107 protein-coding genes, 5 tRNA genes and 1 riboswitch (2 of these 113 only partly in view) are annotated in these 112,498 nt (G+C 61.8%); of the genes, 55 read left to right on the top strand and 57 right to left on the bottom strand.

The features are described 5' to 3' along the window. Nucleotides 1-118, top strand: partial view of a TRAP transporter large permease gene (locus U3654_RS08075; protein ID WP_324754823.1) — the final stretch only. The gene continues 1,145 nt to the left of window position 1, outside the view; only the last 118 of its 1,263 coding nucleotides appear in the window; the start codon falls outside the window, past its left edge; it ends in the stop codon at nt 116-118. Here the strand turns inward: U3654_RS08075 and U3654_RS08070 are convergent. After that, on the bottom strand, nt 82-1,032 hold the full coding sequence (locus U3654_RS08070) for a LysR family transcriptional regulator (protein ID WP_324754822.1): 951 nt from the start codon (nt 1,030-1,032) through the stop codon (nt 82-84). The genes U3654_RS08075 and U3654_RS08070 overlap by 37 nt on opposite strands. A 24-nt stretch (nt 1,033-1,056) precedes the next feature. Next, entirely contained in the window at nt 1,057-1,845 is a 789-nt protein-coding gene (locus U3654_RS08065; RefSeq protein WP_324754821.1) for an aspartate dehydrogenase, read from the bottom strand. A gap of 155 nt (nt 1,846-2,000) precedes the next feature. Between U3654_RS08065 and U3654_RS08060 the strand changes: the two genes are divergently transcribed. Together U3654_RS08060 and U3654_RS08055 are read left to right on the top strand one after the other, a co-directional pair. Continuing rightward, nucleotides 2,001-4,097: a xanthine dehydrogenase family protein molybdopterin-binding subunit gene (locus tag U3654_RS08060; RefSeq protein ID WP_324754820.1), complete on the top strand. Its 2,097-nt coding sequence runs from the start codon at nt 2,001-2,003 to the stop codon at nt 4,095-4,097. Further along, entirely contained in the window at nt 4,094-5,050 is a 957-nt protein-coding gene (locus U3654_RS08055; RefSeq protein WP_324754819.1) for a dihydrodipicolinate synthase family protein, read from the top strand. The genes U3654_RS08060 and U3654_RS08055 overlap by 4 nt, the downstream gene beginning before the upstream one ends. Nucleotides 5,051-5,328: 278 nt before the next feature. On the opposite strand, the gene U3654_RS08050 is transcribed toward U3654_RS08055, so the two are convergent. Then, a complete protein-coding gene (locus U3654_RS08050) occupies nt 5,329-5,874 on the bottom strand; it encodes a recombinase family protein (protein WP_324754818.1) in 546 nt (181 codons plus the stop codon). Nucleotides 5,875-6,137: 263 nt separating this feature from the next. Then, the gene (locus U3654_RS08045) at nt 6,138-7,010 is read right to left on the bottom strand and encodes a LysR substrate-binding domain-containing protein (protein WP_324754817.1); all 873 of its coding nucleotides are present in this window, start codon (nt 7,008-7,010) and stop codon (nt 6,138-6,140) included. Between the two features lie 98 nt (nt 7,011-7,108). On the opposite strand from U3654_RS08045, the gene U3654_RS08040 reads away from it, so the two are divergent. Both U3654_RS08040 and U3654_RS08035 read left to right on the top strand, forming a co-directional pair. Continuing rightward, complete coding sequence (locus U3654_RS08040) at nt 7,109-7,813, top strand: SDR family oxidoreductase (protein WP_324754816.1); 705 nt, start codon at nt 7,109-7,111, stop codon at nt 7,811-7,813. Further along, nucleotides 7,803-8,063: a DUF6552 family protein gene (locus U3654_RS08035; protein ID WP_324754815.1), complete on the top strand. Its 261-nt coding sequence runs from the start codon at nt 7,803-7,805 to the stop codon at nt 8,061-8,063. Before U3654_RS08040 ends, U3654_RS08035 begins: the two co-directional genes overlap by 11 nt. Before the next feature lie 339 nt (nt 8,064-8,402). On the opposite strand, the gene U3654_RS08030 is transcribed toward U3654_RS08035, so the two are convergent. Together U3654_RS08030 and U3654_RS08025 are read right to left on the bottom strand one after the other, a co-directional pair. After that, on the bottom strand, nt 8,403-9,335 hold the full coding sequence (locus U3654_RS08030) for a carbon-nitrogen hydrolase family protein (RefSeq protein WP_324754814.1): 933 nt from the start codon (nt 9,333-9,335) through the stop codon (nt 8,403-8,405). 57 nt (nt 9,336-9,392) lie between these two features. Next, nucleotides 9,393-10,544: an acyl-CoA dehydrogenase family protein gene (locus U3654_RS08025; RefSeq protein ID WP_324754813.1), complete on the bottom strand. Its 1,152-nt coding sequence runs from the start codon at nt 10,542-10,544 to the stop codon at nt 9,393-9,395. Between the two features lie 142 nt (nt 10,545-10,686). Here U3654_RS08025 and U3654_RS08020 point away from each other — a divergent pair, with 142 nt between their 5' ends. After that, nucleotides 10,687-11,376: a helix-turn-helix domain-containing protein gene (locus U3654_RS08020; protein WP_324754812.1), complete on the top strand. Its 690-nt coding sequence runs from the start codon at nt 10,687-10,689 to the stop codon at nt 11,374-11,376. Between the two features lie 457 nt (nt 11,377-11,833). On the opposite strand, the gene U3654_RS08015 is transcribed toward U3654_RS08020, so the two are convergent. Further along, the gene (locus U3654_RS08015) at nt 11,834-12,184 is read right to left on the bottom strand and encodes a RidA family protein (RefSeq protein WP_324754811.1); all 351 of its coding nucleotides are present in this window, start codon (nt 12,182-12,184) and stop codon (nt 11,834-11,836) included. A gap of 36 nt (nt 12,185-12,220) precedes the next feature. Beyond that, a complete protein-coding gene (locus tag U3654_RS08010) occupies nt 12,221-13,324 on the bottom strand; it encodes an FAD-dependent oxidoreductase (RefSeq protein WP_324754810.1) in 1,104 nt (367 codons plus the stop codon). Between the two features lie 147 nt (nt 13,325-13,471). Between U3654_RS08010 and U3654_RS08005 the strand changes: the two genes are divergently transcribed. Then, the gene (locus U3654_RS08005) at nt 13,472-14,083 is read left to right on the top strand and encodes a type VI secretion system-associated protein TagO (RefSeq protein ID WP_324754809.1); all 612 of its coding nucleotides are present in this window, start codon (nt 13,472-13,474) and stop codon (nt 14,081-14,083) included. Nucleotides 14,084-14,131: 48 nt separating this feature from the next. Here U3654_RS08005 and U3654_RS08000 read toward each other — a convergent pair whose 3' ends face one another. Then, nucleotides 14,132-15,355 (bottom strand): acyl-CoA dehydrogenase, encoded by a 1,224-nt coding sequence (locus tag U3654_RS08000; RefSeq protein WP_324754808.1) that lies wholly within the window; start codon nt 15,353-15,355, stop codon nt 14,132-14,134. 106 nt (nt 15,356-15,461) lie between these two features. Between U3654_RS08000 and U3654_RS07995 the strand changes: the two genes are divergently transcribed. Next, nucleotides 15,462-16,370: a LysR family transcriptional regulator gene (locus U3654_RS07995; RefSeq protein WP_324754807.1), complete on the top strand. Its 909-nt coding sequence runs from the start codon at nt 15,462-15,464 to the stop codon at nt 16,368-16,370. Nucleotides 16,371-16,391: 21 nt separating this feature from the next. On the opposite strand, the gene U3654_RS07990 is transcribed toward U3654_RS07995, so the two are convergent. Genes U3654_RS07990 through U3654_RS07980 form a run of 3 tightly spaced genes read right to left on the bottom strand, consistent with a single transcriptional unit; the run spans nt 16,392 to nt 18,476 of the window. Next, entirely contained in the window at nt 16,392-16,922 is a 531-nt protein-coding gene (locus U3654_RS07990; RefSeq protein WP_324754806.1) for a gamma carbonic anhydrase family protein, read from the bottom strand. Further along, entirely contained in the window at nt 16,919-17,560 is a 642-nt protein-coding gene (gene gmk / locus U3654_RS07985) for a guanylate kinase (protein ID WP_324754805.1), read from the bottom strand. Before gmk ends, U3654_RS07990 begins: the two co-directional genes overlap by 4 nt. Before the next feature lie 10 nt (nt 17,561-17,570). Continuing rightward, nucleotides 17,571-18,476, bottom strand: coding sequence for a YicC/YloC family endoribonuclease (locus U3654_RS07980; RefSeq protein WP_324754804.1), 906 nt, complete (start codon nt 18,474-18,476; stop codon nt 17,571-17,573). A 300-nt stretch (nt 18,477-18,776) separates the two neighbouring features. Here U3654_RS07980 and U3654_RS07975 point away from each other — a divergent pair, with 300 nt between their 5' ends. Continuing rightward, nucleotides 18,777-19,445 (top strand): PAS domain-containing protein, encoded by a 669-nt coding sequence (locus U3654_RS07975; protein ID WP_324754803.1) that lies wholly within the window; start codon nt 18,777-18,779, stop codon nt 19,443-19,445. A gap of 149 nt (nt 19,446-19,594) precedes the next feature. Here the strand turns inward: U3654_RS07975 and U3654_RS07970 are convergent, their stop codons facing one another. Then, nucleotides 19,595-20,962, bottom strand: a complete 1,368-nt coding sequence (locus U3654_RS07970; RefSeq protein ID WP_324754802.1) for a class II 3-deoxy-7-phosphoheptulonate synthase — start codon at nt 20,960-20,962, stop codon at nt 19,595-19,597. A gap of 171 nt (nt 20,963-21,133) precedes the next feature. Between U3654_RS07970 and U3654_RS07965 the strand changes: the two genes are divergently transcribed. Continuing rightward, a complete protein-coding gene (locus U3654_RS07965) occupies nt 21,134-22,144 on the top strand; it encodes a GlxA family transcriptional regulator (protein WP_324754801.1) in 1,011 nt (336 codons plus the stop codon). A 16-nt stretch (nt 22,145-22,160) separates the two neighbouring features. Here U3654_RS07965 and U3654_RS07960 read toward each other — a convergent pair whose 3' ends face one another. From U3654_RS07960 to U3654_RS07945, 4 genes are all read right to left on the bottom strand, one after another. Beyond that, on the bottom strand, nt 22,161-23,255 hold the full coding sequence (locus U3654_RS07960) for a PQQ-dependent sugar dehydrogenase (RefSeq protein WP_324754800.1): 1,095 nt from the start codon (nt 23,253-23,255) through the stop codon (nt 22,161-22,163). Nucleotides 23,256-23,347: 92 nt separating this feature from the next. Further along, nucleotides 23,348-25,276 carry a 1-deoxy-D-xylulose-5-phosphate synthase gene (gene dxs / locus U3654_RS07955; RefSeq protein ID WP_324754799.1) on the bottom strand — a complete coding sequence of 643 codons (1,929 nt, stop codon included), beginning with the start codon at nt 25,274-25,276 and terminating at the stop codon, nt 23,348-23,350. A 27-nt stretch (nt 25,277-25,303) separates the two neighbouring features. Next, on the bottom strand, nt 25,304-26,167 hold the full coding sequence (locus U3654_RS07950; RefSeq protein ID WP_324754798.1) for a polyprenyl synthetase family protein: 864 nt from the start codon (nt 26,165-26,167) through the stop codon (nt 25,304-25,306). Between the two features lie 5 nt (nt 26,168-26,172). Continuing rightward, the gene (locus tag U3654_RS07945; protein ID WP_324754797.1) at nt 26,173-26,415 is read right to left on the bottom strand and encodes an exodeoxyribonuclease VII small subunit; all 243 of its coding nucleotides are present in this window, start codon (nt 26,413-26,415) and stop codon (nt 26,173-26,175) included. A gap of 125 nt (nt 26,416-26,540) precedes the next feature. On the opposite strand from U3654_RS07945, the gene U3654_RS07940 reads away from it, so the two are divergent. Together U3654_RS07940 and U3654_RS07935 are read left to right on the top strand one after the other, a co-directional pair. Beyond that, nucleotides 26,541-27,521: an aminoglycoside phosphotransferase family protein gene (locus U3654_RS07940; RefSeq protein WP_324754796.1), complete on the top strand. Its 981-nt coding sequence runs from the start codon at nt 26,541-26,543 to the stop codon at nt 27,519-27,521. Nucleotides 27,522-27,662: 141 nt separating this feature from the next. Next, nucleotides 27,663-27,863: a hypothetical protein gene (locus U3654_RS07935; RefSeq protein WP_324754795.1), complete on the top strand. Its 201-nt coding sequence runs from the start codon at nt 27,663-27,665 to the stop codon at nt 27,861-27,863. A gap of 89 nt (nt 27,864-27,952) precedes the next feature. Here U3654_RS07935 and lon read toward each other — a convergent pair whose 3' ends face one another. Further along, entirely contained in the window at nt 27,953-30,364 is a 2,412-nt protein-coding gene (gene lon, locus U3654_RS07930) for an endopeptidase La (RefSeq protein ID WP_324754794.1), read from the bottom strand. Between the two features lie 277 nt (nt 30,365-30,641). Then, a complete protein-coding gene (tgt, locus tag U3654_RS07925; protein ID WP_324754793.1) occupies nt 30,642-31,772 on the bottom strand; it encodes a tRNA guanosine(34) transglycosylase Tgt in 1,131 nt (376 codons plus the stop codon). A 104-nt stretch (nt 31,773-31,876) separates the two neighbouring features. Here tgt and U3654_RS07920 point away from each other — a divergent pair, with 104 nt between their 5' ends. The 9 genes from U3654_RS07920 to tpiA all read left to right on the top strand — a co-directional run bounded on the left by U3654_RS07920 (nt 31,877) and on the right by tpiA (nt 38,059). Continuing rightward, nucleotides 31,877-32,767, top strand: coding sequence for an SPFH domain-containing protein (locus U3654_RS07920; protein WP_324754792.1), 891 nt, complete (start codon nt 31,877-31,879; stop codon nt 32,765-32,767). Then, the gene (locus tag U3654_RS07915; protein ID WP_324754791.1) at nt 32,764-33,060 is read left to right on the top strand and encodes a hypothetical protein; all 297 of its coding nucleotides are present in this window, start codon (nt 32,764-32,766) and stop codon (nt 33,058-33,060) included. The genes U3654_RS07920 and U3654_RS07915 overlap by 4 nt, the downstream gene beginning before the upstream one ends. A gap of 165 nt (nt 33,061-33,225) precedes the next feature. Further along, nucleotides 33,226-34,626 (top strand): 30S ribosomal protein S6--L-glutamate ligase, encoded by a 1,401-nt coding sequence (rimK, locus tag U3654_RS07910; protein ID WP_324754790.1) that lies wholly within the window; start codon nt 33,226-33,228, stop codon nt 34,624-34,626. 105 nt (nt 34,627-34,731) lie between these two features. Then, entirely contained in the window at nt 34,732-35,094 is a 363-nt protein-coding gene (locus U3654_RS07905; protein ID WP_324754789.1) for an SUF system Fe-S cluster assembly protein, read from the top strand. A gap of 49 nt (nt 35,095-35,143) precedes the next feature. Further along, nucleotides 35,144-35,773: a MarR family transcriptional regulator gene (locus tag U3654_RS07900; protein ID WP_324754788.1), complete on the top strand. Its 630-nt coding sequence runs from the start codon at nt 35,144-35,146 to the stop codon at nt 35,771-35,773. Between the two features lie 73 nt (nt 35,774-35,846). Beyond that, nucleotides 35,847-36,566, top strand: a complete 720-nt coding sequence (locus tag U3654_RS07895) for a DUF3307 domain-containing protein (RefSeq protein WP_324754787.1) — start codon at nt 35,847-35,849, stop codon at nt 36,564-36,566. 28 nt (nt 36,567-36,594) lie between these two features. Continuing rightward, the gene (locus tag U3654_RS07890) at nt 36,595-36,960 is read left to right on the top strand and encodes an iron-sulfur cluster assembly accessory protein (RefSeq protein ID WP_324754786.1); all 366 of its coding nucleotides are present in this window, start codon (nt 36,595-36,597) and stop codon (nt 36,958-36,960) included. After that, a complete protein-coding gene (locus U3654_RS07885) occupies nt 36,957-37,283 on the top strand; it encodes a TfoX/Sxy family protein (RefSeq protein ID WP_324754785.1) in 327 nt (108 codons plus the stop codon). Before U3654_RS07890 ends, U3654_RS07885 begins: the two co-directional genes overlap by 4 nt. A 14-nt stretch (nt 37,284-37,297) precedes the next feature. After that, nucleotides 37,298-38,059 carry a triose-phosphate isomerase gene (gene tpiA, locus U3654_RS07880; RefSeq protein WP_324754784.1) on the top strand — a complete coding sequence of 254 codons (762 nt, stop codon included), beginning with the start codon at nt 37,298-37,300 and terminating at the stop codon, nt 38,057-38,059. Here the strand turns inward: tpiA and U3654_RS07875 are convergent. Further along, nucleotides 38,054-38,515 (bottom strand): Lrp/AsnC family transcriptional regulator, encoded by a 462-nt coding sequence (locus tag U3654_RS07875; protein WP_324754783.1) that lies wholly within the window; start codon nt 38,513-38,515, stop codon nt 38,054-38,056. The genes tpiA and U3654_RS07875 overlap by 6 nt on opposite strands. Before the next feature lie 184 nt (nt 38,516-38,699). On the opposite strand from U3654_RS07875, the gene U3654_RS07870 reads away from it, so the two are divergent. From U3654_RS07870 to U3654_RS07850, 5 genes are all read left to right on the top strand, one after another. Next, the gene (locus tag U3654_RS07870) at nt 38,700-39,002 is read left to right on the top strand and encodes a DUF2849 domain-containing protein (RefSeq protein WP_324754782.1); all 303 of its coding nucleotides are present in this window, start codon (nt 38,700-38,702) and stop codon (nt 39,000-39,002) included. Next, nucleotides 39,002-40,699: a nitrite/sulfite reductase gene (locus U3654_RS07865; RefSeq protein ID WP_324754781.1), complete on the top strand. Its 1,698-nt coding sequence runs from the start codon at nt 39,002-39,004 to the stop codon at nt 40,697-40,699. The genes U3654_RS07870 and U3654_RS07865 overlap by 1 nt, the downstream gene beginning before the upstream one ends. Next, complete coding sequence (locus tag U3654_RS07860) at nt 40,686-41,438, top strand: phosphoadenylyl-sulfate reductase (protein WP_324754780.1); 753 nt, start codon at nt 40,686-40,688, stop codon at nt 41,436-41,438. Before U3654_RS07865 ends, U3654_RS07860 begins: the two co-directional genes overlap by 14 nt. Beyond that, a complete protein-coding gene (locus U3654_RS07855) occupies nt 41,435-41,839 on the top strand; it encodes a DUF934 domain-containing protein (RefSeq protein ID WP_324754779.1) in 405 nt (134 codons plus the stop codon). Before U3654_RS07860 ends, U3654_RS07855 begins: the two co-directional genes overlap by 4 nt. A 71-nt stretch (nt 41,840-41,910) precedes the next feature. Continuing rightward, nucleotides 41,911-42,786: a ferredoxin--NADP reductase gene (locus U3654_RS07850; protein WP_324755252.1), complete on the top strand. Its 876-nt coding sequence runs from the start codon at nt 41,911-41,913 to the stop codon at nt 42,784-42,786. 82 nt (nt 42,787-42,868) lie between these two features. On the opposite strand, the gene U3654_RS07845 is transcribed toward U3654_RS07850, so the two are convergent. Next, entirely contained in the window at nt 42,869-43,588 is a 720-nt protein-coding gene (locus tag U3654_RS07845) for a translation initiation factor 3 (protein WP_324754778.1), read from the bottom strand. Nucleotides 43,589-43,921: 333 nt separating this feature from the next. On the opposite strand from U3654_RS07845, the gene infC reads away from it, so the two are divergent. After that, the gene (infC, locus tag U3654_RS07840; protein WP_416384590.1) at nt 43,922-44,467 is read left to right on the top strand and encodes a translation initiation factor IF-3; all 546 of its coding nucleotides are present in this window, start codon (nt 43,922-43,924) and stop codon (nt 44,465-44,467) included. 63 nt (nt 44,468-44,530) lie between these two features. Here infC and U3654_RS07835 read toward each other — a convergent pair whose 3' ends face one another. The 8 genes from U3654_RS07835 to U3654_RS07800 form a co-directional block, all read right to left on the bottom strand. Continuing rightward, the gene (locus tag U3654_RS07835) at nt 44,531-45,319 is read right to left on the bottom strand and encodes a xanthine dehydrogenase family protein subunit M (RefSeq protein WP_324754777.1); all 789 of its coding nucleotides are present in this window, start codon (nt 45,317-45,319) and stop codon (nt 44,531-44,533) included. An 86-nt stretch (nt 45,320-45,405) separates the two neighbouring features. Then, entirely contained in the window at nt 45,406-47,787 is a 2,382-nt protein-coding gene (locus U3654_RS07830; RefSeq protein WP_324754776.1) for a xanthine dehydrogenase family protein molybdopterin-binding subunit, read from the bottom strand. A gap of 39 nt (nt 47,788-47,826) precedes the next feature. Next, entirely contained in the window at nt 47,827-48,324 is a 498-nt protein-coding gene (locus tag U3654_RS07825; RefSeq protein ID WP_324754775.1) for a (2Fe-2S)-binding protein, read from the bottom strand. Nucleotides 48,325-48,398: 74 nt separating this feature from the next. Beyond that, complete coding sequence (locus U3654_RS07820; protein ID WP_324754774.1) at nt 48,399-49,394, bottom strand: molybdopterin-binding protein; 996 nt, start codon at nt 49,392-49,394, stop codon at nt 48,399-48,401. Next, nucleotides 49,391-50,356, bottom strand: coding sequence for an XdhC family protein (locus U3654_RS07815; RefSeq protein WP_324754773.1), 966 nt, complete (start codon nt 50,354-50,356; stop codon nt 49,391-49,393). Before U3654_RS07815 ends, U3654_RS07820 begins: the two co-directional genes overlap by 4 nt. A gap of 79 nt (nt 50,357-50,435) precedes the next feature. Beyond that, nucleotides 50,436-52,505 (bottom strand): OmpA family protein, encoded by a 2,070-nt coding sequence (locus U3654_RS07810; protein WP_324754772.1) that lies wholly within the window; start codon nt 52,503-52,505, stop codon nt 50,436-50,438. A gap of 116 nt (nt 52,506-52,621) precedes the next feature. Next, the gene (locus U3654_RS07805) at nt 52,622-53,893 is read right to left on the bottom strand and encodes a VWA domain-containing protein (protein ID WP_324754771.1); all 1,272 of its coding nucleotides are present in this window, start codon (nt 53,891-53,893) and stop codon (nt 52,622-52,624) included. A gap of 59 nt (nt 53,894-53,952) precedes the next feature. Beyond that, nucleotides 53,953-54,861: a MoxR family ATPase gene (locus tag U3654_RS07800; protein WP_324754770.1), complete on the bottom strand. Its 909-nt coding sequence runs from the start codon at nt 54,859-54,861 to the stop codon at nt 53,953-53,955. A gap of 183 nt (nt 54,862-55,044) precedes the next feature. Between U3654_RS07800 and U3654_RS07795 the strand changes: the two genes are divergently transcribed. The 20 genes from U3654_RS07795 (at nt 55,045) to U3654_RS07700 (ending at nt 76,187) form a co-directional block, all read left to right on the top strand. After that, nucleotides 55,045-56,040, top strand: a complete 996-nt coding sequence (locus U3654_RS07795; RefSeq protein WP_324754769.1) for a phosphoadenosine phosphosulfate reductase — start codon at nt 55,045-55,047, stop codon at nt 56,038-56,040. 81 nt (nt 56,041-56,121) lie between these two features. Continuing rightward, a complete protein-coding gene (gene pyrC, locus U3654_RS07790; RefSeq protein WP_324754768.1) occupies nt 56,122-57,177 on the top strand; it encodes a dihydroorotase in 1,056 nt (351 codons plus the stop codon). A 60-nt stretch (nt 57,178-57,237) separates the two neighbouring features. Then, on the top strand, nt 57,238-57,912 hold the full coding sequence (locus U3654_RS07785) for an orotate phosphoribosyltransferase (RefSeq protein WP_324754767.1): 675 nt from the start codon (nt 57,238-57,240) through the stop codon (nt 57,910-57,912). Nucleotides 57,913-58,169: 257 nt separating this feature from the next. Beyond that, nucleotides 58,170-59,681 carry a replicative DNA helicase gene (locus U3654_RS07780; protein ID WP_324754766.1) on the top strand — a complete coding sequence of 504 codons (1,512 nt, stop codon included), beginning with the start codon at nt 58,170-58,172 and terminating at the stop codon, nt 59,679-59,681. 118 nt (nt 59,682-59,799) lie between these two features. Beyond that, on the top strand, nt 59,800-60,840 hold the full coding sequence (gene alr / locus U3654_RS07775; RefSeq protein ID WP_324754765.1) for an alanine racemase: 1,041 nt from the start codon (nt 59,800-59,802) through the stop codon (nt 60,838-60,840). After that, on the top strand, nt 60,837-61,622 hold the full coding sequence (locus U3654_RS07770; RefSeq protein ID WP_324754764.1) for an ABC transporter permease: 786 nt from the start codon (nt 60,837-60,839) through the stop codon (nt 61,620-61,622). The genes alr and U3654_RS07770 overlap by 4 nt, the downstream gene beginning before the upstream one ends. Then, nucleotides 61,619-62,365 carry an ABC transporter ATP-binding protein gene (locus tag U3654_RS07765; RefSeq protein ID WP_324754763.1) on the top strand — a complete coding sequence of 249 codons (747 nt, stop codon included), beginning with the start codon at nt 61,619-61,621 and terminating at the stop codon, nt 62,363-62,365. The genes U3654_RS07770 and U3654_RS07765 overlap by 4 nt, the downstream gene beginning before the upstream one ends. Nucleotides 62,366-62,415: 50 nt before the next feature. Further along, a complete protein-coding gene (radA, locus tag U3654_RS07760; RefSeq protein ID WP_324754762.1) occupies nt 62,416-63,783 on the top strand; it encodes a DNA repair protein RadA in 1,368 nt (455 codons plus the stop codon). Between the two features lie 20 nt (nt 63,784-63,803). Continuing rightward, the gene (locus U3654_RS07755) at nt 63,804-64,406 is read left to right on the top strand and encodes a CvpA family protein (RefSeq protein WP_324754761.1); all 603 of its coding nucleotides are present in this window, start codon (nt 63,804-63,806) and stop codon (nt 64,404-64,406) included. 3 nt (nt 64,407-64,409) lie between these two features. Then, the gene (locus U3654_RS07750) at nt 64,410-64,856 is read left to right on the top strand and encodes a DMT family transporter (RefSeq protein ID WP_324754760.1); all 447 of its coding nucleotides are present in this window, start codon (nt 64,410-64,412) and stop codon (nt 64,854-64,856) included. Between the two features lie 101 nt (nt 64,857-64,957). Then, nucleotides 64,958-66,439, top strand: a complete 1,482-nt coding sequence (purF, locus tag U3654_RS07745) for an amidophosphoribosyltransferase (protein WP_324755250.1) — start codon at nt 64,958-64,960, stop codon at nt 66,437-66,439. Nucleotides 66,440-66,526: 87 nt separating this feature from the next. After that, entirely contained in the window at nt 66,527-67,162 is a 636-nt protein-coding gene (gene parA / locus U3654_RS07740; protein ID WP_324754759.1) for a ParA family partition ATPase, read from the top strand. Between the two features lie 378 nt (nt 67,163-67,540). Then, nucleotides 67,541-68,827 carry a cytochrome c gene (locus tag U3654_RS07735; RefSeq protein ID WP_324754758.1) on the top strand — a complete coding sequence of 429 codons (1,287 nt, stop codon included), beginning with the start codon at nt 67,541-67,543 and terminating at the stop codon, nt 68,825-68,827. Beyond that, nucleotides 68,824-69,279 carry a (2Fe-2S)-binding protein gene (locus U3654_RS07730; protein ID WP_324754757.1) on the top strand — a complete coding sequence of 152 codons (456 nt, stop codon included), beginning with the start codon at nt 68,824-68,826 and terminating at the stop codon, nt 69,277-69,279. The genes U3654_RS07735 and U3654_RS07730 overlap by 4 nt, the downstream gene beginning before the upstream one ends. Nucleotides 69,280-69,294: 15 nt before the next feature. Beyond that, on the top strand, nt 69,295-71,508 hold the full coding sequence (locus U3654_RS07725; protein WP_324754756.1) for a xanthine dehydrogenase family protein molybdopterin-binding subunit: 2,214 nt from the start codon (nt 69,295-69,297) through the stop codon (nt 71,506-71,508). A gap of 258 nt (nt 71,509-71,766) precedes the next feature. Further along, nucleotides 71,767-72,744 carry a mechanosensitive ion channel family protein gene (locus U3654_RS07720; protein WP_324754755.1) on the top strand — a complete coding sequence of 326 codons (978 nt, stop codon included), beginning with the start codon at nt 71,767-71,769 and terminating at the stop codon, nt 72,742-72,744. A gap of 31 nt (nt 72,745-72,775) precedes the next feature. Next, entirely contained in the window at nt 72,776-73,414 is a 639-nt protein-coding gene (locus U3654_RS07715) for an SDR family NAD(P)-dependent oxidoreductase (protein ID WP_324754754.1), read from the top strand. Nucleotides 73,415-73,483: 69 nt separating this feature from the next. Further along, complete coding sequence (gene surE, locus U3654_RS07710) at nt 73,484-74,266, top strand: 5'/3'-nucleotidase SurE (protein ID WP_324755249.1); 783 nt, start codon at nt 73,484-73,486, stop codon at nt 74,264-74,266. Further along, complete coding sequence (locus U3654_RS07705) at nt 74,263-74,922, top strand: protein-L-isoaspartate(D-aspartate) O-methyltransferase (RefSeq protein ID WP_324754753.1); 660 nt, start codon at nt 74,263-74,265, stop codon at nt 74,920-74,922. The genes surE and U3654_RS07705 overlap by 4 nt, the downstream gene beginning before the upstream one ends. Nucleotides 74,923-74,984: 62 nt before the next feature. Further along, a complete protein-coding gene (locus U3654_RS07700) occupies nt 74,985-76,187 on the top strand; it encodes a peptidoglycan DD-metalloendopeptidase family protein (protein ID WP_324754752.1) in 1,203 nt (400 codons plus the stop codon). A 96-nt stretch (nt 76,188-76,283) separates the two neighbouring features. Here U3654_RS07700 and U3654_RS07695 read toward each other — a convergent pair whose 3' ends face one another. Next, nucleotides 76,284-77,156 carry an NAD(P)-dependent oxidoreductase gene (locus tag U3654_RS07695; protein ID WP_324754751.1) on the bottom strand — a complete coding sequence of 291 codons (873 nt, stop codon included), beginning with the start codon at nt 77,154-77,156 and terminating at the stop codon, nt 76,284-76,286. Between the two features lie 100 nt (nt 77,157-77,256). Here U3654_RS07695 and U3654_RS07690 point away from each other — a divergent pair, with 100 nt between their 5' ends. Beyond that, nucleotides 77,257-79,731 carry a penicillin acylase family protein gene (locus U3654_RS07690; protein ID WP_324754750.1) on the top strand — a complete coding sequence of 825 codons (2,475 nt, stop codon included), beginning with the start codon at nt 77,257-77,259 and terminating at the stop codon, nt 79,729-79,731. Between the two features lie 114 nt (nt 79,732-79,845). Here the strand turns inward: U3654_RS07690 and hflX are convergent, their stop codons facing one another. The 9 genes from hflX to dusB form a co-directional block, all read right to left on the bottom strand. Then, on the bottom strand, nt 79,846-81,159 hold the full coding sequence (gene hflX, locus U3654_RS07685) for a GTPase HflX (RefSeq protein WP_324754749.1): 1,314 nt from the start codon (nt 81,157-81,159) through the stop codon (nt 79,846-79,848). A 24-nt stretch (nt 81,160-81,183) separates the two neighbouring features. Beyond that, the gene (hfq, locus tag U3654_RS07680) at nt 81,184-81,423 is read right to left on the bottom strand and encodes an RNA chaperone Hfq (RefSeq protein ID WP_324754748.1); all 240 of its coding nucleotides are present in this window, start codon (nt 81,421-81,423) and stop codon (nt 81,184-81,186) included. Between the two features lie 215 nt (nt 81,424-81,638). Further along, the gene (locus tag U3654_RS07675) at nt 81,639-83,165 is read right to left on the bottom strand and encodes a TrkH family potassium uptake protein (RefSeq protein ID WP_324754747.1); all 1,527 of its coding nucleotides are present in this window, start codon (nt 83,163-83,165) and stop codon (nt 81,639-81,641) included. A gap of 21 nt (nt 83,166-83,186) precedes the next feature. Next, on the bottom strand, nt 83,187-84,563 hold the full coding sequence (trkA, locus tag U3654_RS07670) for a Trk system potassium transporter TrkA (RefSeq protein WP_324754746.1): 1,377 nt from the start codon (nt 84,561-84,563) through the stop codon (nt 83,187-83,189). A 250-nt stretch (nt 84,564-84,813) separates the two neighbouring features. Further along, nucleotides 84,814-86,196: a sigma-54 dependent transcriptional regulator gene (locus U3654_RS07665; protein ID WP_324754745.1), complete on the bottom strand. Its 1,383-nt coding sequence runs from the start codon at nt 86,194-86,196 to the stop codon at nt 84,814-84,816. A 1-nt stretch (nt 86,197) separates the two neighbouring features. Then, a complete protein-coding gene (locus U3654_RS07660) occupies nt 86,198-88,444 on the bottom strand; it encodes a PAS domain-containing sensor histidine kinase (RefSeq protein WP_324754744.1) in 2,247 nt (748 codons plus the stop codon). Nucleotides 88,445-88,567: 123 nt separating this feature from the next. Next, a complete protein-coding gene (locus U3654_RS07655; RefSeq protein WP_324754743.1) occupies nt 88,568-89,938 on the bottom strand; it encodes a response regulator in 1,371 nt (456 codons plus the stop codon). After that, nucleotides 89,938-91,026 (bottom strand): two-component system sensor histidine kinase NtrB, encoded by a 1,089-nt coding sequence (locus U3654_RS07650; protein WP_324754742.1) that lies wholly within the window; start codon nt 91,024-91,026, stop codon nt 89,938-89,940. Before U3654_RS07650 ends, U3654_RS07655 begins: the two co-directional genes overlap by 1 nt. After that, entirely contained in the window at nt 91,023-92,012 is a 990-nt protein-coding gene (gene dusB / locus U3654_RS07645) for a tRNA dihydrouridine synthase DusB (protein WP_324754741.1), read from the bottom strand. The genes U3654_RS07650 and dusB overlap by 4 nt, the downstream gene beginning before the upstream one ends. 96 nt (nt 92,013-92,108) lie before the next feature. Here dusB and U3654_RS07640 point away from each other — a divergent pair, with 96 nt between their 5' ends. From U3654_RS07640 to U3654_RS07630, 3 genes are read left to right on the top strand one after another with little or no spacing between them, the layout of a single operon-like run. Continuing rightward, nucleotides 92,109-93,239, top strand: a complete 1,131-nt coding sequence (locus U3654_RS07640) for a bifunctional 2-C-methyl-D-erythritol 4-phosphate cytidylyltransferase/2-C-methyl-D-erythritol 2,4-cyclodiphosphate synthase (RefSeq protein ID WP_324754740.1) — start codon at nt 92,109-92,111, stop codon at nt 93,237-93,239. After that, nucleotides 93,236-93,733, top strand: a complete 498-nt coding sequence (locus U3654_RS07635; protein ID WP_324754739.1) for a phosphatidylglycerophosphatase A — start codon at nt 93,236-93,238, stop codon at nt 93,731-93,733. Before U3654_RS07640 ends, U3654_RS07635 begins: the two co-directional genes overlap by 4 nt. Then, complete coding sequence (locus U3654_RS07630) at nt 93,730-94,203, top strand: CinA family protein (RefSeq protein WP_324754738.1); 474 nt, start codon at nt 93,730-93,732, stop codon at nt 94,201-94,203. Before U3654_RS07635 ends, U3654_RS07630 begins: the two co-directional genes overlap by 4 nt. Here U3654_RS07630 and U3654_RS07625 read toward each other — a convergent pair. Then, complete coding sequence (locus U3654_RS07625; RefSeq protein ID WP_324754737.1) at nt 94,194-94,640, bottom strand: type II toxin-antitoxin system RatA family toxin; 447 nt, start codon at nt 94,638-94,640, stop codon at nt 94,194-94,196. The genes U3654_RS07630 and U3654_RS07625 overlap by 10 nt on opposite strands. 185 nt (nt 94,641-94,825) lie before the next feature. On the opposite strand from U3654_RS07625, the gene U3654_RS07620 reads away from it, so the two are divergent. After that, a complete protein-coding gene (locus U3654_RS07620; RefSeq protein WP_324754736.1) occupies nt 94,826-95,008 on the top strand; it encodes a hypothetical protein in 183 nt (60 codons plus the stop codon). A 55-nt stretch (nt 95,009-95,063) separates the two neighbouring features. Here the strand turns inward: U3654_RS07620 and U3654_RS07615 are convergent. The 12 genes from U3654_RS07615 to U3654_RS07560 form a co-directional block, all read right to left on the bottom strand. After that, a tRNA-Asp gene (locus tag U3654_RS07615) sits at nt 95,064-95,140 on the bottom strand. Between the two features lie 138 nt (nt 95,141-95,278). Further along, nucleotides 95,279-95,355: transfer RNA gene (locus tag U3654_RS07610), tRNA-Asp, on the bottom strand. Between the two features lie 115 nt (nt 95,356-95,470). After that, entirely contained in the window at nt 95,471-96,133 is a 663-nt protein-coding gene (locus U3654_RS07605) for an adenosylcobinamide amidohydrolase (RefSeq protein ID WP_324754735.1), read from the bottom strand. Then, nucleotides 96,130-96,891 (bottom strand): ABC transporter ATP-binding protein, encoded by a 762-nt coding sequence (locus U3654_RS07600; protein WP_324754734.1) that lies wholly within the window; start codon nt 96,889-96,891, stop codon nt 96,130-96,132. The genes U3654_RS07605 and U3654_RS07600 overlap by 4 nt, the downstream gene beginning before the upstream one ends. Continuing rightward, entirely contained in the window at nt 96,888-97,859 is a 972-nt protein-coding gene (locus U3654_RS07595; RefSeq protein ID WP_324754733.1) for an iron ABC transporter permease, read from the bottom strand. The genes U3654_RS07600 and U3654_RS07595 overlap by 4 nt, the downstream gene beginning before the upstream one ends. Before the next feature lie 8 nt (nt 97,860-97,867). Continuing rightward, nucleotides 97,868-98,656: an ABC transporter substrate-binding protein gene (locus U3654_RS07590; protein ID WP_324754732.1), complete on the bottom strand. Its 789-nt coding sequence runs from the start codon at nt 98,654-98,656 to the stop codon at nt 97,868-97,870. Between the two features lie 94 nt (nt 98,657-98,750). Next, entirely contained in the window at nt 98,751-100,550 is a 1,800-nt protein-coding gene (locus U3654_RS07585; protein ID WP_324754731.1) for a TonB-dependent receptor plug domain-containing protein, read from the bottom strand. A gap of 137 nt (nt 100,551-100,687) precedes the next feature. Then, a riboswitch (cobalamin riboswitch) is annotated at nt 100,688-100,895 on the bottom strand. Between the two features lie 139 nt (nt 100,896-101,034). Then, nucleotides 101,035-101,110, bottom strand: a tRNA-Val gene (locus U3654_RS07580). A gap of 113 nt (nt 101,111-101,223) precedes the next feature. After that, nucleotides 101,224-101,811: a histidine phosphatase family protein gene (locus U3654_RS07575; RefSeq protein ID WP_324754730.1), complete on the bottom strand. Its 588-nt coding sequence runs from the start codon at nt 101,809-101,811 to the stop codon at nt 101,224-101,226. A gap of 29 nt (nt 101,812-101,840) precedes the next feature. Continuing rightward, a tRNA-Val gene (locus U3654_RS07570) sits at nt 101,841-101,915 on the bottom strand. A gap of 18 nt (nt 101,916-101,933) precedes the next feature. Next, entirely contained in the window at nt 101,934-102,515 is a 582-nt protein-coding gene (locus tag U3654_RS07565) for an HU family DNA-binding protein (RefSeq protein WP_324754729.1), read from the bottom strand. Between the two features lie 85 nt (nt 102,516-102,600). After that, nucleotides 102,601-104,145, bottom strand: a complete 1,545-nt coding sequence (locus U3654_RS07560; RefSeq protein WP_324754728.1) for a helicase HerA-like domain-containing protein — start codon at nt 104,143-104,145, stop codon at nt 102,601-102,603. Between the two features lie 496 nt (nt 104,146-104,641). Between U3654_RS07560 and U3654_RS07555 the strand changes: the two genes are divergently transcribed. Beyond that, nucleotides 104,642-105,427, top strand: a complete 786-nt coding sequence (locus U3654_RS07555; protein WP_324754727.1) for an invasion associated locus B family protein — start codon at nt 104,642-104,644, stop codon at nt 105,425-105,427. An 89-nt stretch (nt 105,428-105,516) separates the two neighbouring features. On the opposite strand, the gene U3654_RS07550 is transcribed toward U3654_RS07555, so the two are convergent. The 4 genes from U3654_RS07550 to U3654_RS07535 are packed head-to-tail and all read right to left on the bottom strand — an operon-like array spanning nt 105,517 to nt 109,757. Then, complete coding sequence (locus tag U3654_RS07550; RefSeq protein WP_324754726.1) at nt 105,517-106,728, bottom strand: beta-ketoacyl-[acyl-carrier-protein] synthase family protein; 1,212 nt, start codon at nt 106,726-106,728, stop codon at nt 105,517-105,519. Beyond that, a complete protein-coding gene (locus U3654_RS07545; protein WP_324754725.1) occupies nt 106,725-106,982 on the bottom strand; it encodes an acyl carrier protein in 258 nt (85 codons plus the stop codon). Before U3654_RS07545 ends, U3654_RS07550 begins: the two co-directional genes overlap by 4 nt. A 30-nt stretch (nt 106,983-107,012) precedes the next feature. Next, nucleotides 107,013-108,104 carry a UDP-3-O-(3-hydroxymyristoyl)glucosamine N-acyltransferase gene (lpxD, locus tag U3654_RS07540; protein WP_324754724.1) on the bottom strand — a complete coding sequence of 364 codons (1,092 nt, stop codon included), beginning with the start codon at nt 108,102-108,104 and terminating at the stop codon, nt 107,013-107,015. Nucleotides 108,105-108,134: 30 nt separating this feature from the next. Beyond that, the gene (locus U3654_RS07535; RefSeq protein ID WP_324754723.1) at nt 108,135-109,757 is read right to left on the bottom strand and encodes a L,D-transpeptidase family protein; all 1,623 of its coding nucleotides are present in this window, start codon (nt 109,755-109,757) and stop codon (nt 108,135-108,137) included. A gap of 315 nt (nt 109,758-110,072) precedes the next feature. Between U3654_RS07535 and U3654_RS07530 the strand changes: the two genes are divergently transcribed. Further along, nucleotides 110,073-110,642 (top strand): YcbK family protein, encoded by a 570-nt coding sequence (locus U3654_RS07530; RefSeq protein ID WP_324754722.1) that lies wholly within the window; start codon nt 110,073-110,075, stop codon nt 110,640-110,642. Nucleotides 110,643-110,721: 79 nt separating this feature from the next. Further along, a tRNA-Gly gene (locus U3654_RS07525) sits at nt 110,722-110,795 on the top strand. A gap of 105 nt (nt 110,796-110,900) precedes the next feature. Here U3654_RS07525 and U3654_RS07520 read toward each other — a convergent pair. After that, a protein-coding gene (locus U3654_RS07520; RefSeq protein ID WP_324754721.1) for an ABC-F family ATP-binding cassette domain-containing protein crosses the window boundary here: on the bottom strand, nt 110,901-112,498 show its 3' portion. 211 nt of this gene lie beyond the right edge of the window; only the last 1,598 of its 1,809 coding nucleotides appear in the window; the start codon falls outside the window, past its right edge — the gene reads right to left on this strand; its stop codon occupies nt 110,901-110,903.

The raw sequence follows: 112,498 nt of genomic DNA, 5'->3' as shown, positions 1-112,498 counted from the left end.
GAGCAACGTAAAACCGACGGCGATCTTTGCCGCGCTCTGGCCGTTCCTTGTGGCTGTGGTGCTGGTGCTGCTGGCGCTATGTTACTTTCCGATCCTGTCGTTGGCGCTGATCGGCTGAAGGATCGCTGCGGCCTGTTCCAGCGCGTCCAGCAACGCAGCGGCAGCGGGGGGCAGCGACGTATTGCTACGAAATGATGCACCCAACGGGCCATCGCCGAAGGGCAGGGGGAGCGGCAACTCGGCCAGCGTGCTGGCTGGGCCCAGATCCGCGGCCTCGGCAGGCATAGCGCAGATCATGTCACTGGCGGCGAGCAGACCGCGATTAGTGAGATAGCTGACGGATTCCACCAGCGTCGGTGGCGCGTACTGGCCCTCGGCGACGAAGAACTGATCAATCTGGCGGCGCAGCGTTGTGTCGGGCGGCGGTAGAATCCAGCCATACGGACGCAGATTGTCAAAGCTGAGTAGCCCGATCTCCAGCAGTGGATGCCCCGCACGCACCACCAGCGCTATGCGGCCCTGCATCAGCCTGCGTTGCTCCAGATCCGAGCGGTGGCGCAGCACGGGCAGGCGGCCCACAATCAAGTCCAACTCGCCCGCGCGCAGGCGGGGCATCAGCACCTCGTTCGTCCCCTCGACCACCTTGATGGCAAGGCGCGGGCGTTGCGCCAGCACTGTGTTGATCGCCATCGGCAACAGGCCACCCGAAGCCGCCAGTAGCGTGCCGACGACGATGCGGCCTGCATTGCCGCCAGCCAGATCCTCCATCTCCTGCGCCGTGGTGCCAATCTGGGAAAAGACCAACTGCCCGCCTCGGATCAGCGCCTCACCAAAGACGGTCGGCACGACGCCCCGGTTTGTGCGCTCGAACAGCAGCACATCGAAATCGATTTCCAGATCCTTGATCATCTTGGTCGCGGCAGGCTGCGACAGGTTCATCTCGCGCGCGGCATGCAGGATGCTGCCATGCTGGCCCACCGCGATCAGCAGGCGCAGCTGCCGTAGCTTTAGCCGGCTAATGACGCGGCTCATGATCTGCGCATGGCCTCGCATGGGTTAGAACCGCATCCAAGTGGTCCGGGTCTGCACAGCGCGCACAGCACTCATCGCAGCGAGGGCGGAGGACTTGGGATTGTCCGGCAGCGCATTGCCACAAATGGTGAAGTCAAAGCGCCCAAACGCGCCCTCGGCTTCGACCCGGTGCGTGTTCTGCGTGACGGTCGGATCGGCGATCAGTTGCACCTCGGTCGCATCGAACCCGATCCCCGCCAGCGCGACGGCTGCGGCGACATTGGCGTTTTTGGGGTAGCTGAGCGCGGCCTGCCGCGCGCTGCCGGTGAAATGGGCGGTGGCCTCGCTGAGGGTGGCGAGGTCCAGCACGTCTTCGGCGGGCGATCCGGCCCAACCACCGGGCGGCTTGGTCCCGGTGTAGCGCACATGGCTCAGCCCACCGACCGTGGCCGCCGACAGCGCATCCAGCGCGCCGATTGCACCAGAGGCGAGGCGCATCCTGCCGCCACCTGTCTCGGCAGCTGACATCAACGTGGCGAGCAGCGCGTCGTCGGCCAGCGCGCCCAGCGACAATGTGACGACCTCGCACCCCTCACGCAGCAGTGCGGCCCCGTGGGCAGAGAGGCCCGCATGCCCGGCGCAATCGACGACCAGCCGCGCGTGGGCGGCCAACCCGGCCGCGTCCGTCACCGCCTCGACCCCCAGCGCCGCGCGCGCCGCTGCCTCGCGGCCTGGCCGCGCCAAAACGGCCGAAATGGGCGTGCCATCCTGTGCCAGTGCGTCCGCCACATAGCGCGCAATCGCGCCATATCCGATGATCCCGATGCCGGTCATGATGCCTCCCATTGCTGTCCTGCCCCCAAGTTTAGATGAAGCAGCATGCACCTGCTATCAGTTTTCGTGATACCCGCCGGCCGAACCGCTATTTGCACCTAGGTGCGCGGTGGCGCATCATGTGGCATAATCCTAACCGCCGGGCCGCGCGCATAATGACCACTGGTTTTCGCCCTCATACCAACCACGCGCTCTTGCGCGGGGAGGGGCAATATTGCGACGACATTGCGCTGCCCGGCGCGCTGCGCGTTGTATTCCTGCGCAGCGATGTCGCGGCGGGCTATATCACTGCGCTGGATACCGCAGATGCGCGCGGTATGCCGGGCGTGCAGGCCGTACATATTGGCGCGGATGTGGCGCATCTGGGCGCGCTGCCGGTGAACGAGGTGCTACCATTGGACGCTCAAACACCCTTTGCGATCCTCGCCCGAGGCCAGGTTGATGCTGTGGGTCAACCGGTCGCCGCCGTACTGGCGACTAGCCGGGCCGAGGCGCAGGATGCGCTGGAGGCAATCGTGCTGGATATCGACGCCAAAGCGCCCCCGCCGCCCACCCGCATAGCGCATCGCGCATGGCGTGCTGGTGATCCGGACACGGCGCTGCGCAATGCGGCGCACTGTGTCGAGGCGCATGCAAATCATGCCCGCCTCGCGCCCCTTTCGCTAGAGCCGCGCGCCATCGCGGTGCGCCCCGAACCGGGCGGTGGAGTGACTGTCTGGCACTCGACCCAGACACCGCATCGCACGCGCACCCATCTGGCGCAGATACTTGGGGTAAGCGAGACTCTTATCCACGTCATCGCGCCTGATGTCGGTGGCGCGTTCGGCATGAAAGCATCGCTATATCCCGAAGAGGTCTATTGCGTCTGGGCGGCGCTGACCATTGGCCAGCCAGTACGGTGGAGCGCGACGCGCAGCGAGGATTTCCTATCGGCCACTCATGGGCGCGGCCTGACAACCCGCGGCACCTTGGCGCTAGATTCTGAAGGTCAGTTTGCCGCGCTGACGGCTGATATCAGCGCGCCCCTTGGAGGCTGGCTGCCGAACAGCGCGCTGATTTCGGCGTGGAACGCGGCGCGTATTCTGCCGGGCCCATATCTGGTGGGCGACGTGCGCATTGACACGACGGCGCTGGCCGAGCACCGCGCGCCCACGGGTATCTACCGTGGGGCAGGGCGCCCCGAAGCAGCGGCCCTGATTGAGCGGTTGGTCGACAAAGCCGCACGCGCCACTGGCCTTGATCCGTTCGAAATCCGCCTGCGCAACCTGCCGCCCAAGGACGCTCTGCCGCGCGAGACGGCGACGGGCCAAACGCTGGACAGCGGCGATTATGCTGGCGCATTGCAGCTCCTGCGCTGCGCCTCGCGCTACGATGCCCGTGCGGCTAGCATTGCAGAGCGACGCAAGGCGGGCGAGTTGGTGGGCCTCGGCCTTGCCTTTTTCCTCGAGCCGTCCGGCGAGGGATGGGAGAGCGCGCGCGTGACATGGTCTGAGGATGGCCGCGTACGGGTCAACAGCGGTAGCTCAGCCCAAGGGCAGGCGCGCGCCCGCAGTTATGCACGAATTGCAGCGCAAGCATTGCAGATCGCACCGGAAGACGTGGACGTGCGCTATGGCGATACCGAAACCTGCCCCGAAGGGATCGGCGCAGTCGCCTCGCGCAGCACCGCCATTGGCGGAAGTGCCGTGCACGAGGCGTGCCAGCGGTTGCGCACCGCGCGCAGTGGCGGCGCAGCCTTGCCGCTTTGCGAGGAGGTGCGCTTTGCCACAACAGGGCAGGCGTGGGGGTATGGCGCCTATCTGGTGCAAATCTCGGTCGACCCCGAGACTGGCGCGCCCAGTATTGAGGCGGCGATCTGCGTGGATGATGCTGGCACTGTGATCGACGCGCAAGCCGTCGCGGACCAGATCACCGGCGGCTTTGCCCAAGGGCTGGGCGAGGCCTTGATGGAGGCGGTGCGCTATGACGACGATGGGCAGCTCCTGACCGCGTCGCTGATGGATTACGCCGTGCCGCGGGCGGATAATGTGCCAACGCTTAGTCTGCACGGGATCGAAACGCCCAGCCCGACGAATCCACTCGGCGCCAAAGGCGTGGGTGAGGCGGGCGCGATCGGTGCCCCCGCCGCAATCCTCAACGCCGTGATAGACGCGCTGGCGCCAATGGGCGTCACCGATTTGCAAATGCCGCTTACCTCCCAGACACTCTGGCAGGCGATTCAACCGGCTGAAACGGGAAAGGCTGCGACATGAAATACTCGAGACTCGACGCCAAGGACTACGCGCGTGAACATATGCGCGGAATCTGGGCCGCAGCCTTGAACCCGTTCAAGGACGATGGCGCCTTTGACGAGGTTGGGCTACGAGAGAACATCAGACATTGGGTGGATGACCTTGATATTAAGGGTCTTTTCATCGCTGGTAAGCAGGGCGAGTTCTTTTCCATGTCACTGGAAGAGCGCAAGCGTAATTTCGAAATAGCTGTCGACGAATGTGATGGCCGCGCAGGCACGATCATGTCCGCGTCGGATCAGAACTTTGACACTGTGCTGGAACTGGCCCGCCATGCGCAGGATTGCGGCGCGGATTACATCGTCGTCCACGCGCCGATGCTGCATTTCGTGACGGACCAAGATGAGACAGTTTATAACTATTACAAAGCGATAGGCGACGAAGTTGATATTGGAATCGCGATGTGGAGTCATCCCGATAGCGGCTACCTCATGTCGCCCGAGCTGTGTGCGCGCATTGCCGATCTGCCAAACATCGTCGCGATCAAATACTCCGTCCCGCGTGAGATGTATGTGAGCTTGACGCATATGGTCGGGGACAAGATCCACGTCTCGACCGCGTCTGAGGTCGAGTGGCTCGACAATATCGAGGAACTTGATTGGAAGCTCTACCTCTGTTCGTCGCCGCCTTACCAACTGCAATCGACAGTCGATCAGCGCATGAACGAATACACGCGGCTTGCCTTTGCGGGCGATTTCGCGGCGGCACGGCGGGTGCGCGACAGCCTCGATCCGGTCCGCGAGGCGATCAAACGCAGTAAGCCGGGCGGTAAGCCGCAAGCGCATGGCAAGTACTGGCAGGAACTGCTGGGCCAAGTAGGTGGTTCGGTCCGCGCGCCGCTGCTGCAACTGACAGATGCGGAAAAGGCCACGACGCGAGAGGCCTTCGAGAGTTGCGGTTTGAGAGTGAAGTAAGGCGTGTAGACTGTTGATCCGGCTGCCAAAATGCTTTCGACATCAATATTTGAAGTAGATCAGATATTTACATAATACTGATTATGCGCACGCTAGGCGTGGATCGTTTACCCTGTAAAACTCCCTTAAAAATGAGACTCCTATTTTGAGACTCGATTTGCGGTGTGGTTTGAGATCACCGCCCTTCAGCGCAACCTGGAAATAGTCGTGTGCGCAACCCCGAGATCCAACGCGATGGCTCGGCACGTTTCGCGCCTGGCCATGCTCTCACGTGCTACCTACTGCTGATGGTTGGTTAACTTGGGCTTGCGGCGAAATATGACACCTTGTTGGGCCGCGAGCGCGCGGCCTTCGTTTGCGCGCCGTGCGATACGTTCTCGTTCATCTTCTGTAAGTGCAGAAAGAAACGCCAAGATACCTTTCCCCATCGGCGTGGTCAGATCGAGCCATGGCTTATGAAGGACTTTAATGTAGGCACCGCGGTCAGCGATCCGCTGAATGATGTTGATGCCGTCGATCATGGATCGCGTGGCCCTATCCCACTCTGCGATCACAAACACATCCCCTGCCCCGAGAGCGTCTATCGCACGTTCGAACTGATCAGAAAGCCAATAAACGGACGATTTCGCTCTCGTGAGTGCCGCGTCGGCATCGGCAAAGACCTGATCGCCAAAGTGTCCTATGCTATACCAACCGCTTGAATCCTCTGGATCACGACGGAACTCGTCAAATCCGTATGTTCCATCAGGGCGCGGGAAAATATCTACACAGATGCATTCACCATCTAGGTTTATAGACCGCATGACTTTGTTCTTATCTGCCAATGGATGCTCTCCATAAATGTTGTTTGACATTATTCGGTCAAAGAAAATTGAACAACCTAACACGTTCTAACGCTTGCCATTTCGAGGTATGTAAGGGCTCTGAGCCGGCAATCGCTACGCAGTTTAGGAATGGCTGGTCTGGGATGAGCCGACCTTCGCTGCACGGCGCAGGAACTCACACAGTACGGGACAAAGCGGTGCCTCGCTGCGGCTGCTCCAATGGCCGCAATCGGCAGTTTTCCTTTGGCACAATCAGGAAGGGGCTACCTTTCAGCTCGTTCCAAGAACCACGCCACCACGGCATCAATCGCGGTATTCTGCATGGATTTTCGCGTGGCGAGCAGGTAGAAATCCTGTTCGCCGGACAGGGTTTGTGGTGTGATCTGGATCAATCGCTTGGCTGCAATGTCCGCAGCCACAAGAAAGCGGCTTACCAGAGCCACGCCCTGACCAAAAAGTGCAGCATCCACAGCCAAGGACGTTTGGCTAAGGCGCAGTCCGCGACCTCCCTTATCCTCGATGTTCAGCAATCCCAGAAATTTCGGCCAGAGATCATGAGCGTCGTGAAGCTTGGGCATAGATGATATGGCCTGTGGCTTAGCAGGCAAGGTGTGCTCGTCAACAAGGCTTGGTGCTGCCACTGCGATAATCTCCTGACGGAACAGAAGGTGAGCGTCGAGGGAGGCACCAAAGGGTGGCTTTCCTTGCCTCACAGCAAGGTCAATTCCGTCACCGTGAAAGCTTGAAACCTTTTCTGTTGCCAGAATGCGTAGGTCGATATCTGGGTGCTTGGCCGAAATATCAGGCAAATTGGGGATCAACCATTTTGCGGCGAATGTTGGTGTGACACTAACAACGACTTTGCCGGGTTCCGGCTTTAGTTGATCGGTCGCACTGCGGAGTGCGTCGAACGCGGCGACGACATTCACGTGATAACTCCGCCCCGCCGAAGTGAAAGCCAGCCCTTTGGGCAGTCTTTCAAACAATGCCACCCCTAAATGCGTCTCAAGCTTGCGCACTTGTTGGGCGACGGCACCTTGAGTGACGCCCAGTTCATCCGCAGCAGCACGGAAATTCAGAAACCTGCCAGCTACGTCAAATGCGCGTAGCCCATTGAGGAGAGGAAGTTGCGACATTTGGCAATAGTATTCCTACAGGCATGAAACATCAATTCTCGCGAGAGATATCGACCCAAATGTAATATTGATACGCTAAGGTAGAGATGGAGAGAACAATGTCAGTAGAAAAAGTAGCGCTCATCACCGCAGGCGGAAGTGGAATGGGCGCAGATGCTGCCCGTCGATTGGCTGCAGATGGATTTAAGGTGGGTATCCTCTCTTCGTCAGGGAAAGGCGAGGCGCTTGGCGTTGAGTTGGGAGGCTTTGGTGTCACAGGCTCCAACACCAACCCCGATGACCTGTCTGCATTGGTGCAAGGCGCTGTGGACCGTTGGGGCCGAGTGGACGCGTTGATCAACTCGGCAGGCCATGGCCCCAAAGGGCCGGTGTTGGAGATTTCGGATGATGATTGGCACGTGGGCATGGAAGTCTACCTGATGAACGTTATTCGCCCGACGCGCTTGGTCACCCCTGTCATGCAGGCGCAGGACGGCGGCACCATCATCAACATCTCGACATTTGCGGCCTTCGAGCCTGATCCACTCTTCCCGACCTCGGGCGTATTCCGGGCGGGCCTTGCCGCTTTCACCAAGCTTTATTCCGATAAATATGCCGCCGACAATATTCGCATGAACAATGTTCTGCCGGGGTTCATTGACAGCCTTCCGGAAGCCGAAGATCGCAAGGCACGCATTCCGATGGGGCGCTATGGGCGGGCGCCAGAGGTGTCATCGGTGATTTCGCTTCTGGCCTCCGAAGGTGGCGGCTACATAACTGGCCAAAACCTGCGTATCGACGGCGGTTTGACCCGTGCCGTCTGACGTTATCATCGAACGCCCACGATTTGACCGCGTGGTCTTTGTGGTCAAATGGGGCGCATCGATCATCCAGATCATGGGCTATACCGCTACAGGGTTCGGATGGACACCATGGAACCTCTATCTGTTTCTGATCGGCGTATTGGGGTGGTTTGCTGTTGGCGCGTTGTGGAATGACAAAGCGTTGATGCTGGTCCATCTTGTCGCGCTCGGTGCGATGATTGCGGGAATGGCAAGTGGGCCACCGTCATAGAGCAGGCATTCAAGCAGAGTGCAGCATCAGGTCGAATTGGGCTCGGACCTGCCGTTCTCCGCATTGCGGCAAGTCCGCCCAGATCAATAGGGCGCACCAGCGCTCACGGCCCAGACCGACCATTCACGCGCTGGCACAATGCTGCGGTGCAGCCCGTCAGAGCTGCCATTCGTGGATCGTGCAGCATTTTGTTAGATGAAATGTCGGTCAGCGGGCTAGTCCGACGTTCTCAACGCAAGCACCAATGTCCGCTATCGACTCATTGCATCTCGTGTAAATGTTGGAAAGATCAGGCAAATCAAGCAACCTAGGTGACGTTTGCTTCAGAAGAGCCGGGAGTCAGTTAAACGAAACTGGCTCCTTCCGGCGTCGATCAACCGCAAGCGAAAACACGTCGGGCCGGGAATAATGGCCGCTGACGTCGAACTTCCTTCGCGAGGATCGGGCTGCGGAGACGTCAATGTCGGCCCATAAAAGCCCTTTCTCCCGGTGCATGGGCCCGGCCTCGATCCCGCCGAACGGCTTGTAGATGACAGCGTCACCAGGGTTCACCCATTCATCCTTGTCAGGGAACAGGATTTCGTGATGCGGGAGGCTTGTCGGAATGTCGGACGCCTCAAGCGCAGTTGCGCATCCAATGACCCAGCATCCGCCCTCGCGCGCGATGTGTTGCAGCGTGGCGAGCCAGGTGTCGCCGCTGTCCCACGTGGGGGCGATGTAGATGTCGATGTCTTGGGCATACAGCGCATAGCGCGCCAGCGGCATATAGTTTTCCCAACATATCAAAGCACCGATGCGCCCCACCGCCGTATGAACCACGTTGAGGCCTGATCCGTCGCCAAAGCCCCAGACCATGCGTTCGGGGTTGGTTGGCATCAATTTGCGGTGGTTGTTCACAATCTGCCCGTCGGCGTCGATAATGGCGCAGGAATTATAGAGGGTTGAGCCCGAAACCTCTCCGTCGATCTCCTGATAGCCGATCACAATAACCATTTCGTTTTCGGCTGCCGCCTCTTGCAGCGGGGCCATGCCATTGCGGCTAAGGTCGACGGAGTTGGCCTGTGTCAGCGCGAACAACTCGTCGGTCTTGCCCATGTCGGCACCGGGGGAGAGACGCCAACAAAACGTCGGATAGCCAGGAAGCCAGGTTTCGGGGAAAACCACCAACCTGGCGCCGTCATTGGCGGCTTGCGCGACAAGGTCAACGGCCCGCGCCATGCTGGCGGCAAGATCGAGATAGACGGGAGGTTCCTGTACTACTGCAACTCTCATCTTGAACTCCTTTTTTGGTAGGTTTCCCGCACTGGGAGACGTGGCGATTGAGCGGCTTTAGAATATCCGATCAATTGGTTGGCCGAGCGCCATAGCCCCTGCGTATTCGGCCTGCACCTCTTTTTGCAGCGGGTGATAACGTGCTGCCTGAATGTCGCGGAATCTGCGCTCAAGTTCAGTTTTGCGATAGAAGCCGGCCCCACCTGCCAACTCCATGGCCAGTTCCACGACTCGGATCGTGTTCTCCTCAACCAGACGGCGGCCGATCATCACATCATTTATGGTTTCAGCCGATGGTGCGTTACGTTCAACGACCTCAATCATATATTTATGGGCCAGACGGGCCGCTGTCAGCGCCGTGTCCATCCGTCCTGCGATAGATTGTGTGCGGTGACAGGCTGGTTTCATTCCGGCAATGCCGACTGCGATCTCGCGCGCACTTTCTGCAATGCCGAGATAGGCTGAATAGATCAGGGGAAACGCAATTGTGGCAATCATCTGGAACGCCGGATGCCATTCGCCTGCCTTACGCTTTAGTGGGATTTTGTCATCCGGAATGAACAACCCGTCGATTTGAATATCGTGCGATCCCGTGCTGCGCATCCCCATGGTGCGCCATGTGTCCAGCACGGTGACCTCGGGCGCGCCAAGCGGGACCGCGAAATGCAGCACTGTGCGGTCGCCGTCCTCTTCGCTGATCGCACCAGTCATCAAAAGGTCACCGGCCGGTGCCCCCGATGTGAACACCTTGCGCGCCGTGATCCGATATCCACCGTCTGCCTTTTCAGCTACGCCAGAGCCGCCGATCCAGTCAGAGCCGCCGGAACTTAGCAAGACAAGGTTTTCATCTGCGACACGACGCAAGAGCGGCTCGACCATTGGGCGCGCGGCGTTCTGATGGTGCCAGCGCCAAGCGGGGATCGCGACTTGATGGGTATGCATCGAAAACGCCAGCCCGGTTGAGCCACAGGCCCCCGCGATGATGCGCAGCATGTCACAAAGCTCGCGCACATTCGCTCCGCCGCCGCCAAGCTCGCTTGGAACGCCTGCGCGGATCAATCCTGCGTCCTTCAAATCTACATAATTCTCGTCAACAAATCGGTCAGCCTCGTCGTTCGCCGCTGCCCGTGTCGCGAATACTTTGGCCAGTTTTTCGGCGGACTCTTTGACGTCAACAACGGTCACTTCCGCTTCAATCAGCTGGTCCATGTCAATATCTCCTTGTTTCAAAATATGGTGCCAGAGTCGCGGAATGGCCTGATCTGTGATAGTCCTAAAACTGTATCGGACATGAACACGCCCTCCAGACAAAACCAGAACGACAAATTTTCTCATGAAAAGGAGTGACCTCATGCGCAGCGGTTATGGGCAGTTTTGCCCGATTGCGATGGCAGCGGAAATCCTATGCGCACGTTGGACACCGTTGTTAATTCGAGAGTTTCTTTGTGGAAGCACTCGGTTCAATGATCTACGGCGTGGCCTTCCGCGTATGTCTCCGTCGCTGCTGTCAAAGCGGTTGAAAGAGTTGGAAACAGCCGGTGTCATTAAATCCGTGCAGGGCGCAAAGGGAGTCAGAGAATACAACCTGACAAAGGCAGGTGAAGAGTTGCGCCCGCTTGTCATGGGGATGGGCATCTGGGGGCAACGATGGGTCGAGAGCGGACTCTCCCTCGACAATCTCGACCCCGAATTGCTGATTTGGGACATGCATCGCGGCCTGAATATCGACCCTTTGCCGAAAAAGCGGCTGTGCCTGCAATTTGTGTTCGACGATCTTCCCACTGCGAAACAAAACTATTGGCTTTTGGCAGATTCGGAGACCGGCGTTGAGGCCTGCTACGCCGACCCTGGACACGACGTGGATCTTTACGCGGTCAGCAATTTGCGGACAATGACAGCCATCTGGATGGGCGTAGATACCGTGCAGAACGCTGTTGACGACAGTCGTTTGGTGTTGACCGGCACCCGTGAGATCGCGTCCCTCATGCAGGACTGGCTCGGCCTCAGCCCATTCGCGCAGGAAGGGCGCATGGCTGGGTAGATGACTTGGTCGAGAATAAAGTCGAGATAACCGAGCGCTACTTATCTTTAGATCTCAGAAACGTTGCCTCCGCTAATGTCGCAAAGCCGCCATTCATAGGTGACCATAGCATCCGTCATTATGGGCTCGTTCGTGCCGCTCGCTGCGATCCGCACGAACGTCCGCTTCACACGGATGGGTCAGCTTCACTGCCTTGAAAAGTCAAACCATGTGGCAAAAAAGGTCAAACTATGTGGCTACTAAGATGTGCCGTATCGAGGCAGACGTTCATGGTCGACGCAGCAAACAGCAGCTTCCCGCCTTAATGCTATTCGCGTGCGCACCAGTTTCAGAATTTCTTAACCGCCACCGTTGATTCCATTCAATCGTCAGTCTCAACTTTAGGGGCATCTGACATACCCCCGTATCGCAGTCCCGGCAGACACATCTGCCGGGGCTCCTCGTCATACGGCAGCTATCAACTCTGCGCAGCGGTCACGATGAATTCTACCAGATAGTCCGGTGTCGCCAGCTTGGCCTCGCCTGCGGCGCGTGCGGGCGTGTGGCCTTCGGGCACCCATTTATCCCAAACGGCGTTCATCTCGGCAAAGTCGGCCATGTCGGCCAACCAGATGACTGTTTGCAGGATGCGGGTCTTGTCCGAACCTGCCTCAGCCAACAGGCGGTCAATATTGTCGAGGCAGGTCTGGGTCTGGTCCGCAACGCTGTCGCCGGCGTTGCCGACTTGTCCGGCCAGATAGATGGTGCCGTTATGCGTGACGATCTGGCTCATGCGTGGGCCGGTATGGGTGCGGGTGATGTCGCTCATTGTTCAACTCCTTGATTGTATAATGTAAAATAGGTATCAGATAAATCGGTCGGGGGCGATGGCGGCCAGAAATTCTGGGGTCAATACCGGCGCGCGTCCGACGATCAGGGCCGCCGTCGTCTGCGATAGCGCGGGCGCGGTCTGAACGCCATAGCCGCCCTGCCCGGCCAACCAGAAGAATCCCTCCGACTGCGGCGCAAAACCGACGACCGGCGTGCGATCCGGCGCAAAGGTGCGCAGGCCGGCCCAGCTATGCTCGACACGGGTCACGGGCACAGTCACCGCCTGCTCATAGCGATCGAGGCCCTCGGCCAATACCATGTCATCGGGCCATGCATCATGGGGATCCACCGGGTCCTCGTCTGCGGGCGAAACCATCAGCTTGCCTGCCTCCGGCTTGGCATACCAAGTCTCGGCCACTGTTCCAAAGAGCGGCCAGCGATCCACGTCATGTTCGGGTTCCAGCCGCAGTATCGCAGCCGAGCGGCGGAACGCCTGCATTCCCAGCTGGGCAACGCCTGCCATCTCTGCGATCTGATCGGCCCAGGCGCCGGCGGCATTGACGATGATTGGCGCAGTGTAATCCTGCCCGCCCGCGGACACCTGCCAGACCGTGCCCTGACGCTGTATGCTGGCGACCGCTGCGTTTGTGATCACGCGGCCACCACGCGATTTCAGCAATCTTGCATAGCCTTGCAGCATTAGATCCACGTCAATGCTCTGAGCGCTGGCCTCATAGATGGCCCCCGCAATCGGCTCGGGCCTTAGGATCGGCACCAGAGACACTGCTTCTGCACTAGTTAAACGCTCTAGGCCCTGCGCATTTTCTGCGTAGCTTTCAAGCGTGGGCAGCTCATCCTGAGACGCAATAAGTAGTTCACCGCGCGGCGACAACAGGCTGTGATCACAAATTTCAGCCGGATTTTGCAGCACTGGTTCCGACGCGATGTTGATCGCGCGCAGCACCGCGTTTCCGTAGTTCCGAATGTAGATCGCGGCCGAGCGTCCGGTGGCGTGAAACCCCATCCGCGCCTCCGTCTCGAGCACAATGACCTTCGCGTCCTGAGCCAGTTCGGCAGCGGCTGAGATACCGGCAATTCCGCCCCCGATAACTATGATATCACTTAGTTTTTCGCTCATGCCGCCTGATCCTTCTATGCGCCACTCCGCGCCCCTTTTGGCTGAAATCGGGCGCGATTCCAAGTGTCTGTAGTTTTCATTTGCGCGATGGGCTGAATTTAACCTTGGATTAACCTGCGCTTGGCAAACTTGCGTTAACGGAGATCCATGATGAAATCACTCTGCCTCACCTTGTTTGCCTGCCTATGGGCTGCGGTCGCCCACGCCGATTTCGCCGAATGCCTAGGGATTGTCGATGAGGCCGCCCGCCTCACATGCTACGACGACGTAAACGGCTATCAGTCGCCCAAGGATGAGAGCGCGCCGGTGGCGGATCCCGGCGCATGGACGGTCAAATCTGAATTTTCAAAGATCGACGATTCCGCAAACGTTTTCATGATGCTACAAAGTAAAGATGAGACGAACTGCCGATACAAGACCGGCACGCATACTTTGATGATTGCCTGCCGTGAGAACACCACCAGCATGTGGATCACCTTTGGCGGATGTTTCATGTCCAGCATTCAGGGCAAGGGCCGGGTTACTTATCGGCTGGACGGCGACCCGGCTCAGAAAGCCCGCTTTCGCGAAAGCAATGACAACATGGCCTTGGGGCTGTGGAACGGCGGCAGCGCAATTCCTTTTCTCAAGCGCCTTTTGGGCCATGACCGCCTGTTGGTTCGCGCCACACCGTTTTCCGACAGCACCGTGACTGGCGAATACGACATCAAAGGTATCGACACGGCGATCGCGCCGCTGCGCGAGGCTTGTAACTGGTAGGTGGCAAAGGCGGGCGGGCAGGCTGCCCCACCCGCCCAACGCAAGGTTTTAGAAAAACGCCTGCAGTCCGGTTTGCGCACGCCCCAAGATCAGCGCGTGTACGTCATGCGTCCCCTCGTAGGTATTTACCGTCTCGAGGTTCATCATGTGGCGAATGACCTGAAATTCCTCGGAAATTCCGTTTCCGCCATGCATGTCGCGCGACATGCGCGCAATATCCAACGCCTTGCCGCAATTGTTGCGCTTGATAAGGCTGATCATCTCGGGCGCCGCATTGGCCTGATCCATCAGACGACCCACCCGCAGAGCGGCCTGAAGGCCCAGCGTAATTTCGGTCTGCATGTTTGCCAGCTTCAACTGATAGAGTTGCGTCTGTGCTAAAGGCTTGCGGAATTGGTGGCGATCAAGGCCGTATTGCCGCGCGCCGTGCCAACAGAACTCGGCAGAGCCCATGACGCCCCAAGCGATGCCATAGCGGGCACGGTTCAGACAGCCGAACGGCCCTTTCAAACCCTCAACATTGGGCAGCAGAGCATCCTCGCCGACCTCCACACCCTTCATCACGATCTCGCCGGTGACGGAGGCGCGCAAGGATTGCTTGCCCTCAATCTTGGGGGCTGACAGTCCGTTCATGCCCTTTTCCAGAACAAAACCGCGGATCTTGCCGTCATGCGCGTCGGACTTTGCCCAAACGATGAAAACGTCCGCGATGGGGCTGTTTGAAATCCACATCTTGTTGCCGGTCAGGCGGTAACCGCCGTCGATCTTTTCGGCGCGCGTTTTCATACCGGACGGATCGCTGCCCGCGTCAGGCTCGGTCAGGCCGAAACAGCCGATCAACTCGCCCGTCGATAGCTTGGGCAGATATTTCTGGCGCTGCTCCTCGGTGCCGTATGCATAGATCGGATACATTACCAGCGACGACTGCACGCTCATCATTGAGCGGTAGCCGCTATCGACGCGCTCAATCTCGCGCGCGACGAGGCCGTAGCTGACATAGCCCGCGCCCAGCCCGCCATATTCCTCGGGAATGGTCGTGCCCAGCAGGCCCATCTCGCCCATTTCGGTGAAAAGCTCGGGGGTGACTGCCTCTTCGGCATAGGCCTTGATCACGCGCGGTTGCAGCTTTTCCTGCGCGAAGTTGCGCGCGCTCTGCGCGATCATCCGCTCGTCTTCCTCAAGCTGATCGTCGAGGCGGAACGGGTCCTGCCAGTCGAAATTGGCCAGATCGGGGGCGTCTTTGGGTTTGATGGAGGGGGCGTCGAGGCTCATGGCACTACCTTTCATGAGTTTTTCATGGGATCTACTTGCAATATAATCTCTGCTTACGCAGAAGAATACCAAGTCTTTTGGCAAAACCCATGAGGAAACGGAATAGATGGCCCTGCCCCGCCGATTTTTGCCCTCCATAGCCAGTCTGCGTGCACTTGAGGCGCTGGACCGGCTAGGCAGCGCGACGGCCGCTGCCGAGGCTCTGGCGCTGACACAGAGCGCGATCAGTCGCCAGATACAGGCGCTGGAGCAGCAGTTGGGCGTGACGCTGATCGTGCGCGATGGGCGGCGCATTGCGCTAACGCCGGACGCGGTGCAGTACGCCGCCGAAGTGCGCGCGGCGCTGAGCCAAATCGCGCAGGCGTCGATGAAATTGGCGGTCAATCCGTCAGGCGGCGCGCTGAACCTCGCCATCTTGCCGACTTTCGGGATGCGCTGGCTGGTGCCGCGCCTGCCCGATTTTGCGCGAACTCACCCAGAAATTACGCTGAACTTGTCAACGCGGGTAAAGACATTCAACTTTGCCTTAGAACCATTTGATGCTGCTATACAATTTGGTGACGCGGATTGGCCCGACACATCGTCAATGCGGCTGCGTGGGGAGGCGGTGATCGCCGTCTGCGCGCCCGAAATTCTTGCTGCGCACCAGCCGCGCTGCGCTGCCGACGTGCTGAACCTGCCCCTAATGCATATCGAGACGCGCCCCGATGCGTGGCGCGCGTGGTTTTCCGCCCAAGGCGTCGATGCGCCGCGCGTTGCAGGTACGATCTATGATCAGTTCGCGACCATCACGCAGGCCGCGCTGCATGGGCTGGGCGTGGCGCTTTTGCCTGAATATCTGGCCGAGGGCGATTTGGCGGCCGGGCGGCTGGTTCCGGCGTGGGGCGGGGCGACGCCCAGTCCTGGCGCGTACTACCTCATCTGGCCCGACTCCAAGGCGCACGATGGCGCGTTGTCCAAGTTCCGGGACTGGCTGGTAACCCAAACCGGCGGAGAGGATCTGTTGCCGCGCTAGCAGAATTCGAACGGTGTTCGCTTAGTCGAGCGTCACTAATCCGGCGCGAAAGCGGCGCATGTTCTGCTGGTAGTGCAGCGCGCTTTTGCGCAGGCCCTCTATCGCGGCTGCGTCGAGGCTGCGCACGACCTTGCCCGGCGCACCCATCACCAGCGAGCCGTCCGCAATATCCTTGCCTTCGGTGATCAGCGCCCCTGCTCCGATCAGGCAATCGCGCCCGATACGCGCGCCGTTCAGCACTGTGGCACCCATCCCGATCAAGGAATTTTCACCGATCGTGCAGCCATGCAGCATCGCCTTGTGCCCGATGGTGCAGCCCGCGCCGATCGTCAGCGGGTGGCCCATATCGGTGTGCAGCACGCAGTTTTCCTGGATGTTGGTGCCCGCGCCGACATGAATCACCTCGTTGTCGCCGCGCAAGGTGCATCCGAACCAGACCGACGCGCCCCCCTCCAGCACGACGCGGCCTATGACATGCGCGCCGGGCGCAATCCAGAAATCCCCGTCCTTGGGTGTCTCGGGCGCATGCCCGTCCAGAGAATAAAGCGTCATTTGCGGTCCTCGAATTCCATTTGCAAGTTGCGCACATGCTCAGTCAGGGCAGGCTGCTGGATACGGCGCAGGCGGGCGGCGGCGATGATCTGCTTGAGCGACGCATCGGTGGCGTCCAGATCATCATTGGTCAGTACGTAGTCATATTCGGCCCAATGGCTGATCTCGTCCCAGCTTTTCTGCATCCGCTTGGCGATCACTTCGCCGCTGTCCTGACCGCGCGATTCCAGCCGACGGCGCAGTTCGGCGATGGAGGGCGGGAGGATAAAGATCGACAGCGTATGTTTGCCAAGGTCAGAGTTCTGGATCTGCTGAGCGCCCTGCCAATCGATGTCGAACAGCACGTCGCGGCCCTGATTTATCGCCGCCTCGACCGGATCCTTGGGCGAGCCGTAGAGATTGCCGAAAACATACGCATGTTCCAGCATCTGCCCCTCGTTGACGTGACGTTTAAAGTCATCGACGCCGAGGAAATAATAATCCTTCCCGTCGACTTCGCCCTCACGCGGCGCGCGTGTTGTGGCCGAGACGGAAAACGCGACGTTTTCGTCCCATTCGCGCAATCGTCGTGACAGCGTCGATTTGCCCGCGCCCGAGGGCGATGACAGGATGATCAAAAGGCCGCGCCGCTCTGCCATGGTCTAGTCCTTATTCCACATTCTGCACCTGTTCGCGCAGTTGATCGACGGCTGCCTTCAGCTCCAGTCCGATGGCGGTCAGCGGGGCCGAGCCTGCCTTGGAGCAGAGCGTATTGGCCTCGCGGTTGAATTCTTGCGCGAGGAAATCCAGCTTGCGGCCCACGGGCGCGCCACTGGCCAGCAGATCCTGCGCAGCGCCGACATGCGCGCCGAGGCGGTCGATCTCTTCGGTGATGTCGGCTTTGACGGCTATCAACGCCAGTTCCTGCGCGATGCGGGCAGGATCAGCGCCATCCGCGCCGTCCATGACGCGCGCGAGGGCCGCCTTCAGCGCGTCTGCAGCCTCGGGGCGGCGGGCGTCGGCGGCGCTAGTAGCGGCGAAGGTCAGGCGCTCAATCTCCGCCAGATGGGCGGTCAGAAGGGTGTGCAGCGCCGCGCCCTCATGGGCGCGCATGGCGATGAAATCGGCCAGAACCACCTCGAAATCCTCTAAAAGCGCGGTTCTAAGCGGGGCGCTATCCTCGTCGGCATCGACAGTTTCCAACACACCGCGTACGGCCAGCACATCGCCGGGACGCGCGGGCGCCAGCGATAGGCCCCGCTCCATCGCGCGCGCCTCGACCTCGGCCATGGCATCCAGTGCCGCGTCGAGCTGTGCGGCATTGACGCGCGTGCGTCCACCCGCCTCGTCGGCCTTTACGCGTAGGCCCAGCGTCACGTTTCCGCGTGCCAGTGCATCCGAGAGCCGCGCGCGCAAGGCCGCTTCCAGCCCGGCGATCCAGTCAGGTACGCGCAGGCGCAGATCCAGCCCCTTGCCGTTGACGCTGCGCAGCTCCCACGTCCAGGAATAGGCGCCCAAAGCGCCGCGTCCGGCGGCGAAGGCGGTCATGGATTTCACATCTGGACCCGGCTGCATACGCCCTCCTCACGCGAGTATCTGAGTGGCCATTGTCCTAAGCCCTCAGCCACCGCGAGGCAAGACGCGCGCTGGTTTGGATGGGGTCCTGCCCTATAGCGCCGAACGCGTCAGTCGGCAAAGATTAACCAATTGGATTGGATTTTAGACAAATCTGACCGCATTCATGGCATAGTCGGGAAAAGCGGACTGCGCGGTTCGATTAACTGGAACCGTTACACGCCGGGCTGGTTTCTAACCCGGCAGCAGCCGCCGCTGGTACGAGTAAGGCGCTGTTATATCGCGCGAAAGGTGTAGGACATGACCAAGGATCCGACTGGCAAAGACGCAGAGCCTAACCTACGTCACCTCGCGGGCGAATCGAACGCGGCTATCGCTGCATTCGAGGCCTATTGGCACAAGATGCGTAAGGGCAAGCTGGTGCCGCGCCGCTCGGATATCGACCCGCGCGGGATCGAGCCGCTGCTGAGCAATGCCTTTATCGTCGAGCGGATCGCACCGGGTCTGGCACGGCTGCGCATCGCGGGTGGCCACCTGACCGACCTCATGGGAATGGAAGTGCGCGGAATGCCGATCAGCGCATTTATCGAGCCCGGCGCACGCGATACCTTGGCGCATCACTTGGTGCGCCTCTTCGATCAGCCCGCAACCTTGCGCCTGTCGCTGAGCGCGCCGGCCCGCCCCAGCGCCCCTGCCCTGACCGGCACGCTAGTAATGCTGCCGCTGCGCAGCGATCTCGGCGACATCTCTCGCGCGCTTGGCTGTCTGGTAAGTACCGGCAACATCGGGCGTGGACCGCGCCGGTTTGAAATTGTCGATGCCGTCGTAAACCCGCTGGATGGTGCCGCCATTCCAGACGCCAGCCCGCGCCTCATCATGGACGACCTTGGCGAAGAGGTGGTGCGGATGCCCGAGAATGGCCCCATGACTGCGTCCGAACGTCCGTATCTGCGGCTGATCAAAAGCTGAGACCATCATTTTAGGACGATTGGCAACGGGCCGCGCGGGACATCGTGCGGCCTGTTTTCGTGTCCCTCATCGCTCCGGCGCGCCCCAAGACGCAAAAATGGGCGCGCGGTTCTCCCGCACGCCCCCTTTAAGTTGCTTGTCGCGCCCGATCAGACTGCTTCGGCGCGGCGGACGTCATGCAAGGCCGACAGCTCTTCGGCGACGAGAAAGGCCAGTTCCAGCGATTGCGACGCATTGAGACGCGGATCGCACGCGGTATGGTAGCGATCGCTCAGGTTCTCGTCGGTAACGGCTGTGAGGCCGCCAATGCATTCGGTCACGTCCTGGCCGGTCATCTCGAAATGCACACCGCCGGGGATTGTACCCTCGGCCTTGTGCACGCCAAAGAACTCGCGGACCTCGCGCAGCACTGCATCAAAGGGGCGCGTTTTATAGCCCGAGGCCGACTTGATGGTGTTGCCATGCATCGGATCGCACACCCAGACTACGTTCGCGCCTTCGGCCTGAACCGTGCGGATGAGTCGCGGCAGATGTTCCGAGACTTTGCCCGCGCCGAAGCGCGCGATCAGCGTCAGGCGCCCGGCCTCGTTCTGTGGGTTCAGCTTGGCCATCAGCGCCTTGAGCTCGTCCTCGGTCATCGTTGGCCCGCATTTAAGACCGATGGGATTCAGCACACCGCTGGCGAAATTCACATGCGCACCGTCTGGCTGGCGCGTGCGATCGCCGATCCAGATCATGTGTCCGGACCCTGCCAGCCAATTGCCGGATGTCGTGTCGAGCCGCGTCAGCGCCTCTTCGTATTCCAGCAGCAGCGATTCGTGGCTGGTGTAGAAATCAACCGTCTGCAGCGCCTCGGTGCTGCCGTTGTTGATCCCCGCCGCGCGCATGAAATCCAGCGCATCGCTGATGCGGCTGGCCATTTCGCGGTAACGCTCGGCCTTTTCGCCATCAGTAAAGCTCAAGGTCCAACTGTGGACCTTGTTCATATCTGCGTAGCCCCCCTTGGAGAACGCGCGCAGAAGGTTCAGCGTGGCTGCCGACTGGGTGTAGGCCTGCAACATTTTGGCCGGGTCGGGCATGCGCGCACTCTCAGAGAACGGCAGCTCGTTGATGATATCGCCGCGATAGCTGGGCAATTCCACGCCATCGAATGTTTCCGTGGGGGCGCTGCGCGGTTTGGCGAACTGGCCCGCCATGCGGCCGACCTTGACCACCGGAACCTTGGCGCCGAACGTCAGCACCATCGCCATTTGCAGCATCACTTTGAACGTGTCGCGGATCGCATCGGCGCTGAATTGATCGAACGCCTCGGCGCAATCGCCGCCTTGAAGAAGAAACGCATCCCCGCGTGCGGCCGCGCCTAGCTGCGCCTTCAATCGGCGCGCCTCGCCCGCAAAGACCAGCGGTGGGTATTGCGACAGCCGCGCCTCGGCGCTCGCCAGCGCCTCTGTGTCGGTGTATTCCGGCATCTGCACGCGCGGCTTTGCGCGCCAGTCGGATTTTGTCCATTCAGCCATGACATCCACTCCGCCTTGGGCAATTCTGAAACGGCTCCATAGCAAAGGCGGCGGCGGTGCGCCACATGAATTATATTGCGCCGGTGATGATTCGGCGCGGAATCTATTGTCAAACCTGCTATTTTAGTGAAACACCAATTTATCGGACACGTCAGTCAAGGGGGCGCAATCATGTACCGCGATCAGCCCAGGAGGCAGGCAGGCACGCTTTCCGCTGCGCATCAAACGCCGCGCCGCTTTGTTTTTGTCCTGATCGAGAATTTTACTCTGCTCAGCTTTGCCGCCGCGATCGAATGCTTGCGCATCGCCAACCGGATGGCCGAGAAACCGCTTTATGACTGGACGGTGGTCGGCGATGGCGACGTGGTTGCCTGTTCGGCCGGGTCACGCTTTCAACTGGACGGCCCCTTGGGCGAGTTGGGCCGCGACGACACGGTTCTGATCTGCGGCGGGGTTGATATCCAGCAAGCCTCGACCAAGAAGTTGCTGAACTGGTTGCGCCGCGAGGCGCGCCGTGGGCTCAAGATGGGCGGGCTCTGCACCGCATCCTACCTGATGGCGCGCGCTGGTCTGCTGGATGGCAAGCGCGCGACGATCCATTGGGAGAACCACGACAGCTTTGCCGAGGAGTTTCCCGAGGTCGCGCTGACCAAGTCGGTCTTTACCATCGACGGCACGCGCATGACAACGGCGGGCGGCACCTCATCCATCGATCTCATGCTCAGCATAATTGCGCAGGACCATGACGAAAAGCTGGCCAATGCCGTGGCAGATCAGCTGATATATTCCTCGATCCGCACTGATCAGGACACTCAGCGTCTGTCGGTGCCGACCCGCATCGGAGTTCGCCATCCCAAGTTGAGCCAGGTCATCCAGATGATGGAGGCCAACATCGAAGAGCCGATCAGCCCGTCGATACTGGCGCGCGATGCGGGCATGTCGACCCGCCAGCTCGAGCGTCTTTTTCGTCGCTATCTTAGCCGCTCGCCCAAGCGGTACTACATGGAGCTGCGTCTGCAAAAGGCGCGTAACCTTTTGATGCAAACCGATATGACGGTGATCAACGTGGCGCTGGCTTGTGGGTTCTCATCGCCCTCGCATTTTTCGAAATGCTACCGCGCGCATTACGACACCACGCCTTACCGCGAGCGCGGATCGCATTCCTCGCGGCTTTCTGTCTGAGATTTTGGTCTGATCCTCATGGCGCCATACGATAGAGCGCGCCCTGCCCTTCGCTGAGAAACCATATCGCACCATCCGGCGCCTCGCGGATGTCGCGCAGTCGCTCGGTCTCGGGGGATTGCAGGCGCTGAACCTCGTGCAAGGGATCGCCGGACAGGCGCGAAATAAAGCCGAACTTTAGCGAGCCTGTGAAACTATCCCCCTGCCATTCCGGCCAGAGCGCACCGGAATAGATCATCAGCCCCGATGGTGCGATGCTGGGATCCCAGTAGAATTCGGGCTGCTCCATCCCCGGCTTTGACGTGCCTTCACCGATTTTTGCGCCCGAATAATGCCTACCATAGGAAATCACCGGCCATCCGTAATTCGCGCCCTTGGTAATCAGGTTCACCTCGTCGCCGCCGCGTGCGCCGTGTTCACTGACATAGAGCTGCCCCGACCCGTCCAGCGCTGCACCTTGCGGATTGCGATGGCCGTAGGACCAGATTGCGGGCCGTGCGTTTGGATCGTCCAGAAACGGATTGCCCGGCGCGGGATCGCCATCGCGCGTGAGGCGCAGAACGCTGCCATTCTCGCGCGCCAGGTCCTGCGCCGAGGGCCTGTCGCCGCGTTCGCCAACCGTCATGAATAACGTGCCATCCAGCCCCTCTACCAGACGCGAACCGAAATGCCGCCCGCCGCTGCTGCCCTTGGCGATTTGGTAAATGACGCGCCATCCTTCGAGCTTATCTGACCCAACGGGAAACTGTGCGGTTGCCAGCGCCGTGCCGGCGCCATTCCCCTGCATCAAAGCATGCGTGAAATATAACTGCCGGGTCTGCAAAAAATCGCGCGGCACCAGAACGTCCAGCAGGCCGCCTTGCCCGACCTGCGCAATGGGGCCGATACCGCCAATCTCGATCTTCTGCCCATCTATTAATCGCCAAAGGCGCCCGCTTTTTTCCGTGATCAGCACGCTGTCATCGGGCAAAAAAGCAAAGGACCATGGGCCATCCAGCCCACTAACCATTTCGCGTACCGGTATAGGGCCGCTCGGCCCGTCCAATGTCTGTGCAGATAGCGGCGCGGCCAGCGCCAGTAGCGCGGCAAGAATGGGACGAAACAACATCATAGAGAATAGATAAGCCACAGGCGGCCTAAGAAAAGGTTATCGACCTTCACCAATTGTCACAAAGATCGCTCTGCAAGCTTGAAAAGCGGCAATCAGGCCCGCCGGTCGGCCATCTGCGCCACGCCCAGAACCTCCAGAACCTTTGCCTCGATCTGCGCGGCTCCGAGGCCCGCGACGGCATACATATCCGCAGGGCTGGCTTGATCCACAAAGATATCCGGCAACACCATAGAGCGGAACTTTAGCCCGTGATCGAACACGCCCTCATCGGCCAATAGCTGCGCGACATGGCTGCCGAAACCGCCGACAGCGCCCTCCTCAACAGTGATGAGCGCCTCGTGATCTTCGGCCAGTTTCAGGATCAGATCGCGATCAAGTGGCTTGGCAAAACGGGCGTCGGCGATGCTGGGCGTGATGCCGCGCGCGCTCAGCGCCTCGGCGGCCTTGCGCACTTCGCCCAGACGGGTGCCGAAACTGAGGATCGCGACGCGGCTGCCCTCGGCGATCACGCGACCCTTGCCGATCTCGAGCGGTTGGCCGCGTTCGGGCATCTCGACGCCCTCGCCCTCGCCGCGCGGATAGCGGAACGCAATCGGCCCGTCATCATGCGCCGCAGCGGTCGCTACCATGTGGACCAGCTCGGCCTCATCGGCGGCGGCCATAACGACAAAACCGGGCAGGTTCGCCAGAAATGCAATGTCGTAGCTGCCCGCATGGGTCGCGCCGTCGGCGCCGACCAGTCCCGCGCGATCAATAGCAAAGCGCACCGGCAGGCGCTGAATCGCGACGTCATGCACGACCTGGTCGTAGCCGCGCTGCAGGAAGGTCGAGTATAGCGCACAGAACGGGCGCATTCCGCCCGCAGCCAGTCCGGCGCAAAAGGTCACCGCGTGCTGCTCGGCGATGCCGACGTCGAAGGTGCGCGAAGGATAGCGCTCGGCCATGAGGTTCAGGCCGGTGCCGCCCGGCATTGCCGCTGTCACGGCAACGATGCGATCGTCGCGGCTGGCCAGATCGACCAGCGCGCGGCCAAAGACCGAGGTATAGCTGGGCGCATTGCTGGGTGGTTTGCTCTGTTTGCCGGTCGCTACGTCGAATTTCGCAGTCGCGTGTCCGCCATCATTTGCGGCCTCGGCAGGGGCGTATCCCTTGCCCTTCTTGGTCAGAACATGGATCAGCATCGGCCCTGTCGCGCGCTGGCGCACTGTGCGTAGCACCGGTAATAGTTGGTCCATATCATGGCCGTCGATTGGGCCAAGGTATGAGAACCCCAGTTCTTCGAACAGCGTGCCGCCCACGGCCAGCCCCTTGAGCATGTCCTTGGCGCGGCGGGCACCCTCCTGAAACGGTCCGGGCAGCAGGGAAACGGCGCCCTTGGCCGCCGCCTTGAGTTCCTGAAACGGCTGTTCGGCATAAAGCCGCGACAGATACGTGGATAGCGCGCCGACGGGTGGCGCGATGGACATCTCGTTATCGTTGAGGATGACGAACATCCGCTTGCCCAAGGCACCTGCATTGTTCAGCGCCTCAAAGGCCATGCCCGCGCTCATCGCGCCATCGCCGATGACCGCGACGGCATCACCGTGGCCGGTGTCACAGGCCCCGCCAAGATCGCGCGCGACGGCAAAACCAAGTGCTGCGCTGATCGACGTGCTGGAATGGGCAGCACCGAAGGGGTCATAGGGCGACTCGCTGCGCTTGGTGAAACCGCTGAGGCCGTCCTTCTGGCGTAAGGTGCTCATGCGGTCCCGTCGACCTGTCAGAATCTTGTGCGGATAGCTCTGATGGCTGACATCCCAGATGATCTTGTCGCGCGGCGCGTCGAACACGGCATGCAGCGCCACGGTCAGTTCGACCACGCCCAGACCCGCGCCCAGATGCCCGCCGGTTTTCGAGACAGATTGGATCGTCTCGGCCCGCAGCTCAGCCGCCAACTGGCCGAGTTCGGTATCACTCAGCCGTTTCATGTCGGACGGGCTGTGGATCTCGTCCAGCAGCGGCGTCTTAGGGTCGGTCGTCATGGCATTGCCCCTCCTCGGGGCGTCAGGTCAATTGTCACGCGAGATAGCGAAGCGCGCGATGCGCTGCAAGGTCGCGGCGTCCTCGCCATAAACAGATAGTGCTGCCACCGCATCGTCAACCAGCGCAGTTGCGCGCGCGCGCGCGCCGTCGAGGCCCAGCAGCGACACGAAGGTCGCCTTGCCCGCTGCCGCATCCTTGCCCACGGCCTTGCCTGCGGCGGTGGCATCGCCGGTGACGTCGATCACGTCATCGTGGATTTGGAACGCCTGCCCCATCGCGGCGGCATATCGGGTGAGCGGTGCGGGATCGGCCCCGGCCATGCGCGCGCCAGCGGCGGCACTCCATTCGAACAGCGCGCCAGTTTTGCCAGCCTGCAGCACGCTGATCTGCTCAAGGCTTAGCTGAGCGCCAGGCCGCTCAGCTGCCATATCGAGCGCCTGACCCAGCACCATGCCCTGCCCGCCTGCTGAGCGCGCTAGGGTCAGCGCCAGATCGGCGCGGATTTCAGCGTCGCCAACTTCGGGATGCGTCACCAGTTCAAACGCCAACGCCTGAAGCGCGTCGCCGGTTAGCACGGCGGTCATTTCGTCCCATTGGACATGCACAGTGGGCTGGCCGCGCCGCTCGCTGTCGTCGTCCATGCAGGGCAAATCGTCGTGGACGAGGCTATAGGCGTGCATCGCTTCAATGGCGGTCGCAGGCCAGATCGCGGCATCCTGCGACACACCATGCAAACGCGCGGACTCCAGGACGAGGCACGCGCGCAGACGCTTGCCGCCCTTGCTGGCATGGCGCATCGCCTGTGCGACGTCTCCGTCCCCAAAGGGTGCCAGCACGTGTGCCAAGTGCGCATCAATGGCCTGCTGCGCCTCGGCCAGACGCGCCTCCACGGGTCTTATAACCCTTCGACTTCTGTCGTGCCGGTCGGCTGCCCCTCGCCGTCCAGCGTGATGGCGGCCACCTTTTCCTCGGCCTCTTTCAGCTTGGCCTCACAGCGCTTCTTCAGCGCGGCACCGCGTTCATAGAGCGTGATGGATTCGTCCAGCGCGACATCGCCGCGCTCAAGGCGCCCGACCACCTGCTCCAGCTCGGCCATGGCCTGCTCGAAACTCATTTCGGCTACGGGTGTATCGCTCATATAGGGCCTCGCGGGTGTGGATTCTGCCGGATTGAGCCGCAGCATAGACGCGCCGCTACAAGGGTTCAATCGCAGCCTCTTCCATTTCAGTTGACCGCACCGCGCGCCTGCGCTTGACTGCCGCGATGACCGCAAACCTGCCTCCGATCCCTGACCTGAGTGAGATGATGCGGATCACGGCTGGGCTGAACGCTGCGCGGGCCCACGAACCGCGCCTTGCGGGGGCCGAGCCGGGCGATCTGATCCGCCATATACCGGGTAAGCGGGCGATCTTTCATGGGCAGCTGGAGGGGCGCGATGTTGTGTTCCGCATGCACCTGACGCCCGAAAAAAAAGACGCCGCGCGGCGCGAATGGGACGAAATGCAGCGCCTTTGGCCCTATATGGCGACCGGCGATCTGCGCGTACCCCAGCCGATCTGTGCCGCCCCCGCGGCGGGCGTTATCGTGCAGGAAATGGTGCCCGGCACCCCTTTGTTGGAGCTGCTCTACAGCCTCGAGCCGCCCCAGCGCATAGCGTATCTGGCCCCCGCTGCCGCATGGCTGCGCGCCAGCACGGCAATGAGCGAAGGCTGGCGCGCACCGCGGCCCGATCACTGGATTGCGCGCGCAGCGGGCGCATCGGAAAAACAGCCCTTCGCCCAGCTTCGCGCGCTCGAGCTGCGCATTCTGGCCCAGATGAAGCGCCTCGCGCCCATTGTCGCGTCCGAGCCGTGGCGCGTGGCGATATGCCATGGCGACTATCACCCGAACAACCTGATCGCGAATGGCGCGCGCCTGACCGGCATTGACCTCGGCGGCTCGCAACACCTGCCCCTGATGAAGGATATCGCGCGATTTGCCGTGCATATGGGCCGCCGCCGGTTGCGCCTTTCGGGCACGACGTGCCTTGGCGTTGATCGCGCCTGCACCGATGCTTTCGCGGGCGCCTTCGCGTTCAGCGATCTTGAACGGCGCGCTGTGCTGCCTTTTTTTCTGGCGTTCGAAGCGCTGATCCGGGTCGAAAACACAGCCCTGCCCGATTCCCGGATCACACGGGCGGAACAGATGTATCGGGGACTCTTGTGCGATCTGGAGAAAATCGGCACAGATGCCACACTGTTGTGAGGTGCGCGCTCCGGGTTGCCCTGCATTCTTGACGCAACGTCACTATGCTGTAATCGTCTTACTCGAGTACCGCGCCAAACCCCTTCTTTCGTGGGGATGCATGCGCAAAAATACACCGCAAAACAATATTGGGGACAGACCATGAAAAAAATCACACTCGCCGCTACATTAGCCGCCACATTCGCCGTCGCGCCCGCGTTTGCAGGCAACTACAGCGCACCTGTTATGGAGCCCGCAGTGATTGAGGCCGAGGCCGCCAGCTCTTCGGCCAATCAAGCCGAGATGGTCGCCATTTCGTTGACTGCGATCATCCTGCTGACGGCACTTATCAGCGCCAATTGACGCAACAGGGCGCATCGCGCCTGACCTGACGACAAAAAAAGGGGCGCCCCGGTTGGGACGCCCCTCTTTACTTTTGCTGGACTGGAAAATCAGTGCGCGGTTGCGCCCGTCCCCTCGGGTCCGGCCTTGAGTGCTGCCTCGGCTGCGGCAGCCTCTTCGGCGGCCTCGTCCCATTCCACGGGCTCCGGCGCACGTGTCAGGGCCAGTCGCAGAACGTCGCGGACGTGAGTGACGGGAATGATGTCCAGCCCCTCTTTCACGTTGTCCGGAATCTCAACCAGATCCTTTTCATTCTCTTGCGGAATGAGAACCGTCTTGATCCCGCCGCGCAGCGCCGCCAGCAGCTTTTCCTTGAGGCCGCCGATAGGCAGCGCGTTGCCACGCAGCGTCACCTCGCCCGTCATGGCGATATCCTTGCGCACCGGAATGCCTGTCAGCACCGACACGATGGATGTCACCATGGCAAGGCCCGCACTCGGCCCGTCCTTGGGCGTTGCGCCCTCGGGGACGTGGACGTGGATATCCCACTTTTCCAGCCTCGGCGGTTTGATCCCGATGGCAGGCGCGATCGAGCGAACATAGCTGTTGGCCGCATCGATCGATTCCTTCATCACGTCGCCCAGCGTGCCCGTGGTCTTCATCCGGCCCTTGCCCGGCAGGCGCAGCGCCTCGATGTTCAAGAGCTCGCCGCCGACCGATGTATAGGCCAGTCCGGTAACGACACCGACCTGATCCGCTTCTTCAGCCAATCCGAACTTGTGCTTGCGCACGCCTAGGAACTCACTGAGATTTTCCGACGTCACAGTGATCTGCGTCGCCTTCTTCTTGATGATCATGGTCACTGCCTTGCGCGCCACCTTCGCGATCTCACGCTCAAGGTTCCGCACGCCCGCCTCGCGGGTGTAGTAACGGATGATGTCGGTCAGCGCCTCGTCGGTCAGTTCGAATTCGGTCTTCTTGAGGCCGTGGTTCTTGACCTGCTTGTCCAACAGATGCTGTTTGGCGATCTCGCGCTTTTCGTCCTCGGTATAGCCAGACAGCGGAATGATCTCCATCCGGTCCAGCAGCGGCCCGGGCATGTTGTAGGTGTTCGACGTAGTCAGGAACATCACATTAGAGAGGTCATATTCGACCTCCAGATAGTGATCGACGAATGTGCTGTTCTGCTCGGGATCGAGCACTTCAAGCATCGCCGACGCGGGATCACCGCGAAAGTCCTGGCCCATCTTGTCGATCTCATCCAACAGGATCAGCGGGTTGGTCGTCTTGGCCTTTTTCAATGCCTGAATGATCTTGCCCGGCATTGAGCCAATATAGGTGCGTCGGTGACCGCGAATTTCGGACTCGTCGCGCACACCGCCAAGGCTGATGCGAATGAACTCGCGACCCGTGGCCCGCGCAACCGACTTACCAAGGCTGGTCTTGCCCACGCCCGGAGGACCGACGAGGCACATGATCGGCCCCTTCAGTTTTTTCGAGCGTTGCTGAACGGCCAGATACTCGACAATGCGCTCCTTGACCTTCTCAAGCCCGTAGTGATCGTCGTCGAGAATCTTCTCGGCGCGGCCAAGATCCTTTTTCACACGCGATTTCACGCCCCACGGGATCGACAGCATCCAGTCGAGGTAGTTACGCACCACCGTCGCCTCGGCACTCATCGGGCTCATGTTTTTCAGCTTCTTCAGCTCGGCCTCGGCCTTTTCGCGCGCCTCGTTGCTTAGCTTGGTGGCGGCAATGCGCGCCTCCAGCTCGGCGATTTCGCCCTCGCCGTCCTCGCCATCGCCCAGTTCTTTCTGAATGGCCTTCATCTGCTCATTCAAGTAGTACTCACGCTGAGTGCGCTCCATCTGGCTCTTGACGCGGGTCTTGATCTTTTTCTCGACCTGCAGAACGCTCATCTCGCCCTGCATCAGGCCATAGACCTTCTCCAGCCGCTCGCTGACGGACAACGTCTCCAGCAATTCTTGCTTTTGCTCGACTTCGATACCCAGATGACCAGCCACCAGATCGGCAAGCCGCGCGGGATCCTCGGAATCCGATACGGCCGACAGCGCCTCTTCCGGCACGTTTTTCTTTACCTTGGCGTAGCGCTCGAATTCATTCGAAACACTGCGCAAAAGCGCCTCGATCGTGGTCGCGTCGCCTGGCATCTCGGTCAGGTATTCTGCGCGCGCCTCAAAGAAGTCTTCGTTGTCGATATATTCGGTGACACGCACGCGCGCGATACCCTCGACCAGCACCTTGACTGTGCCATCGGGCAGTTTCAGCAGTTGCAGCACATTGGCCAGCACGCCAGCCTTATAGATGCCTGCGGAGTCGGGATCATCCACGCTAGGGTCAATCTGACTGCTCAGCAGGATCTGCTTGTCGTCGGCCATGACCTCTTCCAGCGCGCGCACTGATTTTTCGCGCCCCACGAAGAGCGGCACGATCATGTGCGGAAACACAACGATGTCACGCAGCGGCAGCACCGGGTATGAGGAATTAAGGGGCTCTTTCATGCTCTTTCCTTATGTATCGGTCCGAAATTCTTTCCGGCCCTTTCTTGGCAAGAGGGTCAGGCCCCGCTCGGCGGCGACCATGCCCTCTCCGTATGTCAGTCAATTTGGGGCAGTTCAGCACCGCTTTCAACCTTGCGCTGCGCAGAATGACTGCGCGAGGCGTTCAGAGCAAGGGCGATCCCCCGCCAATTCACTTAAAATTACGCCTGCTGCGATCAGCACCCAGTTCGCGCCTGCTTCGGCTTTACGTCGTGGAATTATCCGTGCCCACACCTGCTTAAAGCGGCTCGATATCCCCTTGTGCGCGGCGATCATGAAATTGCGTCTGCCACGTATCGAACCGGGCCTCGGTGATTGCTTCGCGTATTTGCGACATAAGATCCTGATAATAATGCAGGTTATGCCATGTCAGCAGCATCCCCGAAATCATCTCCTGCGCGCGAAACACGTGATGCAGATAGGCCCGCGAATAATTGCGGCAGGCGGGGCATGTGCAATCCTCGTCCAAGGGGCGCGGGTCGTCCGCATGGCGGGCATTCTTGATGTTGACCTGCCCGCGCCGCGTCCAGGCCTGCCCTGTGCGCCCCGAGCGTGAGGGCAGCACGCAGTCCATCATGTCGACGCCGCGCGCCACAGCGCCGACGATGTCGTCGGGCTTGCCCACGCCCATCAGATAACGCGGCTTGTCCTCGGGCAGCATATCCGGCGCATAGTCCAGAACGCCGAACATCGCCTCTTGCCCCTCGCCCACGGCAAGGCCGCCAATAGCGTAACCGTCAAACCCGATTTCCCTTAGATGTCCGGCACTAGCCTCGCGAAGCTCACGTGTCACGCCGCCCTGCTGGATGCCGAACAGCGCATGGCCGGGCCGTTCGCCGAACGCCTCCTTCGACCGGCGCGCCCATCGCATCGATAATTCCATGCTCTCCGCCACAGCCTTGTCCGTGGCAGGCAGCGCGGGGCATTCATCAAAACACATGACGATGTCACTGCCCAGCAGCGCCTGAATTTCCATCGACCGCTCGGGCGTCAGCATGTGTTTGGACCCGTCGATATGGCTGCGAAAGGCCACGCCCTCTTCGGTCAGCTTGCGCAATTCGGCAAGGCTCATCACCTGAAAGCCCCCTGAATCCGTCAGGATCGGCCCCTGCCAGTTCATAAATTTGTGCAAGCCCCCAAGGCGTGCAATCCGCTCGGCCGTGGGGCGCAGCATCAGATGATACGTGTTGCCCAGCAGGATGTCGGCGCCGGTCGCGGCCACGCTTTCGGGCATCATGGCCTTGACTGTCGCGGCGGTCCCCACCGGCATAAAGGCGGGCGTGCGAATCTGCCCTCGCGGCGTCGTAATAGCGCCCATGCGTGCGCGCCCATCCGTTGCCGCCACCTTGAAACCGAACCGCGTTGTCATTCGAGTTACTGCCTTTATGCTCTTTTGCGTTTCCTTAAACCCCATTAGGTTAAGTTGCAAAAGCCAACGCGATGCCGCGCATCGCCTATTTTCAGGACTGCATTATGAACAACGACGTGATCATGGACCTTTTGTCCTCCAATCTTATTTACATCCTTCTGGCGCTGTTGATCATCCTTGTGATCTACAAAAGCATCAAGATCGTGCCGCAATCCGAGCAGCACGTGGTCGAACGGTTTGGCCGTCTGCATTCGGTCCTCGGCCCCGGCATCAACATGATCGTGCCGTTTCTGGACAAGATCGCGCACAAGATCTCCATCCTCGAGCGGCAATTGCCGACCGCCAGTCAGGACGCTATCACCAAGGATAACGTGCTGGTGCAGGTCGACAGCTCGGTGTTCTACCGCATCGTGCAGCCGGAAAAGACGGTGTACCGCATCCGCGATATCGACGGGGCCATCGCCACCACCGTCGCCGGCATCGTGCGCGCCGAGATGGGCAAGATGGACCTTGACGAGGTGCAGTCGAACCGCTCGCAATTGATCGGCACGATCAAGAACACGGTCGAGGATGCCGTAGATAACTGGGGCATCGAAGTGACCCGCGCCGAGATCCTGGACGTCAACCTCGATCAGGCAACGCGCGACGCCATGCTGCAACAACTAAATGCCGAGCGTGCGCGCCGCGCGCACGTGACGGAGGCCGAAGGGCGCAAACGCGCCGTCGAACTGAACGCCGACGCCGAGCTATACGCAGCCGAGCAGACCGCCAAGGCGCGGCGCATATCATCCGACGCCGAGGCATACGCCACCTCCGTCGTCGCGCGCGCCATTGCCGACAATGGTCTGGAGGCGGCGCAGTATCAGGTCGCGCTCAAACAGGTCGAGGCACTTAATGCGCTGGGCGCCAGCCCGTCCTCGTCGACTATCCTCGTGCCAGCAAGTGCGCTGGAGGCGTTCGGCAACGCGTTCTCAATGCTCAAGGGCAAGGCATGAACGACATCGTTCAAATCATCCCCATCTGGGCATTCTGGTGGGTTTGGATGGCCGCAGCGCTGCTGTTGGCCATCATTGAGATCATGCTGCCCGGTTTTCTCTTTCTGGGGTTTGCGATAGGTGCGGCGCTGGTGGGGATCATGCTGGTCTTTGCGCCGATGGCGCTGGGCCTGCCATTGCTGCTGGTCATTTTCGCCGTATTGTCGCTGGTGGCATGGGCCGTATTGCGCCGGATTTTCCGGCTGAAGGATGGTCAGGTTCGCCGTGTGCATGGCGATGTTAACAAAGGATAGTGCGGCCTGACGCCGCGCCGTCTATCTTGCAGCATGCGCACCCGGCCCGCCATGGTTGCAGGCCAAGTCGGGCCAAGGCGATCACGCTAACCCTTTACGCTGAGCCGAAACGCGATATATCCGTATGTTCGCCTTCCAGTCAGCCGCCATAAAGGAATCCCGCACATGTCCCCATCCGAGCCGCTAGAATCGCTGCAATTCGGATGGGAGGAATGGATCGGATTGCCCAAGCTGGGCGTGCCTGCCATCCGCGCCAAGGTGGATACCGGTGCACGCACCTCCGCGCTGCATGCCTTCGATATAGAAACCTTCGGCCCGGCGTCCAAGCCCAAGGTGCGCTTTACGCTGCACCCCATTCCGGGGCGCGACGATCTGGTGATCCCCTGCTCGGCCGTGATCGTTGACCGGCGCGACATCACCTCGTCCAATGGCGAGAGCGAATCGCGCTATGTGATCCAGACCGAGATGGCGGTGAACGGCGATAGCTGGCCCATCGAGATTACCCTGACCAACCGGGGCGGCATGGCCAGCCGGATGTTGCTGGGTCGCCAAGCGCTTAAGGATCATATTTCCATCGTCGCGACCGACCGGTTTTTGCAGCCCGAGCTTAGCTACGATGTCTATTCCACCTCGAAAATGCGCAGCGAAGCCCCGGACCGGTCCCTGCGCATCGCCGTTCTCAGCCGCGAAGATAACTACAGCACCCGCCGCCTCGTCGAGGAGGGCGAAAAGCGTGGTCACACGGTCGAAGTTGTCAATACCACCCGCTGCTACATGGCGATCAACGCCATGGCGCCCGAAGTGCATTACGACGGCAAGCGCCTACCCCGCTTTGACGCGGTGATTCCGCGCATTGGCGCGTCGATCACACCTTACGGTGCCGCGATCCTGCGCCAGTTCGAGACAATCGGCACTTGGTGCGTCAACGGTAGCGCCGGCATCGTCGCCAGCCGCGACAAGCTGCACGCGCATCAGATCATGGCCCGGGCCAAAATCGGCATGCCCAACACAGCCTTTGCCGCCAGCCCGCGCGACACTGGGAACATCATCGCGCTCGTGGGAACAGCGCCGCTGATAGTCAAGCTGTTGGAGTCGACCCAAGGTAAGGGCGTCGTGCTGGCCGAGACGAGAAAAGCCGCCGAGAGCGTCATTGACGCCTTTCGCGGGCTCAAGGCCAACTTCCTTGTGCAAGATTTCGTCAAGGAGGCGGCGGGCGAGGATATCCGCTGCCTCGTGATCGGCGGCAAGGTCGTGGCCTCGATGAAGCGCACCGGGGCTGAGGGCGATTTCCGTTCGAACCTGCACCGGGGCGGCAGCGCGGTCTCCGTTCGCATCACCAAAGAAGAGCGCGAAACCGCACTGACGGCCGCGCGGGCGTTCAATCTGCACATGGCGGGTGTGGATCTGTTGCGCGCCGAAAAGGGGCCGAAGGTGCTGGAGGTGAATTCATCGCCCGGCTTCGAGGGTATCGAGGGCTCGACCGGGAAAAACATCGTCGGCAAGCTCTATGAGACGATAGAGGCGCGGGTGCGCCCTGCACCGATAAGAAAGCGCAAGAGCGGCTGAAGCAATCTGGTCAGCCGTCGCCCTGATTGCGCTATGCCATCCCCCTCTGGACGCCCTGCCCGATAATCCCTATATATTCGGTCAGGAAAAGCCGCAGGATATGACATGACCGAAAATCCCCAACCCTTCGAGGGCATCCCGCTGATCGCCCCTTCTTCGACGGACCATCCTCGATATGAAGAGATCGTCGAGGCGTGCCGCAGCGTGTTTGACCCAGAGATCCCGGTCAATATCTATGATTTGGGGCTGATTTATACCATCAACATCGACGCCGAGAACGCGGTCAAGGTCATCATGACCCTCACTGCGCCCGGTTGCCCCGTCGCTGGCGAAATGCCCGGCTGGGTCGCCGACGCGATAGAGCCGCTGGATGGTATCAAGCAGGTCGACGTTGATCTGGTTTGGGAGCCGCCCTGGGGTATGGACATGATGTCAGACGAAGCGCGGCTGGAATTGGGCTTCATGTAAGCTAGTCTTTTCGCTTGCTTTTTCGTAAAGCAGGTAATTATACTTGCATATGAAATGGGCCGTCCTCACAGGTGATATCGTCGAATCCTCCGCGATTAAGGCGGACGCGCTAGACGTTGTTATGCTGGATATTCAACGGGTTGCGTCGGAGAGCTCAGGCTGGGGTCACGCCAATGACGATGAAACCATTACTGGATTTGCTCGACGCGGCGGCGACGGGTGGCAAATAGCGATCAGCCGACCTGCTTTCTCACTCCGGCTCGCCCTTTATATCAATGCTCGTTTGCGTCTGCTGGGTCCGGATTATGCGACGCGCATCGCGGTAGCATCAAGTGAAGGCGAGGCGCTGGATCATATGATGGCGGACCTAAACAGCGCTCATGGCGCGGCTTTTACGGCATCAGGTCGTCTTCTCGATGAACTGACTGGTCACTCGCTCATGGCCCACGCAGAGGGCGGCGCGTTGGATGCGGCCTTTCGCCTCGCGGATCATATCTCGCAAGGCTGGACACAGGCTCAGGCGCGCTCGCTATGCCTGATGCTACCGCCTGGCGCTGGCCCCCGCCGCGTCGCTGCCGAAACGCTCGGTATCTCGCGCCAAGCGGTGGATCAGGCGCTGAACGGTGCTGGATATCCCGCGCTCATGGATGCCCTTGAGGCGCTTGAGGTGACGGAATGACAGAGCGCAGGTGCAACCACTTGCATTTAGATAATGCAAGCCGATACGCTTGCCTCTTTCTGAGGTTTTATCAATGATCGAAACCTTCACCGCCCTCTTTTTCGCCCATGTTATCGCCGATTTCGTGCTGCAAACCGCGTGGATCAACGCGCAGAAGCGGCGCGCGCCGGTGATGTTGCTGCACGGCGCACTGGTGTTGGTCTGCGCGCAGGCGGCGACCGGGCAATGGGCCAGCCCATGGCTGTTGGCGCTGGCGGCGGCGCATGTGGTGATCGACGCGCTTAAGATCTGGGGTGGCTTTCATCATTTTCGCGGCTTCATGGTCGATCAGGCCGCGCATGTCGCGACGCTGGCCATCATATCATTTTACGCGCCGCACCTCTGGGCCACCGGCCTATGGACCGCCCTGCCCGTTCTGCTGCCGCTGATGGTACTGACCTCGGGTCTGCTGGTCACGCTGATCACCGGGCAATATGCCATTGCGCTTCTGATGCGCCCGCATGGATACCGCATCCGCAACAACGGCTTGCGCGAAGGCGGCCGTCAGATCGGCCTGCTGGAAAGGGGGGTGATTTTTGCGCTGATTCTGCTGGGCCAGCCTATCGGCGTCGGATTTTTGATCGGGGCGAAATCCATCCTGCGCTTTGGCACGGCCACCCGCGATCAGCGCACGGCGGAATACGTCATTATTGGCACGCTGGCATCCTTCGGCTGGGCAATCCTGACCGCCGAGGCAACACGCCGCGCGCTTAGCATCCTGCCACCGCTTGAGATCGTGCCCCTGCTGCCCTAGATTAGAGGAAAGGCAAAGGATCCCACTCATGTTCGGCATTCCCGGCAAACAAGCCCTCACCATCACCGATCGCGCCGCGGCGCAGATCGCGAAACTGATGGCTAAGGACGGCCATCAGGGCCTGCGCATCGGCGTCAAGAAAGGCGGCTGCGCGGGTATGGAATACACCATGGACTACGTGGCGGAGGTAGACCCCCACGACGAGATCGTCGAAGAGGCGGGCGCGCGCGTCATGATCGCGCCGATGGCGCAGATGTTCCTCTTTGGAACCGAGATCGACTATGAGGTAAGCCTCTTGGAATCCGGCTTCCGCTTTAACAACCCCAACGTGAGCGAAGCCTGCGGTTGCGGCGAGTCGATCAAGTTTGACGAAGCGCTAAGCCTGAAAGGATGAGCGTTTCCGACGCCGACATCGCCCATACGCGCGATCTGATCGCGCCGCTCGGCACGATCACGCATCGCAAGATGATGGGCGGCGCGACATTCTATGCTGATGGGACGATCTTTGCGATCCTGAGCAGCGACAGCACCCTATTCCTGAAAGCCGACGGCAGCTTTGCCGACCAGATGGAAAAGGCAGGCGCACGCAAGTTCAGCATGACGCGCAAGGATGGTTCGATCGCCACGATGGGCTACTGGACCATGCCCGACGCCGCTCTTGACGACCCGGACGCGGCTTGCGATTGGGCAAGACGCGCGATCAAAGCGCAACGATAAGGGGAGGCATGGTCATGCGGCGCAAACTGGCGGCAGGAAACTGGAAAATGAACGGCGGCAAGGCCGAGTTGGATGGGCTGGCCACGCTCTGCGCCGAACATGACGGCGCTGCGGTCGATATCCTGATTTGCCCGCCTTTCACGCTGATCGGCGCTGCCGCGCAGCAGGCCGAGGGCCACGCCCTCGCCATTGGCGGGCAGGACTGCCACGCCAGCGAGGCTGGCGCGCATACTGGCGATATCTCGGCGCGGATGCTGGCGGAGGCGGGTGCAACCGCTGTCATACTTGGTCATTCCGAGCGCCGCGCCGACCACGGCGAGACCAGCGATGATGTGCGCGCCAAGGCGCGCGCCGCCCACGCCGCCGGGCTCATCGCGGTCATTTGCGTCGGCGAAAGCCTTGAGCAGCGCGAGGCGCAAAATACGCTGGATATCATCGGCGGGCAGATTTCGTCCTCGGTGCCCGACACGGCAACTGGCGAGAATACCGTCATCGCGTATGAGCCATGCTGGGCCATCGGCACCGGGCTGACGCCCACGAGCGATCAGATCGGTGAGGTTCATGATTTCATCCGCACGCGGCTCGAAAAGCGCTTTGGCGCGGGCGTCGGCCGCTCGGTCCGCCTGCTCTATGGCGGCTCGGTCAAGCCGGGCAACGCCGCCGAGATTTTTACCGTCTCGAATGTGGATGGTGCTCTGGTCGGTGGCGCAAGCCTGAAGGTGGATGATTTTTCGCCCATTGTCAGCGTGTTGGAGGGCGCAGCTAACGCTTCATAGTGGCAGGGCGGTTGTTGATTTGATCTCTTCCATCGACAGAAGCGCGGTGACGTTATGCACCTTCACCTCTGAAATCAGGGCCTGATAAAACGTGTCGTAAGCGCGCGCATTTTCGACCCTCACCTTCAGGATATAGTCGATATCGCCCGCGAGGCGGTGCGCCTCCTGTACCTCTGGCCTACCCTGTAGCGCGCGCAAAAAGGTCTGCTGCCACGCCGCGTCATGTTCGGACGTGCGGATGAGGACAAAGAAACACGCCTCGAATCCCAGCGCCTCGGCATCCAGCAAATAGGTCTGGTGGCGGATCACGCCCGCCTCGCGCATTTTGCGGATACGATTCCAGACCGGCGTCTTGGAACTGCCCACCGACTTGGCAATATCGTCCAGCGACTGGCCGCCATCGGCCTGTAATTCTCCCAAAATTTTCCGATCCAGATCGTCCAGACGAACAGCCATTCCGGTTTTCCTCATTCCATGGAATTTTTCCACTAGGCCGCGGTCGAAATGGAACATATTTCCTTATTCGCCCGCCCCCATGGCGCAATGGTGGGAATATTTTCTATATATCAGGGTAAGTCAAACGGATTGGACACGTCTTGAAGTATTTCTCCACCTTCGCCCTGCCAGAGGAGACCGCCTGATGCCCCGTGAATTCACCCCCAAGGTCGTCACCGCCAACACGCTGCTCGAAGGCGACGTTGTCTATCTGACCGCCGATGACAGCTGGACCCGCCTTCTGTCCGAGGCAGACATCCTGACCGACGAGGCGGACGCCGATCTGCGCCTGCTGACCGCCGAGAGCCGCGCCAGTCAGGTCGTCGGCGCCTATCTGGCCGACGTGAGTATCACCGACACTGGCCCCGAGCCGACCCATTTCCGCGAAGAGTTCCGCCGCACCGGCCCCTCGAACTACTTCCACGGCAAGCAGGCAGACCTGAACTGATGTATACCTATTCCGAATTTGATGCCGCCTTCGTGGCCGAGCGCAACCGCCAGTTTCGCGCGCAGGTCGCGCGCCGCGTAGATGGCAGCCTGACCGAGAACGAATTCAAGCCGCTGCGCCTGATGAACGGTCTCTACCTGCAATTGCACGCTTACATGCTGCGCGTCGCGATCCCCTATGGCACCCTTGGCAGCCACCAGATGCGCCAGCTGGCCGTGATCGCCGAGCGGTGGGACAAGGGCCATGGCCATTTTACCACCCGCCAGAACATCCAGTTCAACTGGCCTAAGCTGGCGGATGTGCCAGATATCCTCGACGCGCTTGGCGAGGTGCAGATGCACGCAATCCAGACCAGCGGCAACACGATCCGCAACGTTACGGCAGACCATTTTGCCGGGGCCGCCGCAGATGAGGTTGCCGATCCACGCCCCATCGCCGAGCTGATACGCCAATGGTCCACCGACCACCCCGAGTTTCAGGCGCTTCCGCGCAAGTTCAAGGTCGCCGTGACTGGCAGCCCCATGGACCGCGCCGTGACGCTGGCACATGATATCGGCCTGCGCATTGTCCGGCGCGACGGGCTGATCGGCTATCAGGTCATCGTTGGCGGCGGACTGGGCCGCACGCCGATGATCGGCAAGGTGCTGCACGATTTCCTGCCCGAAGAGGATCTGCTGCCCTATATTGAGGCGGTTGTCAGCGTCTGGAACTCGATCGGGCGGCGTGACAACAAGTTCAAGTCGCGCATCAAGATCACGGTGCATGAGCATGGCGTCGACGACATTCGCGCCCGCGTCGATCTGCGCTATGCGCTGATCCGGCCGCAGTTTAGTGGCATCGACCAGCAGATGCTGGGCGCGATCCGCGATGATTTCCGCGCGCCCGAGTTCCGCGTTGCGCCCACCGATACCTATGACGCGGCGCGCAAGGCCAACCCCGTTTTTCGCGCCTGGGCCGACACCAATCTGGCCGAGCACCGCGCGCCGGGTTACGCCATCGTCAGCATCAGTCTCAAGGCGCATGGCGAGACGCCCGGCGATGCGACCGCCGAGCAGATGCGCGTGATGGCGGACCTCGCCGAGCGCTATGGCCATGACGAGTTGCGCATCAGCCACGAGCAGAACGTGATCCTGCCGCATATCCACCAATCGGACCTGCACGCCGTCCATGCCGCATTGCGCGAGGTCGGCCTCGCTACCGCCAATATCGGCCTGATCAGCGATATCATCGCCTGCCCCGGCATGGATTACTGCACGCTGGCGACCGCCCGCTCTATCCCCATTGCGCAGGAAATTGCGACCCGTTTCGATGCGCTCAAGCTCGAGCATGAGATTGGCGAAATGAAGATCAAGATCTCGGGCTGCATCAACGCCTGCGGACATCACCATGTCGGGCATATCGGCATTCTCGGCCTCGACCGGGCGGGGGTCGAGAATTACCAGATCACCATCGGCGGCGATGGCGGCGCGGATGCCCGCTTGGGTGATCGCACTGGCCCCGGCTTTTCCGCCGATGACATTGTTCCGGCCATCGAGACGATCATGCTGACCTATCTCAAGCATCGCAGTAACCCGTCCGAGACATTCCTCGCGGCCTATCGCCGCCTTGGCATGGCCCCGTTTAAAACCGCTCTTTATGGCGAGGCAGAGGCCGCAAAGGCCGCCAAAAGGAAAGCTGTGGCCGATGTCGCTGCCTGAGAAGTTGCACGCACCGGACCTGCACGCCAAGGCCGCCGCGCTGAACGCCGCCTATCGCCATCATTCGGCGATCGCGGTGCTAGCGCGCGCGCTGCATGACCCGGATGTGGGGCAATTGGCGCTGGTCTCGAGCTTTGGCGCGGAATCGGTGGTGCTGCTGCATATGGTGGCGCTGGCGCGGCGCGGCACGCCGGTGATTTTCCTCGAAACGGGGATGCTGTTCACCGAAACGCTGGTCTATCAACAGGAACTGGCCGAGCGTCTGGGCCTGCGCGACATGCGCATCATCCGTCCCGACGCTGCCGACCTGAACGCGCGCGATCCTGCCGCCAAGCTGAACCAGACCGACCCGGACGCCTGCTGCGCCCTGCGCAAGAGCGTGCCACTGAGCCGCGCGCTGAGCGGTTTTGATGGGTGGATCACCGGGCGCAAGCGCTATCAAGGGGCCACGCGCGCCACGCTGGAATTTTTCGAGGTCGAAGAAGGCGCGAACCGGCTAAAGGTTAATCCGCTCGCCCATTGGCAACGCGGCGACGCGCGCACCTATATCGAGGAAAACCGCCTGCCGCGTCATCCACTGGTGGCGCAAGGATACCCCTCCATCGGCTGTATGCCCTGCACGTCGCCCGTCGCACCGGGCGAGGACGAGCGGGCTGGCCGCTGGAACGGGCAGGACAAGACGGAATGTGGCATCCATTTCCTGGATGGAAAAATGATCAGACAAGGAGAAAGCGTATGAGCGTTATCGTGACCGATGCGGGCTTTGGCCCCGACGACTGGACCGCGCCGATCAAGGCGCTCGAAGATGCACGCGACGGCGTGGGCATTGATCTGGCCGCGTCCGTGGACCCGGCTGAACTGGCCGGACGGTTGCCTGAGATTACAATGATCCGCGTGGATTTTCCCAGCTCGGCGGATGGACGTGGCTTTTCCATCGCACGCCAGCTGCGCCTGATGGGGTATCAGGGCCGCCTGCGCGCGCGCGGGCATGTTCTGGCCGATCAATATGCGATGGCGCGCCGCTGCGGTTTTGACGAGGTCGAGATCGCCGAGGATCTGGCCACACGCCAGCCCGAGGATCAGTGGATGTTCCGCGCCGATTGGCGCGCGCATGATTATCAGGCCAGATTGCGCGGCTGATCGCCGCCTTTTCATCCGAAGACACACCGACTAGATAAAGGTGCCGACGCGCGTTGTCGGTAGATGATATGATGAACGAGATGACAACAGTGACCGATACTGCCGCACAGATCGCAACCGGCGCCACACCGGCCCGCGCCCAGCCGACCCTGCCCGACGCGCAGATCGTTACGCAGGTGACGCATTGGAGTGACCGGCTGTTTTCGTTCCGCATCTCGCGGCCCGCGTCCATGCGCTTTCGCTCGGGTGAATTCGTGATGATCGGGCTGATGGGCGATCCGCATCCCGAGACTGGCAAGCAAAAGCCGCTTTTGCGCGCCTATTCCATTGCGTCCCCCTCATGGGATGACGAACTGGAGTTTTACTCGATCAAGGTGCAGGACGGCCCGCTGACCTCGAAACTGCAACATATCCAACCGGGCGACGAAGTCATCCTGCGCCCCAAGCCGGTCGGCACACTGGTGCACGACGCTCTGCTGCCCGGCAAGCGTTTGTGGCTCTTTGCCACCGGCACCGGATTTGCGCCCTTCGCGTCCCTCCTGCGCGATCCGCAGACCTATGAGGATTACGACGAGGTCATCCTGACCCACACCTGCCGCACGACTGCCGAGCTGACATATGGCGCGCAGATAATAGACGAGATTCGCAGCAGCGAGATACTGGAAGAGCTGATCGGCGAGGGGTTCGCTGCCAAGCTGCGTTATTACCCCACCACCACCCGCGAAGAGAGCCCAAAGATGGGGCGCATCACCGATCTCATGCGCTCGGGTCAGGTGTTCGAGGATTTGGGCGTGCCACCGCTGACACCCGAGACCGACCGCGCGATGATCTGCGGTAATCTGGCCTTTAACCTCGAACTGAAAGAGCTGTTCGAGGAATACGGCCTGCAAGAAGGCGCAAATTCCGCGCCGCGCGAGTATGTGGTGGAAAAGGCGTTTCTGGACTGATTACCAGCATCTAAGACACCAGACATGAAAAAGCCCGCGCCGATAATCCGGCGCGGGCTTCTGCTTGTCGTGGCGTTAGGGGTTACTGGCCCAGAGCCGCGCGTGCCTGCTCCAATGCCGCTTTCAGCAGCTCGGGATTGTCCTGCGCCTTTTGCAGCGTCGCTTTCAGCAGGGTTTTCTGCGTGTCGTTGATGTCCGAATTCTCGATCATCTGCGCGGCAGCATCCATATCAAAGTTCTCAACGCTCAAGGGGCCAGTCGCCTCAGCAGCTGCATCGGCACCATCAGCGGTGGCATCGCTCGCTTCGTCAGCTGTCTCGCCCGTGGCATCGACAGCGTCATCCACTGCATCGCCAGTTGCGTCCACTGCGTCGCCAGCGGCGTCTGCGCCTTCACTGGCCGCATCGTCGACGGCCTGCATCGCATCGCTGCCCTCTTCGGACATCGCATCGACGGCCTCTTGCACGCCTTCGGCGGCGGTGTTTGCGGCGTCCGATGCACTCTCGGCTGCGTCATCGGCTGTATTCTCGACCGCGCTCATGGTGCCGTCGGCGTCTTCTATCATCTCGTCGGTTGCGGTTTCGACATCGGCGGCGGCCTCATCGGCAGCAGCGTCCACGGTTTCGCCAGCCTCGGTTGCTGCATCGCCAGCATCGTCGGCAGTTTCCTGCAACGCGTCAGGCGAATCGATTGCATCATCACTGGTGGTGTCGATGATTTCGGTCGGTGATTTTCCGGTGACCAGCACGTAACCGCCGATTAAAACGATCGCGGCCAGCACGATCCAAAGAAGATTTTTCATCTTTTTATCCTTATGTGTCAATGTATTTACCAGCGGCCCTGAATATTCCTGTGCCAGCCGCCCGCTTCCAGCTGATGTCATGCCCGCCACACCTGCAAGGTGCAAGGGCGATTCCCCCATTATCGGCGCGGATCGGCCTAAAGCGTTTCGCGAAAAACCCGAGATACCGGTTTTCGCGAAACGCGCGCGACATATCAGCGTCGCGCGCGTTTCGCCTTTATCTGCTGCCTCAGGTTAAAGGCGAAACGCTTTAGATAACCGCTTGAAACATGGCTGGGGCATAGCTACGTTGCGACTTCGACAATACAGAATAACAATCCAAGGATCAAAGCCATAGCCCGCAGACCGCATAACGCGCCGCCACAGCGCGACACAGGCCCCCGAGTAAACGACCGCATCCGTGATGCCGAAATCAGGCTGATCGGGGCCGATGGTGACAATGTGGGTGTCGTTTCGGGCGCGCGCGCCATGGAAATGGCAGAGGAAGCAGGGCTTGATCTGGTCGAGATTTCTCCCAATGCCAAGCCGCCGGTCTGCAAGATCATGGATTTCGGTAAGTACAAATACGAGACCCAAAAGCGCGAGGCCGAAGCGCGCAAAAAGCAGAAGATCATCGAGGTGAAGGAGGTCAAGTTCCGCCCCAACACCGATACGCACGACTACGACGTCAAGATGCGCAACGTCTTCAAGTTTCTGGAAAACGGCGACAAGGTCAAGATCACCCTGCGCTTTCGTGGCCGCGAGATGGCCCACCAGGATCTGGGCCGCGCGCTGCTGCAACGCATCGCAGCCGATGTCGACGGCACCGGTAAGGTCGAAAGTATGCCCAAGATGGAAGGCCGCCAGATGATCATGATCATCGGCCCGCTGCCGACCTAAAGCGCCATCATTGATACATCTTAGTTGAAGCGGCGCCCCCTTGAGGCGCCGTTTTACATGGAATCAGTTTGCCGCTTCGACCGCGCGACGTGTCATTACCGCCGCCAGATGTGCGCGGTAGGCGGCGCTGCCGTGCAGATCGGCGATCATGCCATCAGCAGGGACACTCAGCCCATCCAGCGCGCCTGCGCTAAAATCACCGCTCAGCGCATCTTCGGCCTCGCTCCAGCGGAATACCCCACTCTCCGAGGCGCCGGTGACGGCAACGCGCACGCCATCCTTGAACTTGGCCGCAAAGACCGCAACCAGCGCAAAGCGCGACGCGGGCTGCTCAAACTTGGCATAAGCCGACGCTTCCGGCACCGGAAATTTGACCTGCGTTATGATTTCGCCCTCATCCAATGCCGTGTCGAACATCCCCTGAAAGAAATCATCGGCTGCGATTTCACGCTTGTCCGTGACGATCACCGCGCCCGTTCCCAGCGCTGCCGCCGGATAACAGGCCGAAGGATCGTTGTTGGCAAGCGATCCGCCCAGCGTGCCGCGATTGCGTACCGCCGGATCGCCGATCTTGGCGGCCATGCCTGCGAGCCCCCGAAATTTACCTGCGCCAGCCGCCACCTCGCCGTGGGTGGTTCCGCCGCCGATGCATATGCGGCCCTCGTCATCCTCGCAGATACCGTGCATTTCCGCGATATCGGTCAGGCTGACCAATACCGATGGCATCGCCAGCCGCTGTTTCAGCGTCGGGATCAGCGTTTGCCCCCCGCCCAGAGGCTGCGCCTCTTCGGCCGCCAGCGCCTTGACGGCATCAGCGATGGTGGTGGGCCGCTCGATTTCGAATGCATACATCTTGTCTCTCCTGCCTGCGCCAGAATGGCATTGTCTGGCTGCAAATCCCTTGGGCATTCGGGGACTCTGGCCCCGTCCGCGCCTACTCAGCCCTGTTGCATCGCCGCCCAGACGCGCGATGGTGTCACCGGCATATCGACATGATCCACCTTGTGCCCGCCCGATTGCAGCGCATCGACCACCGCGTTGATCACCGTGGGGGTTGAGCCGATGGCCCCCGCCTCGCCGCAGCCCTTCACGCCTAGCGGATTGTGCGTGCAGGGTGTGCCGTTCGTGTGGTCGACGACAAAGAACGGCACGTCATCGGCGCGCGGCATGCAGTAATCCATATAACTGGCCGATAGTAGCTGGCCGTCCGCGTCATAGGTGCAGTTCTCCATCAGCGCCTGACCGATGCCTTGGGTCAGGCCGCCATGTACCTGTCCGTCAACTATCATCGGATTCACGACGTTGCCGAAATCATCGGCGGTGGTGAATTTTTCGATCGTGACCTTGCCGGTTTCAGGATCGACCTCGACCTCGCAGGCATAGGCCCCGGCGGGATAGGTAAAGTTGTTCGGATCGTAAAATGCCGTCTCTTCCAGCCCGGGCTCGACCTCGTCCAGCGGATAGTTGTGCGGCACATAGGCGGCCAGCGTCACGTCGCCCCAAGCCAGCGATTTGTCGGTGCCAGCAACGGTGAACTGACCATCCTTCAGCTCGATATCACCGTCGGATGCCTCCATGATATGGGCTGCGATCTTTTTCGCCTTAGCGATGATCTTTTCGGTGGCGCGCACCATCGCGCTGCCGCCGACTGCGATGGAACGCGAACCATAGGTGCCCATGCCCATCGGTGTGTTGGCTGTATCCCCATGCTCAATCTCGATCATACTGGCGTCGATACCGATCATATCGGCCACGACCTGCGGGAACACCGTTTCATGCCCCTGCCCGTGGCTGTGACTGCCGGTCATCACCGTGATGCCGCCGGTGGCGTTGACGCGCACTGTCGCGCTTTCATAGAGGCCCGCGCGCGCGCCCAGTTGCCCGACGAGGTTGCTGGGCGCGATGCCGCAGGCCTCGATAAAGCAGTTGATACCGAGGCCGCGCAGAAGGCCCTTCTTTTCGCTCTCTTTGCGGCGTGCATCGAACCCGCCCAGATCGGCCTGCGCTTCAAGTTTGGCCACCAAGCGATTGAAATCGCCGGAATCATACTCAACCGCGACCGGTGTCTGGTAGGGAAATTCGGTAATGAAATTCTGCTTGCGCAGCGCGATGGGATCGACGCCCAGCTCGCGCGCGGCCTTGTCGATCACACGCTCCAGCTGGTAGGTCGCCTCGGGCCTCCCCGCGCCGCGATAGGCGTCGACGGGAATGGTGTTGGTGAACACCGCGCGCACGTTCACGTAGACCAGTGGCGTCTTGTAATTTCCGGCCATCAGCGTGCCGTGCAGCCATGTCGGGATCGACGGCGCGAAGGTGCTGAGGTAGGCGCCCATATTCGCCAGCGTGTCGGTCCGCACGGCGGTAAAGTTGTTGTCCTTGTCCAGCGCCAGTTCGATCTTGGTGACGTGGTCGCGGGCCTGTGCGTCGCTCAGGAACGCCTCGGAGCGGGTGCAGGTCCATTTGACCGGCCTGTTCAGCGCCTTGGCGGCGTAGGTGCAAAATGCCTCCTCGGCATAGTGATAGATTTTCGAGCCAAAACCGCCGCCGACATCTGGCGCGACCACGCGCAATTTATGCTCGGGGATGTTCAGCACGAAGGCGCCCATCAGCAGGCGGATCACATGCGGGTTTTGCGAGGTGGTATAGAGCGTCGAATCGTTTGAGGCGCGGTTGTAATCGCCAATGGCGACACGCGGCTCCATAGCGTTGGGGACCAGTCGGTTGTTGATCAATTCGACGGTAGTGACATGCGCGGCGCTCTTGATCGCGTCGTCCACGGCCTGCTTGTTTTCCTCGACGAACCCCCAATCAAAGCAAAGATTGCTGGTCAGTTCGTCATGGACCTTGGTTGATCCCTCCTCCAGCGCAGCCTTCATATTAACCACAGCAGGCAGTTCTTCGATATCCGGCACGATCGCCTCGGCGGCGTCGCGGGCCTGCTCGCGCGTTTCGGCAACGATCGCGGCGATGGGATCGCCGACATGGCGCACATGCGTTTCGCACAGGACCGGGTGACGCGGTTCCTGCATCGGGTTGCCGAAACGATCGGTGACCTGCCAGCCGCAGGGGATTGAGCCTGCGTCCTTAAAGTCCTCACCGGTAAAGATGCGGATGACACCCGGCATCTTTTCCGCCTCACTCAGGTCCAGCCCGTTGATCTTGCCGTGGGCAAGGTCCGAGCGCAGGAAATGCACATAGGCCTGCCCGCGCAGGTTGATGTCGTCGGTATAATTGCCGGTGCCCGACAGGAAGCGGATATCCTCGCGCCGCTTGGGGCTGGCGCCGATGCCGCCGTGATCGGATGGGCTGTCCTTGGGCATGTCATGTCTCCCCCTGAGTTGGCGATATGGTGAGCAGGCTTATTCGGCGGCGATGCCGCCCGGAATGGCGCTTACGTCCTGCCCGCTCGCAGCCATGATCGCCTTGACGATGTTGTGATAACCAGTGCAGCGGCAAATATTGCCCTGCAGGTAGCTGCGCACCTCGGTCTCGCTGGGTTTGGGGTTTTCCTTCAGCAGAGCCGCCGCGCTCATCACCATGCCGGGGGTGCAAAATCCGCACTGAAGGCCGTGATAATCCTGAAACGCCTGCTGGATGGTGTTCAGCGTGCCGTCAGGGGCCGCCTGCCCTTCGATCGTGTCCACCTCGGCGCCCTCGGCCTCGGCGGCGAAGATGGTGCAGGATTTGACCGCCTTGCCATCCACATGCACGACGCACGCGCCGCATTGACTGGTGTCGCAGCCGACATGCGTGCCGGTCAGGCCCAGATTTTCGCGCAGGAAATCGACAAGCAGCGTGCGGCCCTCAATGGTACCGCTCGCGGTCTTGCCATTCACGGTCATGCTGACCTGTGACATGGGCACCCTCCCTTGAGCTATCTTTGTTGTTGGCCTGAGTTAAGCACGCCAAATCACACTTGAGAAGCCTGTTTTTACGCCGATGTCTTGCCGCGGCGCGGCATCGGGCGGCTGGGAATTTCCTTGAGCAGGCCGCCCACGCCCATCGCGGCGATATCCTCGGCGCCCACCTCGATCCCGCAGGCGATGCGCGCCAGAACCCAGTCGGCGCCGTTCAGCGCGGGCGCGCGCGCGCAACCCGGCAGGCCGATGACCGGTCTGGGGCCAAGCGCGCCCAGAAACAGCAGGTTGCCCGGATCGACCGGAATGCCGACGCGCGTGACCTCGCCGCCGGCTGCCCGCAACCCTGCCGGGCCGGTGTCATTAACGTCCGAGGTGGCGGATGCGGTCAGGATCAGCACCATCTCCCCTTTGGCGCGTACCAATGCTCTGGCGATGGCATCCGAGTCATGTGGCACGCGCAGTTCCTCGTCCAAGGTCATGCCCAACGCTTCCAGCCGCCCGGAAATGGCGCCGTTGTCCTTTTTGGCCACGCGCCCTGCGATTTCGGTCACGATCAGGCTGGCATTGCGCAGCCGGGGCGCCGCCAAACGTACGGCACCGCGCGCAGCGGTGCAGGCCATTTCGACCGCAGCCTCAGGCACCGCGTATGAGATTATCTTGACCGTAGCGATCAAGCCGTCCGCGCGGGTCTGGTGCAGGTCCGGCACTGTCGCGATCGTTATCATCGGGTCCGCGGCATTGGCGGCGTGGATCGCAGCGGCGTTCAGGCGCACGATACCGGGCCCTTCGGCGATCAAATTGACGCGGCCCGTGCCGGGATTGCCCAGCACGATACCGCTCGCGCCCTCGGCCAGTGCGCCAGCCAGACGGGCGGCGGCGGCGTCCTCGCCCAGATCACCAGGCTCGAGCCGCGCAACTGTGACCTCGCCAATGCCGGCCGCGCGCAGTTGGTCCAAATGGCAGGCCTCTAACATCAACCCCTTTTGCAACCGGCCCTCAACCACCGCCACGGAATGGGCGAGGATCGCGCCAGCGGCCTCATTCAGCGGGACAGAACCGAACTTCATGGCCCGCGCCTCAGAACTTGGGTCATCTGCGCAAGGATGCTCAGCGCGATCTCGGCCGGTCCAGCGGCGCCAATATCAAGTCCGATGGGGCCATGGATGCGCGCCAGGTCGGTTGGCGAAAATCCGGCCTCGCCCATCCGCTCCAACCGTTTCGCATGGGTGCGGGTCGAGCCAAGCGCGCCGATGTAGAACACATCGCTGCGCAGCGCCTCGGTCAGGGCCGGGTCGTCCAGCTTGGGGTCATGCGTCAGCAGCACCAGCGCCGTGCGCGCGTCCAGCCCCAGCGCGCGCACGGCGTCGTCGGGCCAGTCGTCCAGCAGCGTTTCCCCAGGAAAGCGCGCCGCGCTGGCAAAGGCACTGCGGGGGTCAATCACGACCGGATCGTAGCCGACCTGCCGCGCCATCGGCACCAGTGCCTGCGCGATATGGACCGCGCCGACAACGATCAGACGCAGGGGGGGATTGTGAATGGCGACGAACGTCTCGCCATCCTCCTCAAACCCCGAGCGATCCATGCGAAAGCGGTCTTGGTGGCCGGTGAGCTCAATGTAAGGCGTGGTGTTCGGCGGGCTGACCAATGCGGCGGCTCGGCGCGCGGCGCGAGCCTCGATCAGGTCGGCGAGAACGTTCTCAGGCAGAGCAATGCCCACAGGCTGCACCAGCACCCGGATTGTGCCACCGCAAGCGAGGCCGACGGCAAAGGCATCGCCATCGGCGACGCCATATTCCAAAATCCGGGGGGCGCCATCGGCAATCGCCTCTTGCGCTTCGGCGACCACTGCGCCCTCGACACAGCCGCCAGAAACCGACCCGGCCATGTCGCCCGCGCCCGAAACTGCCAGCATCGCGCCCACGCGGCGCGGTGCGCTGCCCCATGTCTGTACGACTGTGGCAAGGGCGCTACCCGTTCCGGCGCGATGCCAGTCCAGTGCGATGCGCGGAATATCGTCGAGATCATCCATGAAAAAGGCCCTCCGCCATCAGTATGAGGCGGAGGGCCGAAACACTCAATCAGAGTTTAGCAGCTTAACTGCCGCCTTTTTATCGACCGCCATCCAGCAGCGGCGTGATGTTGCGCACCGCACCGCGCCGGTTGGCACGAATGTCGCCCAGCTGGCGCACGCGCAGATCCTGCTCGCCGTACCCCTGCACGATCATGTTGGCAGGCGGCACGTTGAAATACTCGGTAAGGGCCAACGCCACCGATTCCGCGCGGCGGTCCGACAGGGCGAGGTTGTAGCTGGCATCGCCAACGGTATCGGTGTGCCCCTCGATCAGGAACACCTGTCCCGGATCGTCATCGATCGCAGCGGTCATCGCGCGGCCCAGGTCGGACAGATCCTGTGCCTCATCCGCATCGATCACCGCTGAGCCGGTCTTGAAGTTGATCGCGTCCAGCGCAATCACCGGGACGAGATGGCGCACCGCGTCGATCCTGCGGATCTGATTCAGCGAGTATGTGCGATCGGTCGCTTGGCCACTGGACGAACTTAGCGCCATCCGCAACTGCTCCACGTCCGACGTGCTGTAGTCGTAATCGCGGGCTGCGGCAGCGCGATTGGCGCTTTCCAACTCGCTCACGTCGACGCGGGCATAGGTCTTGGTATCGTCGAACAGATCGATGCTGCGCCCATCGGCCAGCACGCGTGTCCTGCGCAGGACACGCCCGTCGGCCGCGCGGATCGTCACGGTCGAGCTGCCGTCGGCCTCGGTCACCGAAGAGCGGGTCGAGCCGTCGGAATAGGTCTGCGTCTGCACCTCGTTGCCGGGACGGCGCAGAAGAGTGTCGTCATCCTTGATGATGCGGTACGCGCCAGACGGCTCTTGCACGACGACACGGTCACCGGTGTTTGATACCACCTGACCACCGCCATCCAGCAGCTTGCCGACTGCATAGGCACCAAGGCCAGCGGCAGCGACGATACCAACTGCCTTCAGCAGGTCGTTATCCTTTTTCTTAGAGGCAGAAGCAGCCCTAGCGGCTTTTGCAGCCTTGGCGGCGCGTGTCTGATCACCGCTGGCGGTCGTGTCGAATTCTTCGTCCGAGGCACGGGCCTGATCTTCGGTCACGGTGCCCTCTTGGGTATCGACAACCTCGCCTTCGTCCGAGGCGGCAGCAGCGGAGGCTGCGGTCTCATCAGCGCTCTGGGCGGCATTGGCCTGATCTTCGGCGCTAATCTCGGGAAGCACGTCAGGCGCTGCGTTTTCGGTGGATTCGGTCTGCGTGGCCTCGCCAACAAGGGGCGATGTCGCATCTTCGCCCGATTGCGCGGGGGCCTCCTCGGCGACATCTTGTGCGGCTGCATCGGCAGCGGCGTCTGCATCAGCCTGGGCTTTCGCATCGGCCTCCGCATCTGCGTCTGCTGCGGCAGCTTCAGCTTCTGCTTCGGCAGCAGCGTCTGCTTCTGCCTGCGCGGCGGCGTCAGCTTCGGTCTCGACAGCGGCGTCTAGCTCTGCCTGCGCGGCTGCCTCAGCCTCAGCTTCGGCAGCGGCGTCTGCTTCTGCCTGTACGGCGGCATCTGCTTCGTCCTGAGCCATTTTAGCGCCTTCAGCATCTGCCTCGGCTTGCGCGGCCTGCGCGTCGGCCGCAGCTTGGGCTGCTTCTGCCTCGGCCTGCTGCTTAGCCGCTGCGTCTGCTTCGGCCTGCTTTTGGGCCGCAGCTTCCGCCTCTGCGTCAGCGGCTGCATCCGCCTCTGCCTGTGCCTGAATTGCCTCTGCTTCGGCGGCGGCTTCGGTCTCAGCGGCTGCTGCTGCCTCGGCCTCTGCCGCCTCTGCTTCGGCTTGGATCGCGTCTGCATCCACTTCTGCGGCCGCCGCTGCTGCCTCGGCTTCGGCTTTTGCTTGGGCGGCTGCGTCTAGCTCTGCTTGAGCCTCGGCAGAGAGTGTCGTGTCCTGCTCACCTGATTCGGTGGCGGGCGTTTCTCCGATGACGTCGGACAGCAACTCCTGAGCAGCGGTGCTGTTTTCGTTCTCGGCCAGTCGAAGTTCGACCGCCGGGCGACGAGCATCCGTCGCGGGCGCTGCGGTGCCGAAAGCCGATGAAGGCAGCGGTGCGGCCGCGTTCAGGACAAGCGCGAGTGCGGTAGTAGATGTAAGCCAATGGCGAGACATGTTCTCTCCTGTCGGTGATTGAGATTGCGCCGCGCAGATTTGCACGGCTTTGGAGCATTGAGGCGATAACGCGTGGACAAGAACAATCGTTCCCCGCGTTTTGCGGGCTCGGCGGATTAGCGCAGGCGCATCAGGCGCGCCTTTTCGCCCGCATGGGCCGGCGCCGCCAACACGCCCGCTAAATCCTCGAGCGTGGCGACCGAATGGCACGGCAGCACGGCATCCACATGCGGCAGCATCGCCGCAATGCCCTGTGCCTTGGGCGCAAAGCCGTCCCAGCGCAGCAGCGGGTTCAGCCAGATCAGCCGCCGCGCTGTCAAATGCAGCCGCTGCATCTGTGCGGCCAGCGCATCCGGTGCGCCACGATCAAGCCCATCGGTGATCAGCAGCACCAAAGCGCCCTGCCCCAGCACCCGACGCGACCAGTCGCGATTGAATGCGGCGATGCAGTCGCCGATGCGCGTGCCGCCCTCCCAGTCCTGCACTTCGCGCCCGGCAGCAGCGAGGGCAGCATCGACATCGCGTGTGGCCAGATGGCGTGTGATATTGCTCAGCCGCGTGCCAAAGGTAAACGCATGGACCTGACCCCAGCCGCCCTTTGCCCCCGCCTCGCTATGCGCGCGGGTGTTGGCAACGGCATGGACGAAATGCAGCACCATGCGGCTATATTGGCTCATCGAGCCAGAGATGTCGCACAGCACCACCAGATCGGGCGGTCGACGGCGTGGGGTGCGTCGGGCGATCTGCGTGATCTCGCCGTCCCGGCGCATTGCGAGGCGCATGGTGCGCGCAGCGTCCAGAACCCGGCCTCGCGCGTCGGTGCCCATCCGGCGCGAGGGCAGCGGCGGCACCGGAAGGGTCAGTTCCGCCAGCATCCGGCGTGCCTGAGCGATCTCATCTGTGCTCATCTGCTCAAAATCGAGAGAGCGCAGACGCTCGCGCGCGGAATGGGTGGCGCTGGCGTCGATCTCGATCAGCGCATCATCGCCGTCGTCGGGCGCATCGCGCTCGGGCGCCTCGGCCCCGTCAAGCAGCGCCTCAGCCGCGCGTTTTTCGGCCGCTTGCGCGGCGCGATCCTCATTCAGCCCGCGCATGGCTGGCAGCAGCATGGCCATCATATGTTCAAGGAAACGCGGATCGCGCCAATAGAGGCGAAAGATCTGCGCAAACACCGCGCGATGTTCGGGTCGCGTCACGCATGTCGCATGAAGCGTCCAGTAGAAGTCTGTGCGCGAGGTAAAACCGGCTGCGGCCACAGCGCGCACTGCGTCGATGATTCGGCCCGTGCCGACAGGCATCCCGGCCCGACGCAACGCGCGCGCGAAATGGGCAATGTTCAGCGCCAGTTTCGGGTTTTCCGGTATGTCGAGGTCTGGGTATTCGGGCATGGCTCAGTGCCGGGGGGTCGCCCCCCGGACCCCCGGAGTAGTTGTGGAACAATGAAAGATCACGCCGGCCCTATGGCGGCGCGGGCGCGCTCGAGGATGCGAGCGGCCTCGCTGCCGTTTAGCTTGGCGATGTCGTCCTGATATTTCAGCAGCGCGCCCAGCGTATCGGCGATGACCTGCGGGCTTAGCGCGACGGCATCCAGCGCCAACAGGCACTTGGCCCAGTCTATCGTCTCGGCGACGCCGGGCTTCTTGAACAGATCCTCGGTGCGCAGGGCCTGAACGAAGGCGACAACCTCGCGGCTGAGTTGTTCGGGCAGTTCGGGGGCGCGAGCGGCGAGGATCTGGGCCTCACGCTCGAAATCCGGATAGTCGACCCATGCATATAGGCAGCGCCGTTTGAGCGCATCATGCACCTCGCGGGTGCGATTCGAGGTCAGGATGACGATGGGCGGCTCGGCGGCCTTGATCGTGCCCAGTTCTGGTATGGTAACCTGATAATCGCTGAGCGCCTCAAGCAGGAACGCCTCAAACGGGGCATCGGTGCGATCCATCTCGTCGATCAGCAGCACCGGCGCACCGCCGGGTTGGGGCCGCATGGCCTGCAAGAGCGGACGTGCGATCAGGAACTCTTCGGTGAAAAGCTGATCCTTGAGCGCCGCGCCGCCCGCCTGCCCGCCCGCTTCGGCAGCGCGCAGGGCGATCATCTGCGCGGTAAAGTTCCACTCGGCCACGGCGCTGGACGCATCCAGCCCCTCATAGCATTGCAAGCGAATTAGACGGCGGCCCAAGGCGGCGGCGATCGCCTTGGCGATTTCGGTCTTGCCGGTGCCGGGTTCGCCCTCCAGAAACAGCGGTTTGCCCAGACGCAGCGCTAGAAAGAGCGCGGTGGCCAGCGCGCGCCCGCACACATACCCCTCGCCCGCCAGCATGGTCTGAACGTCCTCAATATCGCCAACTTGCGTCATCGCCCTGCGCCCTCATATATCTGCCTTGCGCGGCACTGACCGCGTCGCGCATCCTGTCGCGCACCCGGCGCCCTGTCCAGCAAACCACATGGATTTTTCCAAATTCTGCCTGATTTGGGGATTAGACATAACCTTGCTACCCACACAGATGGGTCGCGCCCGTCACATGCAAGGACGATCTACATGAAAGAAGCGCCCAATACCTTCGACATGCCGCTGTCGGGCCTCTCGGACCGTGACGCCTGGCTGGACAGGGTGGCCGAGGTCGCTGGCGACGATGGCTACGTCGAGCGGTTGGGTGCGCGGCACGCGGCAATATTCATTGAAGACAAGCCGACCTTGCTGGTGACCTTCGAAACCCATCAGGGAATCATAGGGCAATCGCGCGACGCGCAGCCGATGGGCTGGGACATGGCCAAGGCGCTGGCATGGTCACATCTGTGCCTCGTGTCGGACGGCGACACATGGTTTCGCGACAAAGCGGTATATGGCTATTTTGATCGGCTGATCGACGACGGTTTCTTTGAGGATTTCGAGCAAGTTATTTTTTATGGCGCTGGCCCTTGCGGCTATGCTGCTGCCGCGTTTTCGGTCGCGGCACCGGGCGCCAAGGTTGTGGCACTGGCGCCGCAGGCGACGCTGGATCCGCGCGTCACGGAATGGGACGACCGCTACCGCCACATGCGCGGGACCTCATTCACCGACCGCTATGGCTATGCGCCCGACATGCTGGACGCCGCCTCGGAGGCGTTCATCCTCTACGATCCCGAAGAGCATCTGGACGCGATGCACGCCGCCCTCTTTGCGCGCAAGGGGGTCACGCTCTTTCGGATGCGTTTTATGGGGCCCGAGCTGGAGAAGGGGTTGATGCGCCTCTCGATCCTCTTTCGCATTCTCGCGCAGGTCAGCGCGGGCAAGCTGGACCGCGTGGCACTTGCGCGGCTCTTTCGCGCGCGGCGGCGCGATGGCGGCTATCAATTTACGCTGCTGCAGCGGCTAAAGGCGGATGCGCGTCCCTATCTGGTGGTTGTCCTGGCGCGCAAGGTGCTGGAGCAGCGCAACGCACGCCCCTTTCGCAAAGCATTGGATGCGGCAATCGAGGTGGCCGAAGAGAGCGGACTCCGCCTGCCCCCACCGCCCCTCCCGGCACCTGAGCCGATCGGCGAAGAACACGAATAGCGGCCCACGCAGGGCTTGGTTAGCAAATCTTGCGTCAGCAATCTCTGGCGCGCCGCGCGGTCGTCGTGTATTGCGCCGGGCATGACCCATCAGTTGACTCTGCGCACCCCCGACGACTGGCACCTGCACCTGCGCGATGGCGCGATGTTGCGCGCCGTCCTGCCCTATAGCGCGGCGCATTTCGCGCGCGCCATTATCATGCCGAACCTCGTGCCGCCGGTCGTGACCGGCGCCGATGCCGTAGCCTACCGTGACCGTATTTTGTCCGCGCGCCCGGCCGGCAGCGATTTTACCCCTCTGATGACGCTCTATCTGACCGAAGAGACCGACGCCGGTGACGTCGCCGCTGCACATGCATCTGGTCTCATAACGGCGGTCAAGCTTTACCCGGCGGGCGCCACGACCAATTCGGCCAGCGGCGTCGCCGATTTTTCGCGCGTGCAGGATGTGCTGGAACGCATGGCCGAGATCGGTCTGCCCTTGTGTGTGCACGGCGAGGTGACAGATTCCGACATCGACATTTTCGATCGCGAGGCGGTGTTCATTGACCGCGTTCTGGATCCTCTGCGCACCCGCGTGCCGGGACTCAAGGTCGTGATGGAACACATTACGACCTCGCAAGGCGTCGATTACGTCAAGGCCCACGACAAAGATCTGGCCGCCACGATCACGACGCATCACTTGGTGATCAACCGCAACCACATCCTCGCCGGGGGTATCCGCCCACATTACTACTGCCTGCCCGTGGCCAAGCGCGAGGAACACCGCCTCGCTCTGCGCGCCGCTGCAACCTCTGGCGATGCGCGCTTCTTTCTCGGGACCGACAGTGCGCCGCATACCGATCCGGCCAAGCTTCAGCCGTGCGGCTGCGCTGGCTGCTTTACTGCGCCCAACACCATGGCGATCCTCGCGCATGTCTTTAACGAGGACGGCGCGCTAGAGTGGCTTGAATCCTTTACCTCGCTGAACGGCCCCGCCTTTTATGGATTGCCGCCAAATGAGGGCACGATCACGTTGCTCAAAGAAGCCCAAGACATGCTCATGCCCACCCATATCAAAACCGAGGACGGCCCGGTCACGATCTTCGATCCTGGCTTCACCCCCGGTTGGCATGTCTCGGATGTGTCTTTTGGCTAAAACACCCTCGCCGAAGGCATCCAATCTCTTTACCCGCCCCGCGCCACAAGGACCGCAAGCATGATCCCCTCCTCCTATCCGCCCGCCGATGAAATCGCCCGCCTGACAGCGCGGATGTTGCTGGAAATCGGCGCCGTGCATTTTAATGCTACGACGCCCTACATCTATTCATCCGGCCTGCCCGGCCCGACCTATATCGACTGCCGCAAGCTGATCTCGTACCCGCGTATCCGCAGCACGCTGATGGATTTTTTGGCGGTGACGGTCATGCGCAACGCGGGGTTTGAGGCGTTCGACAACATCGCAGGTGGCGAAACGGCGGGCATTCCCTTTGCCGCGCTGATGGCCGAACGCATGGCCCTGCCGATGACCTACGTGCGCAAAAAGCCCAAGGGCCACGGACGCGGCGCACGCATCGAGGGCACAATGATCGAGGGCCAGCGCGTGCTGCTGGTCGAGGATCTGACCACTGATGGCGGCTCAAAAATCGGTTTTGTCGATGCGATCCGCGAAACTGGCGCGACCTGCGCACACACCGCCGTCATCTTTTACTACGGCATTTTTCCCGATACGGTTCAGACCCTTGCCGATCATGGCGTCGCGCTGCACCACCTATGCACATGGTGGGACGTGCTGGCCGAGGCCCGCGCGCAAGGCACGTTCGACGACGAGACCCTGCGCGAGGTCGAGGCGTTTCTTAAGGCACCCCGCGCATGGCAGGACGCGCGCGCCTAGGCAGCACCTCTCTCACGTCAAATCGGCTACTAGCCGGACTGTCGCTTACCGGCAACAGGCACAATTCTTTTGCAGGCTGGCTACATCGCGCGCGCAGCAATCCGCGCGCGCAAACACCAGATGTTGACGAAACCATCCTAGAAAACGCAAGATAACGTGCAGGCGGGGCGCCGTGAAATCCACCCACAGGTTTATACAATTTGCACCCGCACGTGGCATCCGTCTATGACGGCACCGCGAGGCAGCCGGAGAGCGACATGAACGAGATCATCAAATTCAACGCCACGGGCAGCGCCGCCGGAGCTGAGGTTCAAAGCCCCGACACGATGCCCCACTCCATCGAGGCCGAGCAGCAATTGCTGGGCGCGATTTTGACCAATAACGATGTGTTTGACCGCATCGCGTCCATCATCGGTCCCCAGCATTTCTACGACCCGGTCCACTCGCGCATCTATGAGACAGCAGCGGCGCGCATCGCCAAGAACAACCTTGCCTCTCCCGTTACCATAAAGGCGTTTATGGAAGAGGACGAAGGCCTCAAGGAGCTGGGCGGACCGGCCTATCTGGTCAACCTCGCGGGCGCGGCCATCAGCACCTATGCGGTGCGCGACTATGCCCAGATGATCTATGATCTGGCGATTCGCCGCGAACTGATAACCCTTGGCCACGACATCGCCGGCAAGGCTGCGCGCATGGAAGTGGACAGCGAGCCAAAGGATCAGATCGTCGAGGCCGAGCAGATGCTCTACAAACTGAGCGAGCAGGGCCAGACGGACAGCGGATTTCAAAGCTTTCTCAAGGCAGTATCAGACGCTGTTAATGTCGCCAACGCCGCCTATCAGCGTGAGGGCGGTTTGGCAGGCGTTTCCACCGGCCTCGTCGATATGGACAAGAAGCTAGGCGGCCTGCACAAATCTGACCTTCTGATCCTCGCCGGTCGTCCGTCGATGGGCAAAACGTCGCTGGCAACCAACCTCGCATTCAACATCGCCAAGGCCTATCGGCGCGGCACACTGCCCGATGGCACCGAAGGATCGGTAGAAGGCGGCGTCGTCGGCTTCTACTCGCTGGAAATGAGCGCCGAACAGTTGGCGGCGCGCGTGCTCTCTGAGGCCTCCGAAGTGCCGTCTGATCAGATCAGGCGTGGTGATTTGACCGAGGGCGAATTTCGCCGCTTTGTCGATGCTGCTAAACAGCTGGAATCCTGCCCTCTTTTCATCGACGACACGCCCGCCCTGCCGATCAGCCAACTGGCAGCACGCGCGCGTCGGCTTAAGCGGACGCATGGTCTGGACGTGCTGATCGTCGACTATCTTCAACTGGTGCGCGGCACCGGGCGTAGCGAGAACCGCGTGAACGAGATTTCCGAGATCACCATGGGGCTCAAGGCGATTGCCAAGGAACTGGACATCCCCGTGATCGCCCTATCGCAGCTGTCGCGGCAGGTTGAAAACCGCGAGGACAAACGTCCGCAACTGTCGGATCTGCGCGAATCAGGCTCGATCGAGCAGGACGCCGACGTGGTGATGTTCGTTTTCCGCGAGGAGTATTATGCCGAGCGCGAAAAGCCGTCGGACGAAAAGCTGGATGAAATGGCCGCTTGGCAGGAACGGATGGAACGCCTGCACGGCAAGGCTGAGGTCATCATCGGCAAGCAGCGCCACGGTCCCATCGGCACGATCGAACTTAGCTTCGAGGGCCGCTTTACCCGCTTTGGCAATCTGGTCCAGCCATGGCAAAACGGCGGCGGCAACGAGCAGGAATTCTGATGCCCGCTGCATTGCGCGCCGCCAGCCCTGCGCGCCGGAAAATTCGGCGAATTTTCTTTGACGACTTACGTGCCTCTTTGGGGTTGACGTGGCGCGCGCCCATGTCACAAGGCCAGCCATGAGCACTGCGACACTTACCATCGATCTGAACGCAATCACCGCCAATTGGTCGGCCCTGTCGTCCATGGGTCGGGCCGAAGCTGGCGCCGTGGTCAAGGCCGACGCCTACGGCCTTGGTGCCGCGCGCGTCAGTCGTGCGCTGGCCAAGGCAGGCGCGCGCACCTTCTTCGTCGCCGTCGCCGAGGAAGGTGCGACTTTGCGTGAATCGCTGGGACCCGGTCCGGTGATCTACGTCATGTCGGGCCATATGGCCGGAGATGCGGACATGCTGGGTGACATGGGGCTCACACCGATCCTAAATTCGCTCGAACAGATGATCCGCCACATCGAGGCTCTGCCGGGCCATGAATTCGGCTTGCAGCTCGATACCGGCATGAACCGTCTGGGGATGGAGCCCACCGAATGGGCTGCCGTGCGCGACATCGCGCTGGCACAGAACCCCCGGCTGATTATCAGCCATCTCGCCTCTGCGGACGTGCGCGACTCGGACATGAATCGCCAGCAACTCGCGCGTTTCCGCGAGATGACGGCAGGGTTAGATTGTCCGCTGAGTCTGGCCAATACGGGCGGTATCGTGTTGGATCGGGCCTTTCATTTCGACGTGACCCGACCGGGGATTGGCCTATATGGCGGGCTACCGTTCGAGGACGCGCAGCCGGTCGTGTCACTCGACATTCCCGTCATTCAGTGCCGTGACGTCGCGGCCGGTGAGGTTGTCGGCTATGGTGGGGCATGGACGGCAGAGCGCCCCAGCCGCATCGCCACAATTGGCGCAGGCTATGCCGATGGCCTGTTTCGCGCACTCGGCGGTCAGCAAACGGCAGTCTGGGCCGAGGATGTGCGCTGTCCCTTTGCGGGGCGCGTGTCGATGGACATGATTGGCATCGACGTGACCGACGCGCCGGGCGATCCCAAGACAGTCTCGCTGTTGGGTCGCCATCAGGGTGTTGATGCGCTGGCGGAGTGCGCAGGCACGATCAGCTACGAGATACTGACCGCGCTGGGGGCGCGTTATGCGCGGCGTTACTTGGGCGGATGACCATGTTCCTCAGCTTTCTAGCGTTCCTCGGGCGGCATGTCTTTGCCGCGCTGGCCGGGGTTGGCCGCGTCGCTCTTTTTGCCGGGAATACCGTGTCGCACCTGCTGCGCCCGCCCTTTTATGGGCGCGAGTTCGCGCAAGCGCTGGTGCAGATCGGCTGGCTGTCACTGCCGGTCGTGGGCCTCACCGCGCTGTTCACTGGCGGCGCGCTGGCGCTGCAAATCTACGCGGGCGGCGCGCGATTTAACGCCGAAACGGTCGTGCCGTCCATTGTTGCCATTGGCCTCACGCGCGAGTTGGGCCCCGTCTTGGGCGGCCTCATGGTGGCGGCGCGCGTGGCATCCTCCATCGCCGCCGAGATCGGCACGATGAAGGTGACCGAGCAGATCGACGCGCTGACAACGCTATCAACCAACCCGATGAAGTACCTCACCCTGCCCCGCGTTCTGGCCGCGACGCTGGCCGTGCCGCTGTTGGTGGGGGTGGGTGATGCGATCGGTATTATGGGCGGATTTCTGGTGGGTGTCGCAAGGCTCGACTTTAACGCCGCGACCTATATGCACAACACGCTGGATTTCCTCGAAGGCTGGGACGTGCTGAGCGGGATGATCAAGGGCGCGGTCTTTGGCTTTATCGTGGCGCTGATGGGCTGCTATTACGGCATGAATTCGGGCCGCGGCGCGCAGGGTGTGGGCCGCGCGACCAAGGCGGCAGTCGTCACCGCGTCGGTGCTGATCCTCGCGTCGAACTATGTGCTGACAGAGGTGTTTTTCTCGGCATGATTACGTTGTCTGACGTCCACAAGTCCTTTGGCGACAACCATGTTTTGCGTGGGGTGGACCTGACACTGAAGAGCGGCAGTTCGATGGTGATCATCGGCGGGTCCGGCACCGGCAAGTCGATCCTGCTAAAGTCCATTCTGGGCCTTGTTGCACCCGATAGCGGCACGATCACGCTGGATGGCAAGGATGTGACGCGCGGCGACCGCGATGCGTTTCTTGCTCGGTTCGGGATGCTTTTCCAGGGCGGCGCGCTGTTCGACTCGCTGCCCGTCTGGCAGAACGTCGCCTTTCGCCTGCAACGCGGCGCGGGTAAAAAACCGGCCCCTGAGGCCCGCGAGATCGCCATCGAGAAGCTTCGCCGTGTCGGGCTGACCCCCGATGCCGCCGACAAATTCCCGGCCGAACTGTCGGGCGGTATGCAAAAGCGCGTCGGCCTCGCCCGCGCAATTGCGGCAGAGCCCGAGATCATCTTCTTTGACGAACCGACCACAGGCCTCGACCCTATAATGTCGGGCGTTATCAACGATCTGATCCGCGAGATCGTCGTCGAAATGGGCGTGACCGCGATGACCATTACGCATGACATGACCTCTGTACGCGCCATCGCCGATGAGGTCGCCATGCTGCATGACGGCGTGATCCAGTGGACCGGGCCGGTTGGCGATATGGACGCATCGGGCGATCCTTATCTCGATCAATTTATCCATGGCCGCGCTGAGGGTCCGATCGAGGCCGTGCGCTGAACCCCCACCTGCCGTTGACGCCCCCGCCCGCTTGGGGCAAGACGCATTCCATGGCGAAAAATCAACAGACATTCACCTGCACGGCCTGCGGCGCGGTCCATAACAAATGGTCCGGGCGCTGCGAAGCGTGCGGCGCGTGGAACACCATTCAGGAGGATACCGGCCTCAGCGCCGGTCCGGCCACAAATTCGCTGGGCGCCAAGCGCGGCACCGGCATGAAGCTGAGCGATCTGTCGGCCAAGGAGACACCTCCGCCGCGCACCAAATCCGGCATGGACGAGTTGGACCGCGTGCTGGGCGGCGGATTGGTGCCCGCCTCCGCGATCCTCGTCGGTGGTGATCCGGGCATCGGCAAATCGACCCTGTTGTTGCAAGCCGCTGCCAGCTTTGCCAAATCCGGGCTGAAAACCATCTATGTCTCGGGCGAAGAGGCCCCCGCTCAGGTGCGCATGCGCGCTGATCGCCTGGGTCTATCGGGCGCCAACATCCAACTGGCCGCCGAGACGAACCTGCGTGACATCCTCACGACCATCGAGTCGGAAAAACCGCAGCTTGTCATCATCGATTCAATCCAGACGATGTGGCTGGACACCATCGGCAGCGCGCCGGGCAGCGTCAGTCAGGTCCGCGCCGCAGCGCATGAGTTGACCAGCTTTGCCAAGCGCAAGGGCGTCAGCGTCGTGCTGGTGGGTCATGTCACCAAGGACGGCCAGATCGCCGGACCGCGCGTGGTCGAGCATATGGTCGATACCGTGCTTTATTTCGAGGGCGAGCGCGGGCATCAATTCCGCATCCTGCGCGCGGTCAAGAACCGCTTTGGCCCCGCCGACGAGATCGGCGTGTTCGAAATGACGGGCGCCGGGCTGGCGCAGGTCACGAACCCTTCGGCGCTATTCCTGTCCGAGCGTGGAAAACCCTCCCCCGGGTCGGTCGTTTTCGCCGGTATCGAAGGCACGCGGCCCGTTCTGTGTGAATTGCAGGCCCTCGTCGCGCCCTCGCCCCACAGCCAGCCCCGTCGTGCGGTTGTCGGCTGGGATGGCGCGCGCCTTGCCATGATTCTCGCGGTCCTCGAATCGCGCGTCGGCATCCCGTTTGCCGGGCTTGACGTCTATCTGAACGTCGCCGGTGGCATGAAAATCACCGAACCTGCCGCCGATCTGGCCGTCGCCGCCGCACTTATGTCTGCGCGGGAAGACGCCGCCCTGCCTGCAGATACTGTCGTTTTCGGCGAAATCAGCCTGTCTGGCGCCCTGCGCCCCGTTAGTCAGACCGAAAACAGGTTGAAAGAAGCGGAAAAACTTGGTTTCACGGCGGCAATCATTCCCGAGGGCGGCAAGCCTGGCGGAAAAAGTGGTCTGAGTCTGACACGTGCGGCGGATCTGATTGGCTTTGTGGGCGACACATTTGGCGCAGGTTAGCGCATAAGGATATTGGCGACATGGACGGCTTTACTATCATCGACGGCGTTGTGGCGCTGGTTATCGTACTCTCGGCGCTCTTGGCCTATTCGCGCGGTTTCGTGCGCGAGGCACTGGCGATCGCCGGCTGGATCGTGGCAGGCATCGTCGCCTTCATGTTCGCCCCACAGGTCGAACCGCTGGTCAAGGAAATCCCGTTCATCGGAGATTTTGTCGCCGATAATTGCGAGCTGAGCATGATCGGCGCCTTTGCCATCGTGTTCGCAATCGCGCTGATCATCGCGTCGCTGATTACGCCGCTGTTCTCGTCGCTGGTGAAACGCTCGGCGCTGGGGGGGCTGGATCAGGGCCTAGGCTTTGTCTTTGGCGTGGCACGCGGCATCCTTTTGGTTGCAATCGCCTATTTCGTCTATGACACGGTTATCTCCTCGCAGAACATCCAGATGATCGACGACAGCCGCTCGGCGCGTGTGTTTGGCCAGATGACCGGCAGTATCGAGGACGGCAATCCCGAACAGGCACTTGGCTGGATTACGGCGCAGTACGAATCGCTTATCGGGAAATGCGACGGCTCTGTCGTCGCACCGGCAATGGATGCGATCACGCCCGCCGCCACTGAGTAATTGATGACCAACCAGATCATCATCGCCACTGTCCTGATGGCTGTCGCGGGCGGCATGGTCGCCTCGCAGGCGCCGATCAATGCCGCCCTCGGTCGCGGCATCGGCAGCCCTATGGGCGCGGCTACGGTGTCGTTTGGCGTTGGGTTTGTCGTGTTGCTGGTGGCCAGCGTCGTCATCGGCGACGGCGCCAGCCTATTGCGAGTCGGCCAAGTTCCGCTGTGGTTGTTGATCGGCGGCGCACTGGGGGCCGTCTATGTCTTTGCCGCGCTCTGGAGCGTGCCGATCCTCGGGGTCGTAACGACGACCTCGCTGATGATTTTTGGCCAGATGGGCGCTGCACTGCTGCTGGATCACTATGGCGCGTTCGGTATTACACAGCAAAGCATCAATCCGATGCGTCTTGCCTCCGCCGCACTGGTGGCCGGCGGCGTGATCCTGTCGCGCTGGTAGCGCACACAATTACGAGATCATGCAGTGACACTTGGCCTCGTAGTCCTTATGTGTGGCACATCTGTGAAAACCGGATTCGGAGCGCCCCTTTGACCAAAATCATGCCGCCCGCCCACCCTTTCGACACCTCGTATCTGCGCGATGACGCAGACGGCGACAAGCTGCGGGAGGAGTGCGGCGTTTACGGCGTCATCGGCGTTCCCGAAGCAGCCAATTTCTGCGCCCTCGGCCTGCACGCGTTGCAACATAGGGGTCAGGAGGCCGGCGGAATCGTCAGCTACGACCCCAGCGTGGGGTTCAACAGTCAGCGCCGTTTCGGCTATGTGCGTGACAACTTTACCAAGCAAAGCCTGATGGAAACGCTGCCGGGCGAATTGTCCATCGGGCATGTGCGCTATTCCACCTCGGGCGGCAAGATGCCGGTGCTGCGCGACGTGCAGCCTTTCTTTGGCGAATTTGCCATGGGCGGCGCGGCGATCGCGCACAACGGCAACATCACCAATGCCGTCGCCCTGCGCAAGGAACTGATCGAACGCGGCAGTATCTTTCAGTCCAATTCCGACACTGAATGTATTATTCACCTGATGGCCCGCTCACTGCAACGCAACATTGTCGGGCGGATGGAAGACGCGCTGCGCCGCGTCGAGGGCGCGTTTTCTATTGTCGCCATGACCCGCACCAAGCTGATCGGCGTGCGCGACCCGCTGGGTGTGCGCCCACTGGTTCTGGGAAGCCTCGGTGATGGCTGGGTTCTTAGCTCTGAAACCTGCGCGCTGGACATTATCGGTGCCAAATACGAACGCGAGATCGCGCCAGGCGAAATGGTCGTCATCACCGCCAAGGGCGGTGTCGAGAGCCACTTCCCCTTCCGCAGGCAAAAGCCGCGCTTCTGCATTTTTGAGCACGTCTATTTCAGCCGCCCCGACAGCATAATCGGTAGCCGTAGTGTCTATGAGACGCGCCGTCAGATCGGGGTGGAATTGGCCAAGGAAAGCCCGGTCGACGCCGATCTGGTCTGCCCTGTGCCGGATTCGGGTGTGCCTGCTGCCATCGGATACAGCCAGGAATCGGGCATCCCCTACGCTATGGGCATCATCCGCAATCAATATGTCGGCCGCACGTTTATTGAGCCGACGGACCAGATCCGCAACATGGGTGTGCGCCTGAAACTGAACGTCAACCGCGCCCTCATCAAGGGCAAGCGCGTGATCCTCGTCGACGACAGCGTCGTGCGCGGCACCACCAGTCGCAAGATCCGCGAAATGATCTTGGACGCCGGCGCTGCCGAGGTGCATTTCCGCATCGCGTCGCCCCCCACTGCCTGGCCCTGCTTTTACGGCGTGGACACCCCCCAGCGCGACAAGCTGTTGGCCGCGACAATGTCCGAAGAGGAAATGCGTGAGCATCTGGCAGTAGACAGCCTCAAGTTCATCTCGCTGAACGGACTTTACCGCGCCGTCGGCGAGTCATCAGGGCGCGACGCCGACAGCCCGCAATATTGCGACGCATGTTTCTCGGGGGAATACCCGGTGAAGCCGACCGATCAGATCGACCAGGGGTTCGAGTTGAAGGCAGCGGAATAAGCGCGCGAGCCGGACGCCAATTAGGCTAGTGCTTTCTGCTGTTGGTTGTGTAATGCTGCGTTGCAGCACTGCATAACGGAGATCGGCATGACCGGCACAGTAATTACAGTTGCCCAGCAAAAGGGTGGCAGCGGCAAAACCACCTTGACTGTGAACCTAGCCGTTAGTCTTGCGGCGCTAGGACACAAGGTTGCCCTCATCGATACCGATCCTCAGGGCAGTCTGGGGCGATGGTTCATGGCCCGCCGGGACCTGATGTCTGACCCCGGCATGGAATTCTCAACCTCCTCGGCATGGGGTGTTGACTATGAGGCCGGCAAACTGGCGGACGCCTATGACTTTGTTCTGGTGGACACGCCACCCAAAGCAGACAGCGATTTACGACCAGCGTTGCGCAAGGCCGCACTGGTGCTGGTTCCTGTTGCAACAAGTCATGTGGACTTATGGGCGACAGAGAGTGTGCTTGACCTCGCGCGGCGGGCCAGCACCCCTGCGATGCTCGTATTGAACCGGACCCGGGTCGGGACCAGACTGGGCGTTGAAATAGCGGAAGAGGCGGCAAAAATCGACGCAGGATTGGCGAACACGACCTTGGCGAACAGAATGCTCTATGCAGAGACACTGGGCCGTGGTCAGGGTGTGCAGGATGCAGCGCCAAAGGGGCCGGCGGCGGTTGAAGTTGAGGCTCTTACCCAAGAAATACTGGCGAATCTAGCGACGTAGTTCGCGGACTTCCCGGTCAAGGCGAATAGTGGGCGTAACCCTAGGTGCCGCCCGCCAAACTCGGCATGTCCTGCAAATCTGCCATCATCTGACGCGGATTCGCGCGACCCGCACCAATGTCTGTTCGGCGCGCTACAAATGAAAATTGGAAATGGGGAGCGCAGGTTTGGAGTATATCCGGAGAACCGTCATATGCGATCCAACACAATCACCGGACGAGCGCGATTGACTATCCTCGCCCATGTGCGATGGTCGCTAACGTCGGGCTGTGAGATGCAGCTTGTTTGGAACCACGTCGGCTAACATGCATTAGTCGGCGCTGCAGATCAAAGAACTTCCTAGCAAACCTTGTGGAAGCTAGACGTTGAAGGAATCACCATGACCAGTAAACGCCTGATGTTTGCCATTGTCGGAGTGCTGGCAGTCGTGGCGGTAATTGTCTTTGCCGTCGTTTGGCAGCCAGAATTGGCCGAGATCGCCGAACGCGACGCAGAGGCCGCAGATCAGTCACAGATTTCGCGTGGATATGATCTGGCTCAACTGGGCAACTGTCAAAGTTGTCACACGGCTGAAAACGGCGAGGCCTATGCAGGTGGCCGTGCCTTGGCGACGCCGTTCGGCACTATTTACACTGTGAACATAACCCCCGATCGCGAGACGGGGATCGGCACTTGGAGCCAGGAGGCGTTCAGCCGTGCCATGCGCAAGGGCGTCGACCGAGAAGGCGCGCATCTCTACCCCGCGTTTCCATATACCCACTTCACCAAAATGAACGACACCGATATTGCCGCGGTTTATGCCTACCTACGCTCGGTTCCGGCGGTGCCCAATGAGGCGCGCGACAACAACCTGCCTTTCCCGTTCAACATCCGGGCGCTGATGGCGGGCTGGAACCTGCTGTTTCTGAACGATGGCGCGCTTGAGCCGATCGATGGGCAGAGCGAGGAATGGAACCAAGGCCGCTATCTGGTCGACGGCGTCACTCATTGTGGCGCGTGCCATACGCCGCGCAACCTGGTTGGGGCCGAGAAATCCTCGGCCGCGCTGGCGGGCGCCGAGATCAACGGCTGGTATGCCCCTCCGCTGGGGGGCGAAGGCGCGCGCGGTTGGACCAAGCCTCAATTAGAGACGTATCTGTCCACTGGCTTTAGCCGCGCTCACGGCGCTGCCGCTGGTCCGATGGGCGAAACAGTGGCCAATCTGGCCAAGGTCGCGCCCGCTGACATATCCGCCATCGCCACCTATGTTTCCAGCCTGACCGACGACGATGCCCCCGCGATATCCGTTGTGGATAACGATGTGCCGGATGACCTCGCCGCAGCGCATGATCTGTGGATCGGTGCCTGCGCCAGTTGCCACGAACCCTCAATGGCGACTGAGTTGGGCGGAACAAACCCATCCTATGGCGTCGCTCTATCGACGGGCTACGCGGCGCACAGCCGGAAACCTCTCAACGTGGTGCGCACGATTGTTGATGGCATCGACAATTATCGCGACATGGGCGGACCCTACATGCCCGGTTTTGAGGATAGCCTGACGACGGATCAGATCGCGGACCTGACACGCTACGTGCGCGCACGCTTTTCGGATGGCGCGGCGTGGGAGGATGTGGGCGACACGGTGCAAGACGCACTCGGAGAACAAAGCGAAGGAGACGGGCAATGAGCGTCAGCATCGAAGTGAACGGAACAAAGCACGACATCGATGGCGATCCGTCGATGCCGCTGCTCTATGCGCTGCGCGACCAGATCGGCCTGCGCGGAGCCAAGTTTGGCTGCGGTTTGGGCCAATGCGGTGCTTGCACTGTCATCGTTGACGGGCGGGCGGTCTATTCCTGCCTTATGCCGATCTCGGCGCTGGCGGGACGCGCTGTCACCACGACCGAGGGACTGCTGGAGGACGGCAAGCCCGGCAAATTGCATCAGGCCTTCATCGACGAGCAAGCAGCACAATGCGGCTACTGCATTTCGGGCATGGTCATGCGCGCGCAGCATCTGCTGGAGCGTAATGCCGATCCGAGTGACGACGAAATTCTCACCGGTATGCAGACCAATCTGTGCCGTTGCGGAACCCATGCCGCCATCATTCGCGCCGTCAAACGCGCCGCCCGAACGTAAGAGGAGACAGCTGCCATGACGTCAATCGTTCAGAACCTCACGCGCCGGTCCCTGCTCAAGGGCGCAGGCGGACTTGTCGTTGCCTTTTCTGTGAGCCGCGGTTTTGGACCGGCCGCTGCGCAGGCAACCGGCACCCTGAAATCCGTCGCAGAGGGTGTCGTCGATTCGTACCTGTCGATCGACGCGGACGGCCTCGTCACTGTCTATAGCGGCAAGATCGACTATGGCACCGGTGTGCGCACCGGCTTTGCCCAGATGGTCGCCGAAGAGCTTTCGGTGCCTCTGGACCGGGTGAGCGTGATCGAGGGCGACACTGCGTTGACGCCGGATCAAGGCCCGACCTATGGCAGCCTTTCAATCGAAGTCGGCGGCAAGGCAATTCGCGAGGCTGCGGCGACCGCGCGCGAGGCGATGCTGGGCGTGGCGGCTGAACGGTTCGGCGTTGAAAAGGACACGCTGGGCATCACTGATGGCGTAATTGGCGGCGGCAGTGACGAGATATCCTACAGCGAATTGTTGAACGGCAAACATTTCTCTCTCGATGTGGATGAGAACGTAAAGCTGAAGGATCCGAAAACCTTCACCATCGTCGGTCAGCCTATCATCCGCGATGGCCTGCCGGGCAAGATCACCGGCGCGTTCCACTATATGCAGGATTTCAAGATTGATGGCATGGCCCACGCGCGCGTTGTTCGCCCGCCAGCCATGGAAGCGACGCTTGATAATGTTGACGAAAGCTCCATTGCGCATCTGCCGGATGTGCAGATTGTGCGTAAGGGTAATTTCCTGGCGGTGGTCGCAGAAACCGAATGGACTGCCGTGCGCGCAGCTCGTGAATTGACCGCGAACTGGACGACCGTGGAAAGCCTGCCGGATCAGGCCGAAATCTGGGACCACGTGCGCCAAACACCCATCGTCGAGGATGACGTGACCAGTGACATTGGCGATATCGACACCGCAAAGGGCGAGCGACAGATATCGGCGACCTATGATTTCGCACTGCACACGCACGGATCCATAGGGCCGTCCTGTTCGGTCGCGGATTTCAGCGACGGTAAACTTGTCAGCTGGTCCTCGTCTCAGGCAACACACCGGCTGCGTCGGCAGTTATCGGACATGTTCTCGATATCGGAAGAGGATATCCGCTGTATCTACATTGAGGGTGCCGGTTGCTATGGTCGCAACGGGCACGAAGACGCGGCAGCCGACGCCGCGCTCTTGTCGCGCGAGATCGGACGCCCTGTGCGCGTGCAATGGATGCGCCATGACGAACATGGCTGGGCGCCGCACGGCCCCCCGACGCTCATCGATCTCAGCGCCCGCATCGACGACGCGGGCGAGGTTTCGGCCTGGAAGGGCGAGTTTTTCATCCCGCAAGGTGCCGGCGGACGCGTGGCGCTTTTGGGCGCGAACCTTGCAGAGTTACCGACGTCACACGACTTGAATCCCGGTGGTATCACCAATGATTCAGCCATCCCTTATGGCTTTGCCAATGTTCGCACGACCTGTCACCGGCTTGAGACGACGCCGTTGCGCCCCTCGTGGATCCGCGCGCCGGGGCGTATGCAGAACACCTTTGCCAACGAATCTTTCCTTGATGAAATCGCCGCCGAACTTGGCGTCGATCCGCTGGCGTATCGGCGCAGTCTGATTGATCAGTCGGACAGCCGCGGTCTGGACGTGCTGGACAGGCTCAAGGAATTCTCAAAATGGGAAGAGCGCCCGTCGCCCCGTTCCCAGCAGGGTGAAACGTCGCTGACCGGGCGTGGTATGGCGTATGTGAAATACGAGCTGAGACGCACCTATGTCGGTGTGGTCGCAGAAGTGACCGTCGACGCCAACTCGGGGGGTATCCGGGTGGACCGCTTCTTTGTGGCGCACGATTGCGGCCAGATCATCAACCCGGCAGGCGTGCGTGCGCAGATCGAGGGGTGCGTGATTCAGACCACCAGCAGAACGCTGATGGAAGATCTGACCTTTGATCGCAAAATGGTCACCAGCCTTGATTGGGCCAGCTATCCCATCATGCGGTTCAAGGACGTGCCCGAGGTGCATATAGACCTGATTGAGCGTCCGGACGATGCACCGTGGGGCGTAGGCGAACCGACAGCGGTGGTGGTCTCTGCCGCAATCTCGAACGCGGTGTTTGATGCGGCGGGTATTAAGCTACGGTCAGTTCCGTTTAAACCGGCAAAGGTGCGCGCGGCACTGGCAGAAATGCGAGGTTAATCCTGCGCGGCCCAAAAGGTATCAAGTTGCCAAGCGCCGTCTGCTGCGGCGTCGCGTCGAAGCATAGCGATTGCTTGTATTATTGGTACGGGCCTTTGCGTCGATGGCGATCCCGCGCAGTATCGTCAAGAAGGCTGACCCTAGCGTAGCAACCCCCAGAGCAGACAGACGCTGTTTGTGGACATCCCGGCAGTTGACAGGGAACCACCCCGTCCAGCCGCGAGTTACCTTCGCTAACGCGCGAAAGGATACGCATAGGTGGAGAATGTCGAAGCCAATCCCGGACTGATTTTCGATAAACTAGACACATGGCTGGACGGACTATTTAAGCTGCTCCCGAATATAGGCGTAGCCATTGTAGTGTTCGTGGTCTTTTGGCTGATCGGCAAGGGTGTCGGTAAACTGGTCCGCGCCACCGCCCACAGGCGGGATCGCCCCAGTTTGGGCGACGTGGGCAGTAGCCTGGTGCGTTGGACGTTCATCATTCTAGGCGTGATGCTGGCCGTCACCATCGTCGCGCCCAGCCTGACGCCCGGCGATCTGATCGCAGGCCTCGGCGTCAGTTCGGTGGCGATTGGCTTTGCCTTCAAAGATATCCTGCAAAATATGTTGGCGGGTATTCTGATCCTTCTGCGCCAGCCCTTTGAGGTCGGCGATCAGATTGTGTCGTCCTCTGGCCACGAAGGCACCGTCGAGCGGATCGAGACACGCGCGACGATCATCAAGACCTACGACGGCCGTCGCGTTGTCATCCCGAACGCCGACATTTACACCGACAGCGTCGTCGTCAACACCGCGTTCGAGCATCGCCGTTCGCAATACGACGTCGGCATCGGCTGCAATGACGACTGGGACGAGGCCCGCCGCATCATGGCCGAGGCCTGCGCCAATGTAAGCGGCGTGCTCAGCGATCCCGCGCCCGAAACCATCCCGGTAGAACTGGGCGACTTCGCCAACATCGTGCGCCTGCGTTGGTGGACAGCATCGGACCGCGCCACGGTAATCCACACCCAAGGCGCCGTGCTTCAGGCCGTTTACAAGGCGCTTGATACAGCCGGTATCGACATGCCCTATCCGACCCACGTGCATCTGTGGCACGACCAGACCGAGGAAACGGATGGTGTGCGCGCACAGCAGCGCGAGGGATGGCCAACGACCGGCAAGGATCCGAAACCGCGCCGCATGGCGGACGCGATGGAAAAGCGCGGTAACGCGGACAGAAACAGCGGCTCTTGACGGCGCTGCCGATGGAGTTCAAACCGCTGATATGACACAAGTAGCCCTTATCACCGGCGCCTCACGCGGCCTTGGCGCGGCCCTCGCACTCGAATTGGCGGCGTCATATCATGTCGTCGCCGTCGCCCGCACCACCGGCGCGCTGGAGGAACTGGACGACCGGATTCAAGCCGCCGGGCATAACGCCACGCTGGCGCCGATGGACATCACCAATCCCGACGCCATGCGCCAGCTATGCCGCAGCATCCATGACCGCTGGGGCCATGTCGACATCTGGGCCCATACCGCCGTGCATGCCGCACCGCTCAGCCCTGCGATGCATCTGGACGTGCGTGACTGGGATAAATCCGTGGCGACCAACGTCACCGCAACCGGGCATCTGATCCCCTTCATCGCGCCGCTTCTTGGTGAGGCAGGTCAGGCGATGTTCTTTGAGGATTTCAAGGCGGGCGAAAAATTCGCCGGTGCCTATGGCGCGACCAAGGCTGCGCAGATCGCTCTCGCCCGCTCGTGGCAAGCCGAAAGCGCCAAGCACGGCCCCAAGGTCCATATCGTCAGCCCCGGCCCCATGGCGACGGCGACGCGCGCGCGTTTTTATCCCGGCGAAGACCGCGAGGAGCTGGCCAATCCGCAGAGCGAGGCGCGCCGCCTGCTGGCCCTGCTGGGATAGACCCGCGACATGCTTGCCCGTCCGCGCCGCGCCCGATAAAGAAGGTGCACAATGGCCGGAGGCGGAATCTTGCGCATATTGATCACCAATGACGACGGCATCAACGCGCCGGGCCTCAAGGTCCTGTCCGAGATCGCCGAGGCATTGACCGCAGATGGCGGTGAGGTGTGGTGCGTCGCGCCCGCGTTTGAGCAATCAGGTGTAGGTCATGCCATTTCCTACACTCAGCCGATGATGGTCAGTGAACTGACACCGCGCATATTTGCCGTGCAGGGCAGCCCTGCCGATTGCGTGCTGGCCGGGCTTTACGACATCATGAAGGGCAATCCGCCTGATCTGGTGCTGTCGGGTGTCAATCGCGGTAACAACGCCGCCGAGAACGCCGTCTATTCCGGAACACTGGGCGCGGCGATGGAGGCGGCATTGCAAGGCATCCCCGCTATAGCGCTCAGTCAGTTCTACGGGCCTGCCAATCGCGACCTCGCCGACACGTTCGACGCCTCGCGCGCTCACGGGCTGGATACCGTTCAGCGTCTGCTGGACAAGGGCGTGTGGACCCGCGACGATTACGGCATCTTCTACAATGTCAATTTTCCGCCGGTCGCAGCCGGGGAAGTCAAGGGCGTGCGCGCCGCGCGCCAGGGCTTCCGGCGCGACATGGGTTTCGGGGTCGAACCGCATGTTTCGCCCTCGGGTAGGCGGTTTCTCTGGGTTACCGGCGCATCGCAGCAGCAGCCGACCAGCCCCGGCTCGGACGCTGCCGTGAACCTCGAAGGGTACATCTCGGTCACGCCGATGCGCGCCGATCTGACCGCGCACGACATGCTGGAGCCGCTGAAAGCCATCGAATGAGCGACGAAGATCCCGATACCGCCGAACGCAAGATGCAGTTCCTCTACGCCCTCCGCTCAAAGGGTGTCACGGATAACCGCGTTCTTTCGGCCATGGAAAAGATTGACCGTGGCCCGTTCATCCGGGGCTATTTCGCCGACCGCGCGTATGAGGATATGCCGCTGCCCATCGCCTGCGGACAGACGATCAGCCAGCCGTCGATTGTCGGACTGATGACGCAGGCGCTGAAGCTTAGCGCGCGCGACAAGGTGCTGGAGATCGGCACCGGGTCGGGCTATCAGGCCGCGATCCTCAGCCTGCTGGCGCGGCGAGTCTATACAATCGACCGCCACCGCCGCCTCGTGCAAGAAGCGAGCGAGATTTTTCGCACGCTGGACCTGACCAATATCACGGCGCTGACCGCCGATGGCAGCTTTGGTTTGCCCGATCAGGCGCCGTTCGACCGCATCCTCGTGACCGCCGCCGCCGAGGACCCGCCCGGACCGCTCTTGGCCCAGCTTAAAATCGGCGGTATCATGGTTGTTCCGGTCGGGCAGTCCGATACGGTGCAGCGGCTGATCCGCGTGACGCGACACGAGGGCGGCTTTGACTATGACGAATTACGCCCTGTGCGGTTCGTCCCGCTGATCGAGGGGTTGGGGCGTGACACCGCCTGAACGCCGCGAAATTTCAGACAAGCCTCGATGCATATGGGGCGGAACATGAGGACGAGATCGACATGAGCAGCCCATTCAACCCCCAAAGGCGTCCCCGTCTCACCGTAATGCTGGCCGGAACTTGCGCGCTGGCCCTATCGGCTTGCGGCGACACCATGGATTTGGACATGCGCGGCCCGATTGGCGGGCTGGACACGGCAGGCGCGGCGCGCACAGCGACCGCCGACCGGCCCAGACCGGATTCGCGGGGCATTCTCTCTTATCCCGGCTATCAGGTCGCAGTGGCGCAACGCGGTGATACGCTGGCCTCGCTTGCCACGCGCATCGGCGCCGATGCAAACGCGCTGGCGCGCTATAACGGCATTCAGACCTCGGACCCGCTGCGCGCGGGCGAGGTCATCGCCCTGCCCAGTCGCGTAGCCGAGCCTACAGGCGGCCCGATCCGCCCCGGTGGATCCGACATCACCCAGATCGCGGGCGCAGCCATCGACAGTGCCTCGACCAGCCAGATCGAGACCAGCACCCTGTCGCCCGCCACGGGCAGCGCTCAGGCGGGGGCCGAGCCTGTGCGCCACCAGGTCGCCCGCGGTGAGACGGCCTATACCATCGCGCGGCTCTACAACGTGTCAATCCGCAGCCTTGCGGAGTGGAACGGCCTCGGCGCGGATTTCGCGGTTCGCGAAGGGCAGTACCTGATCATCCCCGTCGCCCTGCCGGGTCAAAAATCGGCCACCTTCGACGCCTCTGACATCCCTGCGACCCAGCCCCCCGGTGCCGGATCCCCCACCCCCGAGCCGCCAAGCGCGGCCAAGCCGCTACCGCCCGAGGATACCGTGACTGCCGCCAAGGCCAAGGAGAAACCCACCGAGGCCCCCGATCTGGGTAAGCAGCAGACCACTGCCTCAGCCCCCAAGGCACGGATGAGCTACCCGGTGCGCGGCGACATTGTGCGCGCCTTCTCCAAGGGCAAGAACGACGGTATCGACATCGCGGCCAGCGCGGGCACCACCGTCAAAGCCGCCGACAGTGGCACCGTGGCCGCCATTACCAAGGATACCAAAGGTACGCCGATTATCGTGATCAAACACGCCAATAACCTGCTGACGGTCTATTCGAACGTCGACAACGTCGCGGTCAAGACCGGCGACAAGGTCAGCCGCGGACAAACATTGGCCAAGATCCCGTCCAGCGGCGCCGCAGCAGTGCATTTCGAGGTGCGCAATGGCTTTGACAGCCTTGATCCGGTCCCCTACCTGACCGAATAAGCACAACGAAAAAGGGCGCGCTGCATATCGCCGCGCGCCCACGTCTTTCATTGTTCCAAAAATACTCACGGCGCAGCGCCCACCGCGCGCGGCGCGTCAGCCGATGTTCTGCAACCTCTTGAACAGGCTCGACGTATCCCAGCGCCCGCCGCCCATGTTCTGGACGTCTTTGTAAAACTGATCGACCAGCGCGGTTACTGGTAAGGACGCACCATTCTCGTTCGCCGTTTGCAGGCAGATTCCCAGATCCTTGCGCATCCAATCAACGGCAAAGCCGTGTTCGAAATGATCGTCCAGCATCGTCTCATAGCGATTGGCCATCTGCCAACTGCCTGCCGCCCCTTGGGATATCACTTCGACCACCGCACGGCCATCAAGGCCCGCTTTATCTGCAAAATGCAGCGCCTCACTCAGGCCCTGCACCAGTCCGGCAATAGCGATCTGGTTACACATCTTGGTCATCTGCCCTGCGCCGCTCTCGCCTATGCGGCGACACAGCTTGGCATAGACCTGCATCACCGGTTCGGCGGCGGCATAGGCGCTCTGATCACCACCGCACATGATCGACAGCTGTCCGTTTTCGGCCCCCGCCTGCCCGCCTGAAATCGGCGCATCGACGAAATTCAGACCCAAGGCTTTGGCAGCCTCATACAGCTCCGCCGTCACGGCAGCCGACACCGTAGTGTGATCGACAAATGTCGCGCCCTTGCTCATCCCGGCAAACGCCCCGTCATCGCCTAGGCAAACGCTGCGCAAATCGTCGTCGTTGCCAACGCAAGCCATGACGAAATCCACGCCGCTCGCAGCTTCGCGCGGAGTGGGCGCGGACCTGCCACCATGCTCGGACGCCCACGCTTTGGCCTTGGCGCCGGTCCGGTTATAGACGCAAACGTCATGCCCGGCCTTGGCCAGATGCCCCGCCATCGGATAGCCCATGACCCCCAAACCCAAGAATGCCAGCTTTGCCATCTTATTCTCCCCGTTCACATTGCCGCCTGCGGCCATTGTCCTTGGCCCTCTTTCTGACTATCCCGTGCGGGCATGACAAGGCAAGGCAAGGCAAGGCGCGATGGCAGGTGTGTTCAAATGGCTGATGCGGATCGCAGGCGCGCTGATCGCGCTTGCTGTGCTTGCTGTGCTGGGCCTTTATTTTCTGCTGTCCCGGTCCCTGCCCGACTATGACAAGACGCTAGAGATCGCAGGCCTTAGCGCCCCGGTCGAAATTGTGCGCGATAATGCCGACGTGCCACATATCTTTGGCCAGTCCGAAGTCGACGTGTTCGAGGCGCTGGGATACGTCCACGCGCAGGATCGCCTTTGGCAGATGACGATTCTGCGCCGCACCGCGCAGGGCCGCCTGTCTGAGGTATTCGGCCTCCGCAGCCTTGCCATAGACAAGCTGATGCGCCGCTTCGACATCTACGGCGCCGCGCGCAAATCCGTGCGGTGGCAGGATCCCGCAACGCGCGCCGCGCTGGACGCATATGCGCGCGGCGTCAACGCGCGCGTGGCGGAAATCAACGACAACGCGCTCGGGCGCGGCGCACCCGAGATGTTCCTCTTTAACGCGCCCATCGCGCCTTGGGTGCCCGCCGATTCCATCGCCATAATCAAGCTGTTGGCCGTGCAACTGTCGCCTCACATGCAAAACGAGGTGCTGCGCGCGCGCACGTCTATGATGCTGGATGACGACGCCCGGCTGCGCGATATCCTGCCCGATGCGCCGGGCACCGGCCTTGCTGCGCTACCGAAATACGCCAGCTTCTTTGAGCCGGGCGCGCTGCCGCGTTTCGCCGACAATACGGCCACGCCGCGCGATCCGCTGTCGCCGATCTCACCGCAAAATCTGGCAGGTGCGTCCAATGTCTTTGCCGCTGCGCCTGCGCGCTCGGCTGCGGGCGGCACGCTATTGGCGAATGACCCGCATTTGGGGCTGACGGCGCCGTCGATCTGGTATCTCGCCCGGCTGGAACTGGCATCAGGCGGCGTCATCGGCGCGACCATTCCTGGCGTGCCGCTGGTTCTGAGCGGGCGCAGCGACCGGCTGGGATGGGGTATCACGTCGGCCTATCTCGACGATCAGGACGTCCATATCGAACAGTTGAACCCGGAAAACCGCAATCAATATCGCACGCCAGACGGTTTCGCCGACTTTCTCACACGCCGCTCGATCATCAAGATCAAGGACGAGGCGCCGGTGACCCTTACCTTGCGCTATACTGAAAACGGCCCCGTCCTGCCCGGATCGCAATACGATCTGGGCGCGATCACGCCGCCCGGCCACGTTGCCAGCGTGGCATGGACCGCGCTCAGCCCCCGCGACACCACGATGAGCGCGGGCGTCGCGCTGATGCGCGCGGGAAACGTGGACGAGGCACTGGCGGCCGGCGAGGATTTCGTCGCCCCCGCGCAGGTGCTGACCGTCGTCGACGAAGGCCAAATCGCGATGAAGCTGGTCGGCGCCATGCCCCGGCGCAGCGCCGAGCATGACACCGAAGGCCGTCTGCCCAGCCGTGGCTGGATCCAGCATAACCGCTGGCAGGGGCGCTATCCCTACTCGGCCAATCCCGAATTCATTGACCCGCCCGGCGGAATCCTTGGGAACACGAACAACAAGATCGTCGATCGCCCATTTCCGCTGCATGTCAGCCACCATTGGGGCGACACGCAGCGCATCCATCGCTGGCAAAAGCTGATGCAGGGACGCGAGGTGCATACGCGCGACAGCTTTGTCGAGGCGCAGTTGGATACCGTCAGTTTTACCGCCCGTTCACTTCTGCCGCTGATCGGTGCCGACCTGTGGTTCACTGGCGAAAGCGCCGCCGAGGGCACGCCGTTGCGCCTGCGCCAGCGCGCGCTGGAGCTGCTGGCAGGCTGGAACGGCGAGATGAATGAGCACCGCCCCGAGCCACTGATTTACGCCGCATGGTTACGTGCGCTCGGTCAACGCCTCGCGCAGGACGAGTTGGGGCCACTGGCGGATGAATTCACCCATACCGATCCGGTTTTCGTCGAACGGGTGTTCCGCGACGTGGACGGTGCATCAGCATGGTGTGACGTCAAACAATCCGGTCCCGTCGAGACCTGCCCCGACATCGCGCGCCTCGCGCTAGACGATGCGTTGGTCTGGATCACGAACCGCTACGGCACCGCATTGGAATCGTTGCGCTGGGGCGACGCACATCAGGCAACGCAGGACCATCCCGTTTTGGGGACCGTGCCGGGCCTGCGCTATTTTGTGAACATTCGCCAGTCGACCGGCGGCGGCGATCATACGCTGCAACGCGGTCGCAGCTCTGGCATCGGCGACAATCCATTCCAGAACGTCCATGCGGCGGGCTATCGTGGTGTCTATGATTTCGCCGATCCGGGCAGCAGCGTCTTTGTCATTTCGACGGGCCAGTCGGGCCATTTCCTCAGCCGGCATTACGACGACCTGGCGCAGCTTTGGCGGCGGGGTGAGTATATCCCGATGTCACTGGACCCTGAATTGGCCCGCGCAGGTGCAGTCGGGATTACGGTGCTGATGCCGAAGCCTGAGTAAAGCGTTTCGCGAAAAACTGAATCAAAGATTTTTGCGAAACGCGCGCGACATATTAGCGTTGCGCGTGCTTCGCCTTTATCCGATGCCTCGGGTTAAAGGCGAAACGCTTTAGCGCTATTTCAGCGCGTCGAACTCGGCGCGTTGGCGAGCGGTCCAGCGGACGGTCAGGCTATAGCCATCTTCGCCCTGCGCCTCGTCCTCGACCACGCCGTGTGCGTGTAACCATGCGTGGCGACGTCCCTCGGCATAGGGCAGCAGCACCTCTTCGACGCGCGCATCGCCTGTCAGGATGCTACCGATGCGGTCCACCAGCGCCTGCATCCCCTCGCCGGTCACGGCGCTAAGAGCCTGCACATCGTCCGTCCGCTCCGCACGGGTAATCAGCGCGGCACGGTCCTCGGCCTCCATCAGGTCGATCTTGTTCCAGATTTCGATGCGCGGCACGTCCGCGCCGACTTTGAGGCTGTCAAGGATCGCCTCGACATCGCTCTTTTGTGCCTCTGTCTCGGGGTGCGAGATGTCACGCACGTGGCAGATCAGATCTGCGCTCAGCACTTCCTCTAGCGTGGCACGGAAGGCGGCGACCAGTTCGGTCGGCAGGTCAGAAATAAAGCCGACCGTGTCGCTCATGATCACCTCGGGCCCGCCGCCGGGCAACGCAATGCGCCGCATCGTCGGGTCAAGCGTGGCAAAGAGCATGTCCTTGGCCATCACATCCGCCCCGGTCAGGCGGTTGAAAAGCGTGGATTTTCCGGCATTGGTGTAGCCGACCAGCGCGACAATAGGAAACGGCACCTTGGCGCGGGCGGCGCGGTGCAGTGTGCGTGTCTTGGCCACCTTGTCCAATTGGCGGCGCAGGCGCACGATATGATCGTCGATGGCGCGGCGATCCGCTTCGATCTGAGTCTCGCCGGGGCCGCCGACAAACCCAAGTCCGCCGCGCTGCCGCTCAAGGTGGGTCCAGGCGCGCACGAGCCGGGTGCGCTGATATGACAAAGCCGCCATTTCCACCTGCAACACGCCCTCACGTGTCGCCGCACGGTCGCTGAAAATCTCAAGGATCAGGCCTGTGCGGTCGAGGATCTTGACGTTCCACGCCTTTTCCAGATTGCGCTGTTGAACCGGGCTGACGGGGCCGTCAATCAGGACCAACTCGATCTCATCCGCTTCGAACTGAATGCGCAGCTCTTCGATCTTGCCCTTACCGAACAGCTTGCCGGGATGCATCTTTGGCAGGCGCACCACTGCGCCGCCCCGCACGTCAAGGCCCGGCAGGGCGCGGCCCAATGCCATCGCCTCTTCCAATGACAGATCGGGTTTGCGGGCATTACCGCCGGATTTATAGGTATCGGGATGCAGCACCCATGCGCGGGTATCGTGCGCACGCGTATCGTGCGCGTCAGTGTCGACGCCGTTTTCATCCATCATGGATTGGCCATCCGGCCGTGCCTATCAGGCTGCATCGTCACCGCTATAGAGGTTGATTGGCTGCGACGGCATGATCGTCGAGACGGCATGTTTATAGACCAGTTGCGACTGCCCGTCACGGCGCAGCAGGATGCAGAAATTGTCAAACCAGGTGATGACGCCTTGCAGTTTAACGCCGTTGATAAGAAAAACCGTAACCGGTGTCTTGGTCTTGCGCACTTCATTTAGAAATGCGTCCTGAAGGTTTTGACGGTCAGATGCCATAGTTTGTCCCCAAATTCATTATTCTTGCTATATGCCGCGGATCGGCATTCGGGTGTATTGGTGGTAAGCGTCAATATGGAACGCCGCGATTGGAGTTTCCAGCCCTAAAATCAAATGGCTGCCGCAGCTTGGCTGATTTCTGGCGAAAGGCCGCCGGGTCCGGGTGCCGCAGGATAAGGTGCCCATCCCCGGCCTGCCATTGAGCCAACCCCGGCTCAGTCGCGCCAGAGGCTAGGGCTGACCAGCGCGATGATCGCCAGTGTTTCCAGCCGACCCAGCACCATGGCCGCGCAGACCACCAGCTTGGCGCCCGGCGCCATGAGGTTCAGCGCGATAGGCATTTCGCCCGCGATCTGTGTCAGTGGCCCGGTCGTCGACAGCGATGCAATGGCGAGGATAATCGCTTGCTCGAACTCGACGCCGAAGGCCGCCAAAACCACCGTCACCAGCGCCAGAGACATCGCGAAAAGCATGAAGAAGATCCATGCCACAAACGCGCCCTGCCGCCGCATTCGGCGACTTCGCGCGCCCGCGCGACCGACGGATGAGGGGTGAACCAGCCTCTCCATCTCGCGCTGACCGTTCAGATACAGGGCGTAAACGCGCAGCAGCTTGACCCCCCCAGCCGTCGTGGCGACGCCGCCACCGATCAGGGCCACGCCCATCAGGATCAGCCCTGGAGTGCCAAGACCGGACCAGTGGCGTGCAGCGTCCCAATGCGCGCTCTCAAAGCCGGTGGTAGACAGGAACGACAGGACGCTGAACATCCCGCCCCAGAGCGCGCTCAGCGCAGATGGCACATCCTCGATCTGATCCGCCCCCACTGCCGCGATCCAGTGGCGCGAAAACAGCAACAATGGCACACCCAGCACGATCAACATGCCAAGGCGGAATTCGGGGTCATTGTGCAGGCCGGGGCGCGCCGATGTCACCGTGTCCGACGAAAAGGTCAGCCGCGACAGCCCGAACATCATGAAGCAGAAGATGACCACTTCGCCGCCGACACCCGATCCGGCCCGTTCGACACCGCCAATGGGCGAAATGCCGCTGGTCGCCATCGTCGACATCGCATGTATCAGCGCGACCAGTGGACGATCCCCACCAATGGCAAGGAATAGCCACAGCATCCCGGTCAGCCCGATGTATAGCGGCGCGAGTGCGCTGGTGACCTGCGCCACGCGGCGGCCCGATCCGGCCCGCTCGAACCGGCCCTGCACGGCCCCCGCCTGCCCCGGTTCGGCGGTTGCTGTGACCTCAAATCCACCGAGGTTCAGTGGCGCGAGGATGGCCGACGCCGCGATCCACATCAGTAGCCCCCCCATCCAGCCGACCATGCCGCGCCAGAGGTGCAAGCTGTCCACCAGCCTGCCCGGTTTTTCAAAGAGAGTCGCGCCAGTGGTCGTAAAGGACGATACCATCTCGAAATAGGCATTGAGAAAAGACGTGGTGCGCAAGCCCTCGTAGAATGGAATTGCCATGAACAGAGGCAGCCCGATGAACGCCAGACAGAGCGATCTGAGGTTGTCCAGATCGCTGGCCTCGCGGCGGGCGTTGCCGCCCATGGCCAACGCGATCAGCCCAGTCAACACTAATCCCAGTGCGCCCGAATAGCCGAAGGATCGCGATACAGTATGCTGTTCCTGTGCCAGCGCGTGCAATGCGGGCACGAACATCGCCGCCGACGCGACGCCGCTCAGCAACAGGATCAGCGGCACTCTGGTCAGCGGATTCTGCCGCATCATGCGTGCATGCGCGCCCATCGGTTAAAAGAAGTCGATCGAGACCTGAAGCAGCTGTTCTACACGCTCCACGTCCGATGCCATGGCAAAGATCACGATCACATCGCCCTCGTCGATGCGCATAGCGCCCGTCGGCTTCAGGATCTTGTCGCCCTTCTGCACAGCGCCGACCAACACCCCTTCGGGAAAGTCGATGTCGCGGATCATGCTGCCCGCGATTGACGATGTCGACATGACCTGCGCCTCGATCACCTCGGCCTCGGCGTCGCCGATGGAATAAACGCCGCGCACGCGCCCGTGCCGAATATGGCGCAGGATACTGCTGACGGTGGTGGCGCGCGGATTGATGTAGGCGTCGACGCCGATAGGCTCCAGCAGTGGGACCAGCGTAGGGTCGTTGATCAGCGCGATGGCAAAGGGGCAGCCTTCGGACTTTGCGCGCACGGCGGCCAGCAGGTTCGTCTTGTCGTCGTCGGTTACGGCCAGCACGGCGTCGGCCTTGGCGATGCCGGCCTCGTTCAGGATCGCGCGGTCCAGTGCATCGCCGTTGAGGACGATCGTGCGTTCCAGCGCGTCGGCGGCGCGCTCGGCGGTGCGGCGGTCACGCTCGATCACCTTGGCGCGCAGGCCACGGCCCTTGGCCTCGAGTGCCTTGGCCACCGCGAGGCCCACATTGCCGCCGCCAAGGATGACCACCCGCTCCTGCTTGTGCGCCTTTTTGCCGAAAACTTCGAGCGTTCGAGGAATATCCTCTGTCGGGGCAAGGACATAGCACTCGTCCCCGACGAACAGCTGATCCGCCGCCTCGGGCGCAAAAAGCCGCCCGTCGCGGCGCACGGCCAAAACGACGACCCGAAGCGTCGAGAAAAGATCGCTAAGCTGGCGCAGGGGCGTGTTGACCACGGGACAATCATCGTCAAGACGCAGGCCCATCAACTGCGCCTTGCCGTCCATGAATTTCTCGGTATCAAAAGCGGCAGGCGCGGCGAGGCGCTGTAGTGCGGCCTCGGCCACCTCTTTTTCGGGGCTGATAACCACGTCAATCGGCATGTGATCGCGTCGATAGAGGTCGGAATAAATCGCGTCCAGATAGGACTGGCTGCGCAGGCGCGCGATCTTGCGGCCGATGGCAAAGACCGAATGCGCGACCTGACAGGTCACCATGTTGACTTCGTCCGAATGGGTGGCGGCGATGATCATGTCCGCATCACGCGCGCCGGCCCGCTCCAGAATGTCGGGATAGCTGGCGAAACCGCACAGGCCCTGCACGTCCAGCGTATCGGTGGCGCGGCGCACGAGGTCGGGATTGTTATCCACGACCGTCACGTCGTTCTTTTCGCCAGAGAGGTGGCGCGCGATCTGCCAGCCGACCTGGCCCGCGCCGCAAATGATGACCTTCATGAGCCTGTGTCCTTCAGATCGGCGTCCTGCAGATCGGTGTCCTTCAACGCTGCATCCTCCGATGTGTCAGACAAACGGGGGGTGGTCAAATGATCTGATAGAATCACCCTGCCCCGGGAGAGGTCAGTTGACGTCGCGCCTGAGCCGAACAGCCGTCGTCACTCGGTATAAATTGACTTGAGCAACAAAGACACCTCACCGCGCGCTCGCCGCACCATTGCACACCGAGTTTTCCATTGGCCGGGTCGTGTCACCCAATCCGCGCGCCCACCTTGGACGATGTCACGACGCCCAGCGATTTCAGCTTGCGATGCAGCGCGCTGCGCTCCATTCCGACGAATTCGGCGGTGCGGCTGATGTTGCCGCCGTAGCGGTTGATCTGCGTCAGCAGATACTCGCGCTCGAACGCCTCGCGGGCCTCACGCAGGGGCATCGTCGACAGCGCGCCCGACAGCACGACGCGCCCGTCGATGGGGGCGGACTCGGTCTCGGTCGGTATCTCGCGCGCCTCGATCTCTTCCGCGCCGTCGCCCAAGATCAGCACACGTTCGATTACGTTGCGCAGTTGGCGGACGTTGCCGGGCCAACCCATTGTCTGAAGCTGCGCACGCGCCTCTGTGCCCAGCCCGCGCAGCGGCAACCCTTGAGTTTTGTTCAGCATCTCGACGAAATATTCGGCCAAGAGCGGAATATCGTCGCGCCGCTCTTCCAGCGATGGCACGGCGATGGGGACCACGTTGAGGCGGTGGAACAGTTCGCGGCGGAACCGGCCCTCGACGATCTCTTGCTCAAGGTCGCGTGAGGTCGAGGAAATCACGCGCAAATCCACCTGCACCTTGTCCCCCCCACCAACGCGCGTGAATTGCTGATCGACCAGCACGCGCAGGATCTTGGACTGCGTGCCTTGGGGCATGTCCGCTACCTCGTCGAAATAGATCACGCCGCCATTGGCCTCTTCCAGCAGGCCCGGTTCGATCCCCTTTTCCTCGCTCTCGCGACCAAAGAGAACCTCTTCCATCCGCTCCGCCTCGATCGACGCGCAGCCGACGCTGACAAAGGGCGCGCCCGCCCGGCTTGAATTGACGTGGATATAGCGCGCTGCCAGTTCCTTGCCCGATCCCGCAGGCCCGCTCAGCATCACGCGACCGTTCGAGCGTGTGACCTTTTCCAACTGGCCCATCATCGCGCGGAAAACGGCACTGTCGCCCATCATCTCGGCGGGCGACGTCTCACGGCGCTTGAGGCTGGTGTTTTCGCGGCGCAGGCGGCTGGTCTCCATTCCGCGGCGGATCACGACCATCAACTGGTCGATATTAAAGGGCTTTTCGATGAAGTCATACGCGCCCTGCTTGATCGCGGCGACGGCGATCTCGATGTTGCCGTGCCCCGAAATGATGACGACCGGCACCTCAGGATAGTCGCGCTTGACCGCCTTGAGGATGTCGATGCCATCCATGTTGCTGTCTTTCAGCCAGATATCGAGGATCAGCAGCGCGGGCGGCTCGGCGGCGATGGCGGTCATCGCATCGTCCGAGTTGCCGGCGAGGCGGGTGGTAAACCCCTCGTCCTTTAGAATGTCCGAGATCAGCTCGCGGATGTCCCGCTCGTCGTCCACTATCAGAATGTCGCTCATGCTATGCCCCCACCGCCTTGTCGGCGCTTGTCAGTTCAATGCTCGTTTCTGTCAAATCCAGCCGGATCACGGCCATTGCACCCTGCCGCGCGCCCTCGGCAAAGGGTTCGGCGTCCAGCAATGTCAGGCTGCCGCCATGCTCTTCGATGATTTTCTTGACGATGGGCAGGCCGAGGCCCGTGCCCTTGTCGCGTGTCGTCACGTATGGCTCAAAGAGGCGCGAGCGGTCTTCGGGCAGGCCGATGCCATTGTCGGCGATGCGCAACTCGGCGCGGCCATCCATATATGTCGTGCTGACCCTTATAATGGGCTGAAATCGCTCGGGTGCAAGACCCTTTTCACGCAGGGTTTCAGTGGCTTCGCCAGCGTTCTTGATCAAATTCGTCAACGCCTGAGAAATCATCGTCGCATCCACGTCGGCCCAGAGTGGCGCGTCGTCCAGATCGCTTTCGATCCGCACATCGGGCTGGCCTGCCTCTTGTAGCAGCACCGCGTCGCGGACGAGGCGTGTGAGGCTTTCGGGCTTGCGCTGCGGCTCGGGCATGCGTGCGAACTTCGAGAATTCATCGACGATGCGGCGCAGATCGTCGGTCTGGCGCACGATAACATCGGTCAGTTGCGTCAGATCGGCTGCGTCCTTTTCATTCAGTAGCTTAGTGAACTTGCGTTTCGTTCGCTCGGCCGACAGCTTGATCGGGGTTAGCGGGTTCTTGATCTCATGCGCGATGCGCTGCGCCACGTCGCCCCACGCGGCCATACGTTGTGCACTGACCAGATCGGTGACGTCGTCAAAGGCAACAACATATCCCTCTCGCTTGCCACTGTCTGTGCGGCGGGTGGACATGCGCACCAGCAGGCTTTCCTGTTCGACCCCGCGGGTGACGCGGATTTCGTCCTGCACAAAGCCACTCGCGCTTTTGCGCAGGCGTTTGAACAGTTCCGCAAATTCCGGCACCGCCACAGTCAGATCGACCGATTGGCGATCTTCCTGCCAATCCAGCAGCTTTTCGGCGGCGCGGTTGACGAAGGTCACGCGCCCCTTGGCATCAAGGCCAACGACGCCGGACGACACCGACCCCAGCACCGAATCAAACAGGCGGCGGCGCCTCTCGATCTGTTCGGTATTTGACAAAAGCGCTGCGCGCTGTGCCTTCAACTGGCGAGTCATCTGGTTAAAGAAGGTGCTGAGCTGCGCGATCTCGTCATCGCCCTCCTCCTCGCGCACCTGGACATCCAGATCGCCCGCGCCGATACGCTGCGCCGCGCTGGTCAGGCGGCCCACGGGGCGCGCGAGGCGTTCGGCAAACCACAGGCCCAGCCAGACGGCAGCAAGGATCAAGATGACGGCGAAACCCAGATAGAGCAGTCCGAACTCGAACAGGACGCGGCCCCGCTCGCTCTCGCGTTGTTGATAGAAATTCGCGGTCTCCTTGGTCTCATCCAGCAGGTTCAGAATGTCGCCATCCACGTTGCGGCTGACATAAAGAATGCGGTCGGCAAAGCCCTTCAGCGGGATCAGCGCGCGAAATTCGTTATTATCCCAGTCCTGAAGAACCAGGATGCCGTCCTCGCGCGCATCCCTCAGTTGCTGTTCGGACGGCTTTTCAAAATCAAACAGATACGAGCTTTCGCCGCGCGCGCGGATCTCGCCGGTGCCATCGATGACAAAGGCCTCGCGCAATCCGCGCTGGATCTCGCGCTGACCCTCGGACAGAACCTGCCTGATATCGCCGTCGTCCATGAACACGCTGCGCTGCTTGATCTCCTCAAGAAAGGTCGCCACTGCCCGCGCGTCAATAATCAGATCACGGCGGTGTTCGTCCTCATAGGCCTCGGCCGCGGCGACCGAATTGCTGACGACCCGGCCAACCCGGTCGGAAAACCACGCCTCAAGGCCCATATTGACCGACAGCGTGGCGAAAACCGCAACCGTAATCGTCGGCAGCAAGGCCATGATCGCAAAAACACCGGTGAGGCGCAGGTGCAGCCGCGAGCCAGCCGATTGCGACCGGCGGGCCGAGATCATCTGGACAACGCGCTGAAGCACCAGCGCCGCGACGGCGATGACATAGACCAGATCCGCCAGCAAAACGATGCGCAACACGTTCGATTGCGCGCCCTGATCCAGCGGTCCCATGACGAGGAACGTCACCAACGCCAGCACCGGCCCCAGCACGACCAGCCCAAAGGTGGCAGCGGTCTGAAAACGCTTTGCGCGGCGCAGGCGTGAGATACGCTCCCACCCCATTCTGCGTGTCCTTGCGGCCACTCACATCCCCCAACATTTCGGCGTGACTAAAAAACCACGCCCACCATATTTAGTGGCACGCGGGGGGTGCTGCCCCAAATGCGCCACAGGTCTGTTGCGCTTTTACATCAACTTGGGGCGGCGTGTCACCTCAATATCCAGCGACGTCATCTTTTTGCGCAAAGTATTGCGGTTCATGCCCAAAAGCTCGGCGCATTGGACCTGATTTCCGCCCACCGCATCCAGCGCGATTCGCAGCAGTGGCGCCTCGACCTCGCGCAGGATGCGCGCATAGAGGCCCGGTGGCGGCAATTCCTGCGCGTGCAGATCAAAGTAGCGCTGCACATGAGCGGCGACAGCCTGCGACAGGCTCTCGGTCTGTGCACTTGCCACCGGGGCGGCGGGGCGGGTGGCCAAAAGGGCCGCTACCTCGTCGTGCGAGATCAGTGGCGCACGACCCCCTAGCGCCAGACGGCGCGCTGCATGTTCCAGTTCGCGCACGTTGCCCGGCCAGTCATAAGCGTTCAGCGCGTCCAGCGCATCCGGTGCAAGGCGGCGCGGATGGCCACCCGCCTCTTCGGAAAGGTAGAGAAAATGCGTCACGAGAAGAGAGATATCGCCCGAGCGCGCGCGCAGCGGTGGCACCTCGATCACGGCGCCTGCGAGACGAAAATATAGATCGTCGCGCAGGCCCTGCCCGATTTGTGGCCCCGTTACCTGCCCCGATTTCTGTGCTGTGGCGATGATGCGTGGCTGCGTATCAGGGCCAGCCTCTGTGGCGGCGTCGATCAGGCGCAGTGCGCGAAGCTGAGCGTTCGCGTCGAAATCAAAGAGTCCGTCCAGAACGATGGTGCCGCCGTCCGCACGCGCAAGAATCGCGGCAGGCGCGCCGTCCGCAGGCAGATCGGCAGGCCCCAGCGCAAGGTAAGGGCGCGCGCGTCGGTCCGACACGTCATGGATCACCCGCGCAATCAACGATTTTCCGGTGCCCGACTCGCCCGAAATCCAGACCGGCAGATCGGTGTTCATCACCCGTGCCAATACACGAAACAGGGCTTGCATCGGTGCGCTTTGCCCTATCAGCGGCAGCTCATTGGGCGTTGGTTGGGGCGCGCGGGCGCGGTCCGCGCCGTGGCTGGTCAGCGCGCGCGCGGTGCGCGCCATCAGATCGGGCAGATCGAAGGGCTTGGGCAGGTAATCCCAAGCCTCGGCCTCGGCGGCGCGGATGGCGGTCATCACGGTATTCTGCGCCGAAATGATGATGACCGGCAGGCCGGGCCGCACCTCAGCGATCTTGGGCAGCATTTCCAGCCCATTGCCATCGGGCATCATGACGTCGGAAATCACGACGTCCCCCATCCCCTCGCTGATCCAACGCATCAGCGTCGTCAGGCTGGAGGTGGCGTGCACCTTGCAGCCCGCCCGCATCAGCGCCTGTGCCAGAACCGTGCGGATCGTGCGATCGTCATCCGCGATTAGAACCGTGCCATCCATCAGCCTGCCTCCAACTTGGACGTCGCCAGCGGCAGCGACAGCCGGAATACGGTGCGGCCTGGACGTGAGTTGACCGCGATCCAGCCGCCCTGCCCCGCCATGATCCGCGCCGCCAGCGCCAGACCCAGCCCGGTGCCGTTCTCGCGCCCCGACACGAACGGTTCGAACAGGCTGGAGGTCAGCTCAGGCGGCACGCCGGGGCCATCGTCGATTACCTCAATCTGAAGCGGCAGGGGCGCACCGGTGCCGCCATCTCCGCGCAGGCGCACGCCCTGCTCGAAACAACTGCGCAGGATGATTGTGCCGCCTTCGGGTGCGGCGGCCTCGGCGGCGTTTTTCAACAGGTTTTGAAGCACTTGCAGCAGCATATCGGGATCGGCCCACGCATAGGGCAACGAGGGGTCATACTCTTCAATGATGCGCATATCAGCAGCAAAGCCCAGCAACGCACTGCGCCGGGCGCGCACCAGAACATCATGCACATTGACCCGCCGACAGCGCGGTGGCGCGAGGTTGCCAAAACTTTCGACCTGGCCCAGCAACGCGTCGATCCGGCGGCTTTCGCCGACGATCAGATCCGTCAGTTCGCGATCCTCTTCGCCAAGGGTCATCGACAGTAGCTGCGCGGCGCCGATGATTCCCGCCAGCGGGTTCTTGATCTCGTGCGCCAGCATCTCGGCCATGCCGATGGCCGAGCGGGCACCGGGCCGCGCCGACGGATCCTGCGCCGGATAACCGGCCAACTCGCTAGGTATTATCAGCATCAACATGGCGGCGTCTGGCCCTGCCGCGTCGATGTCAATCGGCGCGATCTGAAGGCTACATTGCACCGGCGCGCGGCCCCCCGCGCCGACAGCGATGTCGGCGACAAAGAGTGGCGCGCCAACCGCCCGCGCGCGCGCCAAAGCGGCATCAAGCGGCGCATCTAGGTGTAATAACTCGGACAGGCGCTGCCCTGTAGCCGCGCGCGCCGACGCGTTCAGAAACCCTTCGGCCGCCGGATTGATCCTAAGCGCACGATCCTGCGTGTCCAGCAGCAGCGCGGGCACCGGTAGCGCGCCCCAGATATCGGGGGCGCCCGCCGTCATGCGGCCACCGATGTGCATGGGTTAAGCGCGCAGGGCAACAGGTGCAGCACCGTTGCCGGATCGTCCGCCGTCAGAATGGCGCGACGCATTTGTGGCTCGGCCCCGTCCAGATACCAGCGCAGATGCTTGCGGGCCACGCGCAACCCCAAAGTGGACCCGTAGAAATCAAGCATCGCCTCATAATGCGCGCCGATCATGTCGCCTAGCGCTGTTCCTTGGGGAACATGCGGCGCGGGGGTGCCAAAGAGGCGATGCGCCACCTCGGCCAGCGCCCAAGGCCGTCCCTGCGCACCGCGCCCGATCATGACGCCATCCGCGCCCGAAGCCTTCAATGCGCTGCAAGCCGTGGCGGCATCGACGATATCTCCATTCGCGATCACGGGGATGCGCACAGCCTGCTTGACCGCGCCGATTGCGGCCCAATCGGCGCGGCCCTTGTAGAACTGACAGCGCGTGCGCCCGTGGACCGTAATCATGGCGACCCCCGCGTTTTCGGCCATCTGTGCCAAAGCGGGCGCGTTGCGCTGACTGTCATCCCAGCCCAGTCGCATTTTCAGCGTTACAGGCACCTTGACCGCGCTCACCACCGCCTCGATCAGGCGCAGCGCATGGTCGGGATCACGCATCAGCGCCGATCCGGCCGCGCCCGATCCAGCGCTGCGCGTCACCTTCTTGGCGGGGCAACCCATGTTAATGTCTATAATGCGCGCGCCATCCGCCTCGGCCATGCGCGCGGCTTCGGCCATCCAGACGGGCTCGCACCCGGCCAGTTGCACGGCAGTTGCAGCGGCGCCTAGGCCCAATTCGGCCTTTTCACGCGCCGAAGGTTTGGCCTGCACCATTTCCTGACTCGCGATCATTTCGCTCACCACGAGGCCCGCGCCAAAGCGCGCGACCAAGGTGCGAAAAGGCAGATCCGTGATCCCCGCCAGCGGCGCAAGAAGGACGGGCGATGTCAGCAACGTATCTCTAAGGGTCAAGGGCATGGGCGTTCGTCCGGTGGATGGTGTTCATCTCTACCCGGCGCGGGCGCGCTTCGCAATGAATTGCAGGGGGTCGCGCGGCGCGGTAGGCTGCACGCCATGACATGCGCCGTCCTCATAGTTGCCGCCGGGCGCGGCACCCGCGCGGGCGGCGTTCGTCCCAAGCAGTGGCAGCCGCTGGCGGGCGCCCGCGTGATTGACTGGACCTTGCGCGCCTTCGTCGCTTTGCCCGAGATAGATCACATCATGATCGCGCTACATCCTGATGACATCGCTCATTTTTCGCCACAGAAAGACGTGTTACTAACTGCCGGCGGCGATACCCGCGCCGCATCGGTGCGCGCGGGGCTGGAGGCGCTGGAGCGCACTGGCTGCACCCGCGTGCTGATTCATGACGTGGCGCGGCCCTGTGTCTCGGCCCCCTTGATCCGTCGTGTACTTAGCGCGCTGGATACCGCGTCGGCTGCAGCGCCCGCCCTGCCCGTGACCGATGCGCTCTGGATCGTTCGGGATAGGCACGTCGATGGCACGCAGGACCGCGCCGGGCTCTACCGGGCGCAGACACCCCAAGGTTTTGATTTTGCGGCCATCCTCGCCGCACATCGCGCGCATACTGGCGACGCGCCCGACGACGTGGCCGTGGCGCGTGCCGCCGGGCTTGACGTGGTGATCGTGCCGGGCGATGAGGACAACCTCAAGATCACCCATCCCCCTGATTTTGCACGGGCCGAGGCCCTGTTGAGAGGCACAATGGATATTCGCATCGGCAATGGCTACGACGTCCACCGCTTTGGCCCCGGCGATCATGTCATGCTGTGTGGCGTGGCAGTGCCGCATGGGCGCGGGCTTCAGGGTCATTCGGACGCCGATGTCGGTTTGCACGCGATCTGCGACGCAATTTACGGCGCGCTGGCCGAGGGCGATATTGGGCGGCATTTCCCCCCCTCCGAGCCTGAATGGAAGGGCGCAGAGAGTCATGTCTTTCTGCGCCATGCCGTGCAGCTAGCCCGCGAAAAAGGGTATGACATCAGCAATATGGACATCACTCTTGTTTGCGAACAGCCCAAGATCGGCCCCCATGCCGCCACCATGCAGGCCACGCTCAGTGACATCACCGGCCTCGCGCCAGGGCGCATTTCGGTAAAGGCAACCACGTCCGAGAGGCTGGGCTTTACCGGCCGCGAGGAAGGCATAGCCGCGCTGGCGAGCGTCCTGCTGGTGACCCCATGAAGATCGCCCGCTTTGTCGCAACAGTGGGCGGTGTCGGCCATCTACGTCCTGCCCCCGGCACCTGGGGATCGCTGGTCGCGTTGCCGATGGCCGCAGTGCTGCATCTGATCGGCGGGCCGTGGCTGTTGATGATAGCGATTATCGCCGCATTCTTTGAAGGGCTCTGGGCGACGACGCAGGTGACGCGCTGGGAGGACGATCACGACCCCTCGCATGTGGTCATCGACGAGGTCGTCGGTCAGTGGATCGCCCTTTTGCCACTGTCCTTCGGCGCGTGGCATGTGGGCGCGTCCATCTTTGCGCTCTGGCCCGGCTGGATAGCGGCATTCATCCTCTTTCGTCTCTTCGATATCTTCAAGCCCGGGCCTGTGGGCTGGGCTGATCGGCAACATACGCCATTCGGCGTGATGCTGGACGACGTAATCGCAGGCGTTCTGGCGGCCTTAAGTGTGATGGTGTTGGCTGCGCTGGCACATGGGGTATTGGGGGCATGACCCCTGCTGAGATATTGAACCGCGCGCGCGTGGCCGGGGTGATGATCGCTGCCGCCGAAAGCTGTACGGGCGGCATGGTGATGGCCGCGCTAACGGATGTGCCGGGCAGCTCGGACGTGATCGAGCGTGGTTTCGTCACCTATTCGAATGATGCCAAAATTCAGATGCTGGGCGTTAAGCCTGCCACTCTGGAAGCGCATGGCGCGGTCAGCCCCGAAGTCGCTGCTGAGATGGCGCTAGGCGCGCTGGCGCATTCACAGGCCCAATTGGCGGTCTCGATTACCGGCATTGCAGGCCCTGGCGGCTCCGAACACAAGCCAGAGGGGCGCGTCTGCTTTGGCATCGCGCGCCAGGGCGTGGCGGCGAAGGTGGATGTGCAGGAGTTCGGCCCGCTTGGCCGCGATGCAGTGCGCCGCGCCGCGCGCGATCATGCGCTGGCGCTATTGGCTACTGCGCTGGATCAGCCGTAAAGGTCATGCGCGCGCCGCTCGAAGGCGCGCACGATGCGCTGCATTGCGTCAAAGAAGAAAAGGCCCGCCGCCGATTGCAGGATGCGGTTGCGAAACTCGAAATCGACATAGAAATCGACAGTGCAGCCATTCTCCGCGTCGGAGAATTTCCAGTTTGAAATCATGTGTTTGAATGGGCCGTCCAGATACCTGGTGTCGATTTTTCTGTCATTGGGCCATAGCACGACGCGGCTGGCGAACGTCTCGCGAAAGACCTTGAAGCTGATGACCAGATCCGCCTCCATCACCTCGCTGCCATCGGGCTGCTGATTGCGGCTCTTCACCCGCGCGGCGGCGGTCCATGGCAGGAATTCCGGATAATTTCCGACATCCGCGACCAGATCGTACATCTGCTGCGCACTGTAGGGAAGGTGGCGGGTTTCGGAATGGGTAGGCAAGGCCGGCTCCGGATATTTTTGCGTGACAGTGGTATTCCATGTCGTAGACTGATGTCCAAATGGCAAGGGGGCGTGCAGCCGCGCGCGTCGGAATGTTATGTGCCTGTAGCTTTCTAATGGATTATTTGTAACGCGACTATAGAGGGTTGCGATGCCTTTCTCATGCATCGCATCAAGATTTACCAATGAATACCAGATGGCTCTTGCGAATGACGCGATGGGCGCAAAATCCGCCCAGTGCCGGGCGCGTCAAATTTGTGCTGGCGATCGTAATCGTCTGCATCGCGCTCTACGCGGTCGAGCGGATGTATGGCTGGCCTGATGCACTGACGCCGCAGAAGGCACTGCAGCGCGGTTATCGACCTTGATAGACGCGCAGGATCAATAGGTTGCGCGGCGCTTTTGATGTATGGAAGGGGTAAGTGGCGCGGTTGACGGGACTCGAACCCGCGACCCCCGGCGTGACAGGCCGGTACTCTAACCAACTGAGCTACAACCGCGCATGAAGCTGTGAGTAATTGAGGCTGCCTGACCCGTCAATGCCGAAAAGCGGTGTTTACGCGCTTCGCGGTACTTTTTGTCACGGGGTTTGCCCAGTCACGCGCATGTTGCACATGTCATCAGGTGAAATGCAGCGGTGGCGCGGTTGACGGGACTCGAACCCGCGACCCCCGGCGTGACAGGCCGGTACTCTAACCAACTGAGCTACAACCGCCCACTGCATGCGCTTTCAAGACGGCTCGTCCTGTCCACGCTGGCCAGTCTTTAGTCGGCGACGCGCGGGGCGTCAAGCGCCAGTTTATTGCCAATTGCAGCAAACCAAGCGCCGCTTAGAGGGCCGGTCGAACGGTCTGCATCCACTCCTGCGCCCCGGCGTGCACGGCGGTGTAGACCGCCTGCCCGGCCGCCTGTCCCAGCGCGGTGTGCATCCCGGCAAAGGCCATATCGCCCGGTAGTGCGGCAACGGCGATGCAGTCTGTTCCGGTGCCCGTCGCGCGCCCTGTGGGCAAGTCCAGCCCGACCTCCATCACGGCTGCGGTGCGTGCGGATGCGGCGATGCTAAGCGCCTCGATCATTGCCGAGTCGGTCAGGCCTCCGCCCTGCCCTGCATTCAGGCGCAGCGCCACGTTGATCGTGCCCCAGCTGTGCCCGCTGCGGTCAAGACGGTGACCGATCCGCTCGGCGTTCGACAGGCCCACGGTGGCGACAGCGCAGGCGGTGACATCCTCGACCTGTGCCTCTGCGACATGGTGGTGAACGATATCGCGCGAGGTTAGGAACGTCACCGCATCCAGCGCGCCGCGCGCCTTTAGCGCGCCATGTAGCCAAGTCGGCACGTCCAGATCCGGCGGCAGGTCGGCATTGCGCACCTCACGCCAGAGGATGCGGCGCGCTGTAACAAGGCCGGGGCGGTTGATGGCCCAGCTTAGCACCCGCATCTGGCCGCCCAGATCGAATTCAAGCCACGGCGTGTCCAGAGTTAGTGCCATCATCGCGTCACGCGCAACGGCTGGAACAACGGCCCATCCTCGCCGTCGCAAAACGCGGCGGCGATGCCGAACACAGCATCCAGCCGCTCGGGCGTCAGCACGTCACCGGGCGCGCCATCGGCCGCCAGATCACCGTCGGGCGCGAGCAGGATCAACCGTGTGCAATGGCGCACGGCAAGGCCCAGATCGTGCAGCGACACGAGGCACGATTTGCCTTGGGCGGCGAGCGCCGCGAACGTCTCCATCGTGGAAATCTGATGCGCGGGGTCAAGGCCCGCTGTCGGCTCATCCGCCATCAGCAGCGGTGTGTCTTGCGCCAGTGCCCGCGCGATCAACGCGCGCGCCGTTTCGCCGCCCGACAGACGCGTGGCCGCGCGATGGCGCAGCGGCTCCAGCCCCATGCGGTCTATCGCGGCCTCGGTTGCGAAGTGATCCTCGGGCGCGGCACGCTGGCCAGCGCCCAGATGCGGCACGCGGCCCAGCATCACCAACGTTTCGACTGTGACGGGCCACGCAATTTCGCGCGCCTGCGGCATCCAAGCCGCGCATTTGGCCCGCGCGCGCGGTGCCAGGGCAGCGAGCGAACTGCGGCCCGTGCTGGGTATCAGGCCCAGTGCGGCGCGCATCAATGTTGTCTTGCCCGCGCCGTTGGGACCGATCAGGCCGACGAATTCGCCCTCCTGTATCTGGAGGTTGATGTCATTGAGTATGGTGCGACCGCGCAGCGTGACGCCAAAGTGGTCAAGCGTCAGAAGACTCATATCCCGTCCTTCCGCGTCTTGAATATGAGGTGCAGGAACACCGGTGCGCCGACGATGGCGGTCAGAACGCCCAGCTTTAGATCCTGCGTGGGCAGGATCAGGCGCACGGCGATATCGGCGGTCAGCAGCATGATCGCGCCGCCGAGTGCGGACGCCCACAACAGGCGCGAGGGCCGCGCACCCACCAGGGGGCGCAGTACGTGCGGCACGACCAGACCGACAAAACCGATGGCACCCGCCACCGCCGTCCCGGCGCCGACGACGCAGGCGGTACCGATGACCAGCACCAGCCGCATGCGGCTGAGGCGGATGCCCATCGCGCCAGCCGCATCCTCACCCAACGTCAACGCGTCTAGGCCGCGCCCCAGAGTGCCCAGCAGTACCCAGCCGATGGCCATCAGCGGCAGTGCCAGCCACACATGCACCATCGAGCGATCCGAGAGCGAGCCCATCATCCAGAACACGATCTCGTTCGCGGCAAAAGGATTGGGCGAAAGGTTCAGCACCAAGGACGTCAGCGCGCCCGCCAGCGCTGATATGGCGATACCCGCAAGGATCAGTGTCAGCGCCCCGCCGCGTGGTCCGGCCAGCGCCATGACCAGCACGACGCCACCCAGCGCGCCCGCCAGCGCCGCCAGTGGCAGGCCCAGCGTATAGGCGGCCGCCAGCCCGGTCTGAATAGCCAGAACCGCGCCAAGGGCAGCAGAGCCGGACACACCGATCAGCCCCGGCTCGGCCAGAGGATTGCGCAGATAGCCCTGCATCGCGGCGCCCGAGAGGCCGAGGCTGGCGCCGATCATCAGCGCAAGGATGGCGCGCGGCAAACGGATCTGACGCATGACCATTGCGATGGGACCGTCGCCGCCCTGCCAGAGCGCGGTCAGGCTATCACCCAAGCTCAGTTCTGCGGGGCCGATTAGCAGCGACGCAGCGAACAGGATTGCGGTCGCCACTGTTAGAGGGATCATCACCCGGCTCATCCTCCGGCCTCGGATTTGGTGGTCTCGGGTTCGTCGGCCTCGACGCGGCGGCGCGCGGCGGACATGTCGCTAATTGCACGCAGCACGAAGGGCGTGCCGCAGACCCAGTCCTGATCTGTCAGCGCCGCGCTGACTGCCTGCCCGCGCAATGCATTGACGACCGGATGATCCATGACCTCTTCGGCGCGGCTGCCGCCGGGGTAGCGCCGCGAGGTGATGACCAGATCGGGGTCAATCATCGTAAGGATTTCCAGCGGAAGCTTGCCCCAGGCATACCCCGCCTCAGCGGGCGCGTTGCGCAGACCAGCAGCGGCAAGGATGTCGTTGGCCAGTGAATTTTTGCCCGATGTATAGCCGTTGGCATAATAAAGCGCGGCGCGTGGCGCGTTCTCATCGGGTCCATCGTCGTCACGCATTGCTGCCAAGTCGGCATCGAAACGCGCGACCATTTTCTGAGCCTCGGCCTGCCGCCCCAGCGCCTCGCCCATTTCAGTGATGCGGGTGCGCACTTCGTCCAGCGACTCGACGATATCAAACAGCACGACCTCGATCCCGAGGCGGCGCAGCATCGCGACAGTATCGCGCGAGGTATAGACACCCGCGACCACCAGATCGGGGCGCATCACATGCACCTCCTCGGCGCGGCCAGAGTTGATAACGTAGTGCGCCGCCTCGTCCGCCATGGCCGATGCGCGCCGATCCAGCGCGATCCGGCTGACCGAAATCAGCTGCCCTTCACCAGCGAGCAGCATTGCCAACTGATCAGTGCAAAGGTTGATCGACACGACGCGTCGTGGCGCCTCAGCCAGCACAGGTGGAGCGCTGAATGCCAGTGCCGCGCCCGCGAAAAGTGCGGACGCAGCGAAGGTGCATATGCGATCAGAAGTTCGCACGAAGCCCAACATAGGCTGCGCGGCCCGGCTGATTATAGCCACCTGCCGTCTCGTAATCCTCGTCAAAGAGGTTTTCGAGACGCAGGTAAAGCTGGGCGTTCGGGCTTACGTCATAGCTGACGCCAGCGCCGACCAGCGTGTAGGCACCCACCTTGTTGCCCACGGGCGAAAACGCAGACGGCTCCACGTCGGCGACATGGCGCACATCAACATAGCCCGAGAAACGGTCGGTGAAATCGCTCTGCACCCCAACGACGAGGTCATGTTTGGGCGTGCGGGCCAACCGAGCGCCGTCGGTCGTTGCGTTCGTATAGGTATAGGCCCCGAAAACCGAGACCGCCGCATTCAGCGCATATTCGCCCGACAGCTCGAAACCCCGTGATTTCGTCGTGCCCGGCACCTGATTGTAAGAGGCGCCCGCGAATTCGATCAAATCGTCAATTTCGGTATAGAAGACTGTCGCTTTGGCATAGCCAAGATCGCCGAACGTCTTTTCGACGCCCATTTCGTAGCTGCGGCTCTCCTCTGGCGTTAACGTGGCAAGGCCGAAGGGGCCGAACCGCTCGTAAAGCGATGGCGCACGATAGCCGGTGCCGATCACCGCGCGGAATGCGATATCTTCGACCGGACGCCAGACCGCAGCTAGACGGCCCGTCGTCTTGCCGCCAAAACTGGAATCGTCGTCGTAGCGCAGCGCGGCCGAGATATCGACCCGGTCGCTCGCAGCCACTAGCAGTTCGGCCTGAAGGGCGGTGTCATCCTCGGATCCACGCGCGGGGCCAGAGGTGAATTTTTCTTCGGTATGATCAATGCCGAAGTTTAGCACTGTGCGCCCACCCAACTCGGCACTGCCGAGATAGGCGATGTTGTGCCGCTCGCCGGTGAAGGTGGTGGTGAAACCGGTTGGATCGTCACGGTCAATATCGAAATAGCTGTAGCTCAGCGTATGCGTCACCGCGCCAGATTGTAGCGTGGCAAAAATGCGCGCGCCCTGCTCGGTATAATAGTTGATGCCACTGGCATCATTGGTGAACCGACTACGGTCGATGTCAATTTCACCGTCGCGGTAGTGTAACGCGCCGCCGATGGTCAGCGTTTCGGTGACGTCATATTCACCGGTCATGTCGACGGTGGTCTGCTCGAAACCGTCCTTCTCCGTGTTGAACGCCTGCGCCGAAATGCCGTCGGTCTGGACGTGGCCATAGCTCAGCGCGATATAGCCGCGTTCAGAGCGATAGCCGCCGCTGAGCGTCCCGGAATAAGTGCCAAAACTGCCACCCTCGGCTTGAGCCTGTCCCGAGAACCCCAGTTTTTCAGGGCGATACGTCGTGATATCGACGACACCAGCAATTGCCTCGGACCCATAGAGCGCCGATTGTGACCCTTTCAGAACTTCGATCCGGCCAATCCCCGAAGCGGTAAGACCGCCAAAGTTAAACTGGTTTTGCGTGTTCGACGGATCGGCCACGTCGATTCCGTTGATCCGCACGCCTACATAGCGCGCCGGCAGGCCGCGAATCTGGATCGTACCCAAGTTGCCGAGGCCGCCATTGGACGTAGAACTAACACCGGGCAGACGATCGAGGCGGTTGATGACGGAGGTGTCGTTGCCGCCTGCTTGCTCGCCCTCCAGCACTTCGACAGTGGCGCCGGTGCGGCCCCTCTCGACCGGGCTGAGGCTGGACGACAGCACGATCGTGCCGAGGTCGTAGGTTTGCTGTGCTGTGGCGGCGGTGGCGCTGAGCGCGCCGGTGAGGATGGTGGTGGTCAGTAAAACACGTTTCATATGCGTCTCCGGACTCGCCCGATGCGGGCGATGCAGGTGTTGGATATGCATGCGAAAGAGACGTTTTGACCCTTCCGCAGGCGGCGAGAATGCCACCACACCGGAAGAATCCGTTGACCGTGACGCTCCCCGCGTCCGGACAGGGTGAACACCTCGGCAGGTCTCCTGACTTGCGGGTCAACGCTGGGCCGGGCCTTCCCGCCGCGCGTTGCGGCAGTGACGTGTATCCGGCTTCGCTCACCGCCTACAGTTGCGGGGGCAGTCACGGAGTTGGTGCAAGGCACCTCACCGCGTTCCCTATTATCCAGACGTGTGAGCGCCCGGACCGAAGTAACGCCTGACTAGCGCAGGTGCGGCATGCGGGAAAGAGGGAAAATCCCGATGCGCTAAATTCATGATGGAGGTTTGGTGGGGGATGCCGCGTGCAAGGCGACAGAACTCATATCAAGAGCACATCGCAATACTTTGAAAAGGCCGGTAATTATGGTGGGTGATGAGAGACTCGAACTCCCGACATCTTCGGTGTAAACGAAGCGCTCTACCAACTGAGCTAATCACCCTCGCCGCCGCTCTAACGCCATTGTCGCGCACTGGCAAGAGGCGGTGAACAGCGCGTGGCGGGTGGATAATCTGGATCGCACCGCAAGCCTTTGATTACGCTGAGATTATCCGGTTATCCGGTAAAATTTCCTAGCACGTCCTCGCTCCCATTGCTCAGGTGATAGACGCAGCCTTGACGATTATCCTGCGCGCCCATGTTCTGCTGCGGCAGGCCCTTGGCCAGACCGCGCAGGACCTGCCCCCAAAGGCCATGCGCAACGATGATGCTGGGTCCGGCAAGCTCTTCTGCAAAGCCGCGCACCCGCCCGATCAGCTCCTCCAGCCCTTCGCCGTCGGGGGCTGCGGCGTAGGTCAGCAGATCACTGGAACCTTGCGGCAGGTCCGCCTTCGCCAACCCCTCCCAAGCGCCCGTGTCGATCTCGGCAAGGCGCGGATCGATGACCGCATCATATTCTGGCAACGCCAGCGCGGCAGTCTCGCGCGCGCGCCCGAGGGGAGAGACATAGATGTTGCCCGGCCCCGTCGCGACGCGCGCAGCAATGTCTGCGATCAGTGCCGCCTGGCTATTGGCCTGCGCGCGCCCCAGCGCGGTCAGAGGCGAATCCAGCCGACCCTGAATGCGCCCGGCAAGGTTCCATTCAGTCTGGCCATGACGCAGAAACCAGATGTCTGGCCAGTTCGGAACATGTGCTTTGGGCATAGATTAGGCCGTTGCAAATAGTTGGAAAATGGTGGGTGATAAGAGATTTGAACTCCTGACATCTTCGATGTGAACGAAGCGCTCTACCACTGAGCTAATCACCCTTGGGCCATTTTTTAGCGTCACTCTTCGCTGTCTGCAACCGCTTCTTTGGCTGGTGCGATCATGCTGCCGGGCGTGCTGCCGGGCAACGGCGGGGCGCCTGTGGCAGAGCCCGCACCAGCGGCCTTGGATTGGCGGATATTCGCGACGATGATGCGCGCTTTATCGGTGTCCTTGATGCGTTTACGCTTGATTTTGCCCATGGGTTGCAGGTTCAGATCGCGACCTTCGGACAGGGCATCGCCCAGCACGGCAAGCATCGCTTCGATCACCGGTTTGGCGTGCTTTTTCGCCACGTCCGAGCGTGCGACAACCTGCGCTATCAACTCCTGCTTTTTGAGGGGGATATTGCCGTCGTCGTCTGCAAGCACCGCATCCGTTGCGCCAGAATCCTGCGGACCTGCGCCCAGACCTCCTGCGCTACCGCGCTTTTCAGGGTTATTGGCGTGATGGCCGCCCACCAGCGGCGGTTTCGGCACCAGCGTCGTCGGGCCGCCCTGCGCGCGCGGCGGCGCGGGTGGCTTGGGTGGCATGGCGCTGGCGCGGCTGGGCTTCTGGCCTTTGGTTTTCGTCTTGTCGCCTGTCGATTTGCTGCTTGCCATTGTGGCCGCCCCTTTTTGTTTTCTGCTTGACGACAGGTTAGCCACATGGCGCAGATTTTGCCAGTGCCAGTTGCGACCGATGCGGCTAGCGGCCCTTGAACAGACCGCCAAGGATGCCGCGCACGATGTGTCGTCCGGTCGTGCCTTTCAACTCCTTGAGAACCGCGCCAGTGATCGCCTCGCCAAAGCTGCCCGCGGTCCCCTTGCGCGGCTGCGCGGTCGAACGCTCGACCCGTGCGCCGGAATAGCGGCGGCCTGCGTTAAATTCACGCTCGGCGACGGATTGCTCTTCTGCGGCTTCTTCGGCGCGGGCGGCTTCGGCAGCGGCCTGATCCGAGCGGCCCTTGAGGATCTCATAGGCTGATTTGCGGTCGATCAGCGTGTCGTATTTGCCCGCCACCGGCGAGGCCTGCATGGCGGCGCGGCGGGCGGCATCATCTATCGGCCCTAGTTTCGAGGATGGCGGGCGGATCAAACTACGCTCGACGATGCCGGGCACGCCCTTGTCCTCCAGCATGGAGGTCACCGCCTCGCCAACGCCGACGTCGCGGATGGCATCGACAGTCGAGAACCTCTCATTCGGGCGATAGGTTTCCGCCGCGCGGCTGAGCGCCTTGCGGTCGCGCGCGGTAAAGGCGCGCAGCGCGTGCTGGAACCGATTGCCCAACTGGCCAAGGATATCCTCGGGGACGTCGTCGGGGTTTTGCGTGATGAAATAGACGCCGACCCCCTTGGAGCGGATGAGGCGCGCGACCTGCTCGACCTTGTCGACCAGCGCCTTGGGCGCGTCATCGAATAAAAGATGCGCCTCATCAAAGAAAAAGACCAGCTTGGGCTTGTCGGGATCGCCGACTTCGGGAAGCGTCTCGAACAGCTCGCTTAGCAGCCATAAGAGGAAGGTGGCATAGAGCCGCGGCGCGCCCATCAGCTTGTCGGCAGCGAGGATGTTGATCTGACCGCGCCCGTCCGCACCGACATGCATGAGGTCCGCGAGGTCCAGTGCAGGTTCGCCGAACAGCTGCGTGCCACCCTGATTTTCCAAGACCATCAACTGGCGCTGGATCGCGCCGACCGACTGGATCGACACGTTGCCATAGCGCAGCGACAGGGTATCACGGTTCTCGCCGACCCAGACTAGCAGAGATTGCAGATCCTTGAGATCCAGCAGCGGCATTCCCTCTTCGTCCGCAACGCGAAAGGCGATGTTCATGATGCCTTCCTGCGCCTCGCTCAGCTCCATCAGGCGGCTCAGCAGGAGCGGCCCCATTTCGGCCAGAGTGGTGCGTACCGGATGGCCTGCAACACCGAAGAGATCCCAGAAGGTAACGGGAAAGGCCGCATAGCTATAGTCGTCCAGCCCAATCGTGGCCGCGCGGCTGGCGAAGGCATCGTGGAGCTTGAATCCCTCGCTGCCCGCTTGCGCAAGGCCCGACAGGTCGCCCTTGACGTCCGATAGGAACACCGGAACGCCGGCGGCGGAAAACCCTTCGGCGAGGATCTGAAGCGTCACGGTCTTGCCTGTTCCGGTCGCGCCCGCGATCAGGCCGTGCCGATTGGCGTATTTCAGGCTGAGGTTTTGGGGCTGCGAATAGTCCGGGCCCCCGCCGCCGATAAAGATGCCGTCGCTCACCACTTCGTCCCCTACAGATGGCGCACGCCTCGCCGCGTGCTGAGCGAACATACATTTTTAACTGTTTCGTGCCAGTATCAATTTCATTCCGGCGCATATGTCCTCCTGGCGCCGGGATGAGTTCCTCCCTGTCAGACTGGCCGCGCCTTCGGGTGCGGCCCTTTTTCATCGGGTAAATTCGTGCGCATTTAGGACGATCAACCGCGACACATTTTGACTGTTGACGACGATTTTCAGGTGTCGTAGCGTCCGCGTCAATACTAAGTCGGCCAAGTCCGGCAGGGAGAAGATTGGGGAAAGGGGCCGCGAGGCTCCTTTTTCTGTGAGTGGCTTCCTGTGTGCGGCCGCTTCGCGCCGAGGCGTCCATTGCCAAGGCGCGCGGAAATCCGCCTTGCATGCCCGGCCCGGCTGCGATTTTATCCTGACAGTGCGGACGCGCCATGTTAGATGCGCCGTGAAACTTCTCCGTGAAACTTCAATGACTGAAGGGGACAACATGCCCAAATCGCTTTCCATCCTGACTATTGCCGCCGCTCTCGGCCTTGCCGGTGCAGCTTATGCGCAGGACACGTCGACAGATACAGACGCTGCGGCAGACACGGTCACGGACACCGCTACGGATACCGCTACAGACGCGGCAACCGACAGCGCCGCCGATACTGCGACCGAAGAGGCAGCGACCGATACCGATACCGCCACCGAAGAGGCAGCGGAAGGTGCTGCGGATGCAGATGCGGATGCAACGGGCGAGGCAGCCGATGACGCAGCCGCCGAAGGCACCGCAGAGGACGACAAAACCTTCTCGACCGGCAAGGAGGTCGGAACCGATCAGCCTGCGGTCTACATCAAGGAGAAGTTCGGCGACTGGAACCTGCGCTGCTTCCGCAATGCGGACGGCGAAGACCCTTGCCAGCTTTATCAGCTTTTGCGCGAGGCGGGCGGCAATCCCATCGCCGAATTCAGCGTGTTCCGCATCGAAGGCCAGGCGCCCGCAGTCGCCGGTGCGACCGCGATCGTGCCGCTGGTCACGCTGCTGACCGAAGAGCTGAAGCTGTCGGTCGATGGCGGCACCGCCAAAAGCTATCCCTACCGCGTTTGCACCGAGGCTGGCTGCGTCGCGCAGATTGGCTTTACCGCAGAGGACATCGCGATCTTCAAGAAGGGCAACAAGGCACAGTTCACTCTGGTCCCCGCACAGGCGCCCGATCAAAAGGTCAAGATTGATGTTTCGCTGAGCGGCTTCACCGCAGGCTACGAAGCTGTCGCGGCGTTCACCGAGTGAGTATGACTGACGACTGAACTATCAAAGGGCGGGCTGAAAGGCCTGCCCTTTTTCTTTGCCAGCGGGCCTGCCCAACGTGCGCGCTGTCCCTACTCTGCCCGGCGCAGCGCCAGCACAGCATTCAGCCCGCCGAACGCAAACGCATTGCTCAGCGCGACCTCGACGCGTGCCTCGCGCGCCTCGTTTGGCACTACGTCTAGCGCGCATTCGGGGTCCGGCTCGTCATAGTTGATGGTCGGTGCGATCACCCCATCGCGCAGCGCCATGATGCAGGCCAGCAGTTCGACCGCGCCTGTGCCGCCAATCAAGTGCCCATGCATTGATTTAGTTGAGGACATCATCAGCTTGTCCGCGTGGCGGCCAAACACGTCGGCGACAGCGGCGCACTCCGTCTTGTCATTGGCCGCCGTGCCGGTGCCGTGGGCATTGATATAGCCGACGTCTTCGGGCGACACGCGTGCATCCAGCAACGCACCGGATATGGTGCGCGCCGCGCCCACCTTGGACGGCATCACGATGTCGGAGGCGTCCGAGGACATGGCGTAGCCCACAACCTCGGCCAGGATATCGGCGCCGCGCGCGCGGGCGTGTTCATATTCCTCAAAGACAAAGATGCCCGCCCCCTCGCCCTGCACCATGCCGTTGCGATTGGCGCTAAAGGGCCGACAACCGTCCTTGGACATGACGCGCAGCCCCTCCCACGCCTTGACACCGCCAAAGCACAGCATGGATTCCGACCCACCGGTCAACATCACGGGGCTAACCCCGCCATGCACCATCTGAAAGGCCTGCGCCATTGCATGGTTCGACGACGCACATGCGGTCGACACGGTAAAGCTGGGTCCGCGAAGGCCCCAGGTCATCGACACATGGCTGGCCGCTGCGTTGTTCATCAGTTTGGGCACCACAAAGGGATGCACGCGGTTCTTGCCGTCCTCATAGACGGTGCGGTAATTCTCATCGAGGGTGGTCATTCCACCGCCGGAATTGCCCAGAATGACGCCCACTTTTAGCGACAACTCATCGTTGAAGGTGATCCCAGATTGCGCGACGGCTTGACGTGCGGCGATCAGCGCAAACTGGGTAAAACGATCATAAAGCGCCAGTTGCTGACGGGTGAACGCGGCCTCAGGATCATAGCCTTTGACCTGACCGCCGATGCGGATCGACAGACGCTCGACATCGCGAAACTCCAGATCGCTGATCCCACAGCGCCCCTCGCGCATCGCCTCCAACGTGGATGGCACATCCTGTCCTAGCGCATTGATCGTGCCGGCGCCGGTGATGACGACGCGCTTCACGACTGCTCGGCGACCAGCCGCTGCACGCCCTGTGCGATGGAACCCACGGTCGATATGTCGAAATCACCTGCCGACGGCTCGTTCGCGTTGAACGGAACGGTGATGTCGAACGCTTCCTCGATGGCGAATATGCTTTCCACCAGTCCCAGAGAGTCGACGCCCAGATCCTCGAGCGTACTGGCGAGCGTCACGTCTGACGGTTCCAGCATGGCCTGCTCGGCGACGATGGCGATCACGCGGTCCGGAATGCTCATGCCATGACTCCTTGAGGTAGTGACACCGATTTAGTCACTCTGCCCGGCCTTGAAAACCGATTTCTTGAGCTGTGCGACATCTGCGACCAGACGCCCGAGGCGGCGCATGTTCTTGTACATGTCGATATGTGCATCCATTTTCATCGCGGGATAGCCCAGCAAGACACGGCCAGCCGGCACATTGCTGAGGATCTTGGTGCCGCCGCCCGCGATCACATTGTCCCCGACAAAGAGGTTGTCGCCCACACCGACTTGCCCCGCCAGCACCACGTTGTTGCCGATCCGGGACGAGCCTGCGATGCCGACCAGACCGCAAAGCAGCGTATCGGTGCCGACAACCACGTTATGAGCGATCATCACCAGCGTGTCGATCTTGGTGCGGTCACCGATCACCGTGTCACGCACCGTGCCACGGTCAATGGCGGCATTTGCGCCGACCTCGACATCATCGCCAAGACGTACCGAGCCGAGGCTGTGAATGCGCACATAGCTTTGCGCAGCGGCACCGCCCTGATCGCCCAGCGTCTCGCGCACCGACTCGACGCCTGATTTCTCGGGCGTGACAAAGCTGAAACCGTCGCCACCCAGAACTGCGCCCGGATGGATGATCACGCGCGCGCCGATGTGCACCCGAGCGGCGATGCGCACGCCCTCGCGGATCAGGCCATTCTCGCCGATCACCGCATCCGCGCCAATTGTGGCCTGTGGCCCGATCCGGCAGCCCGCGCCGATCCGCGCCCCTGCCCCTATCACGCTCAGCGGGCCGACATGCACGCCCTCACCCAACTCAGCTGTCTCATGGATCACCGCCGATGGGTGGATGCCGTCGCCCCAACCCTCACCCAAATCCATCATCTGCGTGAGGCCCGACATGGCGTAACGCGGGCGCGGTGCGACGATGGCCGCCTCTAGCCCCAGCGCCTGCCAATCGGCACCCTCCCAGACCAGCGCGGCGCGCGCGCGGCCCTTGGGCAATCCGTCCGCATACTCAGACTTGGTTGCCAGTGCCAGATCACTGGGACCAGCATCGGCAGGTTCGGCCAACGCGCCGACCGAAATATCTGTGGCGCCAAAGGCAGTCGCCCCCAGCGCCTCGGCAATCTCACGAATGGTATAGGACATGACGCACCCCTTGGCTTGGCGGTGCGATATCTAGCCTTGAACGGAGGGCAGCGAAACCCCTGCCTTTTGCAGCGCGTCCCAAATCCGCCCGTCGCGCCCATAGATATCGTCGCGATATTGCACCGGCCCCTTCGCTGGCACCGTCGCGGTGCGGTAGATGATATGCACCGGTATCTTCTGCTTTAGCTCGATGCGGGTCTGGCGGCCTGAATCTCGGATTCGATCGAAATAGGCCTTGGGATCAGCCTCCTGCCGCGACAGGAGCTCGTAGGCAAAGTCGAACGGGTCCTGCAGGCGGATGCAACCGTGGCTGAACGCGCGCACGTTGCGCTCGAACAGACTTTTGGACGGGGTGTCGTGCAGGTAGATGTTGTATTTGTTCGGGAACATGAACTTGACCAGCCCAAGCGCGTTACGCGACGACGGCGGTTGCTTAAGATCGAACGGGAAATTGCGCGCATTATAGGCTCGGAAATTCACGTTGGCGCGATTCACCTGCTGTCCGCGCGAATTATAGAGCCGCAAATGACCCGCCGCGCCGCGATTGCGCTGCATCTGCGGCAGGTATTCCTTGACCGTGATCGAGCGTGGAACGTTCCAGACCGGATTGACTTCTAGATATTCCATCTCGTCCGAGAATTCAGGGCTGCGCTGGCCCGGTGCATTCTTGCCGATGACGGCGCGCGTCTCGAATGTCAGGCGGTCGTCATCCATGATCCGGGCGCTGAAATCAGCGAGGTTGACCAGAATGTGGCGTTTCCCACGCGGCATGTTCAGCCAGCGCTCGCGTTCCATCGCGACGTGAATCATCGGCAGGCGCTCGGACACCGGTTTGTTGATCTCGGACATGGTCGATCCGCCCGCAGTGCCGTCCGGGACCAATCCATGGGCCGCTTGAAACTGCTGGACGGCCTGCTGCATCGATATATCGTAGCTGGCCGAGGATGTCCGCTGGAGGTAGCCCATCCGCATCAGGCGGTTGCGCAGCGCGACGACATCTGGGCCGGACTGGCCGGGCGCCAGCGATCCGGCAGGCACGGCAAGACCCCAGCCGCCGGTGACCAGCAGCCCTTCGAGCCGGGTCTTTTCACGCATGAGGCGCGCGTATTCACCCGATGTAGGCGGCAGCGCGCGGAAAAAACCAGCGGGGTTTGTTGCCGTAAAAGCGGCCAGCAACTCTTCGGCACTACGTACGGGCACGTCCCGTACAATATTTGAATCGACGCTCGAAGGCGTCAGGATTCCGGTTTGCATGTCATGGGCAATGCGCAGGAAAACGCGCGACATCTCGATCTCGACCTGACCCAAATCGCGAGGTGTGCGCGCGGCGCGCATCATCGCCAAAAGGCCCGGCGCATCATACCGCGTAGCAGGCAGGCCATGCGCGGGGGCCGCTTCGATCGCCTGTAGCAGCGCTTGGCGGCGCGCACGGCCAGCCTCATCCTGGCCTGTCCAGATCGCATCATAGCCGCTGGCACGATAATGCGCGGCCAGCCCGTCATCGCGCGCAGCGCCCTCGGCGACTGCCTGTTTGAACGCCGTCACACCGGCATGCACGGCAGGCGGTGCCGTCAGGATCATCAAAGCGGCAATGGCCGGTAGAATCACTCGGCGGGCACTAGGTTTGAACTCGAACAAAGCGGCAATCGTCATGGGAACCTCTGGCAGCTAGCAAAATGGTACAACAATCTCCAGACAGACGCGGCTAGTCCCTTATTGTCCAATCATTTCTGCCGGGCGCAAAGCACGTAATACCCCCTGAGGCCAAAAGGCATCAACTCATGGTAAACCTGCCACGGCCCCCGCGAAGTGCGCGGATTTATGCCGAAATGGGTTGCCATTAGAATATTCGGGAACCCGAGTCTTGGTTAGCGAATCTTAATGTGCCATAGCTATAAATACATCTGGGGATGTGATGAGCACCCGCGAAAAGCGGGATTTAAATTGAAGCGACGGACAGGCAAATCAATGACTCAGATCGAACCGACCAGCCTGTCGCGGCGTGCGCTATTGGGCGCATTCGCGGCAACAGCCCTTGTGGCAGCACCCTCCTACGGAAATGCTTTTGGTCTTTTGCGCGGTGCGGGCGACATTCGCCGTCTGCGCATGACGTCGCCTCGCACTGGTGAAAAGATCGATACGATCTACTGGATCGAAGGCGAATATATCCGCGAAGCGGTGCAGGAAATTTCGTCCTTCATGCGCGACTGGCGCTCGAACGACGTGATAGCTATCGACACCCGGACGATCGATATCTTGACTGCCTCACATAATTTGCTGAACACGACCGAACCCTACACACTGCTGTCCGGCTACCGCACGCCCAAGACCAACGCGATGCTGCGCAGCCGATCAGGCGGTGTCGCCAAGAATTCGCTGCACCTCAAGGGTCAGGCTGCTGACTTGCGCCTCAGCTCTCGCTCGGTCGGTCAGATGGGCAAGGCGGCAATTGCCTGCCGTGCCGGCGGTGTTGGCAAATATTCGCGCTCGAATTTTGTGCATATGGATTGCGGCGTGGTGCGTAGCTGGGGCGGCTGAATCGCCCTACCCTACGGCGCCCATTCGGCTGATTTTACCTTGATTCCCGCCGGGACTCGGTGCTACCACGACCTTCGAGGCGGGTATGGTGAAAAGGTATCACGGCAGCTTCCCAAGCTTTAGTTACGGGTTCAATTCCCGTTACCCGCTCCAAACCTCAAGACAGTATTTGGATTTGCCCGTAGCGCTCGATTGCGCTTTGTCGTGCGACCTATGATCCCACGCCCGGCAGTATCCCGACCAACGCGGCTGAGCCGGTCAGCCCGCCTTCTCTTCCAATTCCAACCATTCTTGTTCGGCAGCGGCCAGTGCCTTTTGCCTGGCCGTCAGGGCCTCGCTTGCCTTGCGGAACTTGACCGGCTCGCGCGTGAACAATTCAGGGTCCGCCATCAGCCCCTCCAGCTTGCCGATCTCGGCCTCGAGACGCGCGATGACGTCCGGCAATTCTGCCAGCCTGTGCTTTTCGGTAAAGCTGATCTTGGGCGTCTTGCCTTTTGACGTTGGGGCGTTGCCTTTTGATCGCGAAGTCGCTTTCGGCGCTGTGTCCGCTTGATCCGACTGGCGCTGCGAGCGGTAGTCGCTCCACCCGCCTGCATAGGCGGTAGCGCGGCCATCACCTTCCATTGCGATGGTGGTGGTTGCGACGCGGTCCAGAAAATCACGGTCGTGGCTGACCAATATGATCGTGCCATCGTAATCGTCCAATAGTTCCTGCAACAGGTCCAGCGTCTCGATATCCAGATCGTTCGTAGGTTCGTCCAGCACCAACAGGTTGCTTTCGCGCGCCATCAGCTTGGCCAGCAAGAGCCGCGCTTTTTCCCCGCCGGACAGGGAGCGAACGGGCGCGCGTGCCTGCGCCTCGTCAAAGAGGAATTCCTTGAGATAGCCGATTACATGGCGCGGCATCCCGCGTACTAGGATCTGGTCCGCCTTGCCTGACACGCGCATGTCGGGATCACCGGTCAGCGAATCCCAAAGGCTCATCTCGGGGTCCAGTTGTGCGCGCGCCTGATCAAAGACGGCCGGCATGAGGTTTGTCCCCAAGCTGACCGTGCCACTATCAGGGGCCTCTGTGCCTAGCAGCATGTTCAAAAGCGTCGTCTTGCCCACGCCATTCGGTCCCACCAGCGCGATTCGGTCGCCGCGCTGCACCCTCAGAGAAAACTCACTCAGGATGACCTTTTCGCCGTAAGCTTTTGAAATGCCGACCGCTTCGATCACCTTCTTGCCGGATTTCGGTCCGGCCTCCAGCGCCATTGCGGCCGCGCCCTGACGCTTGATCTGGCTGCCACGCTCGGCGCGCAGATCTTGCAGGGCGCGCACGCGACCCTGATTGCGCTTGCGCCGGGCGCTGATGCCCTCGACGGCCCAGCGGGCCTCGGCCTTGATCTTGCGGTTCAGCTTGTGGCGGGACTGATCTTCGTCCTCCCAAACCTTGTCGCGCCATTCCTCGAAATGGGTGAAACCCTTTTCCTGTCGCCGCGTCATTCCTCTGTCTATCCAGAGAGTTGCGCGGGTCAGTTCACGCAGAAATGCGCGGTCGTGACTGATCAGGACATAGGCCGTGCGCGTCTCTTTCAGCGTGTTTTCCAGCCACGCGATCGCCTCGATGTCCAAATGGTTCGTCGGCTCGTCCAGCAGCATCAGCTCAGGCGCTTCGGCCATCAGCTTGGCCAGCGCGGCGCGGCGCCGCTCACCACCCGAGGCGGTTTCGACAGGCCGCGCGGGATCGAATTTCAGGCCTTCGCCCGCCATCTCGACGCGATATACCTCGGCCGGGTCCAGCTGACTGGACGCGAAATCGCCAAGCGTGGCAAAACCCGCCATATCGGGATCCTGATCCATGTAGCCAACAG

The organism is Roseovarius sp. Pro17, from assembly GCF_035599575.1.
Classification (GTDB): Bacteria; Pseudomonadota; Alphaproteobacteria; order Rhodobacterales; family Rhodobacteraceae; genus Roseovarius.
The sequence above is the reverse complement of the archived record's forward strand: the minus strand, read 5'-3'. Positions and strand labels throughout refer to the sequence as shown.

What these genes read in the sequence shown, in the direction of transcription:
- gmk (WP_324754805.1), bottom strand. Translation starts at nt 17,560, where the DNA reads ATGGCAGAGCGGCGCGGCCTTTTGATCATCCTGTCATCGCCCTCGGGC.
- U3654_RS07655 (WP_324754743.1), bottom strand. Translation starts at nt 89,938, where the DNA reads ATGGATGGCACGGTTCTAATCGCGGATGACGATCGCACGATCCGCACG.
- trkA (WP_324754746.1), bottom strand. Translation starts at nt 84,563, where the DNA reads ATGAAGGTCATCATTTGCGGCGCGGGCCAGGTCGGCTGGCAGATCGCG.
- U3654_RS07890 (WP_324754786.1), top strand. Translation starts at nt 36,595, where the DNA reads ATGTTCGGCATTCCCGGCAAACAAGCCCTCACCATCACCGATCGCGCC.
- U3654_RS08065 (WP_324754821.1), bottom strand. Translation starts at nt 1,845, where the DNA reads ATGACCGGCATCGGGATCATCGGATATGGCGCGATTGCGCGCTATGTG.
- U3654_RS07835 (WP_324754777.1), bottom strand. Translation starts at nt 45,319, where the DNA reads ATGTATGCATTCGAAATCGAGCGGCCCACCACCATCGCTGATGCCGTC.
- U3654_RS07865 (WP_324754781.1), top strand. Translation starts at nt 39,002, where the DNA reads ATGTATACCTATTCCGAATTTGATGCCGCCTTCGTGGCCGAGCGCAAC.
- U3654_RS08055 (WP_324754819.1), top strand. Translation starts at nt 4,094, where the DNA reads ATGAAATACTCGAGACTCGACGCCAAGGACTACGCGCGTGAACATATG.
- lpxD (WP_324754724.1), bottom strand. Translation starts at nt 108,104, where the DNA reads ATGTCCTATACCATTCGTGAGATTGCCGAGGCGCTGGGGGCGACTGCC.
- U3654_RS07900 (WP_324754788.1), top strand. Translation starts at nt 35,144, where the DNA reads ATGAAATGGGCCGTCCTCACAGGTGATATCGTCGAATCCTCCGCGATT.
- U3654_RS07820 (WP_324754774.1), bottom strand. Translation starts at nt 49,394, where the DNA reads ATGAAGTTCGGTTCTGTCCCGCTGAATGAGGCCGCTGGCGCGATCCTC.
- U3654_RS07555 (WP_324754727.1), top strand. Translation starts at nt 104,642, where the DNA reads ATGCCCAAATCGCTTTCCATCCTGACTATTGCCGCCGCTCTCGGCCTT.
- U3654_RS07810 (WP_324754772.1), bottom strand. Translation starts at nt 52,505, where the DNA reads ATGTCTCGCCATTGGCTTACATCTACTACCGCACTCGCGCTTGTCCTG.
- U3654_RS08045 (WP_324754817.1), bottom strand. Translation starts at nt 7,010, where the DNA reads ATGTCGCAACTTCCTCTCCTCAATGGGCTACGCGCATTTGACGTAGCT.
- U3654_RS07530 (WP_324754722.1), top strand. Translation starts at nt 110,073, where the DNA reads ATGACTCAGATCGAACCGACCAGCCTGTCGCGGCGTGCGCTATTGGGC.
- U3654_RS08040 (WP_324754816.1), top strand. Translation starts at nt 7,109, where the DNA reads ATGTCAGTAGAAAAAGTAGCGCTCATCACCGCAGGCGGAAGTGGAATG.
- U3654_RS07940 (WP_324754796.1), top strand. Translation starts at nt 26,541, where the DNA reads ATGACCGCAAACCTGCCTCCGATCCCTGACCTGAGTGAGATGATGCGG.
- U3654_RS08070 (WP_324754822.1), bottom strand. Translation starts at nt 1,032, where the DNA reads ATGAGCCGCGTCATTAGCCGGCTAAAGCTACGGCAGCTGCGCCTGCTG.
- U3654_RS07870 (WP_324754782.1), top strand. Translation starts at nt 38,700, where the DNA reads ATGCCCCGTGAATTCACCCCCAAGGTCGTCACCGCCAACACGCTGCTC.
- hfq (WP_324754748.1), bottom strand. Translation starts at nt 81,423, where the DNA reads ATGGCATCTGACCGTCAAAACCTTCAGGACGCATTTCTAAATGAAGTG.
- rimK (WP_324754790.1), top strand. Translation starts at nt 33,226, where the DNA reads ATGTCCCCATCCGAGCCGCTAGAATCGCTGCAATTCGGATGGGAGGAA.
- U3654_RS07795 (WP_324754769.1), top strand. Translation starts at nt 55,045, where the DNA reads ATGAAAGAAGCGCCCAATACCTTCGACATGCCGCTGTCGGGCCTCTCG.
- U3654_RS07885 (WP_324754785.1), top strand. Translation starts at nt 36,957, where the DNA reads ATGAGCGTTTCCGACGCCGACATCGCCCATACGCGCGATCTGATCGCG.
- U3654_RS07815 (WP_324754773.1), bottom strand. Translation starts at nt 50,356, where the DNA reads ATGGATGATCTCGACGATATTCCGCGCATCGCACTGGACTGGCATCGC.
- U3654_RS07770 (WP_324754764.1), top strand. Translation starts at nt 60,837, where the DNA reads ATGACCATGTTCCTCAGCTTTCTAGCGTTCCTCGGGCGGCATGTCTTT.
- pyrC (WP_324754768.1), top strand. Translation starts at nt 56,122, where the DNA reads ATGACCCATCAGTTGACTCTGCGCACCCCCGACGACTGGCACCTGCAC.
- U3654_RS08030 (WP_324754814.1), bottom strand. Translation starts at nt 9,335, where the DNA reads ATGAGAGTTGCAGTAGTACAGGAACCTCCCGTCTATCTCGATCTTGCC.
- U3654_RS07855 (WP_324754779.1), top strand. Translation starts at nt 41,435, where the DNA reads ATGAGCGTTATCGTGACCGATGCGGGCTTTGGCCCCGACGACTGGACC.
- U3654_RS07690 (WP_324754750.1), top strand. Translation starts at nt 77,257, where the DNA reads ATGGCAGGTGTGTTCAAATGGCTGATGCGGATCGCAGGCGCGCTGATC.
- U3654_RS07595 (WP_324754733.1), bottom strand. Translation starts at nt 97,859, where the DNA reads ATGATCCCTCTAACAGTGGCGACCGCAATCCTGTTCGCTGCGTCGCTG.
- U3654_RS07845 (WP_324754778.1), bottom strand. Translation starts at nt 43,588, where the DNA reads ATGAAAAATCTTCTTTGGATCGTGCTGGCCGCGATCGTTTTAATCGGC.
- purF (WP_324755250.1), top strand. Translation starts at nt 64,958, where the DNA reads ATGCCGCCCGCCCACCCTTTCGACACCTCGTATCTGCGCGATGACGCA.
- U3654_RS07640 (WP_324754740.1), top strand. Translation starts at nt 92,109, where the DNA reads ATGACATGCGCCGTCCTCATAGTTGCCGCCGGGCGCGGCACCCGCGCG.
- U3654_RS07965 (WP_324754801.1), top strand. Translation starts at nt 21,134, where the DNA reads ATGTACCGCGATCAGCCCAGGAGGCAGGCAGGCACGCTTTCCGCTGCG.
- dxs (WP_324754799.1), bottom strand. Translation starts at nt 25,276, where the DNA reads ATGACGACCGACCCTAAGACGCCGCTGCTGGACGAGATCCACAGCCCG.
- U3654_RS07825 (WP_324754775.1), bottom strand. Translation starts at nt 48,324, where the DNA reads ATGTCACAGGTCAGCATGACCGTGAATGGCAAGACCGCGAGCGGTACC.
- U3654_RS07705 (WP_324754753.1), top strand. Translation starts at nt 74,263, where the DNA reads ATGAGCGACGAAGATCCCGATACCGCCGAACGCAAGATGCAGTTCCTC.
- U3654_RS07935 (WP_324754795.1), top strand. Translation starts at nt 27,663, where the DNA reads ATGAAAAAAATCACACTCGCCGCTACATTAGCCGCCACATTCGCCGTC.
- U3654_RS07990 (WP_324754806.1), bottom strand. Translation starts at nt 16,922, where the DNA reads ATGACGCTTTATTCTCTGGACGGGCATGCGCCCGAGACACCCAAGGAC.
- U3654_RS07875 (WP_324754783.1), bottom strand. Translation starts at nt 38,515, where the DNA reads ATGGCTGTTCGTCTGGACGATCTGGATCGGAAAATTTTGGGAGAATTA.
- hflX (WP_324754749.1), bottom strand. Translation starts at nt 81,159, where the DNA reads ATGATGGATGAAAACGGCGTCGACACTGACGCGCACGATACGCGTGCG.
- U3654_RS07785 (WP_324754767.1), top strand. Translation starts at nt 57,238, where the DNA reads ATGATCCCCTCCTCCTATCCGCCCGCCGATGAAATCGCCCGCCTGACA.
- U3654_RS07830 (WP_324754776.1), bottom strand. Translation starts at nt 47,787, where the DNA reads ATGCCCAAGGACAGCCCATCCGATCACGGCGGCATCGGCGCCAGCCCC.
- U3654_RS07575 (WP_324754730.1), bottom strand. Translation starts at nt 101,811, where the DNA reads ATGCCCAAAGCACATGTTCCGAACTGGCCAGACATCTGGTTTCTGCGT.
- U3654_RS08005 (WP_324754809.1), top strand. Translation starts at nt 13,472, where the DNA reads ATGATGAAATCACTCTGCCTCACCTTGTTTGCCTGCCTATGGGCTGCG.
- U3654_RS07960 (WP_324754800.1), bottom strand. Translation starts at nt 23,255, where the DNA reads ATGATGTTGTTTCGTCCCATTCTTGCCGCGCTACTGGCGCTGGCCGCG.
- U3654_RS07665 (WP_324754745.1), bottom strand. Translation starts at nt 86,196, where the DNA reads ATGAGCGACATTCTGATAGTGGACGACGAGCGGGACATCCGCGAGCTG.
- U3654_RS07620 (WP_324754736.1), top strand. Translation starts at nt 94,826, where the DNA reads ATGAATACCAGATGGCTCTTGCGAATGACGCGATGGGCGCAAAATCCG.
- U3654_RS08060 (WP_324754820.1), top strand. Translation starts at nt 2,001, where the DNA reads ATGACCACTGGTTTTCGCCCTCATACCAACCACGCGCTCTTGCGCGGG.
- U3654_RS07660 (WP_324754744.1), bottom strand. Translation starts at nt 88,444, where the DNA reads ATGGGGTGGGAGCGTATCTCACGCCTGCGCCGCGCAAAGCGTTTTCAG.
- U3654_RS07995 (WP_324754807.1), top strand. Translation starts at nt 15,462, where the DNA reads ATGGCCCTGCCCCGCCGATTTTTGCCCTCCATAGCCAGTCTGCGTGCA.
- tgt (WP_324754793.1), bottom strand. Translation starts at nt 31,772, where the DNA reads ATGACAACGCGGTTCGGTTTCAAGGTGGCGGCAACGGATGGGCGCGCA.
- U3654_RS07920 (WP_324754792.1), top strand. Translation starts at nt 31,877, where the DNA reads ATGAACAACGACGTGATCATGGACCTTTTGTCCTCCAATCTTATTTAC.
- U3654_RS07765 (WP_324754763.1), top strand. Translation starts at nt 61,619, where the DNA reads ATGATTACGTTGTCTGACGTCCACAAGTCCTTTGGCGACAACCATGTT.
- U3654_RS07850 (WP_324755252.1), top strand. Translation starts at nt 41,911, where the DNA reads ATGAACGAGATGACAACAGTGACCGATACTGCCGCACAGATCGCAACC.
- U3654_RS07735 (WP_324754758.1), top strand. Translation starts at nt 67,541, where the DNA reads ATGACCAGTAAACGCCTGATGTTTGCCATTGTCGGAGTGCTGGCAGTC.
- U3654_RS07630 (WP_324754738.1), top strand. Translation starts at nt 93,730, where the DNA reads ATGACCCCTGCTGAGATATTGAACCGCGCGCGCGTGGCCGGGGTGATG.
- U3654_RS07715 (WP_324754754.1), top strand. Translation starts at nt 72,776, where the DNA reads ATGACACAAGTAGCCCTTATCACCGGCGCCTCACGCGGCCTTGGCGCG.
- U3654_RS08020 (WP_324754812.1), top strand. Translation starts at nt 10,687, where the DNA reads ATGCGCAGCGGTTATGGGCAGTTTTGCCCGATTGCGATGGCAGCGGAA.
- radA (WP_324754762.1), top strand. Translation starts at nt 62,416, where the DNA reads ATGGCGAAAAATCAACAGACATTCACCTGCACGGCCTGCGGCGCGGTC.
- tpiA (WP_324754784.1), top strand. Translation starts at nt 37,298, where the DNA reads ATGCGGCGCAAACTGGCGGCAGGAAACTGGAAAATGAACGGCGGCAAG.
- U3654_RS08025 (WP_324754813.1), bottom strand. Translation starts at nt 10,544, where the DNA reads ATGGACCAGCTGATTGAAGCGGAAGTGACCGTTGTTGACGTCAAAGAG.
- U3654_RS07975 (WP_324754803.1), top strand. Translation starts at nt 18,777, where the DNA reads ATGACCAAGGATCCGACTGGCAAAGACGCAGAGCCTAACCTACGTCAC.
- dusB (WP_324754741.1), bottom strand. Translation starts at nt 92,012, where the DNA reads ATGCCCTTGACCCTTAGAGATACGTTGCTGACATCGCCCGTCCTTCTT.
- U3654_RS08010 (WP_324754810.1), bottom strand. Translation starts at nt 13,324, where the DNA reads ATGAGCGAAAAACTAAGTGATATCATAGTTATCGGGGGCGGAATTGCC.
- U3654_RS07970 (WP_324754802.1), bottom strand. Translation starts at nt 20,962, where the DNA reads ATGGCTGAATGGACAAAATCCGACTGGCGCGCAAAGCCGCGCGTGCAG.
- U3654_RS07945 (WP_324754797.1), bottom strand. Translation starts at nt 26,415, where the DNA reads ATGAGCGATACACCCGTAGCCGAAATGAGTTTCGAGCAGGCCATGGCC.
- U3654_RS07650 (WP_324754742.1), bottom strand. Translation starts at nt 91,026, where the DNA reads ATGACGGCGGGCGCCCCCGATATCTGGGGCGCGCTACCGGTGCCCGCG.
- U3654_RS07675 (WP_324754747.1), bottom strand. Translation starts at nt 83,165, where the DNA reads ATGATGCGGCAGAATCCGCTGACCAGAGTGCCGCTGATCCTGTTGCTG.
- U3654_RS07545 (WP_324754725.1), bottom strand. Translation starts at nt 106,982, where the DNA reads ATGAGCATTCCGGACCGCGTGATCGCCATCGTCGCCGAGCAGGCCATG.
- U3654_RS07730 (WP_324754757.1), top strand. Translation starts at nt 68,824, where the DNA reads ATGAGCGTCAGCATCGAAGTGAACGGAACAAAGCACGACATCGATGGC.
- U3654_RS07915 (WP_324754791.1), top strand. Translation starts at nt 32,764, where the DNA reads ATGAACGACATCGTTCAAATCATCCCCATCTGGGCATTCTGGTGGGTT.
- U3654_RS07860 (WP_324754780.1), top strand. Translation starts at nt 40,686, where the DNA reads ATGTCGCTGCCTGAGAAGTTGCACGCACCGGACCTGCACGCCAAGGCC.
- U3654_RS07565 (WP_324754729.1), bottom strand. Translation starts at nt 102,515, where the DNA reads ATGGCAAGCAGCAAATCGACAGGCGACAAGACGAAAACCAAAGGCCAG.
- U3654_RS07755 (WP_324754761.1), top strand. Translation starts at nt 63,804, where the DNA reads ATGGACGGCTTTACTATCATCGACGGCGTTGTGGCGCTGGTTATCGTA.
- U3654_RS07780 (WP_324754766.1), top strand. Translation starts at nt 58,170, where the DNA reads ATGAACGAGATCATCAAATTCAACGCCACGGGCAGCGCCGCCGGAGCT.
- U3654_RS07980 (WP_324754804.1), bottom strand. Translation starts at nt 18,476, where the DNA reads ATGCAGCCGGGTCCAGATGTGAAATCCATGACCGCCTTCGCCGCCGGA.
- alr (WP_324754765.1), top strand. Translation starts at nt 59,800, where the DNA reads ATGAGCACTGCGACACTTACCATCGATCTGAACGCAATCACCGCCAAT.
- U3654_RS07535 (WP_324754723.1), bottom strand. Translation starts at nt 109,757, where the DNA reads ATGACGATTGCCGCTTTGTTCGAGTTCAAACCTAGTGCCCGCCGAGTG.
- U3654_RS07585 (WP_324754731.1), bottom strand. Translation starts at nt 100,550, where the DNA reads ATGAAACGTGTTTTACTGACCACCACCATCCTCACCGGCGCGCTCAGC.
- U3654_RS07805 (WP_324754771.1), bottom strand. Translation starts at nt 53,893, where the DNA reads ATGCCCGAATACCCAGACCTCGACATACCGGAAAACCCGAAACTGGCG.
- lon (WP_324754794.1), bottom strand. Translation starts at nt 30,364, where the DNA reads ATGAAAGAGCCCCTTAATTCCTCATACCCGGTGCTGCCGCTGCGTGAC.
- U3654_RS08000 (WP_324754808.1), bottom strand. Translation starts at nt 15,355, where the DNA reads ATGAGCCTCGACGCCCCCTCCATCAAACCCAAAGACGCCCCCGATCTG.
- U3654_RS07725 (WP_324754756.1), top strand. Translation starts at nt 69,295, where the DNA reads ATGACGTCAATCGTTCAGAACCTCACGCGCCGGTCCCTGCTCAAGGGC.
- U3654_RS07750 (WP_324754760.1), top strand. Translation starts at nt 64,410, where the DNA reads ATGACCAACCAGATCATCATCGCCACTGTCCTGATGGCTGTCGCGGGC.
- U3654_RS07605 (WP_324754735.1), bottom strand. Translation starts at nt 96,133, where the DNA reads ATGATGGCACTAACTCTGGACACGCCGTGGCTTGAATTCGATCTGGGC.
- U3654_RS07695 (WP_324754751.1), bottom strand. Translation starts at nt 77,156, where the DNA reads ATGGCAAAGCTGGCATTCTTGGGTTTGGGGGTCATGGGCTATCCGATG.
- U3654_RS07895 (WP_324754787.1), top strand. Translation starts at nt 35,847, where the DNA reads ATGATCGAAACCTTCACCGCCCTCTTTTTCGCCCATGTTATCGCCGAT.
- U3654_RS08015 (WP_324754811.1), bottom strand. Translation starts at nt 12,184, where the DNA reads ATGAGCGACATCACCCGCACCCATACCGGCCCACGCATGAGCCAGATC.
- U3654_RS07905 (WP_324754789.1), top strand. Translation starts at nt 34,732, where the DNA reads ATGACCGAAAATCCCCAACCCTTCGAGGGCATCCCGCTGATCGCCCCT.
- parA (WP_324754759.1), top strand. Translation starts at nt 66,527, where the DNA reads ATGACCGGCACAGTAATTACAGTTGCCCAGCAAAAGGGTGGCAGCGGC.
- U3654_RS07635 (WP_324754739.1), top strand. Translation starts at nt 93,236, where the DNA reads ATGAAGATCGCCCGCTTTGTCGCAACAGTGGGCGGTGTCGGCCATCTA.
- U3654_RS07600 (WP_324754734.1), bottom strand. Translation starts at nt 96,891, where the DNA reads ATGAGTCTTCTGACGCTTGACCACTTTGGCGTCACGCTGCGCGGTCGC.
- U3654_RS07800 (WP_324754770.1), bottom strand. Translation starts at nt 54,861, where the DNA reads ATGACGCAAGTTGGCGATATTGAGGACGTTCAGACCATGCTGGCGGGC.
- U3654_RS07700 (WP_324754752.1), top strand. Translation starts at nt 74,985, where the DNA reads ATGAGCAGCCCATTCAACCCCCAAAGGCGTCCCCGTCTCACCGTAATG.